The following is a 115343-nucleotide window of genomic DNA, read 5'->3' on the forward strand; positions in this document are numbered from 1 at the left end:
ACCGCTTGGTCTCGAGCGACCGCAGGACCTTGCCGAACGCCTCGGTGAAGTTGCGGCCGATGGACATGGCCTCACCCACCGACTTCATGGTGGTGGTCAGGGTGCCGTCGGCGCCGGGGAACTTCTCGAACGCGAACCGCGGGGCCTTGACAACGACGTAGTCGAGCGTCGGCTCGAAACAGGCCGGCGTCTCCCTGGTGATGTCGTTGACGATCTCGTCGAGGGTGTAGCCGATGGCGAGCTTGGCGGCCATCTTCGCGATCGGGTAGCCGGTGGCCTTCGACGCCAGCGCGGACGAGCGCGACACGCGCGGGTTCATCTCGATCACCACGAGGCGACCGTCGCGCGGATCCATCGCGAACTGGATGTTGCAACCGCCGGTGTCGACGCCGACCTCGCGCAGGATCGCGATCGACAGGTCGCGCATCTCCTGGTACTCGCGGTCGGTCAGGGTCATCGCCGGCGCGACGGTGACCGAGTCGCCGGTGTGGACGCCGACCGGGTCGACGTTCTCGATCGAGCAGACGATCACGACGTTGTCGCGGCCGTCGCGCATGAGCTCGAGCTCGTACTCCTTCCAGCCGAGGATGGACTCCTCGATGAGCACGTTCGCGGTCGGCGAGGCGGCGAGGCCGCCGCCGGCGATACGCTCGAGATCGGCCTCGTCGTAGGCCATGCCGGAGCCGAGGCCGCCCATGGTGAACGACGGGCGCACCACGACGGGGTAGCCGAGTTCGGCGACGGTGTCGCGCACCTCGTCCATCGTGTAGCAGACCCGCGAGCGCGCGGACTCGCCCCCGCACTTGGCGACGATGTCCTTGAACTTCTGCCGGTCCTCGCCGCGCTGGATGGCGTCGAAGTCGGCGCCGATGAGCTCGACGTCGTACTTGGCGAGGATGCCCTGCTCGTGCAGGGCGACTGCGGTGTTGAGCGCGGTCTGCCCGCCCAGGGTGGCCAGCACCGCGTCGATCGGGGTGCCCTTGGCCTGCTCGGCGGCGATGACCTTCTCGACGAACTCGGCGGTGATCGGCTCGACGTAGGTGGAGTCGGCGAACTCCGGGTCGGTCATGATCGTCGCCGGGTTGGAGTTGACGAGGGAGACCCGCAGGCCCTCCTCGCGCAGCACCCGGCACGCCTGTGTGCCGGAGTAGTCGAACTCGCAGGCCTGGCCGATGACGATCGGGCCGGAGCCGATGACGAGGATGTGGGAGAGATCGGTACGGCGTGGCATTTAGTTCTTCTCTCCCTCGAGCATGCTGGTGAACCGGTCGAACAGGTAGGAGGCGTCGTGCGGGCCGGCCGCCGCCTCGGGGTGGTACTGCACGGAGAAGGCGGACCCGTCGAGCAGGCGCACGCCCTCGACGGCGCCGTCGTTGGCGCAGGTGTGGCTGATCACGGCCCGGCCGTAGGGCGTGTCGAACTCCTGCCCCGCTTCGCCCTCGAGCGCGAAGCCGTGGTTCTGGGCGGTGATGGCGATGCGGCCGGTCTCGTGCTCGATCACGGGGATGTTGATGCCGCGGTGGCCGAACTTCATCTTGTAGGTGCCCAGGCCGAGGGCGCGGCCGAGGATCTGGTTGCCGAAACAGATGCCGAACAGCGGCAGTCCCTGCCCGAGCACCTCCTTGGTCAGGTGCACCGCGCCGTCCGCGGTGGCCGGGTCGCCGGGGCCGTTCGAGAGGAAGACCCCGTCGGCCTTCAGGTCCAGGATGTCGTGCAGCGTCGCGGTGGACGGCAGCACGTGCACGCGCATGCCGCGCTGGGCGAACATCCGCGGGGTGTTGGTCTTGATCCCGAGGTCGATCGCGGCGACGGTGAAGCGGGCCTCGCCGTCGGGCTCGACGACGTAGCCGCTCGTGGTGGTGACCTCACCGGCCAGGTCGGCGCCGAGCATCGACGGCTGGCTCCGCACCCGATCCAGCAGGGTCTGCTCGTCGGCGAGGGCATCACCGGAGAAGACGCCCGCCCGCATCGAGCCGCGGGTGCGCAGGTGCCGCACCAGGGCACGGGTGTCGATCCCGGCGATGCCGACGATGTGCTGCCGCTCGAGCTCGTCCTGCAGGGAGCCGGACGCGCGCCAGCTCGAGGTGCGGCGCGCCGGGTCGCGCACGACGTAGCCGGCGACCCAGATCTTCGCGCCGGCGGGGTCACCGGTGGGCCCGACGGACTCGTTGTCCTCGGTGTTCCACCCGGTGTTGCCGATCTGCGGGGCCGTGGAGACCACGATCTGCCGGTGGTAGCTCGGGTCGGTGAGGGTCTCCTGGTAGCCGGTCATGCCGGTGCTGAACACGGCCTCGCCGAGGGTCTGCCCCACCGCACCGAAGACGGTGCCGCGGAACGTGCGCCCGTCCTCGAGCACCAGGATCGCGGTGTCCGTGTCGAAGTTGTTGCCGCTCATGCGTTCTCTCCGTTCTGCTCGACCTCACCGGAGCTCGCCGCATCAGCCGAAATCTCGCGTACCGTCGTCGCTGTACCAGCCGTCCAGGCTGTCGTCCTAGCTTTCACTGTCCCGGTAATTCTCGTTCGTCTCCTGCACCCACAGGGGGTAGATGGTCTTGTCGTCGCCGCGGAATCCCGTGTCGATCTCGGTGCCGGAGGGCAGCTGCCAGCGGATCACCAGCACACCGTCCTTGGTCATCACCTTCCCCGCGAGGCCCCGTTCGGTGCGGATCGCCCGGATCGAGTCCTGCGGGATCCAGATCGGCGAGGCGCCGTCGCGTTCGAGCAGCACTCCGGCGCGGTAGCGGCTGAGCTCGCCGGCCGCGCGGTGGCCGAGGTCGCCGACGGCGATCCGGTCCTGCCAGCTCGGCGCGAGGGTGCTGCCCACGTACAGGCCTGTGCTCGGGGCCACCAGCTGCTCCCCCAGCTCGGCCGGCACCGGCGGGAGGGCACCGACGGCATCGGCCTGGCGTCGGCCGCGGCCGCGCCAGCCCTTCCACATCAGCAGGGCCAGCACCACCCACAGGGCGACGAAGCCGAGCGTGAGCAACACGCGGTCCATCACCGCACCCCGCTTCCGGTGGCCGGCCGGACCGTGCCGTCGAGCGCGGTGATCCGGCCGCGCAGCACGGTCGCGACGACCTTGCCGGGCAGGGTCATCGCCTCGTACGGCGTGTTGTGCGCGACCGAGGCCAGCTCCGGTCCGCGCACCGTCCACTCGGCGTCGGGGTCGACGAGCACCACGTTGGCCGGCTCCCCCACCTCGAGGGGCCGCCCCTGGTCGTCGAGGCCGACGATCTCGGCGGGCCGTTCGCTCATCACCTTCGCGACGCCGCGCCAGTCCAGCAGCCCGGGGCGGACCATCGTCTCGACGACGATCGACAGGGCCGTCTCGAGGCCGAGCATGCCGGGACGGGCCTGGGAGAACTCGCAGCACTTGTCCTGCTCGGCGTGCGGGGCGTGGTCGGTGGCGACGCAGTCGAGCACGCCCTCGGCCAGGCCGCGGCGCAGCGCCTCGACGTCGGAGCGCTCACGCAGCGGCGGGTTGACACGGTTGACGCCGTCGTAGGTCTCGAGCCGCGAATCGTCCAGCAGGAGGTGGTGCGGGGTGACCTCGGCGGTGATCGCGATCCCTTGCGCCTTGGCCCATTTCACCAGCTCGACGGTGCCGGCGGTGGAGGCGTGGCAGATGTGCACGCGGGCTCGGGCGTCCCGGGCGAGCAGGGCGTCGCGCGCGACGATGGACTCCTCGGCCGCGCGCGGCCAGCCGGCCAGGCCGAGGCGCGCCGCGGTGGGGCCCTCGTGGGCGACGGCTCCGGCGGTCAGCCGCGGTTCCTCGGCGTGCTGGGCGATGAGCACCCCGAGCGAACTCGAGTACTCGAGCGCCCGGCGCATGATGAGCGGGTCGTACACGCAGTGCCCGTCGTCGGAGAACATCCGGACGCGGCCGACGCCGGCGGCCATGGTGCCCATCTCCGCGAGCTGCTTGCCCGCGAGGCCGACGGTGACGGCGCCGACGGGGTGCACATCGACGAGGCCGACCTCCTGCCCGCGCCGCCACACGTGGTCGGTGACGACGACGGAGTCCGCGACGGGGTCGGTGTTGGCCATCGCGAACACCGCGGTGTAGCCGCCGAGCGCCGCCGCGGCGGATCCGGTGTCGATGGTCTCGGTGTCCTCGCGGCCGGGCTCGCGCAGGTGCGTGTGCAGGTCGACGAAGCCGGGCAGCAGGACCCGTCCGGCGCCGTCGATCACCTCGGCGTCGGAGCCGGCATCGAGGTCGGTCCCGATCCCGAGGATCTGCTCGTCGCCGAGCAGCACGTCGGTCGGCGCGCCCTCCCCGTAGACGAGCACGTTGCGGATGAGCACCTGCGGCGACACCGAATCTTCTCCTGTCCCAGTGTTCTTCGTATCCTGCGCGGCTGCGCGGTCCGCGTGCGAGCCGGTCATGCGATCGCGCTCTCCGTGCCGACGAGCAGACGGAACAGCACGGCCATGCGCACGTGCACGCCGTTGCTCACCTGCTGCAGCACCGCGGTCTGCGGGGCGTCGGCGACCGCGGAGGCGATCTCCATGCCGCGCAGCATCGGACCGGGGTGCAGCACCACGGCGTGCTCGCCGAGCATCGCCAGCCGCTTCTCCGACAACCCGTATCCGATCGAGTACTCGCGCGCCGACGGGAAGAACCCGCCGTTCATGCGTTCGGCCTGCACCCGCAGCATGAGCACCGCGTCGAGGCCGGGCAGTTCGGCGTCGAGCGAGTGCGACACGGTCACCGGCCAGGTCTCCACGCCCACCGGCAGCAGCGTGCGGGGCGCGACCAGCACCACCTCGGCGCCGAGCGTGGACAGCAGCAGCGCGTTGGAGCGGGCGACACGGCTGTGCAGGATGTCGCCCACGATCCCGATGCGCCGGCCGGCGATCGACCCGAGCCGCTGCCGGAGGGTCAGCGCGTCGAGCAGGGCCTGCGTGGGGTGTTCGTGGGTGCCGTCGCCGGCGTTGATCACCGCCGGCCCGCCGCCGTTGCCGTCGCCGGTCCAGTCGGCGATGCGGTGCGCGGCGCCCGAGGCGGGGTGCCGCACGATCAACGCGTCCGCGCCGGCGGCGTGCAGGGTCAGCGCGGTGTCGCGCAGCGATTCGCCCTTGGCGACCGACGAGCTCGAGGCGCTGACGTTGATCACGTCCGCGCTCATCCACTTGCCGGCGACCTCGAACGAGACCCGGGTGCGGGTGGAGTTCTCGAAGAACACCGTCATCACGGTGCGGCCCCGCAGGGTCGGCAGCTTGCGCACCTCACGGCCGAGCAGCGCCTGCTCGAACCGTTCGGCCTCGTCGAGAAGCTCGGTCGCGGACGCCTCGGTCAGGTCCGCGATGGAGAGCAGGTGCTTCACGAAATCTTGCCTCCGGAGATCACCACGGCGTCGCGGTCGTCCTGCTCGGTGAGCAGGACCCGCACGTCCTCGGCGCGGGCGGTGGGGACATTCTTGCCGACGTAGTCGGCGCGCAGCGGCAGTTCGCGGTGGCCGCGGTCGACCAGGACTGCGAGCTGCACGGCGCGGGGCCGGCCGAGGTCGCGCAGGGCGTCGAGCGCGGCGCGCACCGAGCGGCCGGAGAACAGGACGTCGTCGACGAGGACGACGAGGGCGTCCTCGACGCCGCCTTCGGGCACCGACGTGCGCTCGAGCGGCCGGTGCGGCTTGGTGCGCAGGTCGTCGCGGTAGAGGGTGATGTCGAGGGAGCCGACGGGCACGGTCACCCCGGAGAACTCGGCGATGCGTTCGGCGAGCCGGTGCGCGAGGGTGGTGCCGCGGGTGGGGATACCGACGAGGACGACGCGGGGGGCCTCGCCCTCGGGGGCGTCGAGCGCGGTCTTCTCGATGATCTGGTGCGCGATGCGGGCGACGGTGCGGCCGACGTCGGCTGCGGAGAGCAATTCGCGGGCCGGACCGGGCGTGGATACCGGCGACCCGTCTTCGGACATGGCCATACTGCGACCTCCTTCTCCGCCTCGCTGGACGGATCGTTAAAGGATGCCTGACGGTGCATCAGCCTAGCAGCGGCCGGTGACCCCCAGACACGGGTGCGGGGTGAGGCGTGCCACAGGCCGCCGTCCCGGTAGCGACGAGCGGGCCCGGCCGGCGACTTCCGTCCCCGGCCGGGCCCGCTCACGTTGCGATGTCAGGGCCGCTCGGACTCCCGCTGCTCGGCCGGCTCGGCGGCGCGCGACGAGGTGGCCGCCGCGGCGGCACGGACCTGGTCGGCGAGCGCCACGATCTGGCCGAGGATGCCGTTGACGAAGGCGGGCGAGTCGTCGGTGGACAGCTGCTTGGCCAGTTCGACGGCCTCGTCGACGGCCACCACCGGCGGCACGTCGGAGGCGTGGAACAGCTCCCACACCGAGATGCGCAGGATCGCCCGGTCCACGGCGGGCAGCCGCTCGAGCGTCCAGTCGTGCAGGTGCTCGGCGATCACCTGGTCGAGCTCGTCGAGATGCTCCGCCACGCCGCGCACGACGGTCTGCGTGTACGGCGGCACCTGGGCGACCTGGTCGTCGGTGACGGCGAGCGCGATGCGGTCGGCCGCGAGACCGACCGGGTCGATGTCGCGGGCTTCGGCCTCGAACAGCAGGTCGACGGCACGCTTACGCGCCTTGTGCCGGGCTCCGAGTTTCTTCTGCGTACCGGACACTCAGGAATTCACTCGCCCGAGGTAGCTGCCGTCACGCGAATCGACCTTGAGCTTGTCGCCGGTGTTGATGAACAGCGGGACCTGGATCTCGGCGCCGGTCTCGAGGGTCGCCGGCTTGGTGCCCCCGGTGGAGCGGTCGCCCTGCAGGCCGGGATCGGTGTGGGTGACCTCGAGTTCGACGGTGACCGGCAGTTCGACGAACAGCGGGGTGCCCTCGTGGGTGGCCACCTGCACCTGCATGTTCTCGAGCAGGAACTTCGCGCCGTCGCCCAGGGTCTCCTCGTTGATGGAGATCTGGTCGTAGGTCTCGCCGTCCATGAACACGTAGTCGGTGCCGTCGTGGTACAGGTACGTCATGTCGCGGCGGTCGACGGTGGCGGTCTCGACCTTCACCCCGGCGTTCCAGGTCTTGTCGACGGTCTTGCCGGAGAGCACGTTCTTGATCTTCGTACGGACGAACGCCGGCCCCTTGCCGGGCTTGACGTGCTGGAACTCGATGATCTGCCACAGCTGACCATCGATCTTCAGCACGAGCCCGTTCTTGAAATCGCTGGTATCGGCCACTTGGTTTCGCGTCTCCTAGAGTCGAGGTACCGCCCTCATACGACGGTCAATGTCTTGTCGGTGAGTGTGAGCAGCTCCGGTCCCTGCTCACGCACCACGAGCGTGTCCTCGATCCGCACGCCTCCGCGCCCGGAGAAGTACACGCCCGGTTCGACGGTCACCGCCGCACCGCAGGCAAGTGTACCGGTCGCCGCCTGGCCGATTCCGGGTGCTTCGTGGATCTCCAGACCGACCCCGTGGCCGAGTCCGTGCAGGAACAGATCACCGTGCCCGGCGTCGGCGATGACGCCGCGGGCCGCGGCGTCCACGGCGGCCAGGTCGACGCCCGGCACGAGCGCCGCCCGCCCGGCCGCCTGGGCGCGCGCGACGAGGTCGTACACCTCCCGCTGCCAGTCGGCGGCCCGCGCGAGGACGTAGGTGCGGGTCATGTCGGAGTGGTATCCCCCGACCTGCGCGCCGAAGTCGAGCTTGACGAAGTCCCCGGCGGCGAGCACCGCGTCGGTGGGCCGGTGGTGCGGCACAGCCGAGTTCGCCCCGGTCGCGACGATCGTCTCGAAGGAGATGCCGTCGGCGCCGTGGTCGAGCATGCGGGCCTCGAGATCGCGGCCGACCTGCCGTTCGGTGCGGCCCGGGCGCAGCCCGCCGGCGGCGACGAGGTCGGCCAGCGCCCGGTCCGCGGCGGCGCACGCCGCCTTCAGCAGCCCGACCTCGTGTTCGTCCTTGACCATGCGCAACTGCTCGACCAGCCGGGGCGCGGGCGTGAGGGTGAGCGGGCTGTCCAGCCCCGCCCAGCGCACGTGCTGTTCGACGGTGACGATGTGGCTCTCGAAGCCCCACCGGGCCGGCGTGGCCGCGGAACCGACCAGGTGATCGGCGCTGGCGCGGGCGATCCGGGCCCGCAGGTCGGGCACCTGCGCGGCGATCTGGGTGAGGTAGCGGCCGTCGGTGCACACGACGGTGCGGGACTCGTCGTCGTCGTCGTCGGCGGTGACGAGCAGCGCGGCATTCGAACCGGTGAAGCCGGTGAGGTAGCGGATGTTGAGCAGGTCCGTCACCAGGAGCGCATCGAGGTCCCGGTCGGCGAGCAGCCGGCGCAGCGCGGCGCGGCGGGAGGCGTGATCGGCGGGCATGGGCTCAACGTACTCCCGCGGCGGCGGCCGGAACGGCCGCCGCCCGGGCGGTGACGACGAAGGGCAGGACGATGAAGGGCAGGACGACGAAGGGCAGGACGATGAGGAGCGGAGACCATGTGGGGCGGAACACACTTCCGCCGATCCAGACGTTACTCTGAGGTACATGAAACCCTGGTTGCTTCGCGGGCTCGGCCTGACCCTCGTGCACGTGCTCGTGCGGGTCCTGCTGGGGGCCGCCCTGGTGCAATGGCCGCTGCAAGGCTCGGTGCTGCGGATGGTCGCGCTGGCCGTCGTCGTGCTCGCCGCGATCGTGTGGGCCGGGCTCGACGGGATCCGCGACCAGCGGGCGCACCCGCAGTCGGAGGACGGTGCGGACCTGACGATGCTGTGGCTGAAGGCGGCGGCGGTCACCGGCCTCGTCGCCGGCCTGCTCACCTGGCTGATCGACACGGTCAGCCCGATCCAGGTCGGGGTCAAGTCGCTGTTCTTCGAACTGACCTCGGGTGCGGCGTTCACCGTGCTGCTGGTGTACGTCCCCGCGACGGCCGCGGTGATGCTCGGGCGGTTCCTGGTGCGCCGGGAGCAGCGCAAGTCCGCGCCGAAGGCGAAGCCCGACGCCGGGCCGGCGCCGGTCGGGGCGGCCGCGGCGCCGGATCCGGGGTGGCGCGACGACGACGCCCCGACCGAGGTGTTCGAGCGGATCGATCCGGACCGCCGCCCCTAGCGTCTCCCGATCGGACCGGGCCGGTTGCGGAATCGGGTCCGTGGCCGGAGGCCGGCAGGTACCGTTCCGCCCATGGCCGGACGCGGGGCGCGCGGTACCCACGGACGCCGGCGGACGGCGCTGGTCGTCGCGGGCGCGGGCGCGCGCGGTGCCTATCAGGCCGGGGCGATCACCTCCCTGCTTCCCCGGATGACGCGGCACGGCGCAGCGCCCGCGATCCTCGTCGGGACCAGCGCGGGCGCGATCAACGTGCTCGGGCTCGCCGCGTTTGCCGACGAGGGACTGCCCACGGCCGCGGAACGGGTCGTGGACCTGTGGACCGGGGTGGTCTCGTCCGACGTGTACTCGTCGGTGCACAGCCTTCTCGGCACCGGCGCGGCCTTCCTGGGCCAGGCGATCGGCTTTCCCCGCACGCGTCTCGTCAGCCTGCTCGATACGACCCCGATCCGGGGAACCCTGCAGCGCCTCGTCCCGTGGACCCGGCTGCACGAGAACATCCGGGCCGGGTTGGTGGACGCGGTCGCCGTCGCGACGACGTCCGTGGCCACCGGCGGGACGGTGGTGTTCGTGGAGAAGAACGATTCGGTGCGCCTGCCCGAGTACGACATCCGCCGCAACATCAGCTACGTCGAGACGACGCTGACCGTCGACCACCTGCTGGCCTCCTCGGCGGTCCCGATCCTGTTCCGGCCCATCCACGTCACCGACCGATGCGCCCCGCAGCGCTCCGGCTGGTACATCGACGGCGGACTGCTGCTCAACACCCCGATCAAACCCGCGCTGCTGCTGGGCGCGAACGACGTCGGCGTCGTGGCGACGCAGCCGCGGGTGTGGCCCCCGCCGGTCGCGGCGCGCACCGGGAGGCACCGGCCGGCGCCTCCCGACGTGGCCGGCGTCGCGGCCCTGGCACTGCGCGCGATGCTCGGCTACCGGATGATCGAGGATCTGCACACGCTCGAATTCCGCAACGCACGGATCGCGCAGACCCGCGCGGTGTCCCCGACCGACCGTCCCATCGGGATCGACTTCGCCGGCCCACCACCGGGCCAGGCCGGCCGGATCGCCGAGATCGCGGAGGACGTGGTGCGTCGCCGGCCCGCCGTGCGCCGGTTCCTGCGCAACCCCGCGCCGTCCGTCGTCGCGCGGCTGGTCGGCGGCGATGACGAGGATCGCGGAGACCTGCTCAGCTTCCTGCTGTTCGACCCGGAGTTCACCTCCGCGATCGCCGACCTGGGCCGGGAACACGGCGCAGAACCGAGCTCCGCGCCGGCCGTGGAGGGCATCCGGGCGTGATCCGCGCCCGGGCCGGAATCGGACGGGACGGGCGGAACGGACCGATTATGCGAGGAGTCGTGTCACACGACGTGCCGGTGGTGTAATTGTGAAGCATCGGGATCGAGAATCGGGAGCAGGCGAGGGAAAGCCGCTCGCCCGATCGGACGCACCGAGGGGGATTGCGATGGCCGACTTCGATCGATGGCCGACCGACCTGCTCGCCGAGTTCGTGGCCGACCTCGAACTGGGCCGCACCCCTGCCCTCCCGGTCGGCGTCGAGACCGCCGCGCGCGAGGAACTGGCCCACCGGAGCCTCGACGGCGGATGAGACCGATCCTCGGCAGTGTCCCCACGCGCAGCGACCGCCCCAGCACCGCCCGTCCGCGACCCGGACGCCGGGCAGGCGGAGCCGCCCGGTCGGATCCCCCTGCCGCGATGCGATCACCGAAAATCAATCCGACTGGCGCCCAATACATTTAGAGTAGGGAACCATGGGAGAGCGCGCTCCGGTATGCCCCGACGGGAAGACGGCCCCGAACGGCTCGGACGAGGGTGGGCCTTGGTGCTCCCGGACCGGTGGTGAACCGCAGCTGGGACGACTGCTCGGGGCGATCCTGCCGCTGACGCACCCCGCCGGCCTGTGGTCCACGACGTGGGGCCTCGCGAAGGGCTCGTGCAGCGCCGCCGCCGCGGTGGTGCGCGGACGAGTGCTCGGTCGCCGCCACCCGGGCACCCCCGAGGCGGCCGACCCCGTCCTGCCCGCGAGCTGGTGGCCCGACGACCTCGACATCGAGGCGGCGGCCAGGAAGTGCCCGGGGGTGGATCTGTACGCGGTGACCGTCGACTTCGTCGACCGCCACCACGGGTTCGCGCTGTCGATGCTGGGCGGCATCCCGTCCTGGACCGCCGCCTGGTATTCCCGCGTGGGCGTCGCCTACCTGCACGCCCACCGGCTCTCCCATCCCGTCCGGGACAACCGGGGCCGCCGCGGAACGCCCGTGCCGGCGCGTGCAGGCCGTCCCGGCCTGCAGGTCGTGCGCGGCGCCGAGTAGTCGCAGCGTTACATCGCCTGAAACCGCTATCATCGCCGTATGACGATCAATCGTGACGGTGGTGCGGTCCCGACGTCGACCCGGCCGGTGCCGGACCTCGACGCCGCGGTGGCGCTGTTCCACAGCCTCTCGGACGGCACCCGATTGGCGATCGTGCGACGGCTCGCCGAGGGTGAGGCGCGGGTGGCGGACCTCGTCGGTGAGCTGCGGTTGGCGCAGTCGACGGTCTCTGCGCACATGGCGTGCCTGCGGGACTGCAACCTCGTCGAGGGCCGCCCCCAGGGCCGGCAGGTGTTCTACTCGCTGACCCGACCCGAGTTGATGGATCTGCTCGCCTCGGCCGAGACGTTGCTGGCCGCGACCGGGAACGCGGTCGCGTTGTGCCCGAACTACGGCACCGGCACCGGGAGCGCGCCGTGAGCGACGCCTGCGGTTGCGGCCACGCCGAACCCCGCCTCCCCGGCGAGGACGAGCACGCGCCCGAGAAGTTGTGGCAGGTCACGGAGATCCGGGCGGCCGCCGCCGCGGGCGTCCTGCTGGTGGCGGCCCTGATCGTCCGTGTCGGCGGCGGACCCGACGCTCTCGGTGTGGGACTCGAGGCGGTGGCTTTGATCGTCGCCGGCTACACCTTCGTCCCCGCCACGCTCGAACGCCTGCCCAAGGGCGGGATCGGCGTCGGGACCCTGATGACGATCGCGGCCCTCGGCGCGGTGCTGCTCGGTGAGGTCGGCGAGGCCGCGATGCTCGCGTTCCTGTTCGCGATCAGCGAGGGACTCGAGGAGTACGCCGTCACCCGCACCCGCCGCGGCCTGCGCGCACTGCTGTCCCTGGTCCCGGACACCGCCACGGTGCTGCGCGACGGTCGCGAGCAGACCGTTCCGCCTGCCGACCTCGCGCTCGGCGAGGTCATGATCGTCAAACCCGGGGAGCGGATCGCCACCGACGGGATCGTCCGATCCGGGCGCACCGCCCTGGACACCTCCGCCGTCACCGGGGAATCGATGCCCGTCGAGGCCGGTCCGGGCGACGAGGTGTTCGCCGGGTCGATCAACGGCACCGGTGTCCTCGAGGTCGAGGTCACCGCCGGCGCGCAGGACAACTCGCTGGCCAGGATCGTGCGGATCGTCGAGGCCGAGCAGTCCCGCAAGGGCGACGCGCAACGCCTGGCCGACAGGATCGCCACCCCACTCGTCCCGGCCGTGATGGTCGCGGCCGCGGCCATCGCCGTCGTCGGCAGCCTGGCCGGGGATCCGCGCGTGTGGATCGAACGCGCCCTGGTGGTGCTGGTCGCCGCGTCGCCGTGCGCGCTGGCGATCGCGATCCCGGTCACGGTCGTCGCCGCGGTCGGCGCCGCATCCAGGTTCGGCGTCCTGGTCAAGGGCGGCGCCGCCCTCGAGGCTCTCGGCCGCATCCGCGGCATCGCGTTGGACAAGACCGGCACCCTCACCCGGAACCGGCCCGCCGTGCTCGACGTCGCCACCGCGGAGGGAACGACCCCCCACGACGTTCTCGCCGTGGCCGCCGCTCTGGAGGCCCGCAGCGAACACCCCCTCGCCCCGGCGATTCTCGCCGCCGTCGACGACTACGTGCCGGCCGAACAGGTGGACGCGGTCCCCGGTGCCGGCCTGACCGGCCGCATCGCCGGCGCTCCTGTCCGGCTGGGCCGGCCCGGCTGGATCGACGCCGGTCCGCTCGCCGCGGACATCGAGCGGATGCAGCATGCCGGGGCCACCGCGGTCCTCGTCGAACGCGAAGGCGCCGCGATCGGGGCGGTCGCCGTCCGCGACGAGCTCCGCGCGGAAGCGCGCGAGGTGGTCGCCGGGCTGCGCCGTGACGGCTACACCGTCGCGATGCTCACCGGCGACCACGACCGCACCGCCCGAGCCCTGGCCGCCGACGCCGGTATCGACGAGGTGCACGCCGACCTGCGCCCCGAGGACAAGGCCCGTCTCGTCGAGACCCTGCGCGCCACACGGCCGACCGCGATGGTCGGCGACGGGGTCAACGACGCCCCGGCGCTCGCGGCCGCCGACCTCGGCATCGCGATGGGCGCGATGGGCTCCGACGTCGCCATCGACACCGCCGACGTCGCCCTGATGGGCGAGGACCTGCGGCACCTGCCCCGAGCGCTCCGCCACGCTCGACGGTCGCGGACGATCATGCTGCAGAACGTCGGACTGTCCCTGGCGATCATCACCGTTCTGATGCCACTCGCCCTGTTCGGAGTCCTCGGCCTGGCCGCGGTCGTCCTCGTCCACGAGGTCGCCGAGATCGTCGTGATCGCCAACGGAGTCCGGGCCGGGCGCGCTCGGAGCCCGACTGCGACGGCACGACCAGCGCCGACGGCGGCCGAGCCGATCGCCGGAACCCGGTCATGACCCGAGACGCCGGCTCCCCCTCGGCCGGCGTCCACGAGGGGGCGTTCACGGCAGCGCGGACGGACGCAGGACCCGGCCCCGGACGTCGGCCCGCACCCGTTGCACGAACTGCTCGCGCCCGAGGCACGCCCGCTGCCCCGACTGCGGCACCAGCGCGCTGACGGTCTCGTCCGCGAGTTCCTCGTCGCCGACGATCGCGATGTACGGGTCGCGGTGCAGGCGCGCGGCCCGGATACGGCTGCCCAACGAACCCCCGGCGAGCACGTCGACGCGAATCCCCTCGGCCACCAACCTGTCCCGCAGCCTGCCGGCCCCGTCGCCGTGGCCGTCCCCGACGGGCAGGACCGCCACCTGGCGGGGCGACAGCCAGGGCGGCATGCGCCCTTCGAAGCGTTCGACGAGCATCGCGATCAGCCGCTCCATCGACCCGAGCACACCCCGGTGGATCATCGCGGGCCGATGCCTGCGCCCGTCCTCGCCGGTGTATTCGAGGCCGAAGCGCTCGGGCTGAGTGAAGTCGAGCTGGACGGTGGACACGGTCTCCTCGCGCCCGTGCGCGCCGGCGACCTGGATGTCGATCTTCGGACCGTAGAACGCGGCCTCCCCTTCGGCCTCGAAGAAGTCCAGCCCGCGCCGTTCGAGCGCTCCGCGCAGTTGATCCTGGGCGTGCGCCCACTGCTCGCCGGTGCCGAGATACCGCCCGCCGGCGTCACCCAGGGACAGGCGGTAACGCCGGTCGGCGAGCCCGAGGACCCCGTAGCAGCGCTCGATCGCACTCAGCGCGAGTTCCACCTCCGCGCCGACCTGTTCGGGCGCGCAGAACACGTGCGCGTCGTCGAGACTGATCTGCCGGACCCGGCTCAGGCCGGCGAGCACGCCGGACAGTTCGCTGCGGAACATCGATCCCAGCTCCGACAGGCGGATCGGCAGGTCGCGGTAGCTGCGGCCCCGCGAGGCGAAGATCTGGGCGTGGTGGGGGCAATTGGCGGGCCGGAGAACGAAACTCTCGCCTCCGACCCGCATCTCGGGGAACATGTCGTCGGCGAATTTGGACCAGTGGCCGGACCGGACGAACAATTCCTTCTTGGCGAGCACCGGGGTGTAGACGCGGCGACAGCCGGTTTCGGCCGCCACCTCGGCGGCGAAGGCCTCGAGTTCGGCACGGATCACCGCACCGTCCGGCAGCCACAGCGGAAGGCCCGCACCCACTATCGGTGCGGTGGCGAACATTTCGAGTTCGCGACCGAGCACTCGGTGATCTGCACCGTTCATGATCCGTTCCTCGACTCTCGTGTCGGCGAGAGGAAGCGACGTGCCCGAACACGACGAAAGCCCCGGGACGTCGACTCCCGGGGCTCGCGTGGTGGGTCAGCAGTGAGCGACGCGGCGCCGGAAGGCATCCGGCGTCGTCGTGACCTGCTGAGCGTTCATCATGACGGGAATCGTACGGCCGGTACCACCCGGAAATCAACGAAGAGCCGAGGGCGAATCCGAACACGTTGCGGCGAAAAGTCTTTCATTTCCGTGGCTGCGGTCGGCCGTCCGGTGGGGCCGCGACCTTCGATTCGGAAAATTTTTTGATTCCGTCCAGTTCGAATTACCTCGGGGCCGAGTAGGCCGAGGGATCCCGGAAAAATGGAACGGGCCGGCGCACCCTTCGGTGCGCCGGCCCGTCGAGGGGGCTCAGCGGATCACAGGAGCACGGTCCCCGGGTCGGCGGTCCCCTCCCGCGCGACGGCCGAGTACGCCGCCGCGAGCAGCGACGGATCCGGTCCCTCGAGCCTGCCGGGCTTGGCGAGGCCGTCGAGGACGACGAACCGGAGCATGCCCGCGCGGTTCTTCTTGTCGGACTGCATGCCCTCGAGCAGCTGCGGGAAGGCGTCGGCGTCGTAGGTCGTGGGCAGCCCGACGAGCTCGAGGATGCTGCGGTGCCGGTCGGCGGTGGCGTCGTCCAGGCGCCCCGCGAGGCGGCCCAGCTCGGCGGCAAAGACCAGGCCGACGGCGACAGCGGCGCCGTGACGCCACCGGTAGCGTTCGCGCCGTTCGATGGCGTGCCCGAGGGTGTGCCCGTAGTTGAGGATCTCGCGCAGGCTCGACTCCTTGAGGTCCGCGGCGACGACCTTCGCCTTGACCTCGATCGAGCGTCGGATCAGTTCGGGCAGCACCGTTCCCGCCGGGTCGAGCGCGGCCTCCGGGTCGGCCTCGATCAGCTCGAGGATCTTCGGGTCGGCGATGAAGCCGGTCTTGACGACCTCGGCGAGGCCGGCGACGATCTCGTTGCGCGGCACCGTCTCGAGGGTCGCGAGATCGACGAGCACCGCGGACGGCTCGTGGAAGGCGCCGACGAGGTTCTTGCCTGCGTCGGTGTTGATGCCGGTCTTGCCGCCGACCGCGGCATCGACCATCGCGAGCAGCGTGGTGGGCACGTGCACGATCCGCACCCCGCGCATCCACGTCGCAGCGACGAACCCGGCCAGGTCGGTGGCCGCTCCCCCGCCGAGGCTGACGATCGCGTCGCTGCGGGTCAACCCGATGCGCCCGAGCACCTCCCAGCAGAATCCCGCGACGGCGAGGTCCTTGCCGTCTTCGGCGTCGGGGATCTCGACCCGGTGGGCGTCGATCCCCTTCTCCGCCAACGCGGTGCGCACCGCCTCGGCGGTCTCCGCGAGCGGCGGCTGGTGCAGGATCGCGACGGTGCGGGTGCCGGTGAGTTCGTCGACGAGCTCACCGAGCAGGCCTCGGCCGATGATCACCGGGTAGGGCTGGGCCGTCTGGACGTCGACGCGTACCGGTTCGGTCACGGTTGATTGCTCCGATTCTCTGTACTGGTCCCGCTGGCAGCGGACGGGTGGGCACCGGTGGCGGCCAGATCCGTCTGCGCCTCCAGTTTGGCAAGGACCTGCTGCACCACGCGGCCGGGGCTGCGCCCGTCGGTGCGAACCCGGATGGTGGCCGCCTGCCGGTACAGCGGGCGGCGCCGGCGCATCAGCTCCCGGTACTTCGCCGCGGGATCCGCCCCGGCGAGCAGCGGCCGCGTGGTGTTGGTCCCGGTGCGGCGCAGGCCCTCGGCGACGCTGATCTCGAGGTAGATCACCGTCCTCCCCTCGAGCAGGGCGCGGGTGCGCTCGGACAGGATCGCGCCGCCGCCGAGCGAGACGATCCCGTCGTGACGGGCGAGCGCGTCGGCCACCACCTCTTCCTCGATCCGCCGGAACGCCGGTTCGCCGTCGGTGCCGAAGATGTCCGGGATCGTGCGCCCGGTGGTGCGCTCGATCTCGGCGTCGGTATCGAGCAACGGCAGGTCGAGGGCTTGGGCGAGCCGGCGGCCGATGGTCGACTTGCCGGCCCCGGGCGGCCCGATCAGAACTGCGCGTGGCGTCATGTCGTCACCGTGGCACCCGGGCCGCGACGGCCTCGAGGTAGTTGCGGACGTTGGTGCGGGTCTCGTCGATCGAGTCGCCCCCGAACTTCTCGAGCGCGGCCTGCGCCACGACGAGCGCCACCATCGCCTCGGCCACGACGCCGGCCGCGGGCACGGCGCACACGTCGGAGCGCTGGTGGATCGCGACGGCCTCCTCGCCGGACGACATGTCGACGGTGGCGAGGGCGCGCGGCACCGTGGAGATGGGCTTCATCGCGGCCCGCACCCGCAGCGCCTCGCCGTTGGTCATGCCGCCCTCGAGGCCGCCGGCCCGGTTGGTCGAGCGGAGCACGCCGTCGGGGCCGGGCCGCATCTCGTCGTGGGCGACGCTGCCGCGGCGGCGGGCGGTCTCGAAGCCGTCGCCGACCTCGACGCCCTTGATGGCCTGGATGCCCATGAGGGCCGCGGCGAGCCGGGCGTCGAGCCGGTCGGCACCGCTGATGAACGAGCCGAGACCGACGGGCAAGCCGTGCACCACGACCTCGACGACACCGCCGAGGGTGTCACCGTCGCGCTTGGCGGCCTCGATCTCGGCGATCATCGACTCCTCGGCCGACTTGTCGAAGGCCCGCACCGGGCTGGCGTCGATGGCGGCGAGGTCGGCGCCGGTCGGCTCCACCCCCACGTAGGGTTCGGACGCGCCGATGGAGATCACATGCGAGACGACCTCGGCGCCGAACACCTGGCGCAGGAAGTTGCGGGCCACGGTGCCGGCGGCGACGCGGGCCGCAGTCTCCCGGGCGCTGGCGCGCTCGAGGACGGGCCGGGCGTCGTCGAAGCCGTACTTGAGCATGCCGGAGTAGTCGGCGTGGCCGGGTCGCGGACGGGTCAGCGGCGCGTTGCGGGCCTGCCCGGCGAGCAGTTCGGCGTCCACCGGGTCGGCGGACATGATGGTCTCCCACTTGGGCCACTCGGTGTTGCCGATCTCGATGGCCACCGGGCCGCCGAGGGTGTGGCCGTGCCGGACGCCGCCGAGGATGGTGACCTTGTCGGCCTCGAATTTCATGCGCGCGCCCCGGCCGTAGCCGAGGCGGCGCCGCGCCAGCTGCTCCGAGATGTCGCTCGACGTCACCTCGACACCGGCGACCATCCCCTCGAGCATCGCGACGAGGGCGGGACCATGGGACTCTCCAGCAGTTATCCAGCGCAGCACAATCCCATCCTTCCACGTGCACCGCCACCGGCAGGACGCCGCCCCGGTCAACCCGCCGCCAGGACCGCGGCGACGGCCGCCGCGCACATCGACGGCCCGTGCGGCAGCACCACACCGCGCGGGCGGCGATGTGCCCGTACCCAACCCGCGCCGACGACGACGGCGCCCGCCGCGGCGGTGAGCAGCGGTGGCAGCAGGGCCGCCGTCGTCCACGCGGCCGCGCCGTTCGCGCCCGCGGCCGCCCCCAGCCCGGCGGCGAGCTTCACATCGCCCGCGCCGAGACTCCGCGGGGCGGCCAGGTGAGCGAGCAGGTACGGCCCGGCCAGCAGGACCGCCCCGGCGAGCGCGGGGGCCGCGTGTCCCGCTCCTGCGGCGACCGCGAGGACGACGGCGGCGCCCGGCACCGTCAGGACGTTCGGCAGCCGCCGCGCCGACAGGTCGGCCGCGCTCAGGCACACACACCACCAGATCAGCGCCGCGACGGCGGCCGCACCCGGTGCCGTGGCGGTGGCGAGCACGGCCACGGCGCCGCCGGCCGCGGCGGCGGCCTCACACACCCCGCGCGGTGGGTGGCGCCCGGCGAGGCGGGCGACGAGGCGGTGCGCGCCGGCACCGGCCGCGGCGCCGAGCACGGCGAACAGCAATACGGTCATGGCGGCAGCGTGCCGCGCGCGCGGCGCCGGCACGGCGATCTCGCCGCCCGCAGGCGGAATCTGTGGATAACCGGTCCGGGTGTGGACAACCGGTTGCCGGGACGGATCGAGCCGGACCTGCGAACATGACCGAATCGTCCCGTCCGCACCCCGGAGGTTCGCATGGAGCTGTCCCGCGTGCTCGAGACCGTCGGCGGCGCCGTCGACGTGGTCGGGGTGGCGGTGATCGTCGTCGGTGCGGCGGTGGCGAGCTGGGTCGCCGTGCGGTCCTGGCGCCGCTCCGCCGCCGCACCGATCTACGAACGCTATCGGCGCGATCTCGGGCGGTCGATCCTGCTCGGTCTCGAATTCCTGGTGGCCGCGGACATCATCAAGACGGTCGCCGTCACCCCCACCTTCACCTCGGTAGGGGTACTGGCGGTCATCGTCCTCATCCGGACCTTCTTGAGCTGGTCCCTGCAGCTCGAGATCTCCGGCCGGTGGCCGTGGCAGAACGGCAGGACCGGGCCGCCGGCGGAGGAGTCGCCGGTCAGCTGAGCTCGGCGCGACGGCGCTGCAGAAAGCCGCGCTCGGCGGCGTTGGCGGTCCGCGCGAGCGCCGCGTCGTACGCCGCGGTGGCCTCCGGGATGCGGCCGAGCCGGCGGAGCAGGTCGGCGCGCACCGCGTGGAACAGGTGGTAGCGGTCCAGGTCGAGGGCGTCGACGAGGGCGAGACCCGCGGCGGGGCCGTCGACCTCGGCCACCGCGACTGCCCGGTGCAGGGCGGCGACCGGGGTGGGTGCGACGACGAGCAGCTGATCGTAGAGCGCGACGACCTGCCGCCAGTCGGTCGTCTCGACCGTGGCGGCATCGCCGTGGACGGCGGCTATCGCGGCCTGGATCTGGTACGGGCCGGGCCGCCCGAGCCGCAGGCAGCGCCGGACGAGGGCCTGTCCCTCGGCGATCCGGTCGCGGTCCCACAGCCCGCGGTCCTGCTCGGCGAGGGGCACCAGATTCCCGGCGGCGTTCGTGCGGGCCGGTCGTCGCGCGTCGGCGAGCAGCAGCAGCGCGAGCAGGCCCAGTACCTCGGGTTCGTCGGGCATGAGCTCGGCCAGCAGGCGGGCGAGCCGGATCGCCTCGGTGCACAGGTCGTCGCGGACCAGCCGGTCCCCACCGGCCGCGGTGTGCCCCTCGGTGAAGACGAGATAGACGACGGCGAGCACGGAGCCGAGGCGGGCGGGTAGCTCACCGGGGTCCGGAACGCGGTACGGGATGCGGGCGTCGCGGATCTTGCCCTTGGCGCGCACCAGCCGCTGCGCCATGGTCGTCTCCGGGACGAGGAAGGCCCGGGCGATCTCGGCCGTGGTCAGGCCGCCGAGCAACCGCAGCGTGAGGGCGACGCGGGCGGCGGGCGCCAGCGCGGGATGGCAACACGTGAAGATCAGGCGCAGCCGGTCGTCGGGCACGACGGTCTCCTCGCCGTCGACGGCGGTGTCCCCGGATTCGTGCAGCTGGGCGGCGTCGGCGTGCTTGCCGGCGCGGGCCTTCTCCCGGCGGATCCGGTCGATCGCGCGGCGCCGGGCGGTGGTGACGATCCACCCGGCCGGGCTCGGCGGCAGCCCGTCGACCGGCCACCGGGCGACGGCGACGGCGAACGCGTCCTGCACGGATTCCTCGGCCAGGTCGATGTCCCCGAAGGCGCGGACGAGCGCGGCGACCGCACGGCCGTGTTCGGCGCGGAACACGCGCGCGATCTCCGCGTCCGTCACCTCGGGCACGGGCGTGTCACCCGCAGTGCCCGCCCTGCAGCGGCCGCACCTCGATCGGCAGCGTGATCGCGCGGGCGAGCTTGCGGCCCCACTCCAGGGCGGCGTCGAGGTCGGGCGCTTCGATCACGGTGAACCCGCCGATGTGTTCCTTGCCCTCGAGGTACGGGCCGTCGGTGGTGAGGATGCCGTCGCCCGCGAGCCGGAGCACGGTGGCGGTGCTCGGGGGGTGCAGTCCCCCGGCGAACACCCAGACGCCGGCGGCACGCATCTCGGCATCGACGGCCTCGACGTCGCGCATGATCGGGTCGAGGAACTCCGGCGGCGGCGGGTCACCGTCGGGCTGGTAGATGCTCAGCAGGTACTGGGTCATGGCCGATCCTCCTCGCGGTGGCGGTCCCCGGCCCGGTGCCGGTGATCCAACCTGTACACGAACGGCCGGCGGGTGGATCGACATCCGGCGCGGAATTTTCTTCCTCCGCCGGTCAGCGGGAGGGCCGGCCCTCTTCGGCGGCGCGTTTCACCGCCCCGAGACGGCGGTCCCAGGCGTCGGCCAGCTCGGCGAGCCACCGGGCCGAGCCGTCCAGGGTCTCGGGGCGCGGGGTGTAGAGCACCTCCCGGCCGGCGCGGGCGGCGTCGACCAGGCCCGCGGTCTCGAGGATCTGGAGTTGCTTGACCACCGCCTGGCGCGAGACCGGGACCCGCCCGGCGAGCGTGGTGGCGCTGGCCCTCCCCAGTTCGGCGAGCGTGCCGAGGATGAGCCGGCGGGTCGGGTCGGCCAGCGCCGCGAGCACCGCGCCGACGGCGGAATCGGCGGGATCAGGCACTCTCGACGTCCCGTTTGGCGATGTCGAGCTGCTGCCGCCAGCCGTCGGTGTTGCCCTCGAACGCCCCGCGGCGCTGTGCCGGGGTCCCGTCCAGGGCGCCGAACCCGCTCTCGACGACGCGCAGGACGGTGCCGCCGCCCACCTCGGTGAGGAAGAACTCGACGAGGGTGGCGGCGCCGTCACGGGGCGGCTCGTCGATCACCGCCGAGCAGCGGTACGCGAGGTACCGGGGCTCATCGGACGCCACCCGGTACATCGGGAACTTCCCGTACCGCGGGTCGTGGACGACGATCAGGTCGCCGTCGGTGGTCACGGTGTGCCCGGAACGGTCGCCGTCGCCGATCCACCAGCCGGGCCGGGCGACGAGCTGCCACACCCGAGCGGCGGGCGCCTCGATGCGGATCTCCCGTTCGATGCGGTCCGGCGTGTCCATGGGAACCTCCTCGTCCGATGACATGCAACTTCATGGTTGCACCTACCCGGACGATGTGCAACCGGACGGTAGCACCTACCGGTGGTTCAGCCGGCGACGGCCACCGCCATCGCCTCCCGCGGGGCCGGCCGGCCGGTGAACTGCTCGACCTGGCCGAACGCCTGGTGCAGCAGCATCTGCAGGCCACCCACGACGACCGAGCCGTGCGCCGCGGCGGCCTCGGCGAGCGGCGTGGGCCACGGGTCGTAGATCGCGTCGAGGACGAACGGCGCGCGGCCGAGCTGCTGCGCGTAGGGCGCGGCCGCCGCCGCCGGCACGGTGCTCACCAGCGCGCCCGCGGACGCGCACACCTCCCCGAGTTCCGGGGCGTCGAACGGCAGCCAGCGCGGCTTCATGCCCACCGCCTCGGCACAGTCGAACGTCTCGGCGGCCCGGAGCTCGCTGCGGGCGACGACGGTCACCGACGTGACCCCGAGCTCGGCGAGCCCCACGAGGGCCGGGCGCGCCGTCCCCCCGGCCCCGACCACCACCGCCGAGGCGCCGGTCAGATCCCCGACGCCGGCGGCGCGCAGCGCGCCGGTGACGCCGTCGACGTCGGTACAGTCGGCCCGCCAGCCGTCCGCGGTCCGCACCAGGGTGTTGGCCGAGCCGATCAGCACCGCCCGGTCGGTACGCTCGGTGGCGAACTCGAGCGCCGCGAACTTGCCGGGCATCGTCACCGACACCCCGACCCACTCGGGGCCGAGCCCGGCCACCAGCGCCGGCAGCTGCTCGCCGGTGCATTCGATGCGCTCGTACGTCCAGTCCGTCAGCCCCAGCGCCCGGTAGGCCGCCAGGTGCAACAGCGGGGACTTCGAATGCGCGATGGGGCTGCCGAGGACCGCGGCCTTGCGGCCGCCGGTCACGATGTCATCTGCCACTGTCGAGGATTCCGCTTTCCAGAGCCTGCTGCGTATTCGTCAGGTGTTCGTCGTAGCTGTTGGTGAACAGGGTCGTGCCCTGGGCGTCGATGGTCACGAAGTACGTCCAGTCCCCCGCCTCCGGGTTCTCCACGGCCTGCAGCGCCTCGATGCTCGGCGACGAGATCGGCGTGGCGGGCAGTCCGGGGCTCGCGTACGTGTTCCAGGGGGTGACCTGCGCCCGGTCGGCGTCGGTGGTCGCCAGCTCGGTTTCGTCGAGGGCATAGTTGACCGTCGAGTCGAACTGCAGCGGCTGCCCGATCTTCAGGCGGTTGAGAATCACCCGCGCGACCTTCGCGAAGTCGTCCGGCAGCGCCTCGCGTTCCACGAGGGACGCGGCGACGAGCATCTCGTACGGGGTCAGCCCGACCTTCGCCGCGGCCTGGGTGATGCCGGTCTCGTCGTAGCGCTGCGCGCTGGTGGAGACGAGGTACCGCAGGATCTCGGCGGCCCCGGCACTGGGGTCGAAGTCCCAGCGGCCCGCCGCGATGAGCCCCTCGAGCTGACGGTTGCGGTCGGGCACGTTCGCGACCGCGCCCCGCGCCCATTCCGGCACGCCGAGCGCGGCGAGGTCGGTGCTCGCGCCGGCCGCGTCGAGCTCCTCGTACGTCAGGCAGGTGCGCTGCCCGTCGCGGTCGAGGCAGCTGGCCTCCGCGATGAGGGTGTAGATGCCCTTGCGCACCGCGCCGGTGTTGACGTCGCGGATGTCGTGCAACTGCCGGCCCTCGGAGATCACCACCGCCCCCACCCGGTTCGCGGGGTCGACCAGGGCGGCGACGGCCTCGCGGGCGGGAAGCCGGCTGGCGATCGAGTAGAAGCCCGGCTGCAGCGAGTTCATGCCGGGGTCCTGGACGGCGGCGTTGTAGAAGGCATCGGAGCTGGCGACGATGTCCGCCTCCTTGAAGGCGGCGCCGATCTGCTCGGCGGTGTCGCCCGGGTGCACCTGCACCACGACGGCGGGACCGCCCGCACCGGTGTAGTCGGGCGGCAGGTCCGGGCCGGTGAATTTCTGGTAGGCGAAGAATCCGCCGCCGAGGAGCAGGACCAGCACGGCCGCGACGGCGAGGATCCCGACGATCCGGCCGCGGGTGCGGCGGGCCCGGGCCGAGCGGGCGTGGGCCCGGCGGGCCGGGGACACCCCGACGGTTTCGGGGGCGGCGCGGTCGGCGGAGTCGGTCCAGTCCCGCCCTGCGGCCGGCGTCTCGGCGTATCCGCGGGGGTCGTCGTCCACCGCGGCGTAGCCGAACTGGTCGTAGCCCGCCTCGTCGTAGGCCGGCCGCTGCTCGTAGTCGTCGTACCGGTAGGCCCCCGGCTCGGGGTCGTACCCGTCGTGGTCGCGGGGGTCGTAGTCCCGGGGCTCGTAGCCCTGCGTCTCGTAGGCCCGGGCCTCGAAGGTGTCGTGGCCCGGGCCGTCGGTGGGAGTCCGGCCGTGGGGATCGAGGTCCTGCCGGTCGTGGCGGGGGTCGGGCTGCGACGGGGCGCCGGGGGCGTAGTCGTCGAGCCGGTAGACGTGCTCGGTGGTCGGCGCGTCGTCGAAGGGATGTCCGGCGGCCGGATGCGGTGGGTGCTCGTATCGGTAGCCGTCCCCGGCCGGGGCCGGCGGCTCCGGGACGTCGGGCCCCGGAGAACCGTGCCGCGGCCGGTACCACTCGTCCTGCTGCGCGGGTCCGAAGCCGGAGCGCCCCCCGGGGAAGTCGGGGTCCGCCCCGGTGGACTCGTCGTCCGGCCGCCCGTGCCGGCTCACTGCCCGCTCCCCGGCTTGCCGTCCTCGGCCACGTTCACAACTGCACTCCGCTCGTCCAACCAACCCTGCAAGATGGCGACGGCGGCGGCCTGGTCGATCACCGGCCGCGCACCGCGCGCGCTGACTCCGCTCTCGCGGAGCGCCCGCGCCGCAGTGACCGTCGTGAATCGTTCGTCGGCCATCCGCACAGGGATCCCGGTCAGGCGCCGGCGCAGCCGCCCCGCGAAATCACGGGCCAGTTTCGCGGCCTTGCCGGGCTCCCCGCGCAGGGTCTGCGGCAGTCCGACGATAACCTCCACGGCCTCGTACTCCGTGACGATGTCCACAATGCGCCGGATATCCGGCGCGTCGGACCCGCGTTCCTTCGAGCGGGGCACGGTCTCGACCGGAGTGGCCAGGATGCCGTCAGGGTCGGACGAGGCGACCCCGATTCGGACACTTCCGACATCGATGCCGATGCGGCGGCCGCGGCCGGGGTCGTCGACGCCCGGACGGTCGGGACCGGCGAAGTCGGCCACGATCAGCCGGCCAGCTCGCTCAGCCGGGCCCGGAACGCGGTCAGCGCCGCAGGGATCCCGGCCGGATCGGATCCGGATCCCTGCGCCATGTCGGGCTTGCCGCCGCCGCGGCCACCGATGGCGGGCCCGAAGCTCGACACCAGGTCGCCGGCCTTGATGCCCCTCGCCTGGGCCGCCTTGGTGGTGGCGACGACGAACGGCACCTTGCCGTCGGCGGAACCGAGCAGCAGCACCACGGCGGGCTCGCTGCCGAGCCGGCCGCGGACGTCGGAGGCGAGGCTGCGCAGGTCGTTCCCGGCCACGCCCTCGGGGGCGGTCTCGGCGACGACGAGAAGATCCCCGGTGCGCTGCGCCTTCTCGGCGAAGGTGCCGGCCGAGGCGAGCACCGCGGCGGCGCGGGTGCGTTCGAGCTCCTTCTCGGCCACCTTCAGCCGCTCGATCAGGGATTCGACCCGTGCGGGCACCTCCTCGGAGGGCACCTTCAGCGTCGAGGAGAGACCCGCGAGCAGCGCCCGCTCCTTGGCCAGGTGCCGGTACGAGTCCAGGCCGACGTACGCCTCGACGCGGCGCACGCCCGAACCGACGGACTGCTCGCCGAGCAGGGTGACGGTGCCGACGTGGGAGGAGTGCTCGACGTGGGTGCCGCCGCACAGCTCCATCGAGAACGGGCCGCCGATCTCCACGACGCGGACCTCGTCGCCGTAGTTCTCGCCGAAGAGCGCCATCGCGCCCATCTTCTTGGCCTTGTCCAGGTCCGTGACGAAGGTGTTCACCGGGTAGTTCGCGGCGACGGCCTCGTTGGTGACGGCCTCGATGTCGGTCTTCTGCTGCTCGCTGAGCGCGCCGGGCCAGGAGAAGTCGAACCGCAGGTAGCCCGGCTTGTTCAGCGAGCCGGCCTGCACGGCGTTGGGGCCGAGGACCTCACGCAGCGCGGCGTGGACCAGGTGGGTACCCGAGTGGCCCTGGGTGGCGCCCTTGCGCCAGGACGGGTCGACCTGCACGAGCACGGCGTCGCCCTCGGTGACCTGTCCCTCGAGCACGGTCACCTTGTGCACCCACAGCTGCTTGGCGATCTTCTGGACGTCGTTGACCTTGATGCGCAGGCCGCCGGCGGTGATGGTGCCGACGTCGGCGATCTGGCCGCCGGACTCGGCGTAGAGGGGGCTGCGGTCGAGGATCAGCTCGACGTCCTGGCCGGCCTGCGCCGCGTGCAGCCGCTCGCCGCCGGTGATGACGGCCAGCACCGTCGCCTCGGTCACCAGCTCGGTGAAGCCGGTGAACTCGGTGGGGCCGCGGTCGAGCAGCTCCTTGTAGACGGTCAGGTCGGCGTGGGCGTGCTTGCGGGCGCGGGCGTCGTCCTTCGCGCGCTGGCGCTGCTCGGCCATGAGGGAACGGAACCCGTCCTCGTCGACGGTCAGGCCCGCCTCGGAGGCCATCTCCAGCGTCAGATCGATGGGGAACCCGTAGGTGTCGTGCAAGGTGAAGGCCTCGGTGCCGCCGAGGACGGACCTGCCCTGCGCCTTCGCGGTCTCGACCGCACCCTCGAACAGCTTGCTGCCGGTGCCCAGGGTCTTGAGGAACGCGGTCTCCTCGCCGACGGCGACGGTCTCGATGCGCGAGTAGTCCGTGGCCAGTTCCGGGTAGGACGGGCTCATGGTGTCGCGCACGACGGCCATGAACTCGGCCATCGTCGGCGTGTCGGCGCCGAGCAGCCGGGCCGAGCGCACGATCCGGCGCAGCAGGCGGCGCAGCACGTAGCCACGACCGTCGTTGCCGGGGTTGACGCCGTCGACGATGAGCATCGCGGCGGTGCGGGCGTGGTCGGCGATGACGCGGAACCGCACGTCGGAGGCGTGGTCGGCGCCGTAGACACTGCCGGTCAGCTCGGCGGCCTTGTCGATGACCGGGCGCAGCAGGTCGGTCTCGTAGACGTTCTCGACGCCCTGGAGCAGGAACGCGACGCGCTCGACGCCCATGCCGGTGTCGATGTTCTTCTTCGGCAGCGGCCCGAGGATCGGGTAGCCCTCCTTGGCGCCGCCCTCACCGCGCTCGTTCTGCATGAACACGAGATTCCAGATCTCGATGTAGCGGTCCTCGTCGGCCTCCGGACCGCCCGGGGCGCCGTACTCGGGGCCGCGGTCGTAGAAGATCTCCGAGCAGGGGCCACACGGGCCGGGGATGCCCATGGACCAGTAGTTGTCCTTCATGCCGCGACGCTGGATGCGCTCGGCGGGGACACCGATCTTGTCGTGCCAGATCGAGTACGCCTCGTCGTCGTCCAGATACACCGTCGCCCAGAGCTTCTCGGGATCGATGCCGTAGCCGCCGTCCTCGACGGGGCTGGTCAGCAGCGACCACGCATGGCCTATCGCCTCTTCCTTGAAGTAGTCGCCGAACGAGAAGTTGCCCGCCATCTGGAAGAACGTGTTGTGCCGGGTGGTGATGCCCACCTCCTCGATGTCGAGGGTGCGCACGCACTTCTGCACCGATGTCGCGGTGCTGAACGGCGGGGTCTGCTGGCCGAGGAAGTAGGGCACGAACGGGACCATGCCGGCGTTGACGAACAGCAGGTTCGGGTCGGCGAGGATCAGCGACGCGCTGGGCACCTCGGTGTGGCCGGCCTTCACGAAGTGGTCGAGAAAGCGCCTGCGGATCTCGTGGGTCTGCACGTCGATGGTCCTCTTTGTCTGACGGTGTGGGCTGCCGAACCCGCGCGGGCACGGCGAATCGGCCATCGTTCAGCTTATCGCGCGGGCGACGGTGGCCGTTCTCGCCACCCGCGCCGCTCCGTCCCCCGCCGGGGGGGCGAGCGAATGTATCGTTCACCTCCGTAGTCCGACGGCATGGTTCATTCGCTCGGCGCCTGCCGCGCGACCTGCGGCGCACGCGGTGCCCTACCGTTCGCCGCGCACGATCCGTCGCAGCTTGGGCACCCGCTGCGCCAGCTCGCGCTCGGCGCCGTGGCCGGTCGGGGTGTAGTAGTCGACGCCGACGAGTTCGTCCGGCGCGTACTGCTGCGCCAGCACGCCGTCGGGGTGGTCGTGCGGGTAGCGGTAGCCGACGGCGTTACCGAGCTTCTGGGCGCCGGCGTAGTGACCGTCGCGCAGATGCGCCGGCACCGACCCGGACCGGCCGGCCTTGACGTCGGCGATCGCGGCGCCGAGCGCGGCGGTCACCGCACCCGACTTGGGCGCGGTCGCGATGTGGATGGTGGCCTGCGCCAGGGCGAGCTGCGCCTCGGGCATGCCGACGAGCTGCACGACCTGCGCGGCCGCCGTCGCGGTCTGCAGCGCGGTGGGATCGGCCATGCCGACCTCCTCGCTGGCCTGGATCATCAGCCGCCGCGCGATGAACCGCGGGTCCTCCCCCGCCACGATCATCCGCGCGAGATAGTGCAGCGCCGCGTCGACGTCGGAGCCGCGCAGCGACTTGATGAACGCGCTCGCGACGTCGTAGTGCTGGTCGCCGTCGCGGTCGTAGCGCACCGCGGCCTTGTCGATGCTCGACTCGACGGTCGGCAGGTCGATCGTCGCGCCCGTACCGCCGCGGTCGAGCGCGGTCTCGGCCGCCGCCTCGAGCGCGGTCAGCGCGCGACGTGCGTCTCCGCCCGCGAGGCGCACCAGGTGGTCGAGCGCGTCGTCGGTGATCTCCACACCGCCGCCGAGACCGCGTTCGTCGGTGCGGGCCCGCTCGAGCAGGGCCCGGATGTCGTCCGGGCCCAGCGGCTGCAGCTGCAGCACCAGCGAGCGGGACAGCAGCGGGGCGACGACGGAGAACGACGGATTCTCGGTGGTGGCCGCCACGAGCAGCACGATCCGGTTCTCCACCGCGGCGAGCAGCGCGTCCTGCTGGGTCTTGGAGAAGCGGTGCACCTCGTCGATGAAGAGCACGGTCTGTTCACCGGCGCCCAGGCGGCGACGGGCCAGGTCGATCACGGCCCGCACGTCCTTGACGCCGGCCGACAGCGCGGACAGCGCCTCGAAGCGGCGGCCGGTGGCACCGGAGATGAGGGAGGCCAGGGTGGTCTTGCCGGTCCCCGGCGGGCCGTAGAGCACGACGGACGCGGCGCCGGAGCCCTCGACGAGGCGGCGCAGCGGCGCACCGGGGGCGAGCAGGTGCTGCTGGCCGACGACTTCGCTCAGGTCGGCCGGGCGCATCCGCGCGGCGAGCGGCGCGTTCGGTCCGGCACCGCGGGACGGGCGCGACGCCGGTGGTACGGGTGCGGGGTCGGGCTCGGTCGGGCGGGGGGTCTCGAACAGGGCGTCCGGTCCGGCTGGTTCCTCCGCTCCGAAGAAGGTGCTCACCCCACGACGCTACCGTCCCGGCCCGACGGCGGGTCGGGCCGACGGCGCGTGAACCGGCCGTGAACGTTCGGGACATTCCGTCGCGGTACTTGCTCATCGCGGGGGACGCTGGTCTGATCGTCCGGTGCCTCCCACCGAAACCCGTGTCGTGTCGCGACGGACCGCGCTGCGCGCGGGCGGCGTCGCCCTCGGCGCCGCGGCCCTGGCGGCCGTCTCCGTCTCCCCCGCCGCGGCGGAGAGCGTCGTGTTCGCGCACGGCGTGGCCTCCGGCGATCCCCTACCCGACCGGGTGATCCTGTGGACCCGCATCACGCCCGCCCCGGACGCCGTGCCCGGTTCCGGCCTCGGCGCCGCGACGACGGTCCGCTGGGAGATCGCCACCGACGGCGACCTCCGCGACGTGGTGGCCTCGGGGTCCGTGACGACGTCCCCCGCGTCCGACCACACGGTCAAGGTCGATGCGACGGGCCTCGAGCCGGACACCGCCTACTTCTACCGCTTCACCGCCGGAGACGCGGCCTCCCCGGTCGGCCGGACCCGCACCGCGCCCGGGCCGGGGGCCGAGCTGAACCGGCTACGGTTCGCGGTGGTGTCGTGCTCGAACTGGGAGGCCGGGTTCTTCGGCGTCTACCGGCACCTGGCGGCGCGCCCGGACCTCGACGCCGTCGTGCACCTCGGCGACTACCTGTACGAGTACGGCACGGGCGAATACGCCTCCGGCGGCAACCGGGTGGTGCGCCCGCACGACCCACGGCACGAAATCGTCACCCTCGCCGACTACCGGATCCGGCACGGCCAGTACAAGAGCGATCCCGATCTGCAGCGGCTGCACGCGCTGCTGCCGTGGATCGTGGTGTGGGACGACCACGAGAGCGCCAACGACGCGTGGTCCGGCGGCGCCCAGAACCACGACCCCGCCGTCGAGGGAGCCTGGGCGGAGCGACGGGCCGCGGCCCTGCAGGCCTACCTGGAGTGGCAGCCCCTCCGGCCGGGCGGCACCGCCGACGCGCCCCGGCTGTACCGGCGGCTGCAGTTCGGGGACCTGGCCGAGCTGTCGATGCTGGATCTGCGCAGCTATCGCACCGAGCAGGTGCACGGGCGCCGCATCGACGACCCGGCGCGCACCATCACCGGCGCGGAGCAGATGGCGTGGCTGACCGCGGGCGTGACGAGTTCGGGCACGCGATGGCAGCTCATCGGGAACCCGGTGATGATCGCCCCGGTGCTGCTGCCGCCCCTGGACGAGCGGACCACGGCGGCGCTGACCGCCGTCGCGGGGCTCCCCGCGGCGGGGGCACCGTTCAACGTCGACCAGTGGGACGGCTATCCCGCCGACCGGCGACGGCTGCTCGACGCGATTCGTGCCTCCGGCCGCGACGTGGTGTTCCTCACCGGCGACATCCACTCGTCGTGGGCCGCCGACATCCCCGTCGACGCCGCGAACTACCCCGGCGCGGGCACCGTGGCCACCGAACTGGTGGTGCCGTCGGTGACCTCGGCGAACATCGACGAGATGCTGGGCGTCGCGCCCCGCACCGTCACCCCGTCGATCGAGGCGGCGGTGCTGGCGACGAACCACCACATCCGGTACGTCGAACTGGACTCGCACGGCTTCGGTGTCCTCGACGTGACACCCGACGCGGTGCAGATGGACTGGCTGTACGTGCTCGATCCGACCGACCCGGGCACCGGCGTGCGGTACGGCACGAGCCGGCGGGTCGCCGCCGGCACGCCACGGCTGGAGCCGGCGGCCGCGCTCGATCCGGGTGCGCACGGCCGGCAGGCCCGGCCGTGACGCCACCCGCCGGAGCGATCGATCGGCGCACGATGCTCGCCGGCACGGCCGTGCTGGCCGGCGCGGCCCTGATCGGCACGGCTCCGGCCCTGATCGGCACGGCTCCGGCCCGGGCGGCGACGCCGTCGGCGCTGCTCCCGGACGCGGACGTGCACGTCCTCGTCGTCGACGGGATGCGCCCGGACGAGCTCGCGCCGGGTCTCACGCCGCATCTGCTCGCGCTCGCCGACGCCGGCACCCGGTACACCGCGGCCCGGGCGATCTCGGTGGCCGAGACGCTGCCGAACCACGCGGCGATGATGACCGGTGTGCTGCCGCACCGCTCCGGCGTGCCCGCCAACTCGATCTTCGACCCGGTGCTCGGCCGCACCCGGGACCTCGACCGGCCGACCGACCTGCGCGCCGGGACGGTGCTCGACCGGCTGCCCCGCGAGCTGGGGCTGACGACCGCGAGCGTGCTGTCCAAGCGGTACCTGCACGGCCTGTTCGGCGGCCGCGCGTCGGTGGCGTGGGATCCGGTGCCGCTGCTGCCGCTCACCGAACACGCGCCGGACCGCTTCACGGTCGACGCGCTGATCTCCGTGGTGGAGGAGCGGTCGCCGCGGTTCACGTTCACCAACCTCGGCGACGTGGACCGCGTCGGGCACCTGGACGTGCTCGGCGCGTCGCTGCGGCTCGCGCGTACCGCGGCGCTGCGCTCGGCGGACGAGCAGGTGGCCCGGTTCGTGGAGTTCCTGCGCGCGACGGGACGGTGGGAACGGTCGGTGCTGATCGTGCTGGCCGACCACGGGATGGACTGGTCGGCGCCGGACCAGCTGATCGGCCTCGTCGACGTGCTCGGCGCCGACCCGCTGCTCGCCGGATCGGTGCGCACCGCCCAGAACGGCGGTGCGAACCTGCTGTACTGGGTCGGCGATCCGGCGGCCCGGGTGGACGCGGTGGCGCGGATGCGGGAGGTCGCCGCCGCCGTCCCGGGCGTGGCCGCACTGTACGCGGGTGCGGATCTGGGTCTCGGCGCCGCCGCGGGTGATCTGGTGGCGTTGTGCGACGCGGGGTGGCGGTTCTCCGATCCGAGCCCGTTGTCGAATCCGATTCCGGGCAATCACGGTCACGCCGCGACCGTCGAGATCCCGTTCTTCGTCGCCGGCGGGCATGCGAGTATCCGCCGCGGCCTCACCGTCGCCGACCCCGTGCGCACCCTCGACGTCGCCCCGACGGTCGCGGCGCTGTTCGGGCTGGCCGGGCCGGCGGGCGGCTGGGACGGCCGCGCGGCAACGCACGCCTTCGCCGGGTGAGCCCGATGCCTCCGCAGCCCTTCCGCCGGTCGCCGTCGCGCGTGACAATGGAAGTGCAGTAACCGTTTTCAACGGAGGAGGCAGTGATGACCACTGCACGCGACATCATGCACCGCGACGCGGTCTGCATCGGCGAACACGACACCCTCGAGACCGCGGCCCAGCGGATGCGGGAACTGGACATCGGCGCGTTGCCGATCTGCGGCGACGACGACCGGCTCCACGGCATCATCACCGACCGCGACATCGTGCTCGAGTGCGTCGCCGCGGGCGGCGACCCGAGTTCCATGACGGCCGGTGAGCTCGCCCAGGGCAAGCCCTACGTGGTCGACGCGGACGCGGACATCGACCGGGTCCTGACGATGATGGAGGAACACCGCATCCGCAGGCTGCCGGTGGTCGAGGAGCATCGGCTGATCGGCATGATCAGCGAGGCCGACCTGGCCACGCATCTGCCCGAGTCGGAGGTGGGCCGGTTCGTCGAGGCCATCTGCGCACGTACCGCGCCGTAGGCGGGCCGGGCATACCGCGCGTGACGGCCCGGGCGTAGCGCGGTCAGTCGCCGACGCGCTGCTCGAGACGTTCGAGGACGTCTCGGGCATGCCCGGCGACGTCGTCGTGTCCGGTGTCGGCGGCGTAGTCGGCGAGCAGCGACCAGCGGCTGCGCAGCGCGTCGGACCACGGCACGGACAGGTGGTGGTCCCGCACCGCCGCGATGCGGGCATGGTCCTCGGGGACGAACAGATAGGTGCTCAGCCACACCCACGCGAGCTGCGCGTCGAGCAGCCGCTCGGCGAGCACCTCGTCGAAGCCGAGCGAGGGCCACATGCCCACCACCTCGGCCCGCCACGCGTCGGCCATCGCGCGGGCCCGCTCGAGCGTGAGCGGCGCCTTGCACAGGCACGCCGGGAAGGAGGTCAGGGCGTAGGCGATGTCGAGGGTGGCGTCGCGGAAGCCGCCCCACTCGTAGTCGAGGAACTGCACGCCCTCGTCGCCGACGACGATGTTGTCCGGGCACAGGTCCGAGGGGCTGAAGGCCCGGAACCGGCCGGCGGTGAACAGCTTCGCGGCCCGCTCGGCGCGGTCGATCACGCTCTGCGGCACCTCGAGGCCGAACTCGGTGGCGAAGCGGTCGGGCACGACGCGCAGCGCGCCGGTGGCCTGCTCGACGACGGCGTCGGCGAAGTGCGCCACCTCGGCACGGCGCAGCAGGGCGGCGAAATCCTCCTCGCGCCCGACGGTCGCGGCATGCATCCGGCCGAGGGCCTGGGCGAACGCCATGAGGGTGTTGGTGACGGTGTCGGTGTCGTCGCTGCGCAGCAGCGTGGCGATCGGGGTGGCGTCGCCGAGGTCGCTGAGCACCAGCAGCCGCGACTCGAAGTCGTAGGCCAGCAGTTCGGCGCCCGGCCGGTCGTCCTTGGCCAGGGCGGTGGCGAACTGGTAGGACACCGCCTCGCGCAGGAACGCGACCTCGTCGTCGGTGGCGGCGCCACGGAAGCCCACCCGCCGTTCGGCGCGCGGGGGCACCTGCTTGAGCACCAGGGTGCGCGGCAGGGAGAACGGGTTCGCCGCGACCCGCACGCGCAGAACCACCGAGCGGCCACTGCCGCCGAGATCCACCGGATCGGCCAAGGTCACGGGTGCGCCGGTGCGCCGGGTCAGCAGCTTTTCGGCCGCCTCCACCACTTCCGACATGGGCTCCGCCAATGTTGCAGTCATCGTCTGACAATCTACCCGGTTCGGGCGACGATCAGTTCGTGCACGAACCGCATCTTGACCAAAACGGGCGGGGGTAGCACGAACGGATACAGATCGGTGTGACCCATCGACCGGTTGACCATGTTCAGCGACCAGGCCAGCGGCAGCCAGCGCTCGAGGAGTTTGTCGAAGCCGGCCGGGCCGGGCTGGGGGCGGTCCAGGGCGGCGCCGGCGGGTGCGAACCCGAACCCGGCGGCGGTGTCCAGCGCGTCCCGCATGTGCAGATAGTGCGCGAACGTCTCGGCCCAGTCCTCGGCCGGATGCATCGTCGCGTACGAGGAGACGAACTCGTCCTCCCACCCGTCGGGTGCTCCCTCGGAGTAGTGCCGGTCCAGCGCCGCCTGGTAGTCCGCGTCGGGATCGCCGAACAGCGCCTCGAACCGGGCCCGCACGGCGGGGGTGGCGATCAGGACCATCTGGTAGTAGTGCCCGATCTCGTGCCGGAAGTGGCCCAGCAGGGTGCGGTACGGCTCGCCCATCTCGATCCGCAGCTGCTCACGGTGCACGTCGTCGCCCTCGGCGAGATCGAGGGAGATCACTCCCGACGCGTGTCCGGTGAGGACCTGCTCGTCGCGGCTCGACAGCAGGTCGAACGCGAGGCCGGTGTCCGGGTCGGTGTCGCGGCCGGTGAGCGGCAGGCCGAGTTCGGTGAGTTCGACGATCAGCCGGCGCTTGGCGGCCTCGGCGTCGGCGAACGCGGCCAGCGCGTCGGTGTCGTCGTCGGCCGGGCGGGTGCGGGTGAGCCGGCACGACCGGCACAGGCCGGGCTCGTCGCGGCCGACGATCCAGTTGCAGCGGGCCAGGTGCAGGTTGTCGCACAGCCGGTAGCGGCGGGCCGGCACCGCACCGGAGGCCGGACCGTCGGCGTCGTCCTCGGGCAGGATCGCGACCATCGAGACGGTGCCGAGGTCGAAGCCGATTGCGCTGCCGCAGCGCAGGCAGACCGAGTTCTCGAAGGTCAGTTGCTGCCCGCACATCGGGCACGAGAAGTCACGCATCGGCCGCTCCTGTCGGTTCGGGGTCGGTGCGGTCGCCGCCGGTGGGCGCGAGCGGAGCCACGTCGACGGACACGTCGATGGTGCTGTCCTTGGCTTCGGTGTAGATCACCCCGCGCAGCGGCGGCACGTCGGCGTAGTCGCGGCCCCACGCGACGGTGGTGTACCGCTCGTCCACGAACTGGTCGTTGGTCGGGTCGAAGGCGAGCCACGTGTCGCCGGGCAGCCACACCGCCGCCCAGGCGTGCGTCGCGTCGACGCCCACCATGCGTTCGCGTCCGGGGGGCGGATCGGTGGCGAGGTAGCCGGACACGTAGCGGGCGGCGAGGCCGTGCGCGCGCAGGCAGGCGAGGGCCAGGCGCGCGAAGTCCTGGCACACGCCGGAGCGCGCGACCAGGACCTCGGCGACGCGCGTGGACACCGACGTCGATCCGGAGTGGTAGGCGAAGTCGGTGAAGATGCGGTGGGTGAGTTCGGCGATCGCCTCGACCAGCGGCCGGCCCGGAGGGAAGGTGGGCGCGGCGTAGGCGAGTACCTCGGCGTCGACCTCGGGCGGGTCGAGGTCCAGAACGAAGTCGGTGGCCAGGGCGCCGGCCGTGCCGACCGGCCGCGCCGACTCCCACGGCGCGACGGCGGGACCGGCGACCAGCCGCGCCGGATCCGGCGGGGTCACCGTCACCTCGGACTCCGCGGTGACGACGAGCGTGTCGTGGGGCTCGGCGACGTGGAAGTAGACGTCGCGGTTGCCCCACAGGTCCGCCCCCACCGACGTGTCGGCCGGGGCGGGGTCGACGGTGACGCTGCTCGAGACGACCCGCTGGTTGTCGGTGTCGCGGGGCAGCAGGTAGCCGCGGCCGTACGAGGAGGTCACCACGCCGGAGTACCGGTAGGTGGTGCGATGCACGATGCGGTACCGGCGCCGGGCGGGGTCGAGCGGATCGGTCACGGCAGGGTCCTCCGCTGGGCGCCGCCCCACAGCGGCCGGGTGCCGCCGGGCAGCGACAGCGGCCCGCGCAGCAGCTGCTCGGCCAGCTGCTCGAGTCCGGTGTGGACGGCCGCGAGGAGATCGGCGAGCTCGCGGCGGACGCCGTCGGTGGCGGTCTCGAGGTCGACCGGGTCCACCCGGCGCAGCCGGGTCAGCAGCTCGTCGGCGAGGCGTTCGGGCCGGGTCGAGCCGGAGGCGTCGGGCAGCGCCCGCAAGTTCTCGCGCAGGCGTTCGAGCACCCACGCCAGCGAGCGGGGGTTGGTGGTGTCGAGCAGCAGCAGCTGCGCGACGGCGGCCGGGCGCACCCGGTGGTTGCGGCGGCGGTAGGTCACCGAGCTCTCCGCGGCGCCGAGCACCGTCTCCATCAGCGCCCGGTCGGTGGCGGCGTCGCGGGCGACGGTGAGGGTGGTCGCCAGCAGGGTGGTCAGCGACAGCGCCCGCTCGATCCGCTTGCCGAGGTCCATCACGTGCCAGCCCAGGTCACGGACCATCGATTCGGCCCCGAGCCCGGACAGGGCGAGCATCCCGGCGAGGACGGCGGACTGGGTGGCGCCGAGCAGGGAGCCGTCGTCGTCGGGGTCCTCGGTGAGCGCGTCGAGGGCGCGCTGGACGTCGGCGAGCACGGCCCACGTGTCGTTGGAGAGCTGGTCGCGCACGGCCCGGGCCGCCTGGTCGAGTCCGGCGAACGATTGGGCGAGCGAGCCGAGCCGTTCCGGATCGACGGTCATGGAGCGGAATTCCGCTGTGGCGGAGTGGTAGTCGTCCATGACGTCGGCACCGGTGTGCTGCGCCGCGATCGCCGGTCCGGGGGCCGCGGCGGTGAGCGCCGACAGCAGCACGGGCAGGCACTCGCTGCCCGGCAGCCAGGGCCGGAAGCGGTAGTCCTGGTAGCGCTCGCGGACCGCGACGAGCAGGCGGGCGGTGTCCTCGGCACGCTCGCCGTAGCGGCCCAGCCAGAACAGGTCGTTGAGCACCCGAGGCGAGGCGACGACGTCGACGGGGGGCACGGCGAAGGTGGACACCTCGTCCCCGGCCGGAACGCCTGTCGCGCCGGTGGTGGCCGTGGGCGCGGCGGTGCGCACCCACACGTCCTTGGCGACGACGCGCATCGGCGGCCGCGTGCGCGGCGTCGCGCCCGGGACGACGATCTCGCCGAGCCCACCGGGCATGGGGGTGAATCCGACCCGCTGGGCGACGGTGAACAGTCGGACGCCGACCGGCGCGGCACCGAGCCCGCCGGAGATTCCGGACAGCGACGGGACGTACGAGTGGTCGGGAATCTCCTGGCCGACCCACCGCCCCGGCTGCGCTCGCACCTGGGCGAGCAGACCCTCGCGCTGCTGCGCGTCTAGGCTGCCGACCATCACCGACCGGGCGGTGACCGCCGACCGCAGCACCAGCTGCTCGAACCTCTCCGTCAGCGCCGCGACCCCGGCCGGGGTGCCGCCCCAGTATGCGGGGACCGGCTCGAGCAGCAGGTCCTCGTCGAGCAGGGCCCGGCACAGCGACGGCAGGAACTCCGCCAGGGCCGGATTCTCGAGCACCCCGCTGCCGAGGGTGTTGACGACGGTGACGGCGCCGCGCCGCACCACCTCCACGAGCCCGACCACGCCGAGCCGCGAGTCCGGCCGCAGGTCGAGCGGGTCCGCGTAGGCGGCGTCGACGCGGCGTAGCACGACGTCGACGCGGGTGAGCGAGCCGAGCGAGCGCATCCACAACCGGCCCTCGCGCACCACCAGGTCGGCGGCCTCGACCAGCGGGAACCCGAGGACGCCCGCGATGTGGGCCTGATCGAAGGCGGTCTCCGAGTGTGCGCCCGGGCCGAGGACGACCACCACCGGGTCCTCCGCGCCGGCGGGTGCGGCCTCGCGCAGCGCGAGGCGCATCGCCTCGACGAACGGCGACAGCGGCCGTGGGTTCGTCGCCTGGTACAGGTCGGGCATGGCGCGTGCCGTCACCCGCCGGTCGGCGAGGGCGTACCCGGCGCCGGACGGGGCCTGGGTGTGGTCCCGCACCACCCGGAACCGGCCGTCGCGGGCACGGGCGACGTCGATTGCGTGGACGAACAGCTGGTGCGGCCCGGGGAGCGAGAGCCCGTGCGCGGCCCGCACGTAGCCGCGATGGCCGAACACCAGTTGCGGGGGCAGCAGTCCCTCCCGGAGCGTGCGCATCGGCCCGTACAGGTCGGCGAGCAGCGTGTCGAGCAGCCGTGAGCGCTGCAGCAGACCCTGCTCGAGGGTGCCCCAATCGTCGGCGGAGAGGACGAACGGCACCCCGTCGAGTTCCCACCGGTGCGGCGCGGCCGGACCGGTCTCCTCGGTGCGGGCGTCGACGGGGGTGTATGTGATGCCGTGGTTGTCGACGAGCCGGCGCACCCGCTGCCGGTAGCGGGCCAGCGCCTGGGGGCCACGTGCCTGCAACCCCTCCGCCAGTTCGGCCCAGTGCTCGCGGACGTCGCCCGCGGGGTCGAAGAGTTCGTCGAATTCCGGTCCGCGGTGGGCGTACCGCGCTCGCAGCGACTGTGTGGCGACCATGTCGGTCATGCCGTTGCCGCCCTCTCCGTCCGTCCGGCGCCTGCTGTCACTGTGCCAGGCCGTGCCCCGCCGTGCGCGCTGCCCTCTGACACCGCGGCGGCACCGGCCCGTGGGCAGGCGCCGCCGACGAGGTCCTGTCGGTGCTCTACTTCTCGGCCTTCTTCGGCTCCGGCTTGAAGTCGATCCCGGACTCCTTGCGCTGCTCGGGGGTGATCGGCGCCGGAGCGTCGGTCAGCGGGTCGACACCGCCGCCGGACTTCGGGAACGCGATGACCTCGCGGATCGAGTCCGCGCCGGCGAGCAGGGCGGTGATGCGGTCCCACCCGAAGGCGATGCCGCCGTGCGGCGGAGCGCCGTACTTGAATGCCTCGAGCAGGAAGCCGAACTTCTCGTTCGCCTCCTCCTCGGAGATGCCCATCACCTTGAACACGCGCTGCTGGATGTCGGTGCGGTGGATTCGGATCGAGCCGCCGCCGATCTCGTGACCGTTGCACACGATGTCGTAGGCGTAGGCGAGGGCCGAGCCGGGATCGGTGTCGAACGTGTCGAGGTGCTCGGGCATCGGCGAGGTGAAGGCGTGGTGCACCGCCGTCCATGCGGAGCTGCCGAGCGCGACGTCGCCGGAGGCGGTGGCGTCGGCGGCCGGCTCGAACAGCGGGGCGTCGACGACCCACACGAACTTCCAGTCGTCGGGATCGATGAGATCGAGCTTGCGGGCGATCTCGCCGCGAGCGGCACCGAGCAGCGCGCGCATGGGCTTGGTGGCGCCGGCGGCGAAGAAGATGCAGTCCCCGGGCTGGGCGCCGACGTGCTTGGCCAGGCCCTCGCGCTCGGCGTCGGTGAGGTTCTTCGCGACCGGTCCGGACAGCTCCCCGTCCTCGCCGACCAGCACGTACGCCAAGCCCTTCGCGCCGCGCTGCTTGGCCCACTCCTGCCAGGCGTCGAGCTGGCGCCGCGGCTGGCTCGCGCCGCCGGGCATGACGACCGCGCCGACGTACTCGGCCTGGAACACCCGGAAGGTGGTGTCCTTGAAGAACTCCCGGCACTCGACGAGCTCGAGGCCGAAACGCAGGTCGGGCTTGTCGGAGCCGTAGCGGCGCATCGCGTCGGCGTAGGTCATGCGCGGGATCGGGGTGGTCAGCTCGTGCCCGACCAGGCGCCACAGCGCGTGCAGGATCTCCTCGGCGAGCAGGATCACGTCGTCCTGGCTCACGAACGCCATCTCGATGTCGAGCTGGGTGAACTCCGGCTGCCGGTCGGCGCGGAAGTCCTCGTCGCGGTAGCAGCGGGCGATCTGGTAGTACCGCTCGATGCCGCCGGCCATCAGCAACTGCTTGAACAGCTGCGGCGACTGCGGCAGTGCGTAGAAGCTGCCGGGCTGCAGCCGCGCCGGCACCACGAAGTCGCGGGCGCCCTCCGGGGTGGAGCGGGTCAGCGTCGGGGTCTCGACCTCCACGAAGCTGTGGTGGGCGAGCACGCCGCGGGCGGCGGCGTTGACCTTGCTGCGCAGCCGGATCGCCTTGCCCGGGCCCTCGCGGCGCAGGTCCAGGTAGCGGTACTTCAGGCGGGCTTCCTCGCCGACCTGGTCGTCGAGCTGGAACGGCAGCGGCGCGGCCTCGTTGAGAACCTCGAGCGTCGAGGCGTTGACCTCGACGGCGCCGGTGGGGATGTCGAAGTTCTGGTTGCCCTCCGGCCGGACCTCGACCACTCCGACGACCTTGATGCAGTACTCGGCGCGCAGACGGTGTGCCTGCTCGAGGACGGCGCCCTCACGGAAGACGACCTGCGACACACCCGACGCGTCGCGCAGGTCGATGAAGATCACCCCGCCGTGGTCGCGGCGCCGGGCCACCCAGCCGGTGAGGGTGACGGTCTGCTCGGCGTGCTCGGCTCGCAACGAGCCGGCGAGATGGGTGCGCAGCACGGAATTCCTTTCGAAACAACCTAACGAGGGACGTCGTCGTTGCAATCCTACGAAAGACACACATCCGCCGAGGACACCCGTACCCGATCGGCCGTGCCAAGCTGAACCGATCGGTCCCCCTGCGACGAGGAAGTGAAGGCGGCGATGACGTTCAACGAGGGCGCTCGGATGGAGGGCGGCCGCATCCAGGTCGGCGGCGGAGGCGGACCGGGCGGGAAGATCGCGATCGGCGGTGGCGCCGGCGGCCTGCTGGTGCTGATCCTGGCACTGCTGCTCGGAGGTGATCCCGGCTCGCTCCTCGGCAGCGGCGCCCCGGAGCAGTCCGGGCAGTACGGCTCGGGCACCCTGGAGGGCTGTGAGACCGGGGCGGACGCCAACGCGAGCGTCGACTGCCGCGTCCAGTTCACCGTCGGCAGCCTCGACGCGGTGTGGGAACAGCAGCTCGGGCCGCAGACCGGCGTCGAGTACGTCCGGCCCGCGGTCGTGCTGTTCTCCGGTGCGGTCGCGACGGGCTGCGGCAACGCCACGAGCGACGTCGGACCGTTCTACTGCCCGGCCGACCGGACCGCGTACTTCGACACCAGCTTCTTCCAGGACCTGGTCACCCGGTTCGGCGCCAACGCCGGCCCGCTCGCGCAGGAGTACGTCGTCGCGCACGAGGTGGGTCACCACCTGCAGAACCAGCTCGGGGACCTCGGCCGCGCGCAGGCCGATCCGCGCGGTGCCGACTCCGGGGCCGTCCGCACCGAGCTGCAGGCCGACTGCTATGCCGGGGCGTGGGCGTACCACGCCGACAAGCAGCCGGATCCGAACACCGGGGAGCCGTTCCTGCAGCCCCTCACCCAGCAGGACATCCGCGACGCGCTGTCGGCGGCGTCCGCCGTCGGCGACGACCGGATCCAGGCTTCCGCCGGCGGGCGGGTGAACCCCGAGGGCTGGACGCACGGGTCGTCCGACCAGCGGCAGAAGTGGTTCCTCGCCGGGTACACCACCGGGCAGATCGCGGCGTGCGACACGTACACGGCGCGAGATCTGGACAACCCGCCGGCGCTGCGCTGACCCCGCCGCCCACCACGGGGAATCCACTCCCGAAACGCGGTGCGCGTGCCATGCTCGAGGGGTCCGCACCGGTACGAGGTGACCTGCCGTGGAATGGTACGACGCCGACGGGTATTCGCTGGGACGGCTGCTGTGCACGCGCGCGCTGGCCCTGGTGTACCTCGTCGCGTTCCTGGTGGCGCTCAACCAGTTCCGGGCGCTGCTCGGGAGCACCGGCCTGACGCCGATCCCCCGCTTCCTGAAGGCGACGTCGTTCGGCCGGGCCCCGAGCGTGTTCCACCTGCGCTACTCGGACCGTCTCTTCGCGGCGGTCGCCGGTCTCGGCGCGGTCCTGGCCGCCGCCACCGCGCTCGGGGTGACGGACCGGCTGCCGCTGATCGCGTCGATGCTCGTCTGGTTCCTGCTGTGGCTGCTGTACTTGTCGATCGTCAACGTCGGACAGGTCTGGTACTCGTTCGGCTGGGAATCGTTGCTGCTCGAAACCGGCTTCCTGGCGATCTTCCTCGGCAACGCGGACACCGCCCCGCCACTGCTCGTCCTGATCCTGCTGCGCTGGCTGCTGTTCCGGCTCGAGTTCGGGGCGGGCCTGATCAAGATGCGCGGCGACCGGTGCTGGCGGGATCTGACGTGCCTGTACTACCACCACGAGACCCAGCCGATGCCGGGCCCGCTGAGCTGGTACTTCCACCACCTGCCCAGGCCCCTGCACCGGGTCGAGGTGGCCGGGAACCACGTCACCCAGCTCGTGGTGCCCTTCTTCCTGTTCGCGCCGCAGCCGATCGCGGGGATCGCGGCGTCGATCATGATCGTCACCCAGTTGTGGCTGGTGGTCAGCGGCAACTTCTCCTGGCTGAACTGGCTGGCGATCGTGCTGGGCCTGTCGGTGATCCCGGACAGCTGGTGGGAGCGTCTGCTGCCGCTCGAACCCGGTCCGGGGTACGGGACGACGCCGACGGTGTTCGTGGCGGTGGTCGTGGCGCTGACCGGGACGGTCGCGGTGCTCAGCTACCTGCCGGTGCGGAACATGCTCTCCCACCGGCAGGCGATGAACGCCTCGTTCAACCGGTGGCACTTCGTCAACACCTACGGCGCGTTCGGCAGCATCACCCGGCACCGGCACGAGGTGATCGTCGAGGGCACCTCCGATCGGGAGGTGGGCCCCGGCACCGTGTGGCGCGAGTACGAGTTCAAGGGCAAGCCCGGCGACGTGCGCCGCCGGCCCCGCCAGTACGCGCCGTATCACCTGCGGCTGGACTGGCTGATGTGGTTCGCCGCGCTGTCCCCCGACTACGCGCGCTCCTGGTTCGGGCGACTGCTCGAAAAGCTGCTGACCAACGACGAGCACGTGACGGCACTGCTGCGGCGTAACCCGTTCCCCGACGCGCCGCCCCGCTGGGTGCGGGCGCGGTACTTCAGCTACCGGTACACCACGTGGCGCGAGCGCCGCGAGACCGGCGCGTGGTGGGTGCGCGAGTACATCACCGACTACATGCGGCCGGTGGCCCTGGCCGAACGCGACGCCGAATGAGGTCCCCGGAGCGGGCGGCGCTTTCGAAAATTCAATCTCGCGTTATCTCACCTTTATCGAACATCAACGTCGGGTAAAGAATGAGATCGACCGGGCGACCGGTATCCGGGACCCGGACAGGAAAAGGGGGCCTGCGTCCTCAACCCGCAGGCCCCCTCTATTTCCCCCGGATCAGCTGAGGTTCATGTCCTCGGCGGAACCGGAGAAGAAGTCGAACGCGCCGAAGAGGTCGGCGATTGCTCCGAAGAAGTCGGCCAACGTTCCAAAGTCCATGCTGGAGCTCCATTTCTGATCTTGTACATACCGTACCGGTGCCGTGCACCGAACCCAATTGTTACCAAACGCGCCGGGTCCCGCAATTCGAGCGCGGACCCGGCTGCCGCACGCGGTAGGGGAAATCGGGTTCGCGAAATTCTCAGCACTCCGCGCATGCAATTCGCTGGCGCGCACGGTCGGCGCGATCGCGCCTGAAGGGCCGGGTCAGCGACGCGGCGGGCCGCCGACCGCCGCGACGCCCAGCTCCGCGAGGCCGTCGACGATCCCCCCGGCGAACTCGTCGACGTCCGGGACGAGATCGGCATCGGCGACGACGTCGACGTTCAGCCGGCCCGCGTAGGACAGCACGCCGACGGCGACACCGACGTTGCCCTGCACCACGCCGACCTGGAACAGCTCGCGCACGCGGGCACCCGCGAAGTACAGCGGCACGGGCGGGCCGACCAGATTGCTGACGAACAGATTGACCAGCCGTTGGCGCCGCATCACCTGCACCGTCCACCGCTGGAGCAGCCGTCCCCCGGGCTGCAGCGGCGGCTCCCGCTTGAGCCGCGCGGTCTCGCGGGCGACGGCCGCGACCCGGGCGGCCACCGACCCGGGCCCCACCGGCAGGGGCACGAGCAGGATCCCGACCCGGTTCCCCGGGCTCCGGTCGTCGGCGGTGCGCAGCGACGCCGCCACCGACGCCTTCAGGATCAGGTCCGGGTCGAGTTCGCCGCGCGCCGCGAGGAGCCGCCGCGCGCCGGCGGCCACGGCGGCGAGCACGACGTCGTTGACCGTCGCACCGTGCGCGTGTGCGACGCGCCTGACCTCGGCGAGGTCGCAGCGCACCAGGCTCAGCCGGCGGTGCGGCCCGACGGGACCGTCGAACGACACCCGCGGGGCCCGGCCCTGCCGGGCGAGCGAGCGCAGCTGCCGCACCCGCAGGGCGGCACGTCGCGCCGCCACCGTCGGCCGCACTGCCCGGAGCCACCGCCACGCAGCCCCGGGCCGGCGGTGCAGGTTGTCGCGGACGAGCGCACGCACGGAGGGTGGCGGAACCGGGGTGGGCACGGGACGGGGGTCCTCGTCGGGCGTGGTCGCGGCAGTGTCGAGCAGGGCGCCGAACAGTTCGAGGGCGGCGATGCCGTCGGCGACCACGTGGTGGAGCCGCAGCAGCAGCGCGATCGTCCCGTCGTCCCGGTGCGTGAGCAGCCACATCTCCCACAGCGGCCGGGACCGGTCGAGGCGTGGTTCGTCGAGTTCCGCGCAGGTGCGCAACAGGGTGGCCTCGTCGCCGGGAGCGGGCAGGGCGCGGGTCCGCACGTGGCACGAGATGTCGAAGTGCGGGTCGTCGACCCACACGGGCGGTCCGGCACCCGGCGGCGGGCGGTGCAGCCGCTGGCGCAGTCGGGGCGCGCGGCGGGTGCGCCGCGCGACGTGCTCGCGGATCGCCGCCAGCCGGAGGCGTCCGGCCGCATCGCGCAGCGGCGCTCCGTCCAGGACGGCGAGCGCGGCCACGTGCATGGGCACCCCGCGGTCCTCGACGCGCAGGTTCCCTACGTCGAGCGGGCTCAGCCGCTCGAATCGGGGCCGGTCGTCCGTCATGGTGCCCGTCCTGCCGTCGGCAACGCCCGGGCGGCGCGGCGACGGAACGTTCAGCGCCCGCCGGGGCGTCTCGGCGGCACCTTCGTCGCCAGTACCGCGGCCTGGGTGCGGCGTTCGACCCCGAGCTTGGCCAGGAGCCGCGACACGTAATTCTTCACCGTTTTCTCGGCCAGGAACATCCGTTCGGCGATCTGACGGTTGGTCAGCCCCTCCCCGAGCAGCGCGAGCAGGGTCCGTTCCTGATCGGTCAGGTTCGCATACGGTCCGCCGTCGTTACTGGTGTCGGCGCGCAGCTTCGCCATCAGCGTGGTCGCGGCGCGGCTGTCGAGCAGGGACTTGCCTGCCCCGACGTCCCGCACGGCCTGGATCAGCTCGGTGCCGCGGATGTCCTTGAGCGCGTAGCCGCTCGCGCCGGCGAGTATCGCGTCGAGCATCGCCTGCTCGTCGGTGAACGAGGTCAGCATCAGGCAGCGCAGTCGCGGCATCTGCGAGAGCAGTTCCCGGCACAGCTCGATGCCGTTGCCGTCGGGGAGCCGGACGTCGAGCACGGCGACGTCGGGTTCTACGGCAGGTACCCGCACGAGAGCCTCGCCGTACGACGACGCCTCCCCCGCGATCGTCAGTTCGGGATCCGTGGTGAGCAGGTCCGCGATGCCACGGCGGACGACCTCGTGGTCGTCGACGAGAAAGACCTTGACCATGCGCCAGCCTCCAATCCCCGGTCAGCACGGTACCGCACGGTGTGCCGGCTCACGGTCGGCTCGGGGACTGGATTGTCAACCGCGCTCGCCGGGCCACCACGGCAGCGTGGCACGACGCCCGCTGATGTGCTCGACGTCGATGACGAGGAGGGGATCCTCCGTGCCGATGCCCCACGGCAGGCCGCCGGCGCCGTCGAATCCGCGGAGACCGTCCGTCCCGCGCGCGAGCCGGGCGCGGCCGATCGCGACCACGCTCCACCCCGACCGGGTCGGCGCCTCGAGTTGTTCGGCATGGAAGGCGAGCAGACTGCCGTCGAAACGCTCGAACCACCCGTCGTCGCCGGTGGGAACGACGATCTCGCCGTTCGGCGCCGCGAAGGCCACCGGGTGCACCGCGGGCAACGCCCCGTCGGTGTAGACCAGACGGCCGGTCGGCACCGACCGCAGCAACGCCATGCACCGACCCGGCGCGAGCGGAGCTTCCGGACCCGTCGTCATCCTGGGCTTTCCCTCCTGCAAAGACATCTCCGCACTCCACCCTCGCCCGTCGAGGCGGCCCGCGGCAGGGTCCAAAGTCGTCACCACCGGGGCGCAAGTCACCGCGCCGGGGGTGACCCACGGATTACCCTCGGCACAATGGGAAAAACCGGGCCTTTCGAAGCGGCCCGGCACGCGGCGTACGGGACGTAATCCACCGAAGGGGTGAGCGATGGCCGCCGACGAGGAAACGTTGCTCGCGGGGACGCTCTCGCAGCTGCGACTGAGGGAACTGCTCGCGGAGGTCCAGGACCGCATCGACCAGGTGATCGTCGCGCGCGATCAGATCGACGGTCTGCTCGAGGCCGTGCTCACGGTCGCGTCCGGGCTCGAGCTCGAGGCGACGCTCGAGCGCATCGTGCACGCCGCGATCGAGCTCGTGGACTGCCGCTACGGCGCCCTGGGCGTCCTCAACCGCCGCGGGGACGGATTGCAGAACTTCGTGTACGAGGGCATAGACGCAGACACCCGCGCGCTGATCGGCGACCTCCCCACCGGCCACGGACTGCTCGGACTGCTGATCGAACAGCCGAAACCGATCCGCCTCGACAATCTGGCCCAGCACGTGGCCTCGTCCGGCTTCCCGGCCCACCACCCGCCCATGCGGACCTTCCTGGGTGTCCCGGTCCGGGTGCACGGTGAGGCGTTCGGCAACCTCTACCTCACCGAGAAGGCCAATGGTCAGTCGTTCACCGAGGACGACGAGGTGATCGTGCAGGCCCTCGCGGCCGCGGCGGGCATCGCGGTGGACAATGCGCGCCTGTTCGAGGAGGCCCGGCTGCGGCAGCGCTGGCAGGAGGCCACGAGCGAGATCCGCGCCGAGCTGCTCGCCGACACCGACCCGGAGGAGGTGCTCGGCCTGATCGCCCGACGCGCGCTGGCCCTGTCGGAGGCGGACCACGTGCAGATCGCCCAACCCGAGGATCCCGACGTGCCGCCGGAGGAGGTCGCGGCCCTGATCGTCACCGCATACGCCGGTTCGGACCCGTCCGGGTTCGGGGGCAAGCGGATCCGGGTCGAAGGGACCGCGACCGGAACCGTGTACCGGTGCGGTGAGCCTCTGCAGGTCACGGAGTTCGACGGTGACGGCGACCGGCACGGGCCGGCGCTGCTGCTGCCGCTGCGCGCGTCGACCGACACCATTTCGGGGGTGCTGTCGGTCATTCGCGATCCGGGGCGGGAGCCGTTCGACGACCGTCAGCTCTTCCTCGCCACCTCCTTCACCGATCAGGCGGCGCTCGCGCTGAAGCTGGCCGACGACCAGCGACGGCTCAACTCTCTGACCGTGCTCGCCGACCGGGACCGCATCGCGCGGGACCTGCACGATCACGTCATTCAGCGGCTGTTCGCCCACGGCCTGAACCTGCAGAGCACCCACGCCCGCACCCGGGCGCCGGAGATCCGCGGGCGCCTGGCGGACATGATCGACGACGTGCAGAGCATCATCACCGACGTGCGCACCGCGATCTTCGACCTGCACGGCGGGATGGAGGGCACCCGGCAACTGCGGCAGGCCCTGCACGACATCGTCGCCGAACACACCGCCGACGTCGGCTTGCGCACCGTCGTGCGCATGTCCGGGCCGCTCAACGTGGTCACCGGGCCCCTCGCCGATCACGCCGAGGCGGTGCTGCGGGAGGCGATGAGCAATGTGGTGCACCACTCCGGCGCGAACAACGTCACTGTCACCGTGTCGGTCGACGACTACCTCACCATCGACGTCACCGACAACGGCGTCGGCATTCCCGCCACCGTCGCGCGCAGCGGACTGCACAACCTCGCCTCCCGCGCCGAGGAGGTCGCGGGCACCTTCACCGCTACCGCGGTCGACACCGGCGGCACCCGCCTGCTCTGGTCGGCGCCGCTGCCCGAGGACTGAGCTCGCACCGCCCGCGGCGGACGGCTCCCGGCCCGGGCATCTCGCCGCGGGCGCGGCAGCGGGTCGCACCGACGCGGTGACCGGCCCGGTGTGGGAGGCGGCAACAATTGCTGCGGCGCTCCTCGTCGCCGTTTCCCTTCGCGGCCGTGCCGATCCGAATTCCGAAACGTCGTTTCTGTCCTTTCTCGGCCGGAAGTCGAGATTCTCCGGTATGCGCCGGATCGCCCGGCGCGGGGGCTATCATCGAATTCGGCAGAGGGAACCCGATGAACACGAACACGAGCGCACTGAGCGACCAGATTCGGGCCGTACACCAATTGGTGCGGACGCAACTGCAGATACTCGAAATTCGCCACGAGCGCAGCTCGCATCCGATGGCGAAGCAGCAAATTGCGGCGGACATTCGCTATTTGTCGGAACGATGCGACACCCTCGAACGAATTCTGCATTCGCACACGACATCCGCGAAGTCGTCGTCTCGGGCGGCGCGGCTGAGCGACTGCATCGCCACCATCGCCGGCTCGGCGGACAGGCGCAGCGTCGCCGCCCTCGAACACGTCCTCGCGGACCAGCTGGCCGACCGCGTCCGCACCCTCGAGTCCCTCGCGATCGCGCTCGGAGACCGGCCGCTGCAGCAGTGGGCACGCGGTATCCACGCCGTCGGCGCCGCCTGATTTCCCTCCCGTTCTCTTCCCACCTGCCCGGGACGCGTGCCAGGCTGGAGCCACGGTCCTGCCGAGCTGTTTCGGCCGTTCCGGTTGGAGGAGACGATGACGTCCACGCTGCCGCGCCGTGCCGGATCCGACCGTGGCGATGTCCCGGGCCGGCTGCTGACCATGGGCGTCGAGGAGGAGTTGCTGCTCGTCGACGCCGACTCCGGCCGGCCCCGGCTGAGCAACGCCGCCGTCGTGGCCGATGCCCGCGAGGCCGGGCTCGACCTCCAGCTCGAGCTGTCGCGCTGCCAGGTCGAGACCGCCACACCGGTCTGCACCCGGATCGACGACCTGCGGCAGGAACTGCGCGTCTCGCGCACGGTGGCGGCGGCGGCCGCCGCACGCGCCGGGGCCCGCCTGCTCGCGGCGGCAGTGCCCCCGTTCGACACCACCCCGCCCGGGGCGCTCACGGACGCCGCCCGGTACCGGCGGATGGCCGAGCACTTCGGGGTGGTGACCGATCAGGTGATCTGCGGCTGTCACGTCCACGTCGGGGTGCCCGATCGCGACGTCGCGGTGCAGGTCTGCAATCACCTGCGGCCCTGGCTGCCCGCCCTGCTCGCGCTCACGGCGAACTCGTCCGTCACCGCCGGCGCCGACACCGGTTACGCCAGCTGGCGTCACATCCAGTGGGGGCGCTGGGGCAGCGGGGGGCCGCCGCCCTTCTTCCGGTCCGCCCGGCACTACGACGACGTCGTCGCCATGATGCTCGACGCCGGCACCGTCCTCGACCCCGCGATGGTCTACTGGGACATCCGGCTCTCGCCGCACCTGCCCACCCTCGAGATCCGGGTCTGCGACGTGCCCGCCACGATCGAGGAGACCGTCACCGCCGCCACCCTCGTCCGCGGACTCGTGTCCACCGCGCTCACCGCCGTCCACCGCGGTGACCCGGCGCCCCGGCTCGAGGCCGACCGGCTGAAGGCCGCGTGCTGGCGCGCCGCGCGGGAGGGCATCGACGGCTACGGGATGGACCCGCTGACGCAACGGCCCGTCCCCGCCGCCCGGCTGCTGGGCTCGCTGCTCGAGCACGTGCGGCCCGGCCTCGAGGAGGCCGGCGACTTCCCGTCCGCGCGCGCGTCGGTGCGGCGGATCCTGCGCCGGGGCAACGGCGCGCGCCGTCAGCGGCGAGCGCTCGCGGCATCCCGGAGCACGGCGGACTTCGTCGCGGAACTGGCCCGCATCACCGTCGAGGGATGCGAGCCGGCCGCTCCCCCACCGACGGCCCGGTGATCACTCCTACTCGGTGATCGCCCCTACTCGGGGGGTGTGACGCCGATGTCCTCGTGCCACAGGTCCGGGTGCTCGGCGACGAACGTCGCCATCATGTCGATGCAGCGTCGATCGTTCAGCACCGTCACCTCGACCCCGTGCTCGGCGAGCCAGTCGTGGCCGCCGGTGAACGTGACGCTCTCCCCGATCACCACCGCGCCGATGCCGAACTGCCGGATCAGGCCGCTGCAGTACCAGCACGGCGACAACGTCGTCACCATGATCGTCGAGCGGTAGTCGCGCCGGCGGCCCGCGGCCCGGAAGGCGGCGGTCTCGGCGTGCAGCGACGGGTCCCCCTCCTGCACCCGCCGGTTGTGGCCGCGGCCGAGCAGCGTCCCGTCGGCGGCGAACAGGGCCGCGCCGATCGGGATGCCGCCCTCGGCGAGGCCGAGACGGGCCTCCGCGAGCGCGACCTCGAGCATGGCAGCGGTGGTGGGGATGTCGAGCGGCCTGCGCGGCTCCGTCATGACGCCACCTCGAATCCCGTTCAGGCGAACGACTTGTGGATCTGCGCGCCGTAGCGGCGGATGATCTTCTGCTTGGCGGCGGTGTAGGCGTGGACGTCGTCCTGCAAGCCCTTGTTCTCGAGCGATCGGCGCGCCAACTCGCCGGCGATCACGTCGAGGAACAACTCGGCCAGCAGCAGTCGTGCCGCATCGCGGAACCGGCCCCGGCCGTCCAGATACAGCTGCACGGTGGGGTCGCCGGTGTTGATGAGGATCGTTCGCTGCTCGGGGTCGTACACGGCACGTCCACCGTCGTCCCCGAGATAGCGCAGGTCGTAGCCGACGAACATGTCCTCGCCGTGGTCGCGTGGCGGCCGTCGGTGTTCCTCCGGATGGGGCGGGGTGTGCGGGCGCGGCACATGGTGCGGCGACGGCGCGTTCTCGGCGATGACGATCTCGCACCACGCCCAGAACGCCCCGGACCGCACCATGATCTCGCCGCGCTCCCCGGCCGCCTCGCCGACGACCGTCCATTCCAGCCGCTGCACACCGGCCTTCTGCTCCACGGCAATCTCGGCGGGCCAGGGGTCGATCCGCATCGAGTCGGGCAGCGTGTACGTGATCGTCAGCCTGTCGTCGCCGGGCAGGCGCTCGGTGTCGACTTCCAGAGTGACGTGGAACCGATGGCCGGGCCTGCGGTAGTAGAAGGGCGTCGTGAATTCAAGGACGACCGACTTCCCCGTGCCGGTCGCGGTCGTCAGCGGTGCCGATGCCGGCGCCGGCCCGATCCCGAGATCCCGGATCGCCGACTCGCTCATCCGGTGCAGCAGCCGGTCGATCATGTGCGCGGTGTGCTCGGAGGTTATCGCGTGCTCGAGGTGTCTGAGCTGATCGCGTTCGGCCAGCACATATTCGGCGAGCCGAACGCTGACCGCATGCGAGAATGCGGCGACGAACCGGTCCTTGTGGTTCAGACCCTCACGCTCGTCGCTGATGATCGGCTCACCCTGCCCGAGCCGCTCGATCAGGGCTGCGCAGTGCACGGTGCCGAACAGGTACTCGGCGCCCACCTGGTTCTCGTACTCGAACATCTGACAGTCGAGCACGGCGAGGCCCGAGACGACGACGAGACCGTTCGTGCGCTCGTCCCCCGACATGGCCAGCTCGGCACCTTCGGCCCGCTTCAGGGTGAGGGTGAAGGTGTACTCGTCGCCGTCGAAGTCGAAGCTGCCGGGCGCGTCCGGACCGATCAGCACGAGCGCCGGGGGTTCGTCGAAGAGCACCCGGCCGCTGCGCTGGATCTCGTGCCGACCGGCGACGTGCACCACCTCCACGCTCCGCCGCGACAGCACCTCACGCAGGTAGACGTTGTCGGACAGCGCCTGCACCACGGTCTGGTACCGGGAGATGACCACGTGCGGGTTCTCCACGACCAACGTCACCCGGGTACCGTTCCCGGGGATGCCGAGGCGTTCGCGGTCGTCGTCGGAGACCGGCCGGTCGCCGCCGTGGTCGTCGTAGAGGTAGCCGCCGTTCTCGCCGCGGAAGAGGTCGATGCGGGTGAGCCGGCCGTCCTTGACGGTCTCGACCGTTCCGGCGCCGACACCGAACACGGCCTGCTTGAGGCCGCGCCCGAAGTAGCCCCGCCCATGGCCCTCGCCCCGCGACAGCGGGCTGTGGGCTGCCCCGTACGCCAGGATGCGGGCGGCCTGATCGAACGGCATCCCTTCGGCATGGTCGGTGACCTGCAGGACCGCGCCCGACTGGTGGCGCTCGTAGGTGATGTCGATGCGGCCGTTCGCCTGTGCGCGGCCGTTGTCCAGCCGGGAGTAGCTGTCGTCACTGTTGGTGATCAGTTCGACGAGCGCCTTCTCGATCGAGGCGAAGCGCCGCGAATCGATCCCGATCACACGCTGGTCCACCGGAATGGGGGCGACTGCCATCGTTTCTGCCTTGTCTGTTCCGTCGGGCAGTCCTGAGGGTGGCTTCCCGACCTTGCCGCGATCGTACCGACGTTCGCGTCGATGCCGCGGCAATCGAAGTGCCCGGCGATGTCACCGCATTTCGTCGCATCCCGTCAACTCCAGGTACTCGTCCGGCAGTCGCCCGACGGTGACGACCCCGCCGTCGGACCACGTGAACGTCAGCTCCGCGAAACCGGTAGCGGCCGCGTTCGGCTCGCCCTCGCGCGGGTAGTTGTATTCGACGTCGATGGAGTCGAAGGCCGTTGCGACCACCGCCGGGTTCAGCGCGCACGGCGTAGCGGTGCCGACGTAGTCGCCGCGGTGGAACAACAGCAGGTGGGTCGGCGACGATCCCGTCGCCCCCACGATCCCGACCTGCGCGTAGCTCAGGTCGCTGCAGCGGTTGTAGTTGCCGTTGTACGCCTGCAGCCACGTGGCATCGGTGATCTGCTGCGGCGGGGGTAGCTGCTCGCCCACCGCGAAGACCTCAGGTGCGTCGAGGTCGACATCCGGGTCGCACGGCTGTTCGCCCACCGTCGTGGACACGGCGGCCCCGCCGGTGGGTGCCTGACGGGAGGACGTCGCGGTGGTCGGTTCGGCCACCGGCTGCCCGTCCTGCGGCTGCGCGCACCCGGCCAGGATCGCCATCGCAAGGGCCGACACAAGGGTGACACCGGCTGTGCGACTCGGCATGGGGCTCCTCGGACTCTCGGGTGCGACGGCGGTCGCCGCGACGGGTACGAATGGTGTCAGTTCGGATCATCCCAGTCGAGGCCCGTGGCAAGGTCGCGGAATGGTCAGCTCGGTCGAGCCGAGCAAACTCCGGCTACCTCGTCAGAAGCCGGTAGAACTCCGCATCGTGTCCGTGTGCCGGCAGAGGACCGACATCACTGCGTGTGACTGTGGCCCGGCGGAGAGGGGTCCGGTTCGGGTGGCCGCAGGAGTTCGGCGCGGGTGCCGGGCATGCCGCTGTGACCCCGTTCGGTGCATTTGACCGCCAGGACCTGATTGATCCCGAGCCGGTTCGCCGCAAATGCCAACGCCGAGCCGGCCATGTACAGCCGCCATACTCGTGCCCGCCCGGCGCTGCTGTGGGCCACCGCCTCGTCCCAGTTCGACTCCAGGTTCGCCACCCAGGCCCGCAGGGTCGTCGCGTAGTGCTCGCGCAGCGACTCGACGTCTCGCACCTCGAAACCGGCCCCTTCGAGCGCCTCGATCATCGTCGCGAGCGGCAAGATCTCGCCATCGGGGAACACATAGCGATCGATGAACGACGTTTTCGAGAACTCGGCGAGGGATTTGCCCGGTCGCCGCGAGATCGCGTGGTTGAGCAATCGCCCCTGCGGGCGTAGCAGCGCGAACAGGTCCGCGGCATAGGTCGCCAGCATCGCAGCGCCGACGTGCTCGGCCATGCCGATGCTCGAGATCGCGTCGTAGGGGCCGTCGGTGACGTCGCGGTAGTCCTGGACCCGGATCTGCACCAACTCGCCCACGCCCGCGTCGACCATCCGTTTGTCGGCGTAGTCCGCCTGTTCGTGGGACAGGGTGACACCGACGACGTGCGCGCCGTAGTGACGTGCCGCGTGCAGCGCGAAGGTCCCCCACCCGCAGCCGACGTCGAGTACCCGCATCCCCGCGGTCAGGCCGAGTTTGCGGGCCACCAGATCGCATTTGGCGTACTGGGCGGCGTCCAGATCCTCGCTCTGCGCCGCCCAGTACGCGCACGAGTAGGTCATCGACTCTCCGAGCACGAGTCGATAGAAGTCGTTGCCGACGTCGTAGTGGTGGCTGATCGCGGCGGCGTCACGCCCCTTGTCGTGCCGGCGCCCGCGCACCGGTTTCATCTCCTCCGCCGGCGGCCGCGGGGGCGGGCCGAGGATCCCCAGGCGCAGCGCCGCTTTCACCACCGCCGTCTTCGTGTGCCCGTCGATCCGGACACCCGGGCCGCGGCTCGGGTCCGACACCTGCTCCAACACGTCCAGACCGGCGAGCAGGTCCCCCTCGATGTCGATGTCGCCGGAGACGTAGGCCCGAGCGAAACCGAGGTCGTTGGGCGCCCACAGCAATCGCCGTAGACCACGCCTATTGACCAGGTGCACCCGCCAGGGCGCGTCCGCAGGCCCACTCCGGCTGCCGTCCCAACACCTGATCCCGACCGGAGCCTGCGCGCCCAGCACCGCACGAACCAGCGGCGCCACCGTGTCAGCGACCGTCATACGCACCTCCGTCACAGTTCGGGCCCGACCACCATCGCGACTGCGCGTTCCCGCTGCTCGCCGTGACGCTCAGGGCCTGTCAACCCGCACCCGCGTCCCGCAACGCCACCTCGTCGACGATATCGATGGAACCCCCCTCGCCGCACACCATTACACCAGTCTCCGTATCACCACACCGGCTTCGCCGAGCATGCACACCTCGTCGACCACCGGTCCAGCGCCCCAGGCTTCGCCAGGGCAGCCCTCGACCCGCGCCGGCTGTGGCCGATAGCGCTTCGGGCGAGACGGTGGCCGAACGTATTCGTGCGCAACCCGTTCGAGCCGGGTCGCATGAAGTCACCCCGCGCCGAGTAAGGGCGTGGAAGGATGGCCTGACGCACAACCGCGCTCCGTGTGCACAGCCAGCCCCATGGAACCCGAAGGTCGAGTCGTCTGCCCAGCAGAAGACGTAATCGAAGGAAAACCATGACCACACCCGGCGGTATCACGATCGATCCGGCACTCGTCGATCTGTACAAGGACCTGCACCGGCATCCCGAGCTCGGATTCCGAGAACACCGCACTGCCGCGATCGTGGCCGACCGGCTGAGGGCATCGGGATTCGAGGTCACCACCGGCGTAGGGAAGACCGGCGTAGTCGGCGTCCTGAAGAACGGGCCGGGGCCGACCGCGCTGCTGCGGGCGGACATGGACGCCCTTCCCGTCCGGGAGGACACCGGGCTCGACTACGCCAGCACCGCCACGGCCACCGACGAGCACGGCGGCACGGTGCCGGTCGCTCATGCGTGCGGCCACGACCTGCACACCACCTGTCTGCTGGGCGCGGCCCGAATTCTCGCTGCCGACCGGTCCGGCTGGACCGGCACCCTACTGCTGGTGTTCCAGCCCGCCGAGGAGCTGGGCGCGGGTGCGCAGGCCGTGGTGGACGACGGGCTGTTCGACAGATTCCCGAAGCCGGACGTCGTGCTCGGTCAGCACGTGGCGCCCCTGCCGGCCGGCAAGATCGCCGGACATCCCGGCCCGTCGTACGCGGGCTCGGATTCTCTGCGGGTGCGGCTCGTCGGAAGGGGCGCGCACGGATCGATGCCGGAGGCGTCGGTCGATCCCATCGTGTTGGCCGCCGCCACGGTGTTGCGTCTGCAGACCGTCGTTTCCCGGGAGATTCCGAGTACCGCGACCGCGGTGCTCACCGTCGGGTCGATCCATGCCGGTGACGCCGCGAACGTGATTCCCGGGCACGCCGAGATCCAGTTGAACATCCGCAGTTACGACACCGCCGTGCGCCGCCGCATCCTCGACAGTGTCGAACGCATCGTGCGCGGCGAAGCTGCCACGGCCGGCGCGCCGGAGGACCCGACCATCACCGAGATCGAGCGCTTTCCGGTCGTCACCAACGACGCGGACGCGTTGCGCACGAGCCTCGAGGCCTTCGCGACCTGGCTGGGGCAGGACAACATTCTCGACCCGGGAGCCGGCGCCGGAAGCGAGGACGTCGGCATTCTCGCGACCAGCGCCGGGGCGCCGCTGTCCTACTGGCTTCTCGGCGGCGCCGACCCGTCGCTCTTCACCACCGGTGACATGACCGATCCCGCGCTGCTCACCGTGCCGTCCAACCATTCACCCCACTACGCCCCTGTAATCGAACCAACGCTGCCGATCGGGGTCGCCGCGTTGGTGACCGCTGCCCGGACGTGGCTGCCGTCGACTCACTGACCGTCCGCAGCACCGGTCTCGATGCGTCCGCAATCACCCGCTACCGGCTGCACCGCATCGACCCATACCGAGTTGCTGGACGACAAGCGACCTTACGTCAAGTGACTTGGGTCTGGTGACCGGCAACACCGGCTCGGCCGGCAACATCACCCCCTGATCAATGCGGCGGTGTACCTGCGCACCGATCCGAGCACCCCGCCGCTTCGCGGGTGGACCATGGACTTCGACTACTGCCCGTGCACGGTTCACTGGCGCAACGAGACGACCGGCGCCCCCGGCACCGCAAAGCCCACACCGACCTGCTGCCGGTGCAGACCGCTGCGGACGCGATCACCGCTACCGTCACCATCGACGGGGCAAGTATCACGCTGCAGTCGGGCGCCCCCACCTGGCACGCCGCGTGAACGAGCGGTGAATCCGGGGCCGGACGGCCCCTCGAACAGCGCCGATTCCCCGCACGACGGATGCGGCCGAGGGAGATGCTTTCGTCGGTGCGCGCGGATCGTGACGCCAGGCGCTGCGCCGACGGCGAGCATCACTTGACCTTCACACTGTGACAAGCGCTCGAATGGTCGACGAAGGAGGTGTATCCCATGAACACAGCCAGCCACGGCGAGCCGGATGCTCGCCTCGTCGCCGCCCTCGTCAGTGCCGATCCGGCAACTCGGCTGCGGTCGGCGCTCGAGGCCGGCACCCTCGCCGACGTGCGGCTCACGACCATCCTCGTCGGCCGGTGCGGCGTCGAACCGGACTTCTTCGTCCGCGACATGCTGACGTGGGCGCTGTGCCGGCTCCCGGCCGACGTCACCGTGCCGAGACTGCTCGAGGAACTCGGCTCCGGCAGCGCGCAGGCCCGCAGTCAGGCCCTGCACACGCTGTCCAAGATCGGCGATCGGAAGGCCTGGCCTGCGGTGTCGACGATGCTGCACGACGGGGACGACGACGTTGCCCGCAGTGCCTGGCGGGCGGCTGTCACGCTCGTGCCGGCCGGCAGCGAGGGCCGGCTCGCCGCGGCTCTGGGGACCGCACTCGGCCGAGGCGACCACGACCTGCAACTCAGCCTCAGCCGTGCACTGGCGATGCTCGACGAGGCGGCGACGCCGGTCCTGGAAGCGGCCATGGTGAGCTCCGACCCCGGCGTCCGGGCGCATGCGGAAGCTACCGAACGGCTCCGCCTCGATCCCGACAGCGGGTTCACACTGTCGCTGGAGCTGGCGAAACGTGTCGCCGCCACCGCACCGGACCGGGAAGTGACGTGATGTTGATCGGTGAGGTCTCGCGACGTTCCGGTGTCAGCACCCGCATGCTGCGCCACTACGACGCCCTGGGTCTGGTGACGCCGACGGGTCGCACCTCCGGCGGCTACCGCGAGTACACCACCGACGACATCCGTCGCCTCTTCCATGTGGAGAGCCTCAGGAGTCTGGGCTTGTCGCTGCACGAAACCAAACGCGCGCTGGACGAACTCGATTTCGCCCCCGCCGAGTTGGTGCACGACCTGATCCGGCACACCCGGGCGCGGATCGCTGCCGAGACGGAGCTGCTTGCACGACTCGAGCGGGTCGACTCGGCCGCGCCGGAAGCGTGGGAGGACGTCCTGCGCATCGTCACACTGCTACACGCGTTCGAATCGGAGTCCGGGTCCCGCCGTCAACAGGCCGTCCTGTCGCAGCACGAGAACGCGGCGCTGCCCGTCGAGGCTCTGGCCGAGGCAGCACTCGCAGAGGACGACCCGAACGTCGCCGGGGCGCTGCGCTGGTCGTTGGCGAGGGCAGGGGCTGCGGGGCTGGCGGAGTTGGCTGCCGGGTTGGACTCGGCAGACGTCGACGTCCGGCGGAGGACGATCGCTGCTGTCGCGGAGGTGCACGTCCCAGCCGCGACCGCGCTGCTGTCGAAGGCTCTCGACGACAGCGACGTCACCGTCCGCGACCGCGCCGCCGTGGCCCTCGGCTCCCAGGGTGCCGGGGAGGCCGTGCCGATCCTGCTGGAGATGGTCGTCGAGGGCCGGGCCGACGTCGAAGCCGCCGAGGTTCTGGGCATCCTGGCCGGCGCATCGGGGTCCACGGTCGACGTTGTCCGCGCCGTGCAGGAGGTGCTCGACGGCTCGCTCGACGCACCTGCACGCCTGCGCGTGACGCAGGCACTCGCCGAGATCCCCGGACCTGCGGCACGGGACGTCCTCATCGCACTGACCGACCACCCCGACCGGGTGGTCGCAACGACCGCGTCCGTGATCCTGGACAGGCGCGAGTCACCGTGAACGGCTGAGGTGCGCCCAGCACCCCGCGGGGTGCACGGGCCGAGTCGATCCGCCCCGGCCCTCCTCGCAGGGTGCGTTCACAGTCGACGTCGAACAGCCCCCGACGCGGCCGCTACACGCCGCGCCTCGACTCCCACAACCCGATCACGTTGCCCTCGGTGTCGGCGAAGTACGCTGCGAATCCCATGTCGCCGACGGGCATTCGCCCCGTCACCGTCTTCCCGCCGAGGGATTCGATCCTCTGCAGCGCGGCGTCGATGTCCTCGACGTCGACGGTCACGACGGGACTCTTCAACTCGTCGCGTCGGAACATGCCCCCGTTGATGTACCCGGGTTCGGTGGAGGTGCCGGTCTCGTCGACGGGACCGGTGGTGACGAGGGTGTAGTCCATGCCGGGGACGTCCGCGAGCGACCATCCGAATGCGTCGCGATAGAAGGACCGGGCGCGGTCACCGTTGTCGTAGGGGAGCTCGAAGTGCACGATGCGTCCTGCCATGACGTTCGCCTCCTGTGCGACCGGAACGACCGGGTTTCAGCGTAGCCTCCGCGAACTGGTGGACCCGCCCGATCGAGGTCGATCGGCGCTAAGCCATCGCTAAGAGGATGCGGGTGTACTCGACCGTGACAGCCCGGTCGAGCGAGGAAGAACCATGCACGAGAGCACGTTGACCGTCCACCTCCGGGCGGTGCTGCAGTTGACGCAGACGCAGATCCAGATCTTGGCGGCGCGCCGGGAGCGCACGGCCGACCCGGTGCGCCTGCGGGAGATCGCGGACGATCTGGAGCACGCGCTCGGCTACCGGGACGCTCTGGAGCAGGCCCTCCAGGATGGCGGCGCGCCGGCCGAGCGCCCGTCGGCGCGGGCCGCGCGCCTGAGTCGCTGCGTGGAGCAGATTGCGACGTCCGGCGACGGGCGCCGGGTGGCGGTGCTGGAACGGGTCCTGCACGAGCAGCTGGTGGACCGCACCCGGGCGCTGGCTCGACTCACCGCGGCCGGCGACCATCGGCCGGTGCACTACTGGGCACGGCGCTACCTGGCGCACTGCCGGAGCCTGGGCGAACCGCAACCGGCCGGGGGCGACGAGCAGTGGTCCGTCAGGTCACGGTGACGGTCATGCTCCGCTCGTCCGCCGACATGTGCTCGGCCCGCTGCAACTGGAGCGACACCGGCCAGGTGCCGGGCCGCTTGGCGCGCAGGTAGAGGATGCGTTCGCTGCCGGCGCCGGGGAGCGGATTCCGGGACGGTACGAATCGCACGTCGCTGAGCAGGAGACCCTTGCCGATGTGGGTCGGGCACCAGGTGTAGTCGCGGGAGGTGTTCTCCGGCAGGTGCAGTTCGATGGTGTCGCCCACGGCGACCTGCAGGTCCCGGGGTCCGGTCGTCACGTGCCTCATTGGACCAGAGTACGGCGGCTTTGTGATCTATGTCACTATCGGGAGCGATCCGGGGGCCTCGTTCGTCGGAACACGTGTCGGGGGTCCGCGAGGCGGGTACCCGGACCACCGACATGGGAATCGACCAGGGAGTGGGAACACATATGGCCGCATCGGTGTCAGACGAGTTCGAGATCGAGGCGACGCCCGAGCAGGTGATGCGCGCGTTGACCGACATCGAGCGCATCCCGGAGTGGTCGTCCTCCCACAAGGACGTGCAGGTCGAATCGCGGCACGACGACGGCCGGCCCCGCGTCGTGCGCATGACGCTCGCACTGTTCGGCATCTCGGACACGCAGGTGATCGAGCACGAGTGGACCGAGGAGTCCACCTCGTGGACGCTGATCGAGAGCGAGATGCAGCACTCCCAGGACGGCGAGTACCGCCTGACCCGCACCGAACGCGGGACGCGCGTGCGGGTGACGATGTCCACCGACCCGAAGATCCCGGTGCCGGGCTTCATGCTCAAGCAGGGCCAGAAGCACGCGGTGAAGACGATCCGCAAGGGTCTGACCGAGTTCGTCCTGCGGCACTACGCCTGACCCGGCAGCCCGACCCGGCACCAGGTCCGGCACGCCACCCGCCCACAGTCTCGGCACGCCGAGCCGCCGGCGCGTCGTGCGCGCCGGCGGCTCGTCGCTTTCCCGGATCAGCTCAGGTGGTGGACCTCCTGTAGCCCGTACACCGGCGTCGGGATCCCCTCGTGCCGGGCCTTGAGCTGCAACGCCAGGTACAGCGAGTAGTGCCGCGACTGGTGCAGGTTGCCGCCGTGGAACCACAGGCCCTCCTGCCGGGTGGGCTTCCACATGTTGCGCTGCTCGCCCTCCCACGGGCCGGGGTCCTTGGTGGTGTCCGACCCCAGGCCCCAGCACTTGCCGACCTTGTCGGCGACGTCCTGGCCGATCAGGTCCGCCGCCCACCCGTTCATCGAGCCGTAGCCGGTCGCGTAGACCACCAGGTCGGCCTCGAGCTCGGTGCCGTCCTCGAGGATCACGCTGTTCTCGGTGAGTTCGCGGACGCCGCCGTGGGCCAGCTTGATCTCGCCGTCGGCGACGAGTTCGGCGGCACCGACGTCGATGTAGTAGCCGGACCCGCGGCGCAGGTACTTCATGAACAACCCGGAGCCGTCGTCCCCGAAGTCGAGCATGAACCCGGCCTTCTCGAGCCGGGCGTAGAAGTCGGCGTCGCGCTCCCGGATCGCGTTGTAGACGGGAATCTGGAACTCGTGCATGATCCGGTACGGCAGCGACGCGAACGTCAGGTCGGCCTTGGCCGTCGTCATCCCCGCGGCCAGGGCCCGCTCGGAGTACAGGTCGCCGAGGCCGAGGTCCATCAATGAGTCGGATTTGACGATGTGCGTGGACGAGCGCTGCACCATCGTCACGTCGGCGCCGACCTCCCACAGCGCGGCGCAGATGTCGTGCGCCGAGTTGTTCGCGCCGATCACCACGGCCTTCTTGCCCGCATACGCGTCCGGCCCGGGATGCTGGCTGGAGTGGTGCTGGTCCCCGCGGAACCGGTCCATGCCGGGGAAGGTCGGGATGTTGGGCTTGCCGGACATGCCGGTGGCGAGCACCAGCTGCTTCGGCCTCAGCACGACGGGTTCGCCGTCGCGGACCACGTTCACGGTCCACTCGCCGGTCGCCTCGTCGTAGGACGCCGAGGTGCACGTGGTCTTGGACCAGTAGGGCACCTCCATGACCTTGGTGTACATCTCGAGCCAGTCACCGATCTTGTCCTTGGGCGCGAACACCGGCCAGTTCTCGGGGAACGGCATGTACGGCAGGTGGTCGTACCAGACGGGATCGTGCAGGCACAGCGACTTGTAGCGGCCGCGCCACTGGTCGCCGGGCCGGTCGTGCTTGTCGAGCACGAGCGCGGGCACGCCGAGCTGGCGCAGGCGGGCGCCCAGGGCGATGCCGCCCTGGCCGCCGCCGACGATCACGACGTACGGCTGGGTGGTGTAGCCGAGTTCACGCTCCTCGGCCTCGCGCTTCTCGGACCAGGTGACGCGGTTGCGGTCGGCGCCGTGCTGCACGCCCTTGGGCCGGCGGACACCCTTGCTCTCCTCGTGCCCCTTCAGCTCCTGCATCGTGGTGAGCAGGGTCCAGGCACCCTCGTCCTTCAGCCGCAGGTGCCCGACGCCGCGGCCCACAGCGGTCTCGAACGCGATCCAGGCGCTGACGACGCCGCCGTCCTCGGTGGGGGGCTCGGTGGCGCGGAACCCGCTGGGGTCGGCGTCGTGCAGCCGCGCACGGAGCATGTCGGCGACACCTTCCCGGCCCTCGACGGTCTTGAGGTTCCAGGTGAAGGCGACCAGGTCGCGCCAGAAGCTGTCGGTGGCGAACATGCCCGCGGCGGCCTCGACGTCGCGCGCGGCGAGGGCGGCCTCGAAGTCGGCCAGCCACGCGTCGACCCTCTCCTGCGGTCCGGTGATCGCGGCGTCGGGTGGGGTCAGTGTGTCGGTCATTGCGTGCTCCTCGTCCTGAACTGTTGTGATACAGAGCACACCGCACTGCAGGTGGGTGCGGCCAGCGTTGCATCGTGTTGCACCCTGCGGCACAACGCTGCACGGACCCGGACGTCCGGCATAGACCCCGCTCGCATCCCGGACGAACCGTCACAAACCCGGCGACGGTTCGCCCGGGATGCGAGGGTGGAGCGGTGAGAAACGGACATCCTCGCCCGGCGGCGGTCGCGGCGGGCCTCGCCGTCGCGGTGTCGACCGCCGTGGGATGCGCGCCGGCGATCGACTGCGGCGCCGCGATCACGCCGCTGCACGAGCCGGTCGGCGCGTGCCTGCGATTCGGCGTGAGCACGCCCGGCGGCCCGACCGCCGTCGACGAGTTCGAACGGGTCGCCGAGATCGCGGGCACTCCCCCGACCGTGGTGCTGTCGTTCTCCGACTTCGCCTCGCCGCCGCCCGTCGCGGGGCTCGCCGCCGTGCGGCGGCTGGGCGCCGACCCGATCGTCACGTGGGAGCCGTGGCGCTGGCTCGGCGACGGGCGGTACGAGCGCGGCGAGTTCACGATGGCGTCGATCGCCGCGGGCGTGCACGACGACTACCTCTACCGCTGGGCCGACGAGCTCGCCGCGTGGGGTTCGACCGTCTACCTGCGTTTCGCGCACGAGCCGAACGGGACCTGGTACCCCTGGAGTCCGGCCGGGGGGACACCGCCGCACGTCTACGTCGCCGCGTGGCGTCACGTGCACGAGTTGTTCGCGTCGAAAGGGGTGGCCAACGTGAAATGGGTGTGGGCTCCGAACGTCTCGTTCGAGGGCAGCAGCATGATCGCGGACCTGTACCCGGGGGCGGAGTATGTCGACGTGGTCGGGGCCGACGGATACAACTGGGGCGCCACGCAGCCGTGGAGCCGCTGGACGTCGCCGCGGGAGCTGTTCGAGGAGACCCTCGACGAGCTCGGCCGGATCGCGCCGGGCAAGCCGATCGTGGTCACCGAGGTGGGCAGCACCGACGTCGGCGGGTCGAAGCCGGACTGGGTCGGCGACCTGATCTCCTTCCTCGACGACCGGACGGATGTGGCGGCGTTCGTCTGGTTCGATCACGACAAGGAAACCGACTGGCGGCTGGCGAGCACCCCGGAAGCGGCTGCCGCGCTGGCGGAAGCCCTGCAGAGGGGGCAGCGCTGACATGACGACCGACGCCTCGCACCTCCCCGACGACCTCGAGGACCAGCGGGTCCGCGACCTCGAACGGCTGGAGATCCTCGACACGCCCCGAGAAGACCGGTTCGAGCAGATCACCCGCATGGCCCGACACGTGTTCGGGGTGCCCATGGCGAGTGTGGCACTGCTCGACCGGGACCGGCTCTGGTTCAAGTCCCTCCAGGGGCTCGACCTCGTACAGGTGCCGCGCGAGGAGAGCATGTGCAAGACCACGATTGCGCGCACCTACCACCATCCCGGCGATCCGACGCTGATCGTGGAGGACGCCTCCGCCGACCCCCGGTTCGCCGGCATTCCCGGTGTCGGCGGCGCCGACGGCGTCCGCTTCTACGCGGGCTACCCGTTGTACGGTCCCGCGGGTCATCCCGTCGGCACGTTCTGCATCTACGACACCGAGCCGCGGACACTCGACCCCGACCAGCTCGACGCGTTCGCCGAACTCGCCGAATGGGCGCAGCGGGAACTGCAGCGCGCCGACGAACTCGATCGCGCCGCCGCGATGCAGGCCCAGCTGCTGCCGCGCCCGTTGACCGGGCTGCCCGGATTCGAGGTGCAGGCCGTGTGCATTCCGGCGTTCGTGGTCGGCGGCGACTTCTACGACCACTACCGGTTGCGCGGCGGGCTGGTCGTCACCGTCGCCGACGTGATGGGCAAGGGCCTCGGCGCGGCGATCCTGTCCTCGGCGGTGCGCTCCACGTTCCGCGGCGCGTCCCGGGTGATGGAGCGGTTCAGCCACGCCGAGGCGTGCAGCGTCCTGGACACGGGCGCCGCGCTCGGCGCCGCCGCCGAGAACCTCACGGACGACTGCGAACACACCGGCACCTTCGTCACCGTGTTCCATGCCGCCGTCGAGTTCGCCACCGGGTCGGTGGACTACGTCGACGCCGGGCACGGCCTGGCCGCGATCCGCCGTCGCGACGGCTCCGTGGTGCCGCTGGCCGGCACCGGGCTACCCGTCGGCGTGCTCCGCGACACATCGTGGCAGGCGCAGTGCACGCGCCTCGAACCCGGTGACACGCTGGTGATCTGCTCCGACGGGCTGCTCGACCTGCTCGACGAGCACAGCGACCGGGAGGCCCTGTACCGGTTCGTGGCCGACCATGCGACGCCGCACGACCTGACCGAGGCGGCGCGGGCGCTGGCCGAAGGCAACCCACCGATGGACGACGTCACCGTCGTCGCCGTCCGTCGCTGCGAGGACGCATGAGTGCGGCCGGTGCGGACCGCTACCCGTCGCCGGGCCTGCGGATCCTGATCACCGCGACGGTGCTGCTCGGCGTGAACTACGTGGTGTGGCGCTGGCTGTTCTCCGTCAACTGGTCCGCGTGGTGGATCGCGGTGCCACTCGTCGTCGCCGAGACGTACAGCCTGATCGACTCGATGCTGTTCGGGCTCACGATGTGGCGGTGGCGCCGGCGGGCCGCGCCCCCGGTCCCGCCGGACGGGCTGACCGTCGACGTCTTCATCACCACCTACAACGAGCCGGTCGACCTGGTGATCGGGACCGCCGAGGCGGCGGCACGCATCCGGTATCCGCACGAGACATGGATCCTCGACGACGGGGAGCGGCCCGAATTGGAGCGCGCCGCAGCCGAACTCGGGGTCCGGTACATGACGCGGGCGGCCAGCTGGACGAACAAGCCCCGGCACGCCAAGGCGGGCAACCTCAACAACGCCCTGCTGCACACGCACGGCGAGTTCATCCTCGTCCTCGACGCCGACCAGGTGCCCGACCCGGAGATCCTGCACCGCACCCTCGGCTACTTCGAGGATGAGCGGACGGCCCTGGTGCAGACACCGCAGTACTTCGTCAACGTGCCGGACTCCGATCCGCTGGGCAGCCAGGCCCCGCTGTTCTACGGCCCGATCCAGCAGGGCAAGGACGGCTGGAACGCCGCCTTCTTCTGCGGCTCGAACGCGATCCTGCGCCGCGAGGCGCTGATGCAGCTGGGCATCACCGGCTACGTCCGTGCCGTCGAGGAGGGCGTGGTGCGGGCGCTGCGCACGGCCGGCAAGGTGCTCGACCGGGCCCGATCCGAGGTCGGTGCGAACCAGCCGGAGGTTCTCGCCGCCCTCGATTCGGTGCGGGTGGCCGTGCGCACGGCCCGCGCGGCCGTCCGGCAGGGACAGCCGCTCGCCGAGGTGACCTACCGGTTCCAGCAGAGCGTGGACGAGGCCGCGCGGGCCGTGGTCGACGCGGACGCCGGATCGATCCGCGCAGACCTGGAGGCGATCGCCGCCCTGACCGCCACCCCCGGGTCCGACGCCGACGGAGTTCTGCTCGACGAGACGACACTGTCGCGCCTCGCCGACCGCGAGTGGTCGCCGCTCGGGGCGCTCGAGTCGATCCGCACGATGATCCGCGCCGTCGACGTCAGCCGCGACGACGAGGCCGAACCGACGCTGGCGCTGGCAACGATCTCGGTGACCGAGGACATGGCCACGTCGATGCGCCTGCACGGGATGGGCTGGAAGTCGGTCTACCACCACGAGGTGCTCGCGCACGGTCTCGCGCCGGAGGACGTGGGCACGATGCTCACCCAGCGGCTGCGCTGGGCGCAGGGCACGATCCAGGTGATGCTGCGGGAGAATCCGCTCGTGCAGCGAGGATTGACGATCCCGCAGCGGCTGATGTACTGGGCGACGATGTGGAGCTACCTCGCGGGTTTCGCGGCCGTCGCCTACATCGCCGCGCCGGTGATCTACCTGATCTTCGGAGTGCTGCCCGTGCAGGCCTACAGCTGGGACTTCTTCGGCCGGCTCATCCCGTTCCTGCTGTTGAACCAGCTGCTGTTCTTCGTGGTCGGTCGGGGCACCCCGACCTGGCGGGGGCAGCAGTACAGCCTGGCGCTGTTCCCGGTGTGGATCAAGGCGTGCTGGACGGCGTTTCGCAACGTGTACCTGCACAAGCCCCTCGACTTCGCGGTGACCCCGAAGACGCGGCAGGGCCGCGCCACGCTCCCGTGGGGCAAGGTGCGGTACCAGATCGCGGCCATGGCGCTGCTGGTGATCGCGTCGGTGGTGGGTGTGGTGCGCTTGTATCTGGGCGCGAGCTCGGTGCTGGGCGTCGGCGTCAACCTGTTCTGGGTGCTGTTCGACCTGGCGATCCTGAGTGTGGTGATACCGGCGGTCCGCTACCGCGGGCCCGACATGGAAGGAAGACGATGACGCACTTCGCAACCCGCACCACCGGCTCGGACGTGGTGGTGGTCCGGCCCGAGGGCCGGCTGAACATGGTCGCCGCACCGCGGCTGCGGGAACAGCTGCGCGGCCTCGTCGAGGGCGGGTCCGCCCGCGTCGTCGTCGACCTCGGCGCCACCGAGTTCATCGACTCGTCGGGGCTCGGGGCGCTGGTGTCGGGGCTCAAGGCCGCCCGGCAGGCCGGCGGGGACCTGCGGCTGGCGGCGCCCACGGCGCAGGTGCGCAGCGTGCTGTCGCTGACGAGCCTCGACCGCGTGCTGCGCACGTACGACTCCGCGGACGCCGCGTTCGATGGCGACTGACCCCGGCGCGGGATCTTGGGCCCTGACGACCGTCACGGGCGCCGACACGCTCACCGACGTGCACGCGCTGATCGAGAAGATGATGTGCGCGGGGCAGGTGGAGGACGAGGATCGCTTCCCGTTCGAGATCGCGGTGGCCGAGATCGCCGCCAACATCGTCGAGCACGCAGGCGACGGCGCTCCGGTCACGATGCGGCTGGAGCTGCGCCTGTCCCCGGACCGGATCGAGGCCTGCTTCCACGACGACGGCCGGCCCGCGCGCGTCGACCTCGAGACGGTCCGGATGCCCGGGGACATGGCCGAGCGGGGCCGGGGCCTGGCGATCGCCCTGGCGGCGCTGGACGAGTTGTCCTACCGCAGGCGAGGCGGCAGCAACCGGTGGATCCTCGTGCGGGAACGGGCCGACCCGGCATAACCGCGCACCGGTCCGCCCGGGGCCGGCCACGCGACCGGCCCGGCGTCCGCCCTCGCCGCGGCGACCGAGATGCCGACTTTGTCCGGACCACCCCCGTTAACTTCCCGTTAAGTCGACTCCCACGCGACCGCTCGGACCGCCGGAAAAGCCCAGGCCGGCGCCGCGCATCTGCCGTTTCGTCGAACGTCGGGATCGACGGCTCGCCGATGTGTCTATTACAGCGGCGGAGCGGGAACCTCAGACTCAGGCGGTCGAGAGGTACATCACACTCGATACCAAACCTGGTTGTGAAGGGGTTCCCATGTCGAACAGCGATCAGCCCGAGCTGAGGCACACGCTCGAGAAGCGGCACCTGTCGATGATCGCGATCGCGGGTGTCATCGGTGCAGGCTTGTTCGTCGGCTCGGGCGCTGCGATCCGGGAGACCGGTCCCGGGGTGCTGGTCGCCTACGCACTCGCCGGGGTGGTCGTCGTGCTCGTCATGCGCATGCTCGGCGAGATGGCGGCGGCGAATCCGCAGACGGGGTCGTTCTCGGCGTACGCCGACCGGGCCATCGGCCGATGGGCCGGGTTCTCCATCGGATGGCTCTACGCCTGGTTCTGGATCATCGTCCTGGGCATCGAAGCGACGGCCGGCGCGGTGATCATGAACCGCTGGATTCCCGGCGTGCCCCAGTGGACGTGGGCGCTGGTGCTCATGGTCGTGCTGACGCTGACCAACATCGCGTCGGTGAAGTCGTTCGGCGAGTTCGAGTTCTGGTTCGCCGCCATCAAGGTCACGGCGATCGTGGCGTTCCTCGTGCTCGGCGTCCTCGCGATCTGCGGCTTTCTGCCCGGCGTCGAGGCGCCGGGACTGAGCAACCTCACCGGTCACGGCGGCTTCTTCCCCAACGGGACAGGTGCCGTACTCGCCGGGGTCCTCGTCGTGGTGTTCTCCTTCTTCGGAGCCGAGATCGCGACCATCGCCGCCGGCGAGTCCGCCAACCCGGCCGAGGCGGTGCGCAAGGCGGTGCGGTCGGTCGTGTGGCGGATCCTGATCTTCTACATCGGCTCGATCGCCGTCGTCGTCACCCTGCTGCCGTGGGACGACGCCTCGGTGGCGTTGAGCCCGTACGTGGCGGTCATCGACTCCTTCGGCATCCCGGCGGCCGCCACCATCATGGACGTCATCGTGCTGACGTCGGTGCTCTCGTGCCTGAACTCGGGCCTGTACACCGCCAGCCGCATGACTTTCTCCCTGTCGCGCCGCGGTGACGCCCCGCCGTCGCTGGCCACCATCGGGCGGTCCGGTGTGCCCCGCAACGCGGTTCTCGTCTCCACCGTGGTCGGCTTCCTCACCGTGGGCCTGAACTACCTCTACCCCGAGACGGTGTTCCTGTTCCTGGTCAATTCCTCCGGAGCGATCGCCCTGTTCGTGTGGCTCGTCATTGCCGCGTCCCAGCTGCGCATGCGCCGCTCGCTCGAGGCCCAGGGCCGGGAGCTGTCGCCGAGGATGTGGCTCTTCCCGTACCTCACCTGGTTCACCATCGCGGCGATCGTCGCGCTGTGCGCCGGCATGATCGCCCTGGAGAGCACGCGCAGCCAGATGCTGACGTCCTCGGCCCTCGCCGCCGTCGTCGTCGGAGTCGGCGTCTACCGGCAGCGCCGCAGTGCCGCTCCGGCTGCGCCGGTGGACGCGAACGCCGGCGTCGCCGACGTGGTCCCGGAAACCACCTGACCGACCGGCCGGTGTCGCCCTCGCGGGTACCTGCCTCACCCCGGGGGGCGACGTCGTGTCCCGAGTTCCGCAGCGCCGCTCAGAACAGGGTGGGGTCCGCCGACTCGGCTGCCGGCCGCGGCGGCGCTGCGACCGGGCGCCGGTGCTCGGCCACGCGCGCGCCGAGCCCGTAGCGGGACACCAGCGGATCGGCGCGGTCCTTCAACCACGTCTTGTACTCCGGTGAGACGTACGCGCCGCGGCCGTAGATCTGCCGGTACCGCCGGATCAGGGCGGGGTGCTCCTGACCCAGCCACGACAGGAACCAGCCGCGGGTGGCGCCGCGCAGATGCATCGGCAGCACCGTCACGCCGGTCGCCCCCGCCGCCGAGATCGCACCGAGCAGATCGTCGAGGTGCCGGGTGGAGTCGGTGAGGCACGGGATGACCGGTGCGACCATGACGTGGCAGGGCAGCCCGGCGTCGCTGACGGCCCGGATCAGGTCCAGACGTGCCTTGGGCGACGGGGTGCCGGGTTCGATCTGCTTCTGCAGGTCGGGCTCGCCGATCGCGAGGGAGACGGCGACGCCGATGTCGACCTGCCCGGCGGCGAGGGTGAGCAACGGCAGGTCGCGGCGCAGCAGCGTGCCCTTGGTCAGGATCGAGAACGGGGTGCCGGATTCGGCGAGGGCCCGGATGACGCCGGGCATCAGCCGGTAGCGGCCCTCGGCCCGCTGGTACGGGTCGGTATTGGTGCCCAGGGCGACGTGCTCGCGCTTCCACGACCGTCGCGCGAGTTCGCGGCGCAGCACGGCCGCGACGTTGGTCTTGACCACGATCCGGCTGTCGAAGTCGCGGCCCGCGTCGAGGTCGAGATACTCGTGGGTCGGTCGGGCGAAGCAGTATCGGCACGCGTGCGAGCAGCCGCGAAAAGTGTTGACGGTGAAGCGGAACGGCAGGTTCGACGCCTCGGGGGTCTTGTTGAGCGCGCTCTTGCACAGCACCTCGTGGAAGGTGATGCCCTCGAACTCGGGGGTCTGGACGCTGCGGACGAGCCCGGCCCGTTCGAGGCCGGGGAGCGCGCCGTCGTCGACGTCGAGAGTCTGTGCCGCCCACCGCATGCAGCCAGTCGAACATACGTGCTAAGGACAGTCAAGCGCGGGGCGGCGGGGGCGGCCTGACAGAATTCCGGGCCATGACCCGTGTGAACATCTCGTCCGGCTCCGAATGGGAGCCCAGGATCGGCTACTCCCGCGCCGTGCGCATCGGCAACCAGATCGCCGTGTCCGGCACCACCGGCGCCGGCGACACGCTCGCCGATCAGACGCGCGCCGCACTGAAGACCATCGAGGCCGCGCTCGGCGAGGCCGGCGCCTCGCTGACGGACGTGATCCGCACGCGCATGTACCTCACCGACATGTCGACATGGGAGGAGGCCGCGCTCGTGCACGGCGAGGTGTTCGGCGAGATCCGCCCGGCCTCCACCATCCTCGAGGTCTCGAGCCTCATCGACAAGGGCCTGTTCATCGAGATCGAGGCCGACGCCGTCGTGTAGGCGGCTGCGCCGCCGGTGTGTCCTTCGGGCGGCAGGAACAGCCCGAAGGACACACCGGTGCTACGCGCCCGCGGCCTCCCAGCGGGCGCGCTCGGCGGCGAACGCCACCGACTGCACCTGCTGGAAGGCGTCGATCGACGCGGCGTTGCCGGCCAGGAACCGCTGGTGCTCGGCCAGGGAGAACGTGCCGTCGGTGATGTCCACTCCCCCGCCGCGGCCCGCCGCGAGGTCGGCGCGCAGGTCCATCAGCTCCTCCGGTTCGACGGGATACCAGGAGATCCGGTCGAAGAAGCGCAGCAGCCACGGTGTGCCGGCCTCGAACGGGCCCGCGGCCTGCGGGTGGCGGTGGTTCCACACCTGGGTCGTGCGGCCGACGAACTGGTAGCCACCCGGGCCCTCCATGCCGTAGATGCACAGGTACGCCCCGCCGATGCCGACGGCGTTCTCCGGCGTCCACGTGCGGGCCGGGTTGTACTTGGTCGTCACGAGCCGGTGCCGCGGGTCGAGCGGGGTCGCGACCGGCGCCCCGAGGTACACGTCGCCGAGACCGAGCACCATGTAGTCGGCGGCGAAGACGGTGTCGAACACGTCGTTCACCGAATCGAGGCCGTTCATCCGGCGGATGAACTCGATGTTCCACGGGCACCACGGCGCATCCGCCCGCACCCCGTGCATGTACCGCTGGATCGCCTCGCGGGTGGCCGGGTCGTCCCACGACAGGGGCAGGCGCACCCGCCGGCTCGGCACCACGAGCTCGTCGCTCGCCGGGAGCTGCTCCTCGGCCTCGGCGAGCAGATCGAGCAGCGTCGGCACCGGCAGCACGTCGGGGTCGACCTTGACCTGGAGCGACCGGATGCCGGGGGTGAGTTCGAGCAGGCCCGCGGGGCGTTCGGTGTCGAGCCGCCGGTGCAGCGCGTGCACGCGGGCCCGCAGCGCGAGATCGAGCGTCATGTCACCGTATTCGACCAGGACGTTGTCGTCGCCGCTGCGCCGGTAGGTGACGGCGGTGTCGCCGTCGCGGCGGGCGAGGACGCCGTCGTCGCCGTCGCCGCCGGGCGAGACCACCAGCGACAGCCCGGCGCGACGGGCGACGCCGAGTGCGCGGCGCGACGCGGCGTGCTCGGCGCGGACGGGCACGAACCGCACCGTGTGCCCGGGCGCGAGCTGGCCGAGCTTCCACCGGTCCGCGGCGACGACGGTGACGGGACAGACGAATCCGCCCAGGCTCGGGCCGTCCGGCCCGAGGAGGATGGGGGTGTCACCGGTGAAGTCGAGCGCACCGACGGAGTACGCGTTGTCGTGGATGTTGGACGGGTGCAGGCCGGCCTCCCCGCCGTCGGTGCGTGCCCACTGCGGCTTCGGCCCGGTCAGGCGCACGCCGGTGCGGTCGGAGTTGAAGTGCACCTCGTAGTCGGTGGCGTAGAGCGTGTCGATGTCGCTGCGGGTGAAGAACTCCGGAGCGCCGTGCGGGCCCTCGGTGACGGCGATCTCCCAGCGGGCGGTCATGGCCGGCACGTGTTCGGCCGGCACCGGGACGGCCGCGCCGGTCGCGACCTCCCCGACGACGAGCACGTCGCCCTCGGTGAGGGTGCGGCCCTCGTGGCCGCCGAACCTTCCGAGGGTGAAGGTGGCTGCGCTGCCGAGGAATTCGGGGACGTCGAGTCCGCCGCCGACGAGTACGTACACGCGCAGGCCGGGGCCGGCGACGGCGCCGACGTCGAGCACGCCGCCGGCGGGGACGGTGACGGGACGCCACTGCGGGACCACCGTGCCGTTCACCGTCACGGTCGCCGGGGCGCCGGTGACGCACACCTCGGTGGCATCGGTGAAGCGCAGGGCCGGCCCGGCCATGGTGGATTCGAGGCCGGCCGCGCCCTCGGGGTTGCCGAGTGCGGCGTTGCCGAGTCGGAACGACAGGTCGTCCATCGGGCCGGAGGGCGGGACCCCGATCTGCCAGTACCCGGTGCGGCCCGGATAGTCCTGCACCGTGGTGAGCATGCCGGGACGGTCGACGGTGATCTTGGTGGTCATGACGGTCGGGCCTCCGGTCGGGTGACGATCATCCGCACCGTGGTGGGGTCGAAACCGTTGCACGGATTGTTGATCTGCGGGCAGTTGGAGACGAGGACGAGCACGTCGCGGTCGGCGCGCAGTGCGAGGCGCTTGCCGGGCGCGGAGAGTCCGTCGACGATGCCGAGGGTGCCGTCGGGGTCGACGGGCACGTTCATGAAGAAGTTGATGTTGGACACCAGGTCGCGTTTGCCCAGGCCCCACCGGGCACCCTCGACGAGGAAGTTCTCGACGCAGGCGTGCTGGTGCTTGGTGTGGTGGCCGTAGCGCAAGGTGTTCGACTCCTGCGAGCAGGCGCCGCCGACGGTGTCGTGGTTGCCGACCTCGTCGGCGACGAGGGTCATCAGTTCCTCGCCGTCGGCGGCGCGCAGCACCGAGCCGGCGGTGAGGAACAGGTTGCCCTGCGCGGCGACGGTGGCGGCGGCGCTGTAGCGGACGGTGGTGTCGTGGGCGTCGTAGATCAGGGTGTCGACGGCCTGGTTGCCGTGCAGATCGACGATGGTGAGCACGTCGCCGGCGGCGACGACGGCCGACCACGGTCCGCGGGCGCCGGCGATCTCGTCGCGGATCACGGTCCCGGGGACGAGCGCCGGCAGGTCGAGGGTCGAGGTCATGATCAGTGCTCCGTTCCGGTGGCGGCAGTCCAGGCGTCCTCGGTGTTGAGGACGGCGCGCCGGTATTCGGGGTCCGTGTTCGGCAGGGTGTCGAGGTCACGCGGGGCGCGCCAGGCGAGCACCTCGAGGGTGGTGGTGGGGAACCCGGGTGCCGGGTCGAGGGGGTGGGCGGTGTTGGCGATGAGTGCGATCACCGGCAGGTGGATCAGCAGCTCGACGCAGGCTCCGGCGCCGGCGGTGCCGGTGCTGGTCAGGGCCCCGTCGGCCGCGACGCGCACGCCGTGGAAGAACGACAGGGACGGCGGCAGGTCGCGCGGGGCGAGGCCGTGCTTCGCGGCGGCGACGGTGAACAGCTCCCGCCCGGCGGGGGCGTGCGAATGCAGGCTGCCCGCCCCGTATTTCGCCGTGTTCCCGGCGAGGTTCGTGGTGCCGCACAGGGCGTCGTGGCGGCCGGAGGTGTCGGCGACGACGGTGGCGAGCACCCGGCCCTGGTCCGACAGCAGCGGGTGCCCGACGCCGAGGTAGGCCTGCCACGGCACCTTGACGGTGTCGGCGACGTTGAGCCGCTCGTGCGGGGCGTCGGCGCGGAAGAGCAGCAGGTGGGCGCAGGCGGCGCCGTCGATGTCACGCAGCCGCAGCCGGGTGCCGCGGGCGAGGACCTTGCCGGTGTAACGGCCGCCGGGCACGGTCTCCGCCCAGGTCATGGCGGCGGTGCGGCCGCCGGGCGGGGTGGGGTACGCGGTGGCGGGCACGGTGGGCATGCCGTCGGTGACGGTGCCGGCCTGCGCGCGGGCGTGCGCCTTGGCGGCGTGGGTGGTGGCGGTGTCGAGGACGCCGGTCATCTCAGGCTCCGATCGTGACGGGGTTCGGGTGCGCGGCGCGGCGCGGGAAGCACAGGGCGCCCAGAGCGACGACGGCGGCGACGGTGAGCGGTGCGGCCCACTGCAGCAGCGGCATGGTGCCGTCCGGGTTGAAGATCTCGGCGCGCGGCCAGGACAGGTTGATCACCATCAGCAGGCCGTACGCGACGGCGAGGGCGTTGACGGGCAGACCCCATCGGCCGAGGGAGAACAGCGGGTCGCCGTCGGCGTCGGTCGCCGTGCCGTCGTGCGGCCAACCGCGCAGCCGGCGCAGCAGCAGCGGCACGGTGACCATCAGGTACGCGAGGTAGATGAGCACGATGCACACGCTCGACAGGGTCGCGAAGATCGCGCTGTTGCCCATGTTGACCGCGAGGATGCCGATGCACACCACGCCGATCAGCACGGCCGGCGCGATGGGAGTGCCGGTGCGGGCGTTGACGTGCGAGAGGATCTTCGACGCGGGCAGGCGCTCGTCGCGGGCCATCGAGAAGATCAGGCGCGACGCGGCGGTCTGGATGGCGAGGGTGCAGATGAACACGGCGATGGCGACGTCGACGAGGAGCAGCGTGCCCCACGGTGAGGACAGGATGGCGCCGAGCACGTAGGGCAGGCCCTCGGCGGCGAGGCGGCCGTCGGTGAGGCTGGGGGCGGCCATGAGGGCGCCGAGGATCATCAGGCCGCCGCCGAGGGCGGAGACCGACAGGGCGAGGCGGATGGTGCGGGGTGCGACGCGCCGCGGGTTGCGGGTCTCCTCGGCGAGTTCGCCGGCCGAGCCGAAGCCGACCATGACGTACGCGGCCATGAGGCCCGAGACGATCCACGCCCAGCCGTAGCCGGGGGCCTCCCCGGTGACGCCGGTGTCGAGGACGACCTGCGGGCCGCGGACGGCGTGGGTGAAGAACATGCCGATCACGGCGACGACACCGACGATCTCGCAGGTGACGCCGATGCTGTTGATCCGCGACATCCAGTTCACGCCGATGCTGTTGATGATCGTGGTGAGCACGAGCAGCACCGAGCCGAGCAGGACGGCATTGGCGGCGCCGGAGGAGGAGGTCAGCGACGGGTCGTCGCCGATGATCTGGAATCCGCTCCAGATGTTCGGCAGGACCACCTGCAGGGCGATCGCGGCGGCCGAGGCGGTGACCATCTGGGCGAGGATCATGAACCAGCCGGCGAACCAGCCGACCACCTCGCCGCCCATCCGGCGGGCCCATTGATAGATCGCCCCGGAGATCGGATAGCGCGCCGCGAGTTCGGCGAAGTTCAGGGCGACCATGAACTGACCGGCGAAGACCACCACCCACGTCCAGAAGAAGGCGGGGCCGCCGAAGCCGAAGCCGAGGCCGAACAGCTGGAAGATGGTCGTCAGGATGGAGACGAACGAGAAGCCGGCGGCGAAGGAGGCGAACTTGCCGAGGTTGCGGTGCAGCTGCTGCTGGTAGCCGAATTCGCCCAAGTCGCCCGCGTCCTGGTGCGAGGCGGTCGGTGCAGCGGCAGCCGGCCGGGTGAGCGTCAGGCTCATGGCGGTGTCCGTTTCTGTGCGCGGTGGCGGCGGCCGGGTGACCGTCGAAAAACTGTCGAGTGACAGTTTTCGCGAGGTCACGTCTTGTCCGAATGACCGCGGCGTAACGAGTTCGTGACCGACGTTTCCTCCGTGTGACGGTCTGCTCACCGCCCGCCCGGGGCGCTGTCACCGTCCGATCTGTGCCATCGTCGAGGACGTGACCCACGCCCGTCCCGGACGCCCCCGACTGCACCGGCCACGCCGGCCCGGTTCCACCGCGCGCGCCGAAATTCTCGACGCCGCAGCAGAACTGTTCACCACCCGTGGATTCGCGTCGACCTCGACGCGGCTCGTGGCCGAGGCGGTCGGCGTCCGGCAGGCCTCCCTGTACAACCACTTCGCCACCAAGGACGACATCCTCGCGGCGCTGCTCGAGCAGACCGTCGCCCCCACCCTGTCGTTCTGCGAGCACCTCGGCGACGACGCGCCCGCCGAGGCGCGGCTGTACGCCCTGGCGCTGTTCGACACCGCGCAGCTCGTCGCGGGACGCTGGAATCTCGGTGCGCTGTACCTGCTTCCGGAGGTGCGCACCGAGCGCTTCGCACAGTTCCACACCGCCCGGACCGGTCTGCGCGAGTGCTACCGGCGGCTCACGGTCGCCGTCCTCGACCGCCTCGGCGCCGGCGCGGACGCCGACGACCCGCGCGCCGATCTGCCGTTCCGGCTGGTCGAATCCGCCATCAACATCCGCGCGGACCGGGGCACGGACGCCGTCGCCGACCTGCCCGACGTGCTGGCGGAGGCGGCGCTGCGCGTGCTCGGATTCACCGCGCCCGCAGAGCCCGTGCGCGACGTCGCCCGCACGCTCGTCGCCCGTGTCGCCGACTCGAGTTAGAGTGCTGCCCACGCGAATCTGATTGGGGGGTCATCATGAGCGGTTTACTCGACGCTGTCGGCTCGTTCTCGACGGGAGGCGGCGTCCGTGTCGTACCCGACGGGGTCCGGGCCTTCGGCAGCACATCCCTGCGCGCCGCGGAGGAGGTCGCCCGCGCGGGCGCGATGGATCTGCAGGCCAACGTCTCGTCGCTGAGCCCCGCCATGGGCCTGATCGGCGCGGACTTCGTCGCGGCGTTCGCCGTCACACAGGGTGCGCACACCCGCACCGTCGCGCAGCTGGCATACGTCTACGCGTCCGGCGGTGTCGCCGCGCACGACGCCGCCGCCCGGTACGAGGCGCTCGACGCCGCGGTCGCCGCGGGACTCGGGGGCGCGCGATGATCGCACAGGAGACGCCGGTCGCCTCGCCCACCGTTCTCGACGCGCTGCGCGCGTCCCCCGCCGGCCCGGCCCTCGACCTGCCGCTGCCCGCGCCGCCGGCCCCGCCGACGTGGTCGCCCGAGCCCGAGCTCGACGCGATAACCGAAGTGCTGCAGTCTCTTCCGGTTCCGGCAGTGCCGGGAATCGACGAAATGCTGCGTCCACTGCGCGACCTCGGCGACCTGTTCGGTACCGGCATCGTCGACGCGCTCGACCCGTCGGCGGTCCTGCAGCAGTCGTCGCGGATGCTCGACGGCGCGGCGTCGCTGGCCCGCACGGCACTGCACGCGCTGCCGGACTCGTGGGAGGGCGCACCCGCCGAGGCGGCGCTCGACAAGGGTCGCCAGGCCCAGGTCACCGCGGTCGAGCTGAGCGAACGGGGCGACGAGATCGGGGCCGTCACGCGCGCCGCCACCGCGAGTGTCGAGCGGGGCAACGTCGAACTCGGCGGGATCGCCCAGTCCTTCCTGGCCTTCGCCACCGCGACCGCGCCCGTCGCGCTGACGCCGCCGGGTCAGATCGCGCTGCTCACCGCCGCCGCCGAGCATGTATCCGCGGCACTGGCGGTGGTCGCGCGCACCCGCGGTGAGCTTCTCGGCTACACCACGGCGATGAACGCCCTCGCCGCACCCATCGCCGTGCCCGCCCCCGTCGCCGCGCCCGGCCTGCCGGCTCCGGCCGACGTCGCAGCGGCGGCCACGGGAGCCGTGGACACCGTCGCCGGCGCGGTCGGTGTGTCCGACGACCTTCCCGCGCAGACGCACGCCGCGGCGTTCGGGGGTGGCACCGTCACCGCCGGCCCCACGATGACCGCCGCGACCGCACCGGTGAGCACCGGCGCCGTGGCACCGGGCGCCGGAGGCGCCGTTGCACCGGGCGCCGGAAGCGCCGTGGCGCTGGGCGCGGGAGGCGCCGTGGCGCTGGGGACCGCGGGCGGGGGTCTCGCCGGCACGCCGTCGGGCCCGCGACCGCCCACGTCCGCTCCGGTGACGGCCGCAGCTGCGGCCGCACGTCATCCCCTCCCCGCCGCCGTCCCGGGCACCGGACGCGCCGACGAGGACGCTCCGCGACGGGCGCGTCCGACGATCCTGGTGACCGCGGCGAACACCACCGCCGTGATCGGCGAGGTGCCGCCGGCGACCGCCCCGGTGATCGGGGCCGGCGACGACTGGTGATTCCGAGTCCCCCGCCCCGGCGCGCGGGGCGGGGACACGGTCGACGGCCACGCTGGTGTCCGTGACCCGCGGTTTCCTTCTGCGAGGACGATCCGGGCCGCGTAGCGTGTAAACGCATGTTCGGTGGCGGTGCCCGCAAGCTTGGTGTCGAGGAGGAATTCCACCTCATCGACGCGAAGACCCGCCGTCTCACGCCGCGCGCCCCGGAACTGCTCGCGCGCCTGCCCGGCGACGTCTACGTCGAGGAACTGCAGCGCTGCGTCGTCGAGGTCAACAGCGGCGTGTTTCCGGATCTCGCGGGTCTCCGCGCAGATCTGGTGCACCGCCGGTCCGTTCTCGTCGACACCGCCGCCGAGCTCGGCCTCGGCATCGCCGCCGCGGGCGCGGTCCCACTGGCCGTGCCCGCGGAGATGCAGGTCACCGAGACGCCGCGGTATCGCCGCATGCTGGCCGACTACCAGCTCCTGGCCCGCGAGCAGCTGATCTGCGGCACCCAGGTGCACGTGGACATTCCCGACCGGGACGAGGCGGTGCAGGTCGCCAATCGGGTCGCCCCGTTCCTGCCGATCTTCCTCGCCCTGAGCGCGAGCTCGCCGTTCTGGGCCGACGGCACGGACACCGGATATGCCAGCGTCCGCAACCTGGTGTGGATCCGGTGGCCGAGTACCGGGCCGGCCGCGCCGGTGTCGTCGGCCGCCGAGTACGACAAGCTCATCGCGGACCTGGTCTCGACCGGCGTGATCACCGACCCGGGCATGGTGTACTTCGATCTCCGCCCGTCGGACCGGTATCCGACCCTCGAGCTGCGCGTGTGCGACAGCTGCCCGTCGGTGGACACGATCACGCTGATAGCCGGGCTGTTCCGCGCCCTGGTCGATCGGGAGGTGACCGACCTTCGGGCCGGTGTCCCGGGGCTCGACGTCTCGCCGACCCTGGTGCGCGCCGCCATGTGGCGCGCCTCGCGCTCCGGCCTCGAGGGTCCTCTGGTCGACGTGCAGTCGGCCACCCCGCGGCCGGCACGGGAGATCGTCGACGGACTGATCCGGTCGCTCCGGCCCCAGCTCGAGGGGAACGACGACTGGGCCCTGGTGTCGGAGCTCGCGGAGACCGCCCTGCAGGTCGGCAGTTCGGCCGCCCGCCAGCGGCGGGTGCTGCGCCGACGGGGCCGCCTGACCGACGTGGTGGATCTGCTTCTCGACGAAACCGCGGGGCGCGTGCGCGCGGTGCCGGAGATCGCCGATCCCGGTGCAACCCTGCTCCACGGCTACGTTCCGCTGCGAGCGGGCGACGTGGACGACCGGTACGACGAGGCCGTCGAGGTCGGCGGGCGTCCACGTCGCGAGTACGAGGCGGTCCTGGCCGCGGTGGCGCGGGTCGGTGCGGCCGAACTGCGCCGCATCCAGGAGTCCATCGACCGGGAACAGAGCGTCGACGGCGTGACGTTCCGGGTGAGCGGCGAGGATCGTGCCCAGGTCTTTCCCATGGACATCGTCCCGCGCATCGTCCCGCACACCGAATGGTCGCACCTGGTCCCGGGTTTGCAGCAACGCGCCCTGGCCCTCAACGCCTTCCTCGGCGACATCTACGGCGAGCAGGCCGCGGTGCGGGACGGGGTGATTCCCTCCGAGTTGCTCGACCGTGCCCCGGGCTATCGGGCCACCGGGGCCGCCGCAGCAAATCCCCCGGTGCGCGCCCACATCTGCGGGATCGACCTCGTCAGCACGGGCCCGGGCGACTTCGTGGTGCTCGAGGACAACCTGCGGGTGCCGTCGGGCGTGGGGTATGCGATGGCGCATCGCGCGATGACGACCCGGTTCCTCGGGGCCCTCGGCATGCCGGCCGACGTGATGTCCGTGGACTCGATGCCGGAGATGACGCGGCAGACGCTGCAGGCGGCGGCGCCCGCCGCGGCCGCGGGACCGGACGTCTCCGTGGCGCTGCTCAGCGCCGGGTGGAAGGACTCGGCATGGTTCGAGCACCGGTTGCTCGCCGAGAAGTCCGGACTGCCCCTCGTGCTGACCGGGGAACTGTCGGTACGCGACGACGTCGTGTACCGACACCGGGGCCGCGAGGCCACGCGAGTGGACGTGCTGTACGTCCGCCTCGACGAGGACATGCTGCTGTCCTCGATCGGGCACGACGGGCACCCGCTGCGCAGGGGGCTTCGGGCCGCGCTGCAGGCCGGCAACGTGACGATCGCCAATGCCCTGGGGAACGGGGTCGGGGACGACAAGGCCGTCTATTCGTATGTGCCGGCAATGATCGAGTACTACCTCGGCGAGAAGCCGATCCTCGAGCAGGTACCCACGTGGGTGTGCGCCGAGCGTGAGCAACGCGACTACGTCCTCGACCGGTTGGCGGAGCTGGTGGTCAAGCCGATCGACGGGTTCGGCGGCGCCGGAATCACCATCGGCCCGGAAGCGTCGCGACACGAACTGCTGGAGCGGCGTCGGGACCTGCTCACCCACCCGGAGCGATACGTCGCGCAGGAGGTCGTGCCGTTGTCGACGCATCCGACGTTCGACGGGAGCGGCCTGTTTCCGCACCATATCGACCTGCGCGCATTCGTTCATCTTCGGGCCGAGGGGCCGTCGGTGCGTGCCCACGTCGCTCCGGCGGCGCTGACCCGGGTGGCCCCCATCGGGAGCATGGTCGTCAATTCGTCCCGGGGCGGCGGGGGGAAGGACACCTGGGTGCTCGGTCCCCCACGCGGCGCGGGCAGCGACGAATAACCGGAGGGCGTGAGCCGGAAGGAGAGCACGATGTGCGGTGTGTGTGGGGAGATGCGCTTCGACGGGGCTCCCCCGGACGTGGCCGCGGTCGGGCGGATGACCGACGCCATGAGCGCCCGGGGCCCCGATGCGGCCGGCCTCCACGCGCGCGGATCGGTGGCGTTCGGGCATCGGCGGCTGACGATCATCGACCTGTCGGCGCGCGGCAGCCAGCCGATGATCGACAGTGAGCTCGGGTTGGCACTGGTCTTCAACGGGTGCATCTACAACTACCGGGAGCTGCGCTCGGAACTGGAGGGGGCCGGCTACCGGTTCTTCTCGACGGCGGACAGCGAGGTGGTGCTCAAGAGCTTCCACCGTTGGGGCGCGGAATGCGTGCAGCACTTCAAGGGCATGTTCGCATTCGCCGTGCACGACACCGACACCGGCGCGGTGACCCTGGCCCGCGACCGGCTCGGCATCAAGCCGCTCTATCTGGCGGAGGGCCCGGGACGGTTGCGCTTCGCCTCCACCGTGCCGGCGTTGCTCCGCGCCGGCGAGGTCGACACCACCGTCGATCGCGTCGCGCTGCACCACTACCTGAGCTTCCACTCGGTGGTGCCCGCACCGCACACGATGCTGCGGGGGATCCGGAAGCTGCCGCCGGCGACCGTGCGGGTGATCGAGCCCGACGGTGGCAGCACCGAGCACCGCTATTGGGAGCCCGCATTCACGCGGGACCCCGCGCGGACGACGTGGACGGCCGTGGATTGGCAGGAAGCACTGCTGGATTCGCTGCGGACCGCGGTGAGCCGGCGAATGGTCGCCGACGTGCCGGTGGGGGTGCTGCTCTCGGGAGGCATCGACTCGAGCCTGGTCGTGGCGTTGCTCGCGGAGCAGGGCCAGCGAGACCTGGCCACGTTCAGCATCGGATTCGATCCGGCCGGTGGCGAATCCGGGGACGAGTATGTCTACTCCGATCTCGTGGCGCGGAGGTTCGGCACCGTCCATCACAAGATCCACATCGACTCGTCCCGGCTGTTGCCGGCGGTGCCGAAGACCGTGGCGGCGATGAGCGAGCCGATGGTCAGCCACGACTGCGTGGCGTTCTACCTGCTGTCGGAGGAGGTGAGCAAGTCGGTGAAGGTGGTGCAGTCCGGGCAGGGCGCCGACGAGATCCTCGCCGGCTACGACTGGTATCCGCCGCTGACGGAGGTGGCCCGGGAACGGTCCGCCGAGGCGTACGCGAAGGTGTTCGCCGACCGTACCCACGCCGACATCGTCGCGCTGCTCGACCCTCGGTACTCCCTCGATCACGACGCGAGTGGCGAGTTCCTGGCCGAGCAGCACGCCGCGGCGGGGGCGGCGACGGCGGTCGATGCGGCGCTGCGTCTCGACACGACGGTCATGCTGATCGAAGACCCGGTCAAGCGGGTCGACACGATGACGATGGCGTGGGGCCTCGAGGGGCGGGTGCCGTTCCTCGACCACGACTTCGTCGAACTGGCCGCGACCTGCCCGCCCGAACTGAAGCTGGCCTCCGGCGGCAAGGGCGTCCTCAAGGAGGCGAGCCGCAAGCACCTGCCGGCGGAGATCATCGACCGGACCAAGGGCTACTTCCCGGTGCCGGGCATCCGGCACCTCGACGGGGACGTACTGACCCTGGTGCGCGATGCGTTGCACAGCCGGAGCGCCCGCGACCGCGGGCTGTACCGGCCCGAAGCACTCGACGCGCTGCTCGCCGACCCGAACCGGCATCGCACCACCCTCGGGGCGAACGCCCTGTGGCAGGTGGCCCTGCTGGAAATGTGGCTCCAGGAAATGGAACAGCTGTGAGCGGCGAGACGGAGACGACCCCGGTGGCGCGAACACCGGATGCCGCGACGACCGCCGCGGCGGCACAGCCGCGCCACATCCGCTTCACGTCGGGTGCGTCGGTCGCGCCGGACGGCACGGCGATCGCTCATCTCGTCGACGACGGCGGCTATCCCCGTGCGGTGCAGCGGTTCCTGTCCGGCCGCGCCACGAGCGCGGCGCGGTGGGTCGAGTTGCCGGTGGACGGGCCGGTCACCCGGATCATGCACTCGGCGGACGGCCGTTGGCTGGCGTGCGAGGTGGCGCCCGACGCCGGTACGCGCACCCAGGTATGGGTGGTGAGCACCGACCCCGACGACCGCGGCGCCCGCCGCCTCGGGTCGGCCGGGGACTCGTCGACGGAACTCGTCGGGTGGGACGGGAACCGGGTGGCGACGGTCGCCACCGACGAGGAGGGGGTGGCGGAATCCCGGCTGGTGGACCCGCACACCCAGGACACCGTGGTGCTCGATCGCCGCGTCGGCGGTCACCTCGTCGACGCGTGGTCGGGGTCGGCGCTGCTGCGGGTCGGTCCGCGCGGCCACCGGGAGTTGCTGCTGCTGCACGAGGACGGCACGCGGATTGCGCTGCTACCCAACGACGTCGGTTCCACCACGGACGCCGGGGTCATTCTCGACGACCATCGGCTGCTCGGCATGGTGGACCAGCTTCGTTCGCCGTGGGCGTCCAGCGACGGCGAACCGGAGAGATATCTGCGTTCGCTGGTGCGCAGCGACAACGGCGCGGAGTTCGCGCGGCTGCTGGGCGTGGCGGTGTCGTCGGAGGGCGTGTCGTACCGGGTGCTGGCCGAGCGGGAGGACGGCGATCTCGACGAGTTCGCCGTGAGCGACGACCACAGCACGGTAGCCCTGCTGTGGAACCACAAGGGTCTGAGCCAGCTGCAGATCCTGCACCTGGCGGACGGCTCGCTCGACGACCCTCTCGGGTTGCCCGGACTGGTGGCGTCCGAACTGAGCATCAGCGCGGACGGCTCGCTGCTGGCGGTGACCGTGCAGGGTCCCGGAATGCCGCCTTCGGTGGAGATCGTCGATCCGCGGACCGGGGAGTGGGGCCCCGCGGAGGCCGCGCGGACCCGGATGGACGACGACGATCTGCCGACGCTGCTCGAGTTCCCGGCAGGGGACGGGACGCCGCTCTCGGGTTGGCTGTATCGGGCGCAGGGCGGCGGCCCGGGCCCGGTGCTGCTGTACTTCCATGGCGGACCGGAAGCCCAGGAACGGCCCGGATACAGCGACTACTACCCGGCGATCGTGGCGGCGGGATTCACGGTCTTCGGGACGAACGTGCGCGGGTCCGGCGGTTTCGGGCGGACGTTCATGCACGCCGACGACCGCTACGGGCGGTTCGCCGGGATCGACGACGTGGCCGACTGCGTGCAGTACCTCGTCGACCACGGCATCGCCGATCCCGCCCGGGTGGCGTGCGCGGGCAGATCGTACGGCGGCTACCTGACGCTGGCATCGCTGACCTTCCACGCCGAGTTGTTCGCCGCCGGGATAGCGATCTGCGGGATGAGCGACCTCGAGAGTTTCTACGCCAACACCGAGCCGTGGATCGCGGCGGCGGCCTACCCCAAGTACGGGCATCCGGTGCACGACCGGGAACTGCTGCGCGAGCTCTCCCCCATCCACCGGATCGCGGAACTGCAGGCACCCCTGCTCGTGGTGCACGGGGCGCACGACACCAACGTGCCGGTCAGCGAGTCGGAGCAGATCGTCGCCGCGGTACGGGACCGGGGTGGGATCGCCGAGTTCCTCCTGTTCGACGACGAGGGCCACGACATCGTCAAACGCGAGAACAGGGACGTGCTCGCCGAGGCCATGGTGAACTGGCTGACGAGCCGGCTCGGTACGGCCGGCCCGTAGATGTCACCGAACCGACGGAGTTCTCGACGGATGACGATCGACCACGACCGCCTCGTCGCCTGGCGACGGGACCTGCATGCCCACCCGGAGCTGTCGTTCGCGGAGTTCCGGACCACCGCCCTGGTGCGCGATCAGCTCGTCTCGCTCGGGCTGGACCCGGTGACGCTGCCCGGCGGCACCGGCCTGTGGTGCGACGTCGGCCCGGACACCACCGGATGCATCGGGTTGCGGGCCGACCTCGACGCGTTGCCGCTGACCGAGACCACCGGGTTGCCGTACGCGTCGACCGTGCAGGGCGTGTGTCACGCGTGCGGGCACGACGCCCACACCGCGATGCTGCTGGAGGCGGCCACCGTGCTCGCGGCGGATCCGCCCCCGCAGCGGGTGCGGTTGATCTTCCAGCCCGGCGAGGAGACCACCCCCGGTGGTGCCCTCGAGGTCGTCGCCGCGGGTGGCCTCGCCGGGGTGTCCCGGATCTTCGCCCTGCACTGCGCCCCCCAGCTCGAGGCGGGCAAGCTCGCCACCCGCGCCGGGCCGATCACCTCGTCCGGGGCCGTTCTCACGGTGCGGTTGTCCTCCCCCGGCGGCCACTCGGCCCGCCCGCACCTGACCGGCGACCTGATCCACGCGGCGGGCGTGCTGGTGACCGGGTTGGCGTCGGTGCTCGATCGGCGCCTCGACGCCCGCACCGCCACCGTGCTGACATGGGGCCGGATCCACGCCGGCCACGTCGGCAACGCCATCCCCGAGTCCGGTGAACTGGTGGGCACGCTGCGCAGCGCGTCCCATCGGACGTGGGCGACGGTCGAGCCGCTGGTGCGGCGCAGCGTCGCGGAACTGCTCGCGCCCTACGCGGTGGACCACGAACTGGACTACGTGCAGGGCGTGCCGCCGGTGGTCAACGACGCCGAGGCAACCGCCGAGATGCTCGCCGCGATCGAGTCCGTGGTGGGCCTCGAGAATCTGGCCGAGGCGGGACAGTCCAGCGGCGGCGAGGACTTCGCGTGGTATCTCGAGAACGTCCCGGGAGCCATGGCTCGATTGGGAGTCTGGGACGGGACGAGTCCGCGACACGATCTCCACAAGCCCGACTTCGAACTGGACGAACGAGCCCTGGTGTACGGGGCGCGCACCCTGCTGGCCCTCGCCTACGGAGGCAAGTACGAACCTCGTACGCCTGACGCGAGCGAATGAACCATGCTGTCGGACTGATCGAGTGAGCGATACATTCGCTCGGGGGAAGCGCCCGCGCGGCGCCGTCACCGGTGGCGACGGACGGGTCCGGCCCGGATGGGCGGATCCGCCGCGGGGGGCGGGTCCGAGCGACGCACGGTCACCCGGACGGTCCGCGCGGAGGGCCGGGGGGCCGTGTCGGCACGGCGCCGGTCGTACTCCGCGCGGCGGTGCGGATCGCGCAGGACGGCGTAGGCCGCGACGATCCTGCGCAGCTGCTCGTCCGGATCCGGACCGAAAGGGACATCCGGGCTGCGGAGGTCGGGGTGGTGCTCGCGGAGCTTGCGGCGGAAGGCCGCGGTGATCTCCGCCTGCCCGGCAGACCCGGGCACGCCCAGCACGGCGTAGAGATCGGGTTCCCTGCCGGACACGGCCCCGCCCTTCTCTTCCGTTGTCGACGCCCGAACGGCGTGACGGCGCGTGACAGGAGCGAACGCCCGGCCACCCGCCGCGTGGATGGGTACGAACGGCGGGTGGCCGGGCGTCGGCGATGATCGGGTGCGGCCCGCACTGTGTGTGCCGAATACCGGCGGTGCGCTGCCCGGTCACCGGCTCCGGGCCGGTGCCCCGCCCAGCGCCTCGTGGCTGCCGTCCGGGCGGGCGGCACGCACGTCAACGCCTGGCGACTCTGCTGCGATGTCGTATCACCGTCCTTTCGCTACTACGTGGCTTCGGCGGGCCGATCCGGTACGGACCGGAGGAGAGCGCTGCGTGGCAACCACTTCCCCCGGAGCCCGCGTCCCGGCTCGACCCGGCGGTCCCGCGGTGCGCGCCGCGCCCCGCGGACGACGGACCGCGGCGGTCCGGCACCTCGGGTCCGCCCCCGGTCGTCGCGGCCGGGGCCACTCGAGCATCTCCAGCTCGAGATCGAGCAGGAGCAGCTCGAGGTCCACGCCGTCGACGGTGGGCGGCTGCCCGACGGGCGGTTCGGCAATCAGGTCGAGTTCGTCCATGGTCGTCTCCCGGGGACACGCCTCGGACGGATCAGCCGTCGATCGCCTTCTTGTCGCCTACCGCGATCTCGATCTTGCGCGGCTTGGCCTTCTCCGCGACCGGGATCGTCAGCCTCAGCACGCCGGCGTCGTACGTCGCCTCGATGTTGTCGGTGTCGAGGTTCTCGCCGAGGAACAGCTGCCGGCTGAACACACCGCGCGGGCGCTCGGCCGCCACCATCTCCTGACTCTGGTCGCGTGCCGGCCGCTCTGCGTGCACCGTCAGCACGTTCCGTTCGACGTCGAGGTCGAGCGAATCCTCGGCGACGCCGGGCAGATCGAACTCGACGACGAACTTGTCGCCCTCACGCCAGGCGTCCATGGGCATCACCGCGGGACGGGCCGCCGTGCCGAGAACCTGCTGCGCGAAGCGGTCGAGCTCGCGGAACGGATCGGTGCGCATCAACATCGTTTCCACCTCCACAGACTCTCTTCGTGCCGGTTGAGGAGAGCGGTCGATCTATGCTGGCCGCTACACCTTTCTTGTACCACTCACAACACAGCGGGGCAAGGAATTGTTCCCGGAAACCCCTCGAATTCCGCGCGGACGGACGACAATCCGCCTCGCAAAACCTCCCGCGCGCGGCCGGTGCCGGTTACGCTCGACCTACCGCATGATGCCGCGGTCGTTCCGGGGTGCCGTCTCAGGCCGAGCGGAGCGCCCGGCGCCGCAGCGACATCGCCGCCCCCGGGAGGCGCAAGGAGGCACCATGGTTGTCACCGAGACGAAGGCCGTTCGCCCGTATCCGCCGCGGTATGCGCCCAAGGGCTCGACGTTCTACAAGCTGGTCACGACGACCGACCCGAAGATGCTCGGGCTGATGTACATCGTGACCTCGTTCGCCTTCTTCCTGATCGGCGGGCTGATGGCCCTGCTGATCCGCAGCGAACTCGCCGTCCCGGGCATGCAGTTCCTGTCCAACGAGCAGTACAACCAGCTGTTCACCATGCACGGCGGCATCATGCTGCTGATGTACGCGACCCCGATCGTGTTCGGGTTCGCGAACTACATCCTGCCGCTGCAGATCGGCGCGCCCGACGTCGCGTTCCCCCGGCTGAACGCGTTCAGTTACTGGCTGTACCTGTTCGGCGCCTCCGTCGTGGCCTTCTCCCTCGTCACCCCGGGCGGCGCCCCGGACTTCGGGTGGACCTCCTACGTTCCGCTCGCGGACGACCTGCACAGCCCCGGTGTCGGCGGAAACCTGTGGTTCGCCGGTCTGGCCGTCGCCGGTCTCGGCACCATCCTCGGCGGGGTCAACATGATCACCACGGTCGTGTGCCTGCGTGCCCCCGGTATGACGATGTTCCGGATGCCGATCTTCACCTGGAACATCTTCATCACGATGATTCTGATCCTGCTGATCTTCCCGCTGCTGACCGCCGCGTTCATGGGAGTGCTGGTCGATCGCGTGCTCGGCGGCAACATCTACGACCCGGCCAACGGCGGGGTGATGCTCTACCAGCACCTGTTCTGGTTCTTCGGCCACCCCGAGGTGTATGTCATCGCGCTGCCGTTCTTCGGCATCATCTCCGAGGTCATTCCGGTGTTCTCGCGTAAGCCGATCTTCGGCTACACCGGCCTGGTCTACGCGACCCTGGCGATCGGCGCCCTGTCGATGGCCGTGTGGGCGCATCACATGTACGCCACCGGCGCCGTGCTGCTGCCGTACTTCTCGTTCATGACGTTCCTGATCGCGGTGCCCACCGGCGTGAAGTTCTTCAACTGGATCGGCACCATGTGGCGGGGGCAGGTGACGTTCGAGACCCCGATGCTGTTCGCGGTCGGCTTCATCATCACCTTCCTCTTCGGCGGCCTGACCGGCGTGGTCCTCGCCAGCCCGCCGCTGGACTTCCACGTCCACGACTCCTACTTCGTCGTCGCGCACTTCCACTACGTGCTCTTCGGCACCATCGTGTTCGCCACCTACTCGGGCATCTACTTCTGGTTCCCGAAGATGACCGGGCGGCTGATGGACGAGCGCCTCGGCAAGTGGCACTTCTGGCTGACCTTCCTCGGCTTCCACACCACATTCCTGGTGCAGCACTGGCTGGGCAACGAGGGCATGCCGCGCCGCTACGCCGACTACCTGCCGTCGGACGGGTTCACCACCCTCAACACCATCTCGACGATCGGTGCCTTCACCCTCGGCGTGTCGACCCTGCCGTTCCTGTGGAACGTGTTCAAGAGCTACCGGTACGGGCAGGTGGTGATCGTCGACGACCCGTGGGGTTACGGCAACTCCCTCGAGTGGGCCACCACCTGCCCGCCGCCGCGGCACAACTTCTACGAGCTGCCGCGCATCCGCTCCGAGCGCCCGGCGTTCGAGCTGCACTACCCGCACATGGTGGAGACCATGCGGGCGGAGGCGCACGTCGGCGTCGGCCGGCGCCACGCCGCCGAGGTGGCCGAGGAGCCCCACGTCCGGGACACCGCCGAGCGGACACCGCCGAGCACCTGATTCGGACGGATCGGTGTAATCGGGCTCCCGCCGGGGTATCTGGAGCGCACGCCCCTCACGGCGGCGGGCATTCGAGAACCACTTCGGCGGGAGGCCTGGTGTCCACTGACGCGATCGTGTTGTTGAAGGAAGACCACAAGGAGATCCGGAAGCTGTTCCGCGAGTTCCGCGGAGCGGACGACGGCGACGAGAAGGGCCGGATCGTCGGCCGGATCATCGAACTGCTGACGGTGCACACCTACATCGAGAACGAGGGCATGTACCCCGAGGTGCGCGCGCTGCTGCCCGACCTCGAATCGGACATCCTCGAATCGTTCGAGGAGCACCACGTCGCGGACGTCCTCGTGACGGAGCTGGCCGGGATGAAACCCGACGCCGAGCGGTTCGACGCGAAGACGACCGTCCTCATCGAGAACGTCGAGCACCACATCGAGGAGGAGGAAGAGGAGTGGTTCCCGAGGGTGCGGGAGGCACTCGGCCGTAAGCAGCTACAGGAGATCGGGGCGCGGATGCTCGAGCTGAAGGAGAAGGCCCCGCACTCCCCCGCGCAGCCCTCGGCCCTGAAGAAGACGATCGACGCCGTCGTGAGCTGACGCGTCGCCGGACCGGTTCCGGTCCGGCCCACGAAGGCCGGGGGTGCAGAGTTGCTCTGCACCCCCGGCTACTACGTTCCGGCAGTGTCGAGGAAACCGCTCCGCGCGGACGCGTCGGATGCCCCGCGTCCCGAGCGGCTGCCGCGGTATGCGTCGCGGCGGAACGGCACGAGCCAGCGCGGCCACAGCTCGACGGCCGCCGGGTGGTTGAGCACCGGATCGAACGACGGCTGGGCCTCGTCGGAGGCGGGCACCGCGGACTCGAGCGTGACGCGGCCGGCCGGCACGAGCGGCCCACGGGCCGAGGCCACGTGCAACGAGAACAGCAACGGGACGCCGTGCCGGGCCAGTTCCAGGACGGACGTCGAGGACGGCTGGTCGCCCTCCGGGAACGCGAAGATCCACCGCGGCGCGAGGTCGACATTCGTGCGATAGGCCATCAGGGAGCCGTACCGCGCGGTCGACCAGCCCCGGGCCGGCAGCAGGACCGCCCTGGTGGGCACGTGCAGGGTGGCGAGCAGGATGTCCCACGGGCCGTCCTCGAGGGAGAACCGCAACGCCAGACCCAGGATGTCGGGCACGCCGTCGGGCGTGCCCACGGCGCCGGACAGCCGCGCGGTGACCGGCACCCGCGCCGGTGCCGGAACCGGCCACCACCGCGAATCCAGTTCCGCGACGCCCCGGAAGAGCACCCCACGTGGATGGAACACCCGCGCCCCGCGCAGCGCGGAGGCGGCTCGGAACGGCCCGGAGAACACCGAGTGCAGCGAGATCATGCGCCCCGCATACCCGGGGTACCCACAGCCCAATCGGTCCGCGCTCACTCGACGAGCGAGGCCACCTCGTGGTCGGTGAGCGTGGTCTGCGGCACGCGCCCGGCGTCACGGGCCAGCAGCACCGCCCGGTACAGCGGCCGCTGCTCGAGCCCGGCGTCGCGGGCCTCCGCCCGCAGCTGCTCCACCAGCACCGACGACATCGCGGCGGCCGAGGCCAGCTCGCTCGCCGCCAGCGCGTCGGCGAGTCGGCGCAACGCCAGTACGTCGAGCTCCCGGCAGCCGCCGTTCGCGTACAACGCCAGCGGAACCGACACGAGCCGATCCCCGTCGTTGAGCCGCAACACCACCTGACTCACCCGCAGCGCCGACACCACCAGCTCGACCCCGGCGAGGTTGCGCAGCTCCACCCGCCGGGTGCGCAGCGCCCCCTTCGCGGTGACCGTGGTGCCGTCGATCCAGCGGTGCCGGCGCAGCACCGCCAGGGCGCCCACCGCGGGCGGCACCCCGACGAGCACACCGAACACGACCGCAACCAGCGGGCTGGACACCAGGTACACCAGCAGACCGGCCACCACGCCGATCAGGAGGGAGAACACCGCGACTCTCCCGGCGCGGGGCGCGAGCACCCGCGCGGGGATCAGGTCCAGACGGGTCGGCGCGGGACGGGCCGACGGGTCAGGTGCGGGCAACGACGTCCCCGACCCGGGCGACCACGTCGTCGAGCGGCACGGTGTGCTGTTCGCCGGTGCGCAGGTCCTTGACGACGATCTCGCCGGCCTCGAGTTCGCGCTCCCCCAGCACGAGCGCGACCACGGCACCGGAACGGTCGGCGGCCTTCATCGCGCCCTTGACGCCGCGACCGCCGTACGCCAGGTCCACGCGGATGCCGGCGGCGCGCAGCCGGTGGGCGATCGGCACCAGCGTCGACTTGGCGGCCTCGCCCATCGGCACGCAGAACACCTCGCAGCGGGCGGGGCTGCCCGCGGTCCTGCCCTCGGCGGCGAGCGCGAGGACCGTGCGGTCGACGCCGAGCCCGAAGCCGATACCGGAGAGCGGCTGGCCGCCGAGCTGCGCCATCAGGCCGTCGTAGCGGCCGCCGCCACCGATCCCGGACTGGGCGCCGAGCCCGTCGTGGACGAATTCGAACGTCGTCTTCGTGTAATAGTCGAGGCCGCGCACCATGCGCGGGTTGATCGTGTACGGCACGCCGAGCGCGTCGAGATGCGAGAGCACCTCGTCGAAGTGCGCCTTGGCCGTGTCGGAAAGGTGGTCGAGCATGAGCGGCGCGTCGGCCGTCATCTCCCGCACGTGGGGGCGTTTGTCGTCGAGCACCCGCAACGGGTTGATCTCGGCGCGGCGGCGGGTCTCCTCGTCCAGGTCCAGCTTGAACAGGAACTGCTGCAACAACTCCCGGTACTGCGGGCGGCACGTCTCGTCGCCGAGGGACGTGATCTCGAGGCGGAACCCCTCGAGGCCCAGGCTGCGGAATCCGGCGTCGGCGACGGCGATGACCTCGGCGTCGAGGGCCGGATCGTCGACGCCGATCGCCTCGACGCCCACCTGCTGCAGCTGGCGGTACCGGCCGGCCTGGGGGCGCTCGTACCGGAAGAACGGGCCCGAGTAGCTCAGCTTGACGGGCAGCTGGCCACGGTCGAGGCCGTGCTCGATCACCGCCCGCATCACACCCGCGGTGCCCTCCGGGCGCAGCGTGACGGACCGGTCGCCGCGATCGGCGAACGTGTACATCTCTTTGCTGACGACGTCGGTGGACTCGCCGACGCCGCGCGCGAACAGTCCGGTGTCCTCGAAGATCGGCAGCTCGATGTGCCCGTAGCCGGCCAGCCGCGCCGCGCGGGTCAGCCCGTCGCGCACGGCGACGAACTCCGCGGACTGCGGGGGGACGTAATCGGGTACACCCTTGGGCGCCGAGAACGTGGAGGGCTTGCTCAACTGTCGCTGCTTTCTCTCGTCGGTGGATCGGAGGCCGGGCCGGCCCGGGGCCGGGGTCAGCGGGAGCCGGCCAGCCCCACCAGGAACGGGTTCGACACCCGCTCCTGGCCGATGGTGCTGGACGGGCCGTGGCCGGGCAGGATCGCGGTGGCGTCGTCGCGCACGAGCAGTTTCGCCGCGATCGACGCGAGCAGCTGTTCGTGGTTGCCACCCGGCAGGTCGGTGCGGCCGATCGACCCCTGGAACAGGGTGTCGCCGGTGAGGGCGATCTCGACGTCGCCGCCGTCGGGGGTCGTCGCGTGGGTGCGCAGCACCACCGAGCCCTGGGTGTGCCCCGGGGTGTGATCGACGGCGAACCGGATGCCGGCGTGCTCGATCTCGTCCCCGTCGGCCAGTTCGATCACGGTCCGCGGCTCGGCGAATTCGGCGCCCTCGAGGAACGGCTTCAACGTCGGGCCGATGCCGCGCCCGGGATCGGTCAGCATGTAGCGGTCGTCCGGATGGATATAGGCCGGGATGTCGTAGCGGTCGGCGACGGCCTGCGCCGACCAGATGTGGTCGAGGTGCCCGTGGGTGAGCAGCACCGCGCGCGGCGTCAGTCCGGACCGGGTGAGAAAGTCGGCGAGGGGCTCGGCGGCATCCTGCCCGGGGTCGACGACGACGCATTCCTTCGCGTCGTCCTGCGCGAGGATGTAGCAGTTGGTCTGGAACATCCCGGCGGGGAATCCGGTGACGAGCACGGGCATCGCTCCTACGGTGTGGGCCTTCGCGTGGCCCCTACAGCCTAGGCCGGGCTCCCCGTCGCCCGGTTCTCAGGTTGGGGTGGCAGACTCGATCCGGCTCGAGCCGGGTTCCAGCGGCGACGCTGGGACCGGCAACGACGATCGGTTACGGGAGGACTACTGCAGTGCCGAGCAACGCACAGCGGCGCCAGGCCGCCAAACGCAAACTCGAGCGGCAACTCGAACGGCGGGCACAGCGGGCGCGCAAGCGCCGCCAGCTGACCATCGGTCTGTCGGCGCTCGGTGTGGCCGCGGTCGTCGCGGCGGGCGTCGGCATCTGGGTGCTCGGCCGCGGCGGCGACGACGCCGCCTCCACCGCGGCGTCGGAGACGACCGACCCGGCGCAGACCGAGTTCGCGGTGCTGCCCGCGGGCCGGTCGGAACCGCTGCCCGAATCGGTGAACTGTGCGTACCCGCCCGGCGGCGAACCGGCCAGGCCGGTGCAGCCGCCGCGCACCGACGGCATCCTCACCACCGGCGAGGGCAATACCGACATCAGCGTCAGTGTGGAGACCACCCAGGGCAACATCGGCCTGGTCCTGCACAACGACACCTCCCCGTGCACGGTCAACAACTTCCTGTCCCTGGCGTCGCAGGGGTACTTCGACGACACCGCCTGCCACCGCCTGACCACGTCCGACTCGCTCGCCGTGCTGCAGTGCGGCGACCCGACCGGCACCGGCGCCGGCGGCCCCGGCTACCAGTTCGCCAACGAGTTCCCCACCGACCAGTACGCGCCCGAGGATCCGGCGGCCACGCAGCCGCTGACGTACCCGCGCGGCACCGTCGCGATGGCCAACGCCGGCGCCGGCACCAACGGCAGCCAGTTCTTCCTCGTGTACGGCGACTCGATCCTGCCGCCGCAGTACACCGTGTTCGGCACCATCGACGAGACCGGCCTGGCGACCCTCGACACGGTCGCCGCCGCCGGGGTCGAGGGCGGCGGCCAGGACGGCGCGCCGGCCCAGCCGATCTCCCTGACCAGTGTGAGGATGGACTGATGACCCGTACCCGATCCGGCGCTGCCCGGGCCGCCGTGGCCGGGGTCGGTGTGGCGCTGCTGCTCACCGCCTGCTCCGGCGACCCGGACGACGGGTCCGCGACGTCCACGTCGAGCACCGCGGCCTCGGCACCGACGTCCGCACCGTCGCTGTCCGACTTCCCGGCCCTGCCCGCCCAGCGGGCCGAGCCGCTGCCCGATACGGTGAGCTGCGCGTACCCGTCCGACGGGCGACCGGCCGCGAAGCCGGTGCAGCCGCCGCGCGCCGAGGCCGTCCCCACCACCGACACCGACGTCACCGTGGCGACCACCCAGGGCGACATCGGGCTGGCCCTGCGGGGCGAGCTGTCCCCGTGCACCGTCGGCAGCTTCCTGTCGCTGGCCTCCCAGGGGTATTTCGACGACACCGACTGCCACCGGTTGACGACCGACCCGACGCTGTCGGTGCTGCAGTGCGGCGACCCCACCGCCACGGGTACCGGCGGACCGGGCTACGAGTTCGCCAACGAGTTCCCCACCGACCAGTACGCGGCCGGAGATCCGCAGGCGCAGAATCCGATGATCTACCCACGGGGCACGCTCGCGATGGCCAATGCCGGTCCCGGCACGAACGGCAGCCAGTTCTTCCTGGTCTACGGCGATTCGATCCTGCCGCCGCAGTACACCGTGTTCGGCACCATCGACGAGACCGGCCTGGCGACCCTCGACGAGATCGCCGCGGCCGGGGTGGACGGCGGCGGACCCGACGGACCACCGGCGGCGCCGACGACGCTGACCGCCGTCCGCACGGACTGATCCGGCGCGTCTCCCAACGCCCCGCCCACCCGCCGGTGGGCGGGGCGTTCGCGTCCCCGCCGCCGGCAGGGGTCTGTCGGATTGTGACGGGATCGTCTACTGTGCCGTGTCTGTGACCTCAGGTACCTCCATTGCTGCGCGCCTGGCCGCGACGCTCGGCGCAGCACTCGCGGCTGCGGCGTGTGCCGCTTCCGACACCGGGCCCGCCCCTGCCGCGCTGCGGGCGACGACCACCGCGGCCGCCACCTCCCCCGGCTTCGACCCGTCCGCCTATGTTGCGATGCCGCCGCGGCCGGAACCGGCGGCCGCCACCGTCGCCTGCGCGTTCCGTGCCGCCGGGCCGGCCGCGAGGACGGCGACCGTGCCCGCGTCGACGTCCGTGCCCGCGACCGGGACGGTGGAGCTGACGCTGACGACCTCCGCGGGTCCGGTCCCGCTGGTCCTCGAGCGCGCCGCAGCGCCGTGTGCGGTGCAGAGTTTCGTCGGCCTCGCCCGGCAGGGCTTCTTCGACGGGACCGAGTGCCATCACGTGACCGACGAACCGGGGATGCAGATGTTCCGGTGCGGCGACCCCACCGGATCCGGGACGGGAGGGCCCGGCTACACGTTCGCCGACGAGTACCCCGTCACGGTCGTCCGCGGGGAGAACGGCTATCTGCCGTCCCCCGTCGTGTATCCGCGCGGCACCGTCGCGATGGCCAACGCCGGGCACCGGGACAGCAACGGCAGTCAGTTCCTGCTCGTGTTCGGCGATTCCCTGCTGCAGCCGCAGTATTCGGTGTTCGGCACCGTCGGAGAACCCGGCCTGCGGGCGCTCGAGGAGGTCGCCGCGGCGGGCGACGACGGATCGAGTCCCCTGGGCGGTGGGCGCCCCCTGATCCCGATGCGGATCGTCGCGGTCGGGTGAGTGCGGCCGGGTGAGTGCGGCCGGCCACCTACCGCGTCTGCAGGGCGACGAGTTCCGCGTACCGCCCGTCCCGGCTCAGCAGTTCGTGATGGCCGCCCCTTTCGACGATCCTGCCGTCGTCGAGCACGATAATCACATCTGCGGTGCGGACGGTGCTGAGCCGGTGCGCGATGACGATCCGGGTCTGGCGCAGCCCTCCCAGCGACGCCACGACCGACGCTTCGGTCGCGGCGTCGAGGGCGCTGGTCGCCTCGTCGAGCAACAGCACTCGGGGCGCGCCGAGCACCGCCCGCGCAAGCGCGATCCGTTGGCACTGCCCACCGGACAGGCCCGACCCGTCCCGCAGCATCGTCTCGTACCCCATCGGCATGGCGACGATCGCGTCGTGGATGTGCGCCAGTTTCGCGGCCTCGACGATGCGGGGGAGGGAGGCCTCCGCCCGTCCCGCGGCGATGTTCTGCGCGACGGTCCCGGTGAACAGGGCGCTGTTCTGCGTCACCACCCCGAACTGAGCGCGCAGCGAACGGGATTCCAGGTCCGCGGCGTCGTGTCCGTCGAACAGCACCCGTCCCTCCGTCGGCTCGTAGAGTCCGAGCAGCAGGCGGGCGAGGGTGCTCTTGCCGGAGCCGGACGGTCCCACCAGCGCCACCGTCGACCCGGCGGGGATGTCGCAGTCGATGTCGCGCACCACCCACGGCGAGCGCGGGTCGTACCGGAATCCGACACCGCGCAGCGAGATCGCGCCGCTGAGTGCCGGGGCGGGCCGCACGCTCCGGCCGTGCTGTTCGACGTCGCTGTCGACGATGTCCCGCAGCCGGGCCAGGTGGGCCGCCGCGAACTGCAGCCGCTGCAGCACCGACACTACCGAGCCGAGCGGGGCGAGCGCGGCGAGCGCGACCCCGTTCGCGGCGATCATGGCGCCGAGCGTCTGCCGTCCGTCCAGCACGCCGACGACGCCGACGATCATCAGGACCGCGGGCGCCGCCACCCTGAGACCGGCCACCAGCGATTCGACCACACCCTCGAGGCGGCCGCTGCGCGACGCCGCGTCCAGGGCGGTGGTGAACAGAGCGTGCCACTGCGCGGCCGCAGCCGCCTCGGAACCGGAGGCCTTCACCGTCTCGATGCCGTTCACGGTCTCGAGCAGGCGTCCCTCGGCGAGGGCGTGCGCGCGCAACTCTTCCTGACCGAGCTGACCGACCCGGCGGCCGGTGCCCACGATCAGGACGATCTGCACCGTCGCGAGCACCATCAGCGTGACGCCGAGCATCGGCGCCCACCACAGCAGCAGAGCGAGGTACGTCAGCGCCAACGGCCCGTCGAGCACCGCCGCCACGACGGGTCCGGTGAGCAGCTCCCGAATCGCCCCGACGCTCGAGACCCGCTGCACCACGTCACTGGTTCCCCGGCGAGCGAAGTATGCATACGGCAATGCCAGCAGGTGCGCGACGGCGGCGCCGGTGAGCTCACCGTCGGCGCGCCGGCGCAGCGCCTCCAGCATCCGGCTGCGCACCACCCCGACCGCACCGTGCGCAAGGCACGCGACGACCGTCGCACCGACCACGGCGTACAGCAGCGGGCGGTCGGCGCTCGGCAGGACCCGGTCCACCAGAATCGCCGAGACCACCGGAAGCGTCATCCCGATCGCCTGCAACGCGATCGAGGCCACCACGACCGACGCGAGCAGTGCGCGGTGGCCGTGCAGGAACCGGGCCGGCATCGTTCGTCGCCGGGAGGCGGGCAGGGCCGGCGGCGGATAGACCGACGGGTCGCCGGGGCCGAACTCGATGCTCACGCCCGAGTACCCGTCGCGGAACTGTGCCCGGGTCAGGCGCCGGCGCCCCCGCGCCGGATCGACGATGTGCACGTGCCGCTCCGTGCACCGTTCGACCACCACGAAATGGTTGCCGTCCCAGTGCACGACGGCGGGCAGCTGTGCACCGCCCCCGGCGACGGCGTCGGCGGAGCGGCCGAAGGCGCGGACGTCGAGCCCGTGGCCGCGGGCACATCGCACGAGCGCCAGGGCGGTGAGTCCGTCGCGGGAAACCCCCAGCTCGTCGACGAGGTCCGCGACGCCGCGTGGGACGCCGAAGTAGGCGAAGATCATCGCCAGGCACGCCGCGCCGCAATCGGACATCCCGGTCTGAGCGAGCGGCCGGATGCGGCGCGTCACCGCGGCGTCTTCTCCGCCTCGCCCCAGAACCATTCGATCCGGGCGGTGCGGCGCCGGTCGGCGAGCCACTCGTCGAACAACCGCCTCGAGGCCTGCTCCAGCAGGTCCGACTCGGACGCGGCGGCGCGCGAGAGCACCTGTACCACTTCCCATTCCGTTCCGACCGCCCGCGGCGGCAGCAGCGCACCGGGCGCGACCGCATCGGCCAGGCCGGAGCCCAGGCCGAGGTCGAGGTCGGCCACGGTCCGCTCCATCAGCTCGGCCCCCAGCGGACGGGACGGGGCGACAGCCGTCAGCGCCGCGCCGAACGCGTCGGCCGTTGTGCCGCAGGTGCGTCGCCGCTCGGCGAACGCGGCGACGAACCGCTCGGCGGCGGCGCGGTCGGCGAAGCGCACGCGGGCGATCCGGAGCCGGTCGCACGTCGATCGGTGCGCCGCGCACCACGAGTCGACGCGGTCGACCGTCACCCGCGTGCGCAGCGCGGCAACGGCGGCCTCGCGTGCCACCATCTCCTCGAGCGCCGCGTGGTCGAGGTGCCGCCGTGCCATCCATGCAGCGGTCGCCGCCGGGGTCAGCAGGCCGCGCGCGCGACGGAAGGCGTCCATGGCGTCCTGCAGCTCACCGTCGGTCAGCGTCACCGGGCTCTCGGCGAGTTCCTGCTGGACGAGACACACGTCGACGAGTCGGTCGAGCAGGGCCGTCTGCTCCCACATCACGTCCAGATACGCCATCGCGTGCTGGATGTCGAGCGCCTCGCCGTTGACGCGTAGCAGCATCGATTCGGCGCTGCGTTGCGCGCCGCGCAACATCCACGGCACCTCCGACGGCGGCGCCCAGGACAGCGTGACGGTGCCACCGCGGGGCCCGGAGACGAGCAGGCCGAACTGCACGGTGTCCCCGTAGGCTTCCCGGTGCCGGAGCAGGCGAAGGCGCAGTCCGGGGTGCTCCGCCCGCAGGGCCGCCAGCAGTTCCTCCGCGGACCCGGCCGCTACCGGGTCGGTGTTGAGGCGCGCGAGCAGAGTCAGCGCCTGCCCGAGAGCAGCGTCGTCGAGCGCCGCGCCGGCCGGGGCGATCATGCGGGCACCTCCTGGACGGCGGGGCGCCGGGAGCGGTGGGCACCGTCGAGCAGCAGCTCGCACAGTGCGTCGGAGATGGGCAGACCCGTCGCGTCCTCGATCCACAACCACTGTCCCGACGGGTTGATCTCGAGGAACACGTAGCGGCCGTCCGGAGTGAGTATGAGATCGATTGTCCCGTACTGCAATTCGAGCTCAGCCACCAGACTGCGGCACAACGCGGCGAGCGCGGCCGGCAACTCGTGCCGACTGTAGCGGGTCGTGGAAGGGTCGTAGCTGCGCCAGTCGAGCCGCGTGTGGTTGCTGTCCTGGCTGTGGATGGCGGCGCCGAGGACCCGCTGCCCGACCACCGTCACCCGCACCTCGATCTGTTTGGGCACATAGCCCTGCACGATCATCGGGCACAGGCGCATCGCCTCCGCGTACCCCAGGTCCGTCGTCGTGACAGGCTCGCACATGCGGAAGTAGCCGTCGTCACCGTCGATCAGGAACGGCCGGTCGAGCGGTTTGCTGATCACCTGCCCCTCGTGCCGGTCCCAGAAATCGAGGAACTCGTCCGGGGAGGTGGTCACGATCGTGGGCGGAAGCTCGAACCCGAGACGGCCGGCCAGGGTGAGCTGGGCGGTCTTGCGGGCCGCCTGCCGGATCGCGGCCCGCGTTCCCGGCACCGCGAGACAGTCCAGATCGTCCCAGAGCGCGGAGGTCATTGCCTCGCATTCCCTTTCGACGTACTCGCGGACCGCCGGGGCGGTGACCTCCGGGTGCGCCCGCGGGTTGCGTGGGCGGCGGAACCAGACCGTGTCGACGGCGGACAGGTCGATCCGCCCACCGCGGTGGTCGAGGGTGCGGCGGACCGCACCGCCGGCGGTGTAGCCGACGGAGATCGACGCGTGGACAGGAAAATCGGCGGGGTCGAACACGACGACCCGGGCGTCGCGCCGGCGCAACAGGTCGACGACGTGGTCTGCGTGCGGGTCACCCGGCTGGGTGAGCACCAGGATGCGGGCGGGATGCGCGCTCATGAGCTGTTCCTCGGGGCGGATCGGATCGGATCGGTCGACGGACGAGCGCCGGGTGGGCGAGGCGAGCCGCCTCCCCACCCGGCGTCCTCGGTCCGTCAGAAGTCCTGATCGGTACCGACCGCGCCGGTCGACATGTCGATCGTCTTGCTCGACCGATCCTCGCACGCGCGACCGCCGGACACGGTCGCGAGGCGCGCCTCGTCGAGTTCCGCACCCTCGGCGGAAATGGCGGTGATGACGGTGTTACGCAATGCGTTCTCCTCTGTCAGGATGTGCCGGACCGTCCGGCGCGGAGAACGATCGCGCAGCGCGCTTAGCATGCGCTTAGCGTCGGCTGACGGACCGCGACGTGCGGATGGGCGAGGTGGGGTCGCCGATCCTGCTACGCCGCGGACCCTCTATGCCGCGGAGGTCACCCGGTACACGTCGTAGACGCCCTCGACGTTGCGGACGACGTTGAGCACGTGCCCGAGGTGCTTGGGATCGCCCATCTCGAACGTGAAGCGGCTCACCGCGACCCGGTCGCCGGTCGTGGTCACCGACGCCGAGAGGATGTTCACCTTCTCGTCGGCGAGTGCCTTGGTGACGTCCGAGAGCAGCCGGTGCCGGTCGAGCGCCTCGATCTGGATGGCCACGAGGAACACCGACGACGGGGACGGCGCCCACTTGACCTCGATGATCCGCTCGGACTGCTGCTGCAGGGATCCGGCGTTGGTGCAGTCGGTGCGGTGCACGCTCACCGAGCCGGTGCGGGTCACGAAGCCCATGATCTCGTCGCCGGGCACCGGCGTACAGCACTTGGCCAGCTTCGACACCGTGCCCGGCGCGCCGGGCACGAGGATGCCGGAGTCACCGCTCTGCCGGGACCGGGTCGGAATGGACGACGGGGTGGACCGCTCCGCGAGCTCCTCCTCGACGCCACCGACCCCGCCGAGCAGCGCGACGAGGCGCTGCACGACGTGGTGCGCCGAGACGTGGTGCTCACCGACCGCGGTGTAGAGCGCCGACACGTCGGCGTACCGCAGTTCCTTGGCCACGGCCTGCATCAGGTCCGCGTTCATCAGGCGCTGCAGCGGCAGCCCGACCCGCTTGACCTCCTTGCCGATGGCGTCCTTGCCGGCCTCGAGCGCCTCCTCGCGGCGTTCCTTCGCGAACCACTGCCGGATCTTGGCCTTCGCGCGCGGCGAGACCACGAACGACTGCCAGTCGCGGCTCGGCCCGGCATTGGGGTCCTTGGACGTGAAGACCTCGACGACCTCGCCGTTCTCGAGCTTGCGTTCGAGCGCGACGAGCCGGCCGTTGACCCGCGCGCCGATGCAGCGGTGCCCCACCTCGGTGTGCACGGCGTACGCGAAGTCCACCGGCGTCGACCCGGACGGCAGCGTGATCACGTCGCCCTTGGGGGTGAAGACGAAGATCTCCTTCACGGCGAGGTCGTAACGCAGCGACTCGAGGAACTCGCCGGGGTCGGCGGCCTCGCGTTGCCAGTCGAGCAACTGCCGCATCCACGCCATGTCGTCGAGCTCGGCGACGTCGCCCGAGTGTTTGCCCTTGGTCTCCTTGTACCGCCAGTGCGCGGCGATGCCGAACTCGGCGGTGCGGTGCATCTCGCGGGTGCGGATCTGCACCTCGAGCGGCTTGCCCTCGGGGCCGATCACGGTGGTGTGCAGCGACTGGTACACGCCGAACCGCGGCTGGGCGATGTAGTCCTTGAACCGGCCCGCCATCGGCTGCCACAGCGAGTGCACGACGCCCACGGCGGCGTAGCAGTCGCGGATCTCGTTGCACAGGATCCGCACGCCGACCAGGTCGTGGATGTCGTCGAAGTCGCGGCCCTTGACGATCATCTTCTGGTAGATCGACCAGTAGTGCTTCGGCCGGCCCTCGACGGTGGCATCGATCCGCGACGCTGCGAGCGTCGCGTTGATCTCGGCGCGGACCTTGGCCAGGTAGGTGTCGCGCGACGGCGCCCGGGTGGCGACGAGCCGCACGATCTCCTCGTACTTCTTCGGGTGCAGGATCGCGAAGGACAGGTCCTCGAGCTCCCACTTGACCGTCGCCATGCCGAGACGGTGCGCGAGCGGCGCGATCACCTCGAGGGTCTCGCGCGCCTTGCGGGCCTGCTTCTCCGGCGGCAGGAAGCGCATGGTGCGCATGTTGTGCAGCCGATCGGCGACCTTGATCACCAGGACCCGGGGGTCGCGCGCCATCGCGATGATCATCTTGCGGATGGTCTCGCCCTCGGCGGCGGTGCCGAGCACCACCTTGTCCAGCTTGGTGACGCCGTCGACGAGGTGGGCGACCTCCTCGCCGAACTCGGCGGTGAGCTGCTCGAGACTGTAACCGGTGTCCTCGACGGTGTCGTGCAGCAGCGCCGCGATCAGCGTCGTGGTGTCCATGCCGAGCTCGGCGAGGATCGTCGCGACCGCGAGGGGATGGGTGATGTACGGGTCGCCGGACTTGCGCTTCTGCGACGCGTGCCGCTCCTCCGCCACGTCGTAGGCGCGCTGCAGCTCCGACAGGTCGGCCTTCGGGTACAGCTCGCGGTGGATCGTGACCAGCGGCTCGAGCACCGGCTTGAGAGTGGTGCCGCGCTGCCCGGTGATGCGGCGCGCCAGCCGCGCCCGCACCCGGCGGGAGGCCGACGTGGACGCCGAGGTCGGGGTCGGACCGGAATTCTGGGACCGATCAAGATTCTGGGTCATGCCCACACCTCCCGTCGCCGATGCACACCGGACGCACCGCCGCACACTCCTCGTCGTCCGGAACCACCGGCACCTGCGCCAACTCTAGCTCTCAGAGCCGAACCAATGACGTCACCGGGTACTTTTCCAGCCGCGCCCGCCCACCGAGGGCCTCGATCTCGGTCACCACCGCCACCGCGACGACCAAGGCACCGGCCGCGTCGAGAAGCTCCGCCGTCGCCGAGAGGGTGCCGCCGGTGGCGAGCACGTCGTCGACGACGAGTACCCGCCGCCCGCGCAACCGAACCGAATCCTGCGGGATCTCGATCGCCGCGGTGCCGTACTCGAGGGAGTACTCGCGGGTGTCCACCGGCGGAGGCAGCTTGCCGGCCTTGCGCACCGCGAGGACGCCGACACCCAGAGCGTGGGCGATGCCGCCGCCGAGCAGGAAGCCGCGGGCGTCGACGCCGGCCACCAGTTCCGCGTCCGGCGCGGTGGCGGCCAGCGCGGCGATGACCGCCCCGAAGGCCTCGCCGTCGGCGAAGACCGGGGTCAGGTCGGCGAAGCGGACGCCGGGCGTCGGGAAGTCGTCGACCCAGCGGGTACGGGCGGTGACCGCCGTGGCGGCACGTTCGATCAGAGCGTGCGCTCCGGCGGGATTGCTGTTCATCTGTTGAGGATCCACCTGTCCATGTTCCAGCCCGCACCGGCAGCGCTGGGGTTGGCGACGGCGGCACGCAGGCCGCCGGCGAAGGTCGTCTCCCGGGGCTGCGCGTACAGCGGCAGGGTCGGCATCGCGGTCCACAGGATCGTCTCGGCCTCACCCACCAGACCGGAGATGGTGGCGTCGTCGGTGGTGACGGCGAGGGCGTCGAGGATCTGGTCGACGCGGGCGTCGGCGAAGCGCCCGACGTTGCTGCCGGCCGCGGAGTTGAGGGCGCCGCGCGCGTCCTGCATGTCGGCCGTGCCTCCCGCCCCTGCCGCGACGGCGGTCCCGGCCAGGACGGCATCGACCTGTCCCGCCGTGAGCTGCGACGGCGTGAACGTGTCCGAGGCGGCGTCGACCACCTCGATGCCCGCCTCGCGACAGGACTGGGCGATCAGCTCGACGGTACGGGCGCGGCGCGGGTCCGGGCCGAGGTACCCGATCCGCACGGTGATGCGGTCCGTCCCCGCAGCGGCGAGCTCGGCCTGCGCCGCGGTCGTGTCCGCCCGGTCGTAGCGGGCTGCGGGCCCGGACACGCCCGGGTACAGCGGCGAGTCGGCGGGCAGCAGCCGCGACGACGTCGTCCCAGAACCGAGTCCGGTGGCGGGCACGTCCCCGACCCGGCCGAACTCGTCGAACAACTGCGAGCGGGGCACGCACAGCGCGAACGCCCGGCGCGCGGCGGCGGCGCCGAGGCTGCCCCCGCCGGTGCCCAGCACGAGCTGCTCGACGTTGCGCGACGCCGCGGCCGTCGTCTCCACGTCGTCCCCGAGGGACAGGTCGAGTGCCCCGGTGCCGGTGTCGGCGACGTGGACGCGGCCGTCGGCGGCCGCCGCGGAGGCGTCGGTGCCGCGCGGCCACACCACGATCCGGTCGGTGCCGGGCTTGTTGCCCCACCAGCGTTCGTTCGCGACGAGGACGAGCCCGTCCTCGGCGGTGAACGACTCGATCCGGTAGGGGCCGGAGGCCGGCAGCAGCGACAGGTCCAGCCGGCCGGGGGTCAGGTTCCACCCGGTGTTCCAGAAGTCGGCGAGCCGGCGCAGCGCCTCGACGTCGCCACCGCCGATGGCGGCGACCACGTCGGGCACCCCCGAGACCCGGGCAGCGACGTGCGCGGGCATCAGCTCGGTGGCGCCGAACAGGGCTCGCCAGTCGGCGTAGGCTCGGCCGGCGCGGAAGACGACGGTGGCGTCCTTGGACCCGGTCTGACAGTCGATCCGTTCGATGTCGACGTAGCCGGAGCGCCGGGCGGCGGAGAACAGGTTCGCCGGAGCACCCGAGGCGTCGGGCGCGGTGAATCGGCCGCTGGCGGCGGCCCAGGCGAGCACCAGGTCGTCGCACGACATCGGCACCCCGTCCGAGTACACGGAGTCCGGGGACAGCCGGTACTGGACGGTCAGCGGGTCCTGCGAGACGACGGTGGCCGCCCCGATGTCGGTGTCGGAGATCACCTGACCGGCCGGATCGACGTAGCCGAAGCCGGGCAGCACGCGGGCCAGGGCCTGCCGGGCTCCCGAGGCGGCGCCGTCCACGGTGTTGGCGTTGTAGGTGGTCACCGTGTTGTCGACGGCATACCCGATGGAGGGCAGGGACTCCTCCGTCGTGCCACAGGCGACGGTGGTCGCGGCGAGCGCCGCCGCGGCGGCCGCGCCCGCGATCGCCGCGCGGACGGACCGGCGGCGCCGGGCTCGACGTGTGTGCTCGGGTGCCGACATGTCAGTGCCTTCTCTTGGCGCGCTTTCCGGTGGGCCGGACGCCCGGTCTGGGGGTGCGCTCGGCCACCGGCGCGGCGCCGGCGCCCGCCGTCGTGGTCGCTCCGATGCGCTTGGTCACGGACACGGGTGTCGCGCCGGCGTGCGCGCCGACGGCCTCCCCGGCGGGGGGCACGGTCCGCGATTCGGCGGCGCCGCGCTTGGCGAGCACCTTGCGGGTGTGTGCGGCCACCGGCCCGCGCCATTCCTTGAGGGTCACCAGCAGCGGAGTCGCGAAGAAGATCGACGAATAGGCGCCGACCACGATGCCGACGAGCTGGACGAGGGCGAGGTCCTTGAGGGTGCCGACGCCGAGCAGCCACACTGCGATGACCATCAGCGCGAGCACCGGCAGCACCGAGATGACCGTGGTGTTGATCGACCGCATGAGGGTCTGGTTGACGGCGAGGTTGGCCTGCTCGGCGTAGGTCCGACGATGCAGGTGCAGGATGCCGCGCGTGTTCTCCTCGACCTTGTCGAACACCACCACGGAGTCGTACAGCGAGAAGCCGAGGATGGTGAGCAGGCCGATGACGGTGGCCGGGGTGACCTCGAATCCGACGAGCGAATACACCCCCGCGGTGACGATCATGTCGAAGAACAGGGCGGCCAGCGCCGCGAGCGCCATGTCCCGCTCGTAGCGCACCGCGATGTAGATGCTGACGAGCACCAGGAACACCGCGAGCGCGATGAGGGCCTTCTGGGTGATCTGTCCGCCCCACGTCTCGCTGACGTCGGCGACGCTGATCGCGTCGCGCGACGGCACGCCGTCGGGCCCGGTCGGCTGGAACTCGGCGTACAGCGCGTTCTGCAGGGTCCGGACCTGCTCGAGGTCGAGGGCCTCCGAACGGATCTGAATCGAGGCGCCCGCGCCGGACCCGACGGTCTGCACCGATACGGGCTCGGTGCCGAGGGTGTCGGAGTACACCGTCTCCACCTGCTCGGTGGTGACGCCCTCGGCGGCCGGGAGCTGGATGCGGGTGCCGCCCTCGAAGTCGATGCCCCACGTGAAGCCGCGGATCAGCATGCTCAGCAGCGCCACCAGCACGATGCCGCCGGTGAGCAGGTAGTAGAACTTGCGGCGGCCGACGATCTCGAACGCGCCGGTGCCGGTGTAGAGGCGGGAGAGGACGCTGTGCCGGGGTGCGGTCGTGGTGGTGTCGGTCATCGTCACGCCTCCTTCGCCGAGGCAGCCGCGAGCTGGCGTTCACGGGCGACCTGCTGAATGGCGCCGAGACCGTTCACGCTCGGCTTGGACCAGAACTTCGACGTCGACGCCAGGTGCACCAGCGGCCACGTCACCAGGAACACCACCACGACGTCGAGGATGGTGGTCAGGCCGAGGGTGAAGGCGAAGCCGCGGACCTGACCGACCGCGAGGACGTAGAGCACCGCGGCGGCGATGAAGCTCACGGCGTTGCCGGACAGGATGGTCCGGCGGGCCCGGGCCCAGCCGCGGGGCACGGCGGAGCGGAAGCTCCGACCCTCACGGATCTCGTCCTTGATGCGTTCGAAGAACACCACGAACGAGTCGGCGGTCATGCCGATGCCGATGATCAGGCCGGCGATGCCGGCGAGGTCGAGGGTGAAGTTGATGTACCGGCCGAGCAGCACCATCACCGCGTACACGGCGAGCCCGGACATCACCAGCGACAACGCGACGAGCACGCCGAGCATGCGGTAGTAGACGAGACTGTAGAGCAGCACGAGGACCAGGCCGACGACGCCGGCGATCAGCCCGGCCTCGAGCGATGCCAGGCCGAGGGTCGCGGACACCGTCTCGGCCTCCGACGCGGCGAACGACAGGGGCAGCGAGCCGTACTTGAGGGTGTTGGCGAGCTCGGTGGCCTGGGTGTTGGTGAAGTTGCCGGTGATCGAGGTCGCGCTGCCGGCGGGGGTGGCGCCCTGGATCACGGGCGCGCTGACCACCTTGGAGTCGAGGACGAACGCGGCCTGCTGGCCGATGCTGGCGGCGGTGAACTGCGCCCAGGTGCTGCTGCCCTCGGAGTCGAACGTGAGGCTGACCTCGTAGCGGGACTGCTGGGTGTTGTAGCCGGAGGAGGCGTCGGTGATCTGCTGGCCGTCGATGATGCTCGGGCCGAGCAGATAGACGGCGGTGCCGTCGGTGGAGCACGCGACGAGCGGCTTTGCCGGATCGTCGTTGCCGGCGAGCGGGTCGGCGGCCGAGCAGTCCAGGGTGGCCATGGCCTGCTGCAGGACGGCCGGGTCCTCGCTCTGCCGGGTCTCCTTGGCGGCGGCGATGTCCGCGGCGGCCCGGGCCTGCGGGTCGAGGTCCTCCGTGGGAGCGGTGGCGGGCGCCGGGGTGTCGGTGGCGGGCGCCGGGGTGTCGGTGGCGGGCGCCGGGGCGTCGGTGGCGGGCGCCGGGGTGTCGGTGGGATCCTGCGCCGGGAAGGGCCGGCCCTGCGGTTCGGGAGCGGGCGTGGCGGCGTCGGGCGCCGGCGTCGCGGGGGCGGGAGCCTGCGGGTCCGTGGGCGCGGGCGCCGGCTGCGCGGCGTTAGCGCTGGCGATGGGCTGACCGATCACGGGCCGGATGTACAGCCGTGCGGTCTGGCCGAGGGTCCGGGCCTGCGAGCTGTCGTCGCCGGGAACCGTGATCACCAGGTTGTCACCGTCGATCACCACCTCGGAGCCGGACACGCCGAGGCCGTTCACGCGGGTCTCGATGATCTGCTGGGCCTGCCGGAGACTGTCCTGGCTGGGCGCGCTGCCGTCCGGGGTGCGGGCGGTGAGGGTCACCCGGGTGCCGCCCTGCAGGTCGATGCCGAGTTTCGGCGTCGCCGACTTGTCCCCGGTGAAGAAGATCAGGGCATACAGCGCCACCAGGATCGCCCCGAACAGGGCGAGGGAGCGAACTGGATGCACCGATCCGTTGGAAGGTGCCACGGTCTGTCAGTCTCCTCGATGCGAGTGAGTGATGCGCTGGTCACGGGGCCACCGCACCCGTCGGGGCGCGGCCCCCGGCGCGGCCCGCACATCGGCCGGGGTGTCGACCGGTCGGTGTCCGACCGTTCAGTGCTCGGTCGGCCGGCCGGCGGGCGGCTCGGTGTCGTCGCCCTTGTCCAGCGAGAGGCCACCGGTCTCGTCCGTCGCCGAGCCGAGCTCGGTGACCCGCTCGCGGACCACGACCCGGGCCCAGGTGGTCACCACGCCGGGAGCGATCTCGAGATCGACGGTGGTGTCGGTGAGCGCGACGATGGTGGCGTGCAGCCCCGCCGTGGTCATCACCCGGTCACCGACCCGCAGCGCGTCCTGCAGTTCCGCGGTCTTCTGCATCTCCTTCTTCTGGCGCCGGATGCCGAGGAACGTCGGCACCAGCAGGGCAAGGATCAGCAGCGGGAAGAGCAGTTCCATCGTTGAAGTCAGTCCTCGAGGTCGTCCGGTATCGGGCGCCGGCGGTCGTGGACCGGCGCAGTAGACCAGTGTGCCATTACCGGCGCGGCTCCTGTACCGGCGCCGGTGGCCGACCGGTCATTCGTCGTCGAACAGGCCGGGTTGCGGTTCGCGGGCCCGCACCTCGATGCCGCCGGTAGCAGCCTCCGGCGGCGGTGTCAGCCCGAGCTGCAGCCACGCGGCCTGGGTCGCGACCCGCCCGCGCGGAGTGCGCGCGATCATCCCCGCCCGTACCAGGAACGGTTCGCAGACCTCCTCGACGGTGCCGGGTTCCTCACCGACGGCCACCGCGAGCGTGGACACGCCCACCGGCCCGCCCCCGAAGCTGCGGACCAGCGCGCCGAGCACGGCACGGTCGAGCCGGTCCAGGCCGAGCGCGTCGACGTCGTAGACCGCCAGGGCGGCCTGCGCGATCTCGCGGGTGATGATGCCGTCGGCGCGGACCTCGGCGTAGTCGCGGACCCGGCGCAGCAGCCGGTTGGCGATGCGCGGGGTGCCGCGGGAACGGCCGGCGATCTCGATGCTCGCCTCCTCGCCCAGGTCGATGCCGAGGATCCGGGCCGAGCGCAGCAGGATCTGCTGCAGTTCCGCCGGGTCGTAGAAGTCCATGTGCGCGGTGAAACCGAACCGGTCGCGCAAGGGTCCGGTCAGCGCGCCGGAACGGGTGGTGGCGCCGACGAGGGTGAACGGGGCGACCTCGAGCGGAATCGACGTCGCGCCCGGGCCCTTGCCGACGACGACGTCGACCCGGAAGTCCTCCATCGCCAGGTACAGCATCTCCTCGGCGGGACGCGCGATGCGGTGGATCTCGTCGATGAACAGCACGTCGCCTTCGACGAGGTTGGACAGCATCGCGGCCAGGTCGCCGGCCCGCTCGAGCGCGGGGCCCGACGTCAGCCGCAGCGACGACCCGAGTTCGGCGGCGATGATCATGGCCATCGACGTCTTGCCCAGGCCCGGCGGGCCCGACAGCAGGATGTGATCCGGGGTGCCGCCGCGCAGCTTCGCCCCGCGCAGCACCAGCTGCAGCTGTTCCCGCACCCGAGGCTGGCCGATGAAGTCGTCGAGGTTCTTCGGCCGCAGGCTCGCCTCGACGTCGCCGTCGGCGGGCGTGTACTCGGCGGTCATCGGCGCCTCGTCGGGGGCACCCGCAGGGGGGAAGTCCTCGATCATCGGCTCTTGCCCAGCAAGGCCAGCGCCGAACGCAGCGCGGTGGAGGTGTCGGAGTGCGGGTCACCCGCGAGGACCGTGTCGGTGGACTGCTCCGCCTGTTTGACGGGGAAGCCGAGTCCGACGAGAGCCTCGACCACCTGGTCGCGCATGGGCGAGCCGACCACCGCGGCCGGGGCGGAGGTTCCGGCGAACGCGGCGACCTTGTCCCGCAGTTCGACGACCATGCGTTCGGCGCCACGCTTGCCGATGCCCGGGACCCGGGTCAGGGCGGCGGTGTTGCCGTCGGCGAGGGCCGCACGCAACGAATCCGGATCCAGCACGGCCAGGGTGGCCATGGCGAGGCGGGGTCCGACACCGGAAACCGTCTGCAGCAACCCGAACAGGTCCCGGGCGTCGGGGTCGGGGAACCCGTACAGCGTCATCGAATCCTCGCGCACGATCATCGCCGTCACCAGGCGGGTGTCCTCGCCGCGGCGGAGCGTGGCCAGGGTGGCGGGCGTGGCGTGGATCCGGTAACCGACCCCCGCGGATTCGATGACGACGTGGTCGAGTGCGATCTCGAGCACTTCCCCGCGCACCGAGGCGATCACCGTGCACCTGCCTTCCGCGCGGCGGCCTGTTCCCGCAGCCGCGCTTCGTATCGTCGTTTCTGTTCGGCCGCGGCGGCCTCGGCGGCGGCCATGCGTGCGAGCATGGGCGCACGCCAGCAGTGGCAGATCGCGAGGGCGAGGGCGTCCGCGGCGTCCGCGGGCTTCGGCGCGGTGGCGAGGCCCAGGATCTTGGTGACCATGGCCGTGACCTGCTTCTTGTCGGCCGAGCCGTTCCCGGTCACGGCGGACTTCACCTGGCTGGGGGTGTGGAACGCCACCGGGATGCCGCGTCGGGCAGCGGAGAGCGCCACCACTCCCCCGGCCTGGGCGGTGCCCATCGCGGTGCGGACGTTGTGCTGGGAGAACACCCGCTCGACGGCGACGACATCGGGCCGGAATCGGTCGAGCCAGTCCTCGGCGGCCGCGGAGATGCGCAGCAGCCGCGACGGCAGTTCCAGGTCGGGGGGTGTGCGGATCACGTCCACCGCCACGGCGGCGACCTCGCGTCCGCGGCCGGTGTCCACGATGCCGAAGCCGCATCGCGTCAGTCCCGGGTCCACACCCATCACGCGCACCCGTTCACCTCTCGACCGCTACGAACAACTGTTCGAGAGCATAGCGGCCGGGGCGGCGCGTCGCGGTATCGACACGCAGCCCCGGCCGGGAGCCGTCCGTCTCAGGCGTCGAGTTCGGCGAGGACCTCGTCGGAGACGTCGACGTTGGTGTAGACGTTCTGCACGTCATCGGAATCCTCGAGGGCGTCGACGAGCTTGAACACCTTGCGGGCGCTGTCCGCGTCGACGGGGACCTCGACCGAGGCCCGGAAGTCCGGGTCGGCCGATTCGTAGTCGATGCCGGCCTCGACGAGCGCGGTGCGCACAGCGATGAGATCGCCGGCCTCGGAAACGATCTCGAAGCTGTCACCGAGGTCGTTGATCTCCTCGGCGCCGGCCTCGAGCACGACCTCGAGGATCTCGTCCTCGGTGCGGCCGTTCTTCTCGAGCACGACGACGCCCTTGCGGGTGAACAGGTAGGACACCGAGCCGGGGTCGGCCATGTTGCCGCCGTTGCGGGTCATCGCGGTGCGGACCTCGCCCGCCGCTCGGTTGCGATTGTCGGTGAGGCACTCGATGAGGATGGCGACACCGCTGGGGCCGTAGCCCTCGTAGGTGATGGTCTGCCAGTCCGCGCCGCCGGCTTCCTCGCCGCCGCCGCGCTTGCGGGCCCGCTCGATGTTGTCGTTGGGGACCGAGTTCTTCTTCGCCTTCTGGATGGCGTCGTACAGCGTCGGGTTGCCCGCCGGGTCACCACCGCCGGTCCGGGCCGCCACCTCGATGTTCTTGATCAGCTTCGCGAACATCTTGCCGCGCTTGGCGTCGATGGCCGCCTTCTTGTGCTTGGTGGTGGCCCATTTGGAGTGGCCGCTCATTCGATTGGAGCCCCTTCCGGCGAGGTGAGGTCGGACCGGGTCCGACTGGTTCGGAGGGTCGATTCTACTCCGCGCCGACCTGCCCCGAACGGACGGTGTCGACGAACAGCCGATGCACCCGCAGGTCACCGGTGACCTCGGGGTGGAACGACGTCGCCAGCACCGCTCCCTGCCGCACCGCGACCACCCGTCCGGCGGCCGGTCCCTCGGGGACGGTGGCAAGGACCTGCACGCCGGGACCGACCTCCTCCACCCAGGGCGCTCGGATGAACACCGCGCGCACCGGATCCCCCTCGATGCCCGCGACGTCGAGGTCGGCCTCGAACGAGTCGACCTGCCGGCCGAACGCGTTGCGCCGGACGGTGATGTCGAGGGCGTCGAGGTGCTCGGCGTCGGGGCGGGTGTCGAGCACCTGCGAGGCGAGCAGGATCATGCCCGCGCAGGACCCGTAGGCGGGCAGGCCGGCCTTCAACCGGGCGCGCAGCGGCTCGAGCAGGTCGAACACCTGCAGCAGCCGGCTCATCGTGGTGGACTCCCCGCCGGGAATCACCAGGCCGTCGACGGCGTCGAGTTCGGCGGTCCGGCGCACCCCGATCGCGCGGGCGCCGGCCGCCTCGAGTGCGGTCAGGTGCTCGCGTACATCGCCCTGGAGCGCGAGCACGCCGATGGTCGGAGAACTTCCCACTGTCGCCTGTTCTGTCGGGGACGGGACGACACCCGTCCGAAGCCTGGATATCAACGCTAGCAGCCGCGGCGGGGTGTCCCGGCTCACGGACCGCGAGCCGGATGCCGGCGCATCAGCGCAGGTAGCGGGCCAGTCCCTCCTGCACCACCGCGGCGACCATCCGCCCGTTCCGGTCGAAGATGCGGCCCTGCGTCAGGGCCCGCCCGAAACCTGCCGACGGGGACGTCTGGTCGTACAGCAGCCAGTCGTCGGCGCGGAACGAGCGCAGGAACCACATGGCGTGGTCGAGGGAGGCGCCCTGCGTCTGCTCGTCGGGATGGGCGACGCTCGCGGAGCCAAGCAGCGTCATGTCGCTCATGTACGCCAGGGTGCACACGTGCAGCACGTTGTCGTCCGGGAGCGGGTCACGGACCCGGAACCACACCTGCTGCTGTGACACGATGCCGGCGCGCCGGAAGAGGCGATCCTCCGGCACCCGTCGCAGGTCCCATTCCGGCCACTCGCGCCTGGCCCACAGGTTCCCCGGGTCGTCCGAGTCCGCGAGGTCGGCGAGGTCGTCGGGATCCGGCACCTGGGGCATCTCGTCCTGGTGCTCGATGCCGTCGTCCTGGACGTGGAACGACGCGGACATGGTGAAGATCGCCTGCCCGTCCTGCACGGCGGTCACCCGCCGGGTGCCGAACGACCGGCCGTCGCGGATCGGGTCGACGAGATACACGATCGGCTTCTCGGGGTTGCCGGGGCGGACGAAGTACCCGTGCAGCGAATGCACCGAGTACGCGGGATCGACGGTGCGCACCGCGGACACCAGCGCCTGTCCGGCGACCTGCCCCCCGAAGGTGCGCTGCAGCGACGTCTCCGTCGCCACGCCCCGGAAGATGTTCTTCTCGAGGTGTTCGAGCGCCAGGATCTCCTCGATCTTCGCCATGCGGGCTCCTTCCCGGTCCTGCGACAGGCTATCCGCAGGGCCCGGCGAGAAGCGACGGGAGCCTCCGACACGGTCGGAGGCTCCCGTCGCACGCGGGGATGCCGGCGGCGGTGGGGTCACCAGCCCCGCTCGGCGAGGCGGTGCGGAACCGGGATGTCGTCGACGTTGATGCCGACCATGGCCTCGCCCAGGCCACGCGAGACCTTTGCGAGCACGTCCGGGTCGTCGTAGAAGGTGGTGGCCTTGACGATCGCGGCGGCACGCTCGGCGGGGTTGCCGGACTTGAAGATGCCCGAGCCGACGAACACACCCTCGGCGCCGAGCTGCATCATCATCGCCGCATCGGCCGGGGTGGCGATGCCGCCGGCCGTGAACAGCGTCACCGGCAGCTTGCCGGCCTTCGCGACCTCGACCACCAGGTCGTACGGCGCCTGCAGTTCCTTGGCCGCGACGTACAGCTCGTCCTCGGGCAGGGAGGTCAGCCGCCGGATCTCCTGGCGGATCTTCCGCATGTGGGTGGTGGCATTGGAGACGTCGCCGGTGCCGGCCTCGCCCTTGGAGCGGATCATCGCCGCGCCCTCGTTGATACGGCGCAGCGCCTCACCGAGGTTGGTGGCGCCGCACACGAACGGCACGGTGAAGGCGAACTTGTCGATGTGGTTCTCGTAGTCGGCGGGGGTGAGCACCTCCGACTCGTCGACGTAGTCCACGCCGAGGGCCTGCAGGATCTGTGCCTCGACGAAGTGACCGATGCGCGCCTTGGCCATCACGGGGATGGACACGGCCTCGATGATGCCTTCGATCATGTCCGGGTCGGACATGCGGGACACGCCACCCTGGGCGCGGATGTCGGCGGGGACGCGCTCGAGCGCCATGACGGCGACGGCACCCGCGTCCTCGGCGATCTTCGCCTGCTCGGGGGTGACCACGTCCATGATCACGCCGCCCTTGAGCATCTCGGCCATACCGCGCTTGACGCGGGCGGTGCCGGTGGTGGGA

General features: G+C 71.5%; 107 protein-coding genes (2 of these 107 only partly in view). 40 read left to right on the plus strand and 67 right to left on the minus strand.

Going from position 1 to position 115343, the window contains the following annotated elements; genetic code table 11:
* The 10 genes from carB to OCS65_RS15990 all read right to left on the minus strand — a co-directional run.
* Window positions 1-1231 carry the 5' end (the start) of a carbamoyl-phosphate synthase large subunit gene (gene carB / locus OCS65_RS15945; RefSeq protein ID WP_006937639.1) on the minus strand. It extends 2159 nt beyond the left edge of the window, so 1231 of the gene's 3390 nt are visible here — the first part of the coding sequence; it begins with the start codon at window positions 1229-1231; the stop codon falls past the left edge of the window.
* The gene (gene carA / locus OCS65_RS15950) at window positions 1232-2395 is read right to left on the minus strand and encodes a glutamine-hydrolyzing carbamoyl-phosphate synthase small subunit (RefSeq protein ID WP_006937638.1); all 1164 of its coding nucleotides are present in this window, start codon (window positions 2393-2395) and stop codon (window positions 1232-1234) included.
* Between the two features lie 96 nt (window positions 2396-2491).
* Entirely contained in the window at window positions 2492-2998 is a 507-nt protein-coding gene (locus tag OCS65_RS15955; RefSeq protein ID WP_029543596.1) for a PH-like domain-containing protein, read from the minus strand.
* On the minus strand, window positions 2998-4317 hold the full coding sequence (locus tag OCS65_RS15960; RefSeq protein ID WP_050035208.1) for a dihydroorotase: 1320 nt from the start codon (window positions 4315-4317) through the stop codon (window positions 2998-3000). Before OCS65_RS15960 ends, OCS65_RS15955 begins: the two co-directional genes overlap by 1 nt.
* Window positions 4318-4382: 65 nt before the next feature.
* A complete protein-coding gene (locus OCS65_RS15965) occupies window positions 4383-5327 on the minus strand; it encodes an aspartate carbamoyltransferase catalytic subunit (protein ID WP_006937625.1) in 945 nt (314 codons plus the stop codon).
* Window positions 5324-5923, minus strand: coding sequence for a bifunctional pyr operon transcriptional regulator/uracil phosphoribosyltransferase PyrR (gene pyrR / locus OCS65_RS15970; RefSeq protein ID WP_006937623.1), 600 nt, complete (start codon window positions 5921-5923; stop codon window positions 5324-5326). Before pyrR ends, OCS65_RS15965 begins: the two co-directional genes overlap by 4 nt.
* A 191-nt stretch (window positions 5924-6114) precedes the next feature.
* Window positions 6115-6624: a transcription antitermination factor NusB gene (nusB, locus tag OCS65_RS15975; protein WP_006937621.1), complete on the minus strand. Its 510-nt coding sequence runs from the start codon at window positions 6622-6624 to the stop codon at window positions 6115-6117.
* Entirely contained in the window at window positions 6625-7188 is a 564-nt protein-coding gene (efp, locus tag OCS65_RS15980) for an elongation factor P (protein WP_006937620.1), read from the minus strand.
* A 35-nt stretch (window positions 7189-7223) separates the two neighbouring features.
* Window positions 7224-8318 carry an aminopeptidase P family protein gene (locus OCS65_RS15985; protein ID WP_185712737.1) on the minus strand — a complete coding sequence of 365 codons (1095 nt, stop codon included), beginning with the start codon at window positions 8316-8318 and terminating at the stop codon, window positions 7224-7226.
* 4 nt (window positions 8319-8322) lie between these two features.
* Complete coding sequence (locus OCS65_RS15990; RefSeq protein WP_263507275.1) at window positions 8323-8451, minus strand: hypothetical protein; 129 nt, start codon at window positions 8449-8451, stop codon at window positions 8323-8325.
* 33 nt (window positions 8452-8484) lie between these two features.
* Between OCS65_RS15990 and OCS65_RS15995 the strand changes: the two genes are divergently transcribed.
* From OCS65_RS15995 to OCS65_RS16020, 6 genes are all read left to right on the plus strand, one after another.
* Window positions 8485-9045 carry a B-4DMT family transporter gene (locus OCS65_RS15995; RefSeq protein WP_029543592.1) on the plus strand — a complete coding sequence of 187 codons (561 nt, stop codon included), beginning with the start codon at window positions 8485-8487 and terminating at the stop codon, window positions 9043-9045.
* 72 nt (window positions 9046-9117) lie between these two features.
* On the plus strand, window positions 9118-10338 hold the full coding sequence (locus OCS65_RS16000) for a patatin-like phospholipase family protein (RefSeq protein WP_006937615.1): 1221 nt from the start codon (window positions 9118-9120) through the stop codon (window positions 10336-10338).
* Window positions 10339-10504: 166 nt separating this feature from the next.
* The gene (locus tag OCS65_RS16005) at window positions 10505-10648 is read left to right on the plus strand and encodes a hypothetical protein (RefSeq protein WP_006937614.1); all 144 of its coding nucleotides are present in this window, start codon (window positions 10505-10507) and stop codon (window positions 10646-10648) included.
* A 163-nt stretch (window positions 10649-10811) separates the two neighbouring features.
* Entirely contained in the window at window positions 10812-11372 is a 561-nt protein-coding gene (locus tag OCS65_RS16010; protein WP_102800060.1) for a hypothetical protein, read from the plus strand.
* A 39-nt stretch (window positions 11373-11411) separates the two neighbouring features.
* Window positions 11412-11792, plus strand: a complete 381-nt coding sequence (locus OCS65_RS16015; protein WP_168579626.1) for an ArsR/SmtB family transcription factor — start codon at window positions 11412-11414, stop codon at window positions 11790-11792.
* The gene (locus OCS65_RS16020; RefSeq protein WP_185712736.1) at window positions 11789-13750 is read left to right on the plus strand and encodes a heavy metal translocating P-type ATPase; all 1962 of its coding nucleotides are present in this window, start codon (window positions 11789-11791) and stop codon (window positions 13748-13750) included. Before OCS65_RS16015 ends, OCS65_RS16020 begins: the two co-directional genes overlap by 4 nt.
* A 45-nt stretch (window positions 13751-13795) precedes the next feature.
* Here OCS65_RS16020 and thrS read toward each other — a convergent pair whose 3' ends face one another.
* The 5 genes from thrS to OCS65_RS16045 all read right to left on the minus strand — a co-directional run bounded on the left by thrS (window position 13796) and on the right by OCS65_RS16045 (window position 18977).
* Window positions 13796-15025 carry a threonine--tRNA ligase gene (gene thrS, locus OCS65_RS16025; protein ID WP_263510372.1) on the minus strand — a complete coding sequence of 410 codons (1230 nt, stop codon included), beginning with the start codon at window positions 15023-15025 and terminating at the stop codon, window positions 13796-13798.
* 416 nt (window positions 15026-15441) lie between these two features.
* Window positions 15442-16551 (minus strand): 3-dehydroquinate synthase, encoded by a 1110-nt coding sequence (aroB, locus tag OCS65_RS16030; protein WP_006947002.1) that lies wholly within the window; start codon window positions 16549-16551, stop codon window positions 15442-15444.
* Window positions 16548-17132, minus strand: a complete 585-nt coding sequence (locus tag OCS65_RS16035) for a shikimate kinase (RefSeq protein ID WP_006947003.1) — start codon at window positions 17130-17132, stop codon at window positions 16548-16550. The genes aroB and OCS65_RS16035 overlap by 4 nt, the downstream gene beginning before the upstream one ends.
* Window positions 17133-17136: 4 nt before the next feature.
* Window positions 17137-18324 carry a chorismate synthase gene (aroC, locus tag OCS65_RS16040; protein WP_006947004.1) on the minus strand — a complete coding sequence of 396 codons (1188 nt, stop codon included), beginning with the start codon at window positions 18322-18324 and terminating at the stop codon, window positions 17137-17139.
* Between the two features lie 47 nt (window positions 18325-18371).
* A complete protein-coding gene (locus OCS65_RS16045; RefSeq protein WP_049904244.1) occupies window positions 18372-18977 on the minus strand; it encodes a prepilin peptidase in 606 nt (201 codons plus the stop codon).
* A gap of 162 nt (window positions 18978-19139) precedes the next feature.
* On the opposite strand from OCS65_RS16045, the gene OCS65_RS16050 reads away from it, so the two are divergent.
* Window positions 19140-19514, plus strand: coding sequence for a DUF1622 domain-containing protein (locus OCS65_RS16050; protein ID WP_006947006.1), 375 nt, complete (start codon window positions 19140-19142; stop codon window positions 19512-19514).
* On the opposite strand, the gene OCS65_RS16055 is transcribed toward OCS65_RS16050, so the two are convergent.
* The 9 genes from OCS65_RS16055 to OCS65_RS16095 all read right to left on the minus strand — a co-directional run bounded on the left by OCS65_RS16055 (window position 19507) and on the right by OCS65_RS16095 (window position 29506).
* A complete protein-coding gene (locus tag OCS65_RS16055) occupies window positions 19507-20733 on the minus strand; it encodes an RNA polymerase sigma factor (RefSeq protein ID WP_263507277.1) in 1227 nt (408 codons plus the stop codon). The genes OCS65_RS16050 and OCS65_RS16055 overlap by 8 nt on opposite strands.
* A gap of 7 nt (window positions 20734-20740) precedes the next feature.
* Window positions 20741-21094 (minus strand): YciI family protein, encoded by a 354-nt coding sequence (locus OCS65_RS16060; RefSeq protein ID WP_006947008.1) that lies wholly within the window; start codon window positions 21092-21094, stop codon window positions 20741-20743.
* A 112-nt stretch (window positions 21095-21206) separates the two neighbouring features.
* Entirely contained in the window at window positions 21207-21548 is a 342-nt protein-coding gene (locus tag OCS65_RS16065; protein ID WP_006947009.1) for an ArsR/SmtB family transcription factor, read from the minus strand.
* Window positions 21541-21981, minus strand: a complete 441-nt coding sequence (locus OCS65_RS16070) for an SRPBCC domain-containing protein (protein WP_006947010.1) — start codon at window positions 21979-21981, stop codon at window positions 21541-21543. The genes OCS65_RS16065 and OCS65_RS16070 overlap by 8 nt, the downstream gene beginning before the upstream one ends.
* 86 nt (window positions 21982-22067) lie before the next feature.
* Window positions 22068-22901 (minus strand): shikimate dehydrogenase, encoded by an 834-nt coding sequence (locus OCS65_RS16075; RefSeq protein WP_006947012.1) that lies wholly within the window; start codon window positions 22899-22901, stop codon window positions 22068-22070.
* Window positions 22891-24684, minus strand: coding sequence for an endolytic transglycosylase MltG (gene mltG / locus OCS65_RS16080; RefSeq protein WP_263507281.1), 1794 nt, complete (start codon window positions 24682-24684; stop codon window positions 22891-22893). The genes OCS65_RS16075 and mltG overlap by 11 nt, the downstream gene beginning before the upstream one ends.
* Entirely contained in the window at window positions 24681-25205 is a 525-nt protein-coding gene (gene ruvX, locus OCS65_RS16085; protein WP_170914086.1) for a Holliday junction resolvase RuvX, read from the minus strand. Before ruvX ends, mltG begins: the two co-directional genes overlap by 4 nt.
* Entirely contained in the window at window positions 25205-27871 is a 2667-nt protein-coding gene (gene alaS, locus OCS65_RS16090) for an alanine--tRNA ligase (RefSeq protein ID WP_006947016.1), read from the minus strand. Before alaS ends, ruvX begins: the two co-directional genes overlap by 1 nt.
* 225 nt (window positions 27872-28096) lie before the next feature.
* Window positions 28097-29506 (minus strand): replication-associated recombination protein A, encoded by a 1410-nt coding sequence (locus OCS65_RS16095; RefSeq protein ID WP_168579617.1) that lies wholly within the window; start codon window positions 29504-29506, stop codon window positions 28097-28099.
* A gap of 148 nt (window positions 29507-29654) precedes the next feature.
* On the opposite strand from OCS65_RS16095, the gene OCS65_RS16100 reads away from it, so the two are divergent.
* From OCS65_RS16100 to OCS65_RS16110, 3 genes are all read left to right on the plus strand, one after another.
* Window positions 29655-31301 (plus strand): alkaline phosphatase D family protein, encoded by a 1647-nt coding sequence (locus OCS65_RS16100; protein WP_231772915.1) that lies wholly within the window; start codon window positions 29655-29657, stop codon window positions 31299-31301.
* Entirely contained in the window at window positions 31298-32596 is a 1299-nt protein-coding gene (locus tag OCS65_RS16105; RefSeq protein ID WP_029543571.1) for an alkaline phosphatase family protein, read from the plus strand. The genes OCS65_RS16100 and OCS65_RS16105 overlap by 4 nt, the downstream gene beginning before the upstream one ends.
* An 86-nt stretch (window positions 32597-32682) precedes the next feature.
* On the plus strand, window positions 32683-33108 hold the full coding sequence (locus tag OCS65_RS16110; RefSeq protein WP_029543569.1) for a CBS domain-containing protein: 426 nt from the start codon (window positions 32683-32685) through the stop codon (window positions 33106-33108).
* Window positions 33109-33151: 43 nt separating this feature from the next.
* Here the strand turns inward: OCS65_RS16110 and OCS65_RS16115 are convergent, their stop codons facing one another.
* The 5 genes from OCS65_RS16115 to aspS form a co-directional block, all read right to left on the minus strand.
* Window positions 33152-34291 (minus strand): kinase, encoded by a 1140-nt coding sequence (locus OCS65_RS16115; RefSeq protein ID WP_080688626.1) that lies wholly within the window; start codon window positions 34289-34291, stop codon window positions 33152-33154.
* A gap of 35 nt (window positions 34292-34326) precedes the next feature.
* A complete protein-coding gene (locus tag OCS65_RS16120) occupies window positions 34327-35352 on the minus strand; it encodes a zinc-binding metallopeptidase family protein (RefSeq protein ID WP_006944841.1) in 1026 nt (341 codons plus the stop codon).
* Window positions 35345-36295, minus strand: coding sequence for a transglutaminase family protein (locus tag OCS65_RS16125; RefSeq protein WP_006944840.1), 951 nt, complete (start codon window positions 36293-36295; stop codon window positions 35345-35347). Before OCS65_RS16125 ends, OCS65_RS16120 begins: the two co-directional genes overlap by 8 nt.
* Window positions 36292-38877 (minus strand): circularly permuted type 2 ATP-grasp protein, encoded by a 2586-nt coding sequence (locus OCS65_RS16130; RefSeq protein ID WP_102799126.1) that lies wholly within the window; start codon window positions 38875-38877, stop codon window positions 36292-36294. Before OCS65_RS16130 ends, OCS65_RS16125 begins: the two co-directional genes overlap by 4 nt.
* 136 nt (window positions 38878-39013) lie before the next feature.
* The gene (gene aspS, locus OCS65_RS16135; protein ID WP_006930709.1) at window positions 39014-40792 is read right to left on the minus strand and encodes an aspartate--tRNA ligase; all 1779 of its coding nucleotides are present in this window, start codon (window positions 40790-40792) and stop codon (window positions 39014-39016) included.
* Between the two features lie 144 nt (window positions 40793-40936).
* Here aspS and ypfJ point away from each other — a divergent pair, with 144 nt between their 5' ends.
* The gene (gene ypfJ, locus OCS65_RS16140) at window positions 40937-41851 is read left to right on the plus strand and encodes a KPN_02809 family neutral zinc metallopeptidase (protein WP_006930708.1); all 915 of its coding nucleotides are present in this window, start codon (window positions 40937-40939) and stop codon (window positions 41849-41851) included.
* A gap of 88 nt (window positions 41852-41939) precedes the next feature.
* Window positions 41940-43379 (plus strand): lipase maturation factor family protein, encoded by a 1440-nt coding sequence (locus OCS65_RS16145; protein ID WP_065922588.1) that lies wholly within the window; start codon window positions 41940-41942, stop codon window positions 43377-43379.
* A gap of 480 nt (window positions 43380-43859) precedes the next feature.
* Here OCS65_RS16145 and OCS65_RS16150 read toward each other — a convergent pair whose 3' ends face one another.
* The 3 genes from OCS65_RS16150 to OCS65_RS16160 all read right to left on the minus strand — a co-directional run bounded on the left by OCS65_RS16150 (window position 43860) and on the right by OCS65_RS16160 (window position 46441).
* Window positions 43860-45242: a wax ester/triacylglycerol synthase family O-acyltransferase gene (locus OCS65_RS16150; RefSeq protein ID WP_006930706.1), complete on the minus strand. Its 1383-nt coding sequence runs from the start codon at window positions 45240-45242 to the stop codon at window positions 43860-43862.
* A gap of 50 nt (window positions 45243-45292) precedes the next feature.
* Window positions 45293-45943, minus strand: a complete 651-nt coding sequence (locus tag OCS65_RS16155) for a response regulator (RefSeq protein ID WP_029543555.1) — start codon at window positions 45941-45943, stop codon at window positions 45293-45295.
* Window positions 45944-46018: 75 nt separating this feature from the next.
* The gene (locus OCS65_RS16160) at window positions 46019-46441 is read right to left on the minus strand and encodes a pyridoxamine 5'-phosphate oxidase family protein (protein ID WP_044475568.1); all 423 of its coding nucleotides are present in this window, start codon (window positions 46439-46441) and stop codon (window positions 46019-46021) included.
* Between the two features lie 211 nt (window positions 46442-46652).
* Between OCS65_RS16160 and OCS65_RS16165 the strand changes: the two genes are divergently transcribed.
* The 3 genes from OCS65_RS16165 to OCS65_RS16175 all read left to right on the plus strand — a co-directional run bounded on the left by OCS65_RS16165 (window position 46653) and on the right by OCS65_RS16175 (window position 50305).
* Complete coding sequence (locus tag OCS65_RS16165; protein WP_006930700.1) at window positions 46653-48359, plus strand: sensor histidine kinase; 1707 nt, start codon at window positions 46653-46655, stop codon at window positions 48357-48359.
* A gap of 107 nt (window positions 48360-48466) precedes the next feature.
* Window positions 48467-49033 carry a hypothetical protein gene (locus tag OCS65_RS16170; RefSeq protein ID WP_235431208.1) on the plus strand — a complete coding sequence of 189 codons (567 nt, stop codon included), beginning with the start codon at window positions 48467-48469 and terminating at the stop codon, window positions 49031-49033.
* Window positions 49034-49129: 96 nt separating this feature from the next.
* Window positions 49130-50305, plus strand: coding sequence for a carboxylate-amine ligase (locus OCS65_RS16175; protein WP_072635204.1), 1176 nt, complete (start codon window positions 49130-49132; stop codon window positions 50303-50305).
* A 23-nt stretch (window positions 50306-50328) separates the two neighbouring features.
* Here OCS65_RS16175 and OCS65_RS16180 read toward each other — a convergent pair whose 3' ends face one another.
* From OCS65_RS16180 to OCS65_RS16195, 4 genes are all read right to left on the minus strand, one after another.
* Window positions 50329-50766 carry a nucleoside deaminase gene (locus tag OCS65_RS16180; protein WP_029543547.1) on the minus strand — a complete coding sequence of 146 codons (438 nt, stop codon included), beginning with the start codon at window positions 50764-50766 and terminating at the stop codon, window positions 50329-50331.
* A gap of 65 nt (window positions 50767-50831) precedes the next feature.
* Window positions 50832-52733: an ATP-binding protein gene (locus OCS65_RS16185; protein ID WP_263507287.1), complete on the minus strand. Its 1902-nt coding sequence runs from the start codon at window positions 52731-52733 to the stop codon at window positions 50832-50834.
* A 111-nt stretch (window positions 52734-52844) separates the two neighbouring features.
* The gene (locus OCS65_RS16190; protein WP_263507289.1) at window positions 52845-53447 is read right to left on the minus strand and encodes an LppP/LprE family lipoprotein; all 603 of its coding nucleotides are present in this window, start codon (window positions 53445-53447) and stop codon (window positions 52845-52847) included.
* A 194-nt stretch (window positions 53448-53641) separates the two neighbouring features.
* Window positions 53642-54970 (minus strand): SAM-dependent methyltransferase, encoded by a 1329-nt coding sequence (locus tag OCS65_RS16195; RefSeq protein WP_263507291.1) that lies wholly within the window; start codon window positions 54968-54970, stop codon window positions 53642-53644.
* Window positions 54971-55435: 465 nt separating this feature from the next.
* On the opposite strand from OCS65_RS16195, the gene OCS65_RS16200 reads away from it, so the two are divergent.
* From OCS65_RS16200 to OCS65_RS16215, 4 genes are all read left to right on the plus strand, one after another.
* Window positions 55436-56683: an amidohydrolase gene (locus OCS65_RS16200; protein ID WP_029543538.1), complete on the plus strand. Its 1248-nt coding sequence runs from the start codon at window positions 55436-55438 to the stop codon at window positions 56681-56683.
* Window positions 56684-56919: 236 nt separating this feature from the next.
* Entirely contained in the window at window positions 56920-57087 is a 168-nt protein-coding gene (locus OCS65_RS16205) for a hypothetical protein (protein WP_231772855.1), read from the plus strand.
* A gap of 189 nt (window positions 57088-57276) precedes the next feature.
* Window positions 57277-57942, plus strand: coding sequence for a HEAT repeat domain-containing protein (locus OCS65_RS16210; RefSeq protein WP_065922596.1), 666 nt, complete (start codon window positions 57277-57279; stop codon window positions 57940-57942).
* A complete protein-coding gene (locus OCS65_RS16215) occupies window positions 57942-58943 on the plus strand; it encodes a MerR family transcriptional regulator (protein ID WP_263510373.1) in 1002 nt (333 codons plus the stop codon). The genes OCS65_RS16210 and OCS65_RS16215 overlap by 1 nt, the downstream gene beginning before the upstream one ends.
* 112 nt (window positions 58944-59055) lie before the next feature.
* Here OCS65_RS16215 and OCS65_RS16220 read toward each other — a convergent pair whose 3' ends face one another.
* Window positions 59056-59439, minus strand: coding sequence for a VOC family protein (locus tag OCS65_RS16220; protein ID WP_263507292.1), 384 nt, complete (start codon window positions 59437-59439; stop codon window positions 59056-59058).
* A 154-nt stretch (window positions 59440-59593) separates the two neighbouring features.
* Between OCS65_RS16220 and OCS65_RS16225 the strand changes: the two genes are divergently transcribed.
* Window positions 59594-60052 (plus strand): hypothetical protein, encoded by a 459-nt coding sequence (locus OCS65_RS16225; protein WP_006930659.1) that lies wholly within the window; start codon window positions 59594-59596, stop codon window positions 60050-60052.
* Here the strand turns inward: OCS65_RS16225 and OCS65_RS16230 are convergent.
* A complete protein-coding gene (locus OCS65_RS16230) occupies window positions 60039-60338 on the minus strand; it encodes a protease inhibitor I42 family protein (RefSeq protein WP_040271220.1) in 300 nt (99 codons plus the stop codon). The genes OCS65_RS16225 and OCS65_RS16230 overlap by 14 nt on opposite strands.
* A 143-nt stretch (window positions 60339-60481) precedes the next feature.
* Between OCS65_RS16230 and OCS65_RS16235 the strand changes: the two genes are divergently transcribed.
* Window positions 60482-60919, plus strand: coding sequence for an SRPBCC family protein (locus tag OCS65_RS16235; RefSeq protein ID WP_006930655.1), 438 nt, complete (start codon window positions 60482-60484; stop codon window positions 60917-60919).
* Window positions 60920-61026: 107 nt separating this feature from the next.
* Here OCS65_RS16235 and OCS65_RS16240 read toward each other — a convergent pair whose 3' ends face one another.
* Complete coding sequence (locus tag OCS65_RS16240) at window positions 61027-62847, minus strand: NAD(P)/FAD-dependent oxidoreductase (protein ID WP_263507293.1); 1821 nt, start codon at window positions 62845-62847, stop codon at window positions 61027-61029.
* 194 nt (window positions 62848-63041) lie between these two features.
* Between OCS65_RS16240 and OCS65_RS16245 the strand changes: the two genes are divergently transcribed.
* The 6 genes from OCS65_RS16245 to OCS65_RS16270 all read left to right on the plus strand — a co-directional run bounded on the left by OCS65_RS16245 (window position 63042) and on the right by OCS65_RS16270 (window position 69699).
* Window positions 63042-64028, plus strand: coding sequence for a glycoside hydrolase family 26 protein (locus OCS65_RS16245; protein WP_006930651.1), 987 nt, complete (start codon window positions 63042-63044; stop codon window positions 64026-64028).
* Window position 64029: 1 nt separating this feature from the next.
* Window positions 64030-65271, plus strand: a complete 1242-nt coding sequence (locus tag OCS65_RS16250; RefSeq protein ID WP_043798110.1) for a PP2C family protein-serine/threonine phosphatase — start codon at window positions 64030-64032, stop codon at window positions 65269-65271.
* A complete protein-coding gene (locus OCS65_RS16255) occupies window positions 65268-67232 on the plus strand; it encodes a glycosyltransferase (protein ID WP_161996717.1) in 1965 nt (654 codons plus the stop codon). The genes OCS65_RS16250 and OCS65_RS16255 overlap by 4 nt, the downstream gene beginning before the upstream one ends.
* On the plus strand, window positions 67229-67567 hold the full coding sequence (locus OCS65_RS16260) for an STAS domain-containing protein (RefSeq protein ID WP_006930645.1): 339 nt from the start codon (window positions 67229-67231) through the stop codon (window positions 67565-67567). Before OCS65_RS16255 ends, OCS65_RS16260 begins: the two co-directional genes overlap by 4 nt.
* Window positions 67557-67982: an ATP-binding protein gene (locus OCS65_RS16265; protein WP_050035161.1), complete on the plus strand. Its 426-nt coding sequence runs from the start codon at window positions 67557-67559 to the stop codon at window positions 67980-67982. Before OCS65_RS16260 ends, OCS65_RS16265 begins: the two co-directional genes overlap by 11 nt.
* Before the next feature lie 301 nt (window positions 67983-68283).
* Window positions 68284-69699, plus strand: a complete 1416-nt coding sequence (locus OCS65_RS16270; RefSeq protein WP_029543520.1) for an amino acid permease — start codon at window positions 68284-68286, stop codon at window positions 69697-69699.
* Window positions 69700-69778: 79 nt separating this feature from the next.
* Here the strand turns inward: OCS65_RS16270 and OCS65_RS16275 are convergent, their stop codons facing one another.
* Window positions 69779-70798 carry an Rv2578c family radical SAM protein gene (locus OCS65_RS16275; RefSeq protein ID WP_029543518.1) on the minus strand — a complete coding sequence of 340 codons (1020 nt, stop codon included), beginning with the start codon at window positions 70796-70798 and terminating at the stop codon, window positions 69779-69781.
* A 74-nt stretch (window positions 70799-70872) separates the two neighbouring features.
* Here OCS65_RS16275 and OCS65_RS16280 point away from each other — a divergent pair, with 74 nt between their 5' ends.
* Window positions 70873-71232 carry a RidA family protein gene (locus OCS65_RS16280; protein ID WP_029543516.1) on the plus strand — a complete coding sequence of 120 codons (360 nt, stop codon included), beginning with the start codon at window positions 70873-70875 and terminating at the stop codon, window positions 71230-71232.
* A gap of 60 nt (window positions 71233-71292) precedes the next feature.
* Here the strand turns inward: OCS65_RS16280 and OCS65_RS16285 are convergent, their stop codons facing one another.
* The 4 genes from OCS65_RS16285 to OCS65_RS16300 are packed head-to-tail and all read right to left on the minus strand — an operon-like array spanning window position 71293 to window position 76304.
* Window positions 71293-73263, minus strand: a complete 1971-nt coding sequence (locus OCS65_RS16285) for a 5-oxoprolinase/urea amidolyase family protein (RefSeq protein ID WP_006930635.1) — start codon at window positions 73261-73263, stop codon at window positions 71293-71295.
* Window positions 73260-73916 (minus strand): urea amidolyase associated protein UAAP2, encoded by a 657-nt coding sequence (locus tag OCS65_RS16290; protein ID WP_006930633.1) that lies wholly within the window; start codon window positions 73914-73916, stop codon window positions 73260-73262. Before OCS65_RS16290 ends, OCS65_RS16285 begins: the two co-directional genes overlap by 4 nt.
* A 2-nt stretch (window positions 73917-73918) precedes the next feature.
* Window positions 73919-74758 (minus strand): urea amidolyase associated protein UAAP1, encoded by an 840-nt coding sequence (locus tag OCS65_RS16295; protein WP_251550915.1) that lies wholly within the window; start codon window positions 74756-74758, stop codon window positions 73919-73921.
* A 1-nt stretch (window position 74759) separates the two neighbouring features.
* On the minus strand, window positions 74760-76304 hold the full coding sequence (locus OCS65_RS16300; RefSeq protein ID WP_037200858.1) for an amino acid permease: 1545 nt from the start codon (window positions 76302-76304) through the stop codon (window positions 74760-74762).
* A gap of 199 nt (window positions 76305-76503) precedes the next feature.
* Here OCS65_RS16300 and OCS65_RS16305 point away from each other — a divergent pair, with 199 nt between their 5' ends.
* The 7 genes from OCS65_RS16305 to OCS65_RS16335 all read left to right on the plus strand — a co-directional run bounded on the left by OCS65_RS16305 (window position 76504) and on the right by OCS65_RS16335 (window position 86423).
* Window positions 76504-77181, plus strand: a complete 678-nt coding sequence (locus tag OCS65_RS16305; protein WP_065922601.1) for a TetR/AcrR family transcriptional regulator — start codon at window positions 76504-76506, stop codon at window positions 77179-77181.
* Between the two features lie 35 nt (window positions 77182-77216).
* Complete coding sequence (locus tag OCS65_RS16310) at window positions 77217-77564, plus strand: type VII secretion target (RefSeq protein WP_006930619.1); 348 nt, start codon at window positions 77217-77219, stop codon at window positions 77562-77564.
* A complete protein-coding gene (locus OCS65_RS16315; RefSeq protein WP_263507295.1) occupies window positions 77561-78778 on the plus strand; it encodes a hypothetical protein in 1218 nt (405 codons plus the stop codon). Before OCS65_RS16310 ends, OCS65_RS16315 begins: the two co-directional genes overlap by 4 nt.
* Window positions 78779-78894: 116 nt before the next feature.
* Window positions 78895-81510 carry a carboxylate--amine ligase/circularly permuted type 2 ATP-grasp protein gene (locus OCS65_RS16320; protein ID WP_102800603.1) on the plus strand — a complete coding sequence of 872 codons (2616 nt, stop codon included), beginning with the start codon at window positions 78895-78897 and terminating at the stop codon, window positions 81508-81510.
* Window positions 81511-81540: 30 nt separating this feature from the next.
* Window positions 81541-83325: an N-acetylglutaminylglutamine amidotransferase gene (locus OCS65_RS16325; RefSeq protein ID WP_043798243.1), complete on the plus strand. Its 1785-nt coding sequence runs from the start codon at window positions 81541-81543 to the stop codon at window positions 83323-83325.
* Entirely contained in the window at window positions 83322-85229 is a 1908-nt protein-coding gene (locus OCS65_RS16330) for an alpha/beta hydrolase family protein (protein ID WP_263507297.1), read from the plus strand. Before OCS65_RS16325 ends, OCS65_RS16330 begins: the two co-directional genes overlap by 4 nt.
* 30 nt (window positions 85230-85259) lie before the next feature.
* Window positions 85260-86423, plus strand: a complete 1164-nt coding sequence (locus OCS65_RS16335; protein ID WP_065922605.1) for an amidohydrolase — start codon at window positions 85260-85262, stop codon at window positions 86421-86423.
* Window positions 86424-86488: 65 nt separating this feature from the next.
* Here OCS65_RS16335 and OCS65_RS16340 read toward each other — a convergent pair whose 3' ends face one another.
* On the minus strand, window positions 86489-86833 hold the full coding sequence (locus OCS65_RS16340) for a J domain-containing protein (protein ID WP_029543500.1): 345 nt from the start codon (window positions 86831-86833) through the stop codon (window positions 86489-86491).
* Between the two features lie 613 nt (window positions 86834-87446).
* Window positions 87447-87863, minus strand: coding sequence for an Hsp20/alpha crystallin family protein (locus tag OCS65_RS16345; protein WP_029543498.1), 417 nt, complete (start codon window positions 87861-87863; stop codon window positions 87447-87449).
* A 301-nt stretch (window positions 87864-88164) separates the two neighbouring features.
* Between OCS65_RS16345 and ctaD the strand changes: the two genes are divergently transcribed.
* Complete coding sequence (gene ctaD / locus OCS65_RS16350; RefSeq protein WP_029543495.1) at window positions 88165-89913, plus strand: aa3-type cytochrome oxidase subunit I; 1749 nt, start codon at window positions 88165-88167, stop codon at window positions 89911-89913.
* 98 nt (window positions 89914-90011) lie between these two features.
* Window positions 90012-90506: a hemerythrin domain-containing protein gene (locus OCS65_RS16355; protein ID WP_043798129.1), complete on the plus strand. Its 495-nt coding sequence runs from the start codon at window positions 90012-90014 to the stop codon at window positions 90504-90506.
* 71 nt (window positions 90507-90577) lie between these two features.
* Here OCS65_RS16355 and OCS65_RS16360 read toward each other — a convergent pair whose 3' ends face one another.
* From OCS65_RS16360 to OCS65_RS16375, 4 genes are read right to left on the minus strand one after another with little or no spacing between them, the layout of a single operon-like run.
* A complete protein-coding gene (locus tag OCS65_RS16360; RefSeq protein WP_006940995.1) occupies window positions 90578-91282 on the minus strand; it encodes a catalase family protein in 705 nt (234 codons plus the stop codon).
* A gap of 44 nt (window positions 91283-91326) precedes the next feature.
* Window positions 91327-91971, minus strand: coding sequence for a hypothetical protein (locus OCS65_RS16365; protein WP_373566475.1), 645 nt, complete (start codon window positions 91969-91971; stop codon window positions 91327-91329).
* Window positions 91958-93232 (minus strand): histidine--tRNA ligase, encoded by a 1275-nt coding sequence (gene hisS, locus OCS65_RS16370; protein WP_006940998.1) that lies wholly within the window; start codon window positions 93230-93232, stop codon window positions 91958-91960. Before hisS ends, OCS65_RS16365 begins: the two co-directional genes overlap by 14 nt.
* Before the next feature lie 56 nt (window positions 93233-93288).
* Window positions 93289-93972, minus strand: a complete 684-nt coding sequence (locus tag OCS65_RS16375) for an MBL fold metallo-hydrolase (protein WP_029543491.1) — start codon at window positions 93970-93972, stop codon at window positions 93289-93291.
* A gap of 167 nt (window positions 93973-94139) precedes the next feature.
* Between OCS65_RS16375 and OCS65_RS16380 the strand changes: the two genes are divergently transcribed.
* The 3 genes from OCS65_RS16380 (at window position 94140) to OCS65_RS16390 (ending at window position 96716) form a co-directional block, all read left to right on the plus strand.
* Window positions 94140-95015 carry a peptidylprolyl isomerase gene (locus OCS65_RS16380; protein ID WP_029543489.1) on the plus strand — a complete coding sequence of 292 codons (876 nt, stop codon included), beginning with the start codon at window positions 94140-94142 and terminating at the stop codon, window positions 95013-95015.
* Window positions 95015-95809 (plus strand): peptidylprolyl isomerase, encoded by a 795-nt coding sequence (locus tag OCS65_RS16385; RefSeq protein ID WP_043798141.1) that lies wholly within the window; start codon window positions 95015-95017, stop codon window positions 95807-95809. The genes OCS65_RS16380 and OCS65_RS16385 overlap by 1 nt, the downstream gene beginning before the upstream one ends.
* A 112-nt stretch (window positions 95810-95921) precedes the next feature.
* A complete protein-coding gene (locus OCS65_RS16390; protein WP_006941010.1) occupies window positions 95922-96716 on the plus strand; it encodes a peptidylprolyl isomerase in 795 nt (264 codons plus the stop codon).
* Window positions 96717-96744: 28 nt separating this feature from the next.
* On the opposite strand, the gene OCS65_RS16395 is transcribed toward OCS65_RS16390, so the two are convergent.
* The 17 genes from OCS65_RS16395 to pdxS form a co-directional block, all read right to left on the minus strand.
* Window positions 96745-98889, minus strand: coding sequence for a peptidase domain-containing ABC transporter (locus OCS65_RS16395; RefSeq protein WP_231772867.1), 2145 nt, complete (start codon window positions 98887-98889; stop codon window positions 96745-96747).
* Window positions 98886-99965, minus strand: coding sequence for a TIGR04500 family putative peptide maturation system protein (locus OCS65_RS16400; protein WP_231772868.1), 1080 nt, complete (start codon window positions 99963-99965; stop codon window positions 98886-98888). Before OCS65_RS16400 ends, OCS65_RS16395 begins: the two co-directional genes overlap by 4 nt.
* Complete coding sequence (locus OCS65_RS16405) at window positions 99962-100987, minus strand: MvdC/MvdD family ATP grasp protein (protein WP_231772869.1); 1026 nt, start codon at window positions 100985-100987, stop codon at window positions 99962-99964. Before OCS65_RS16405 ends, OCS65_RS16400 begins: the two co-directional genes overlap by 4 nt.
* Before the next feature lie 95 nt (window positions 100988-101082).
* On the minus strand, window positions 101083-101238 hold the full coding sequence (locus OCS65_RS16410; protein WP_006941017.1) for a putative ATP-grasp target RiPP: 156 nt from the start codon (window positions 101236-101238) through the stop codon (window positions 101083-101085).
* 147 nt (window positions 101239-101385) lie between these two features.
* Entirely contained in the window at window positions 101386-103692 is a 2307-nt protein-coding gene (locus tag OCS65_RS16415) for a RelA/SpoT family protein (protein ID WP_006941018.1), read from the minus strand.
* Window positions 103693-103783: 91 nt separating this feature from the next.
* Window positions 103784-104341: an adenine phosphoribosyltransferase gene (locus OCS65_RS16420; protein WP_168579589.1), complete on the minus strand. Its 558-nt coding sequence runs from the start codon at window positions 104339-104341 to the stop codon at window positions 103784-103786.
* Complete coding sequence (locus tag OCS65_RS16425) at window positions 104338-106092, minus strand: ABC transporter substrate-binding protein (RefSeq protein ID WP_006941021.1); 1755 nt, start codon at window positions 106090-106092, stop codon at window positions 104338-104340. Before OCS65_RS16425 ends, OCS65_RS16420 begins: the two co-directional genes overlap by 4 nt.
* A 1-nt stretch (window position 106093) precedes the next feature.
* Complete coding sequence (gene secF / locus OCS65_RS16430; RefSeq protein ID WP_263507298.1) at window positions 106094-107296, minus strand: protein translocase subunit SecF; 1203 nt, start codon at window positions 107294-107296, stop codon at window positions 106094-106096.
* A gap of 2 nt (window positions 107297-107298) precedes the next feature.
* The gene (secD, locus tag OCS65_RS16435; protein ID WP_231772870.1) at window positions 107299-109032 is read right to left on the minus strand and encodes a protein translocase subunit SecD; all 1734 of its coding nucleotides are present in this window, start codon (window positions 109030-109032) and stop codon (window positions 107299-107301) included.
* A gap of 126 nt (window positions 109033-109158) precedes the next feature.
* Window positions 109159-109500, minus strand: a complete 342-nt coding sequence (gene yajC, locus OCS65_RS16440) for a preprotein translocase subunit YajC (RefSeq protein WP_050035146.1) — start codon at window positions 109498-109500, stop codon at window positions 109159-109161.
* A gap of 117 nt (window positions 109501-109617) precedes the next feature.
* Complete coding sequence (ruvB, locus tag OCS65_RS16445) at window positions 109618-110667, minus strand: Holliday junction branch migration DNA helicase RuvB (RefSeq protein ID WP_373566474.1); 1050 nt, start codon at window positions 110665-110667, stop codon at window positions 109618-109620.
* Between the two features lie 41 nt (window positions 110668-110708).
* Window positions 110709-111302: a Holliday junction branch migration protein RuvA gene (gene ruvA / locus OCS65_RS16450; protein ID WP_006941026.1), complete on the minus strand. Its 594-nt coding sequence runs from the start codon at window positions 111300-111302 to the stop codon at window positions 110709-110711.
* Entirely contained in the window at window positions 111299-111877 is a 579-nt protein-coding gene (ruvC, locus tag OCS65_RS16455; RefSeq protein ID WP_006941029.1) for a crossover junction endodeoxyribonuclease RuvC, read from the minus strand. The genes ruvA and ruvC overlap by 4 nt, the downstream gene beginning before the upstream one ends.
* A gap of 101 nt (window positions 111878-111978) precedes the next feature.
* Window positions 111979-112731: a YebC/PmpR family DNA-binding transcriptional regulator gene (locus tag OCS65_RS16460; protein WP_006941030.1), complete on the minus strand. Its 753-nt coding sequence runs from the start codon at window positions 112729-112731 to the stop codon at window positions 111979-111981.
* Window positions 112732-112795: 64 nt separating this feature from the next.
* Window positions 112796-113416, minus strand: a complete 621-nt coding sequence (pdxT, locus tag OCS65_RS16465; protein WP_006941031.1) for a pyridoxal 5'-phosphate synthase glutaminase subunit PdxT — start codon at window positions 113414-113416, stop codon at window positions 112796-112798.
* 112 nt (window positions 113417-113528) lie between these two features.
* Window positions 113529-114344 (minus strand): acyl-CoA thioesterase, encoded by an 816-nt coding sequence (locus OCS65_RS16470; protein ID WP_006941032.1) that lies wholly within the window; start codon window positions 114342-114344, stop codon window positions 113529-113531.
* 116 nt (window positions 114345-114460) lie between these two features.
* Window positions 114461-115343 carry the 3' portion of a pyridoxal 5'-phosphate synthase lyase subunit PdxS gene (gene pdxS, locus OCS65_RS16475; RefSeq protein WP_006943825.1) on the minus strand. It continues 20 nt past the right edge of the window, so 883 of the gene's 903 nt are visible here — the last part of the coding sequence; the start codon falls outside the window, past its right edge; the stop codon is at window positions 114461-114463.

It is taken from the genome of Rhodococcus aetherivorans, from assembly GCF_025722975.1.
Taxonomy (GTDB): Bacteria; Actinomycetota; Actinomycetes; order Mycobacteriales; family Mycobacteriaceae; genus Rhodococcus; species Rhodococcus aetherivorans.

Coding starts and splice junctions, on each gene's coding strand:
- OCS65_RS16110 (WP_029543569.1), top strand. CDS start 32,683: ATGACCACTGCACGCGACATCATGCACCGCGACGCGGTCTGCATCGGC.
- carA (WP_006937638.1), bottom strand. CDS start 2,395: ATGAGCGGCAACAACTTCGACACGGACACCGCGATCCTGGTGCTCGAG.
- OCS65_RS16275 (WP_029543518.1), bottom strand. CDS start 70,798: ATGCGGTGGGCGGCACAGACTCTCGACGTCGACGACGGCGCGCTCCCC.
- OCS65_RS16320 (WP_102800603.1), top strand. CDS start 78,895: ATGTTCGGTGGCGGTGCCCGCAAGCTTGGTGTCGAGGAGGAATTCCAC.
- OCS65_RS16230 (WP_040271220.1), bottom strand. CDS start 60,338: ATGAGGCACGTGACGACCGGACCCCGGGACCTGCAGGTCGCCGTGGGC.
- OCS65_RS16290 (WP_006930633.1), bottom strand. CDS start 73,916: ATGACCTCGACCCTCGACCTGCCGGCGCTCGTCCCCGGGACCGTGATC.
- OCS65_RS16035 (WP_006947003.1), bottom strand. CDS start 17,132: ATGACGCCACGCGCAGTTCTGATCGGGCCGCCCGGGGCCGGCAAGTCG.
- pyrR (WP_006937623.1), bottom strand. CDS start 5,923: ATGGCCATGTCCGAAGACGGGTCGCCGGTATCCACGCCCGGTCCGGCC.
- OCS65_RS16005 (WP_006937614.1), top strand. CDS start 10,505: ATGGCCGACTTCGATCGATGGCCGACCGACCTGCTCGCCGAGTTCGTG.
- secF (WP_263507298.1), bottom strand. CDS start 107,296: ATGACCGACACCACCACGACCGCACCCCGGCACAGCGTCCTCTCCCGC.
- OCS65_RS16050 (WP_006947006.1), top strand. CDS start 19,140: ATGGAGCTGTCCCGCGTGCTCGAGACCGTCGGCGGCGCCGTCGACGTG.
- OCS65_RS15955 (WP_029543596.1), bottom strand. CDS start 2,998: ATGGACCGCGTGTTGCTCACGCTCGGCTTCGTCGCCCTGTGGGTGGTG.
- OCS65_RS16225 (WP_006930659.1), top strand. CDS start 59,594: ATGCACGAGAGCACGTTGACCGTCCACCTCCGGGCGGTGCTGCAGTTG.
- OCS65_RS16120 (WP_006944841.1), bottom strand. CDS start 35,352: ATGCGTGACTTCTCGTGCCCGATGTGCGGGCAGCAACTGACCTTCGAG.
- OCS65_RS16185 (WP_263507287.1), bottom strand. CDS start 52,733: ATGGCAGTCGCCCCCATTCCGGTGGACCAGCGTGTGATCGGGATCGAT.
- OCS65_RS16270 (WP_029543520.1), top strand. CDS start 68,284: ATGTCGAACAGCGATCAGCCCGAGCTGAGGCACACGCTCGAGAAGCGG.
- OCS65_RS16060 (WP_006947008.1), bottom strand. CDS start 21,094: ATGACCCAGTACCTGCTGAGCATCTACCAGCCCGACGGTGACCCGCCG.
- OCS65_RS16260 (WP_006930645.1), top strand. CDS start 67,229: ATGACGCACTTCGCAACCCGCACCACCGGCTCGGACGTGGTGGTGGTC.
- OCS65_RS16195 (WP_263507291.1), bottom strand. CDS start 54,970: ATGACGGTCGCTGACACGGTGGCGCCGCTGGTTCGTGCGGTGCTGGGC.
- OCS65_RS16155 (WP_029543555.1), bottom strand. CDS start 45,943: ATGGTCAAGGTCTTTCTCGTCGACGACCACGAGGTCGTCCGCCGTGGC.
- OCS65_RS16335 (WP_065922605.1), top strand. CDS start 85,260: ATGACGATCGACCACGACCGCCTCGTCGCCTGGCGACGGGACCTGCAT.
- OCS65_RS16180 (WP_029543547.1), bottom strand. CDS start 50,766: ATGCTCGAGGTCGCGCTCGCGGAGGCCCGTCTCGGCCTCGCCGAGGGC.
- OCS65_RS16070 (WP_006947010.1), bottom strand. CDS start 21,981: ATGGACACGCCGGACCGCATCGAACGGGAGATCCGCATCGAGGCGCCC.
- OCS65_RS16235 (WP_006930655.1), top strand. CDS start 60,482: ATGGCCGCATCGGTGTCAGACGAGTTCGAGATCGAGGCGACGCCCGAG.
- OCS65_RS16285 (WP_006930635.1), bottom strand. CDS start 73,263: ATGACCACCAAGATCACCGTCGACCGTCCCGGCATGCTCACCACGGTG.
- OCS65_RS16215 (WP_263510373.1), top strand. CDS start 57,942: ATGTTGATCGGTGAGGTCTCGCGACGTTCCGGTGTCAGCACCCGCATG.
- OCS65_RS16015 (WP_168579626.1), top strand. CDS start 11,412: ATGACGATCAATCGTGACGGTGGTGCGGTCCCGACGTCGACCCGGCCG.
- OCS65_RS16415 (WP_006941018.1), bottom strand. CDS start 103,692: ATGACCCAGAATCTTGATCGGTCCCAGAATTCCGGTCCGACCCCGACC.
- ruvB (WP_373566474.1), bottom strand. CDS start 110,667: ATGACCGCCGAGTACACGCCCGCCGACGGCGACGTCGAGGCGAGCCTG.
- OCS65_RS16130 (WP_102799126.1), bottom strand. CDS start 38,877: ATGACCGACATGGTCGCCACACAGTCGCTGCGAGCGCGGTACGCCCAC.
- OCS65_RS16160 (WP_044475568.1), bottom strand. CDS start 46,441: ATGACGACGGGTCCGGAAGCTCCGCTCGCGCCGGGTCGGTGCATGGCG.
- OCS65_RS16325 (WP_043798243.1), top strand. CDS start 81,541: ATGTGCGGTGTGTGTGGGGAGATGCGCTTCGACGGGGCTCCCCCGGAC.
- OCS65_RS16420 (WP_168579589.1), bottom strand. CDS start 104,341: ATGAACAGCAATCCCGCCGGAGCGCACGCTCTGATCGAACGTGCCGCC.
- OCS65_RS16175 (WP_072635204.1), top strand. CDS start 49,130: ATGACGTCCACGCTGCCGCGCCGTGCCGGATCCGACCGTGGCGATGTC.
- OCS65_RS16470 (WP_006941032.1), bottom strand. CDS start 114,344: ATGGCGAAGATCGAGGAGATCCTGGCGCTCGAACACCTCGAGAAGAAC.
- OCS65_RS16265 (WP_050035161.1), top strand. CDS start 67,557: ATGGCGACTGACCCCGGCGCGGGATCTTGGGCCCTGACGACCGTCACG.
- OCS65_RS16300 (WP_037200858.1), bottom strand. CDS start 76,304: ATGAGCCTGACGCTCACCCGGCCGGCTGCCGCTGCACCGACCGCCTCG.
- OCS65_RS16190 (WP_263507289.1), bottom strand. CDS start 53,447: ATGCCGAGTCGCACAGCCGGTGTCACCCTTGTGTCGGCCCTTGCGATG.
- OCS65_RS16250 (WP_043798110.1), top strand. CDS start 64,030: ATGACGACCGACGCCTCGCACCTCCCCGACGACCTCGAGGACCAGCGG.
- OCS65_RS16385 (WP_043798141.1), top strand. CDS start 95,015: ATGACCCGTACCCGATCCGGCGCTGCCCGGGCCGCCGTGGCCGGGGTC.
- yajC (WP_050035146.1), bottom strand. CDS start 109,500: ATGGAACTGCTCTTCCCGCTGCTGATCCTTGCCCTGCTGGTGCCGACG.
- OCS65_RS16240 (WP_263507293.1), bottom strand. CDS start 62,847: ATGACCGACACACTGACCCCACCCGACGCCGCGATCACCGGACCGCAG.
- OCS65_RS16310 (WP_006930619.1), top strand. CDS start 77,217: ATGAGCGGTTTACTCGACGCTGTCGGCTCGTTCTCGACGGGAGGCGGC.
- OCS65_RS16345 (WP_029543498.1), bottom strand. CDS start 87,863: ATGTTGATGCGCACCGATCCGTTCCGCGAGCTCGACCGCTTCGCGCAG.
- OCS65_RS16295 (WP_251550915.1), bottom strand. CDS start 74,758: ATGACCGGCGTCCTCGACACCGCCACCACCCACGCCGCCAAGGCGCAC.
- OCS65_RS16165 (WP_006930700.1), top strand. CDS start 46,653: ATGGCCGCCGACGAGGAAACGTTGCTCGCGGGGACGCTCTCGCAGCTG.
- OCS65_RS16280 (WP_029543516.1), top strand. CDS start 70,873: ATGACCCGTGTGAACATCTCGTCCGGCTCCGAATGGGAGCCCAGGATC.
- OCS65_RS16150 (WP_006930706.1), bottom strand. CDS start 45,242: ATGACGGACGACCGGCCCCGATTCGAGCGGCTGAGCCCGCTCGACGTA.
- OCS65_RS15995 (WP_029543592.1), top strand. CDS start 8,485: ATGAAACCCTGGTTGCTTCGCGGGCTCGGCCTGACCCTCGTGCACGTG.
- OCS65_RS16010 (WP_102800060.1), top strand. CDS start 10,812: ATGGGAGAGCGCGCTCCGGTATGCCCCGACGGGAAGACGGCCCCGAAC.
- OCS65_RS15985 (WP_185712737.1), bottom strand. CDS start 8,318: ATGCCCGCCGATCACGCCTCCCGCCGCGCCGCGCTGCGCCGGCTGCTC.
- OCS65_RS16200 (WP_029543538.1), top strand. CDS start 55,436: ATGACCACACCCGGCGGTATCACGATCGATCCGGCACTCGTCGATCTG.
- OCS65_RS16045 (WP_049904244.1), bottom strand. CDS start 18,977: ATGACCGTATTGCTGTTCGCCGTGCTCGGCGCCGCGGCCGGTGCCGGC.
- OCS65_RS16255 (WP_161996717.1), top strand. CDS start 65,268: ATGAGTGCGGCCGGTGCGGACCGCTACCCGTCGCCGGGCCTGCGGATC.
- OCS65_RS16210 (WP_065922596.1), top strand. CDS start 57,277: ATGAACACAGCCAGCCACGGCGAGCCGGATGCTCGCCTCGTCGCCGCC.
- OCS65_RS16460 (WP_006941030.1), bottom strand. CDS start 112,731: ATGAGCGGCCACTCCAAATGGGCCACCACCAAGCACAAGAAGGCGGCC.
- ctaD (WP_029543495.1), top strand. CDS start 88,165: ATGGTTGTCACCGAGACGAAGGCCGTTCGCCCGTATCCGCCGCGGTAT.
- ypfJ (WP_006930708.1), top strand. CDS start 40,937: ATGACGTTCAACGAGGGCGCTCGGATGGAGGGCGGCCGCATCCAGGTC.
- OCS65_RS16400 (WP_231772868.1), bottom strand. CDS start 99,965: ATGATCGCCCCGGCCGGCGCGGCGCTCGACGACGCTGCTCTCGGGCAG.
- OCS65_RS16405 (WP_231772869.1), bottom strand. CDS start 100,987: ATGAGCGCGCATCCCGCCCGCATCCTGGTGCTCACCCAGCCGGGTGAC.
- OCS65_RS16360 (WP_006940995.1), bottom strand. CDS start 91,282: ATGATCTCGCTGCACTCGGTGTTCTCCGGGCCGTTCCGAGCCGCCTCC.
- OCS65_RS16220 (WP_263507292.1), bottom strand. CDS start 59,439: ATGGCAGGACGCATCGTGCACTTCGAGCTCCCCTACGACAACGGTGAC.
- OCS65_RS16425 (WP_006941021.1), bottom strand. CDS start 106,092: ATGTCGGCACCCGAGCACACACGTCGAGCCCGGCGCCGCCGGTCCGTC.
- OCS65_RS16115 (WP_080688626.1), bottom strand. CDS start 34,291: ATGTCGGAAGTGGTGGAGGCGGCCGAAAAGCTGCTGACCCGGCGCACC.
- OCS65_RS16000 (WP_006937615.1), top strand. CDS start 9,118: ATGGCCGGACGCGGGGCGCGCGGTACCCACGGACGCCGGCGGACGGCG.
- OCS65_RS16315 (WP_263507295.1), top strand. CDS start 77,561: ATGATCGCACAGGAGACGCCGGTCGCCTCGCCCACCGTTCTCGACGCG.